Below are 115,343 nucleotides of genomic sequence, written 5' to 3' on the forward strand. Positions count from 1 at the left end.
CTCAGGAAAAAGCGGAAATACAGGATAAGCTCTCCGGTGTCAATCAGGAGGGAGAAGAAGCATTGGATGAGATGAAAATGATTCTGAGCGAGCTTTCCGTGACAGACCAAATGGCTGAAACAGAAGTGATACACAGTGTGCTGGCAGCATTTAATCTGGACAGTCATTATGATCATATCGATTTAAAATTGAAGCTGAAGGACGGCTCCATCAGAGAAATCAAGAAGTAATCTTGTGATAAAAAACCCATAACCGTAAATTATGTCCATAAAACTAATTGAAAATGATTTTCAAAGTCAGTGTTTTCTGCTACAATGAGGGATATATGACCATATCAAATGGCTGAATATCGGAATCACTTGCATTGATGACAATTGACTTAAAAGCATGTATATAGAAAACGTGCAATACATAGTGCTGCTAAAAAGCCAGCAAAAAGGAGCGGTTATGGGTATGAGTGCAATTTCTACAGAAACGCTGAGCTTAGGATACGGGGATGCCGTTATTATTGATGAGTTGAATTTAACAATTCCCAAAGGTGAAATTACCGTATTTATTGGCAGCAATGGCTGCGGAAAATCGACACTTTTACGTTCATTAGCGCGCCTGATGAAGCCGAGAGGCGGTTCAGTTCTGCTGGAAGGAAGAGCGATTGCCAAGCTTCCGACGAAGGAAGTCGCAAAAGAGCTCGCAATCCTGCCCCAAGGTCCTTCGGCTCCAGAGGGGCTGACGGTGCATCAGCTGGTGAAGCAAGGAAGATATCCTTACCAAAACTGGCTGAAGCAGTGGTCAAAAGAGGATGAGGAAGCAGTTGAAAGAGCGCTTAAAGCAACAAAGCTTGAGGACATGGCTGACCGTGCCGTTGATTCTTTGTCAGGCGGACAGCGCCAGCGGGCTTGGATCGCGATGACGCTTGCCCAGGAAACGGATATCATCCTTCTTGACGAGCCGACGACGTATTTAGACATGACGCATCAAATTGAAATTCTTGATTTGCTGTTTGAGCTGAATGAAAAGGAAGACCGGACGATTGTTATGGTTCTCCATGACTTAAACTTGGCGTGCCGCTATGCGCATCATCTTGTGGCCATAAAAGATAAACGGATTTATGCAGAAGGCCGTCCGGAAGAGGTCATCACTTGTGATCTTGTGCAAAATGTGTTTTCTATGAACTGTCAGGTTACACAGGACCCGCTCTTCGGAACGCCTCTTTGCATTCCTCATGGCAGGGGCAGATGCATTGTCCAGGAAGCGGCTTTCACATCACATGGATAAATAACGCAGCGAAGGAGCTTTCAATTGAGAAAGCTCCTTGCTGTTTTTTCGAAAGGAAGATGGAAAATGGAACAAAAACTTCAGGAGCAGCTGGATGGATTGCTGGAGAAGTATACTGAGCTTCTGCTTGGTGAAACAAACGATGAGCTAAAAGAAGAAGTGAAGCAATGGATTTTGTACACCCATATAGCCAAAAGCATGCCTCCGCTCGCTAAGCATTGGAATGCGACATACCCCGACGCAAAGCAGGGCATTAAAGAGATCATTCAGCATATTAAGGAATTAAATGAAGCGCATCGAAACAAACAATAGCCAAAAAGCAGTCTGTACATTATAGCAGACTGCTTTTTTGTGATTCAGCCGTTTTATCTGGCGTAAAGGAATCCATAAAGGTTCTCAGCGCGCTGCTGATAAACGAATCTTTTCGAACAATAAACTCTGTTTTCATCTGGCTGAGCGCTTCAGGCAGCGGGTACAATCGAATTGATCCTTCTGCTTCATGTTTCTGCACAACCGTTCTTGGCAGCAACGAGATGCCAAGACCTGCTGTAACCCCGCCGATAATTGCTTCAAGCGTCCCAAATTCCATAATGACCGGCTGTGTGACACCGACGGAACGCAGCCATTTTTCAAGTGTTTCTCGATACGAACAGCCTGTGCTGTAAACGAGAATCGGCTTTGTGATGGCTTCCTCAACATCGGGCACGGAGGCAGCCGAAACAACTACTGGTTCTTCCTCAAACGCAGGATAGGATTCGAGCTCAGGATGATGGCATTCGCATCCGATAAACGCGCCATCCAATTCATAACGAAGAACTTTATCAAGGAGAAATTGCGTATGCCCTGTTGTTAAAGACAACTGGACGTTTGGATGTTCTTCATAATAAGATGCCAGGAGCTTTGGAAGCCTTACCGCGGCGGTTGTCTGAGTGGAGCCGATCATAAGCGGCCCGCTTGGTTCTGCGGAGGATGAGAGCGCTTTAGACGCTTCATCAAGCAGGCCGATAATTTTATTTGCGTAGTCCAGCAGCAATTTTCCGCTTGCAGAAAGTGTCATGCCCCGATTATGGCGCAAAAACAGTGTGGTACCCAGCTCAGCTTCCAATTGTTGAATTCTGGCCGTGACATTCGATTGTACATAGCCAAGCTGCAGGGCTGCTTTCGTAATGGTCCCTTCACGAGCTACCATTTGAAACACACGTAAATCTCCGCTTTCCATTTTGAACTCCTCCGTTCGTTTGCTATCAATCTGAATGATATCTAGTATCTTTAACAATCATTATACGTAACATCAAAGCTGGATTACAATGGAATCAGAAATATACTTTAGTCAACAGCAAGGAGTGGCGGCAATGAATGTCTTGAACAAAATAGCTCTCGTAACGGGGGGCGGCACAGGAATCGGAAAAGCAGCCAGTATGGAATTGGCAAAGCGCGGGGCGATTGTGGCGGTGAATTATTCACGCTCGCAATCAGAAGCGGAGGAAACAGTGGAAAAGATTCAAAAAGCTGGCGGGCAAGCCTTCGCCATCCAAGCAGATGTATCCAAAAACAGCGACGTGCAGGATATGATTCAAGCAATCGTGAACACACACGGAACGGTTGATATTTTAGTCAACAATGCCAGCATTACACGGCATATTCCAATGGATAATCTTGAGGCTGCGACAGAAGACATATGGGATGAGCTGTATGCCGTCAATGTGAAAGGGATGTTTTTCTGCGCGCGGGCAGTGGTTCCGTTCATGAAGAAAAGCAAGGCCGGGGCGATCGTAAACGTCGGCAGCATCGCAGGGATAACTGGTGCCGGCTCATCTATGCCTTATGCAGTATCAAAATCGGCGGTGCACGGTTTAACGAAATCATTGGCCCACGCCTTAGCGCCTGAAATCAGAGTGAGCGGTGTAGCACCAGGAGCTGTGGCAACGAGATGGTGGGCTGGACGGGAAGAAAAAATGAAAAGCATGATCGGCTCTTTGCCGCTGCAGTGTATTGCTGAACCAGATGATGTTGCCAAATTGATTTGTTCACTAATTGAACAGGAATCACTCACAGGCCAAATTATCACAATTGACAGCGGACAGACGCTGTAAAGAAAGGGGTGCAGGGAGATGCCATTTGTACAGATTCATTTACGGTCGGGAAGAAGCGAAGCGTGGCTTCAAAAACTGAGCAGGACTGTCCACCAATCGATGATTGAAGAAATCAATGTGCCGGAAGATGACTATTTTCAAGTCATCAGACAATATGAAAAAAGCGAATTTTTTTATGATCCATTTTATCTCCAAGTCGAGCGTACTGATGAACTAATATACATTCATTTTACACTGAAACAGTCAAGAACAACTGAACAGAAAAAAGCACTTTACCGCTCAATCGCGAGCCGGATTCATTCCGAGCTTGGTGTCAGAAAAGAAGATGTGTTTATCATGCTGGCCGGAAATCAGGCTGAGGATTGGTCTTTCGGAAATGGAAGAGCCCAGATGATTGAATAAAAAACCCCGCGGATTGATACCCGCGGGGTGCTCTATTAATGGGAAGGTGATTCAACGGCTTTTGCCGCTTTCTCTTTTTCTTGTTGGTCTTCCGTTTTCTTATTTGATAGCTTGATAGGTTTTAAGAACAAGGTGAATACGGCTCCGACTGCGATAAAGATCAGGCCCGTATAAAACACGCTGTGGAGCGAATCCATCAACGATGTTTTTAAAATCGGCACAATATGGGATGAGAAAGCCGCAGGGATTTGTTTGACTGCGTCCGGACTGAACAGTGATTGCAGCAGCCCTTGCGGATTTGTATCAATCATACCCTTTAGCTGGGCGGCAAACGAGCTTGCCTGTGCCGGAAGAGAGTCTAAATATGGCACCAATTTATCTGTTAATAGATTTCCTGATCTCGCATTCATTACGGCTCCCAGCATGGTAATGCCGAATGTTCCGCCGATAGAACGGAAGAATTGGCTGGATGAAGTGACAACTCCAAGCTCCTCCTTCGAAAAGCTTTCCTGTAAAGCCAATGTCAGAATCGGCATAACAAGACCCATTCCCAGACCAATAATCGCCATAAAAGATGTAGCGACAAGCTTGCTCGTGTCGAGATCCAATGTCGTTAACAGCAGGAATCCGCCGGCCATAACCAGCATGCCTGTAATGATTTGCGGTTTAATCCCAATTTTATAAACAAGCTGTCCGCCGATGATACTTGTGATAATCATAGAAATCATCATCGGTGTCATAATTGTACCCGATTCAGACGCACTTACACCGACAATTCCCTGCATAAAGAAAGGAACAAACGTAATGGCGCCAAACATACCGATACTCATAAAGAAGCCGATCAAGTTTAGAAATGTAAATGTTCTGTTTTTAAATAAATACATTGGCAGGATTGGCTCTTTTGCTTTTGATTCTACGATGATAAAGCTGACAATGCCGATCAGTGCGAGAGCGAACAACCCAAGAATCTGCCATGAATCCCATGCATAATCTTTTCCGCCAAAGCTTAAGGCGAGCAGGAGGCTGACCACACCCACAATCATTGTGAAAATACCAGCGATATCGAAGTTGATCGGACCAGTCTGCTGGCGTCCCTGTAATCCTCTGGCAATAAAAATAACTGCAATAATTCCGACTGGCAGGTTAATATAGAAAACCCATTTCCAGTTTAACGAGTCTACAATCCAGCCGCCGATTTGCGGCCCAATCACTGAAGCCAGCCCGTAAATTGCGCCAAAGACACCTTGGAATTTAGCACGCTGTTTTCCTGTGAACAAGTCACCGATGACAATCATCGCCATCGGCATCATGATGCCTCCGCCGATTCCCTGCAGTCCACGGAAGATAATCAATTCTGTCATGTTGTTGGCCATTCCGCACAAAGCAGAAGCGGCCATAAAAATAATTAAACCTGATACATAGACAATGCGGCGTCCCAATAAATCAGCCAGTTTACCGGCAATTGGAACAACGGTTGTTGATGTTAACAAATATGCAGTTGTCAGCCAGGTCATCATGCTCAAACCGCCCAGATCACCGACAATTTTCGGCATGGCCGTTCCGACAATGGTACCGTCAAGGGCTGAAAAAAACATGGCAATAATTAAGCCTGTTATTAATAACGTTCGTTTTGATTGTTTGCCTTCTTTACTCATTTTCATCCGTTTCCTCTTTTCATGTTTTGCTTTCATCCGTTTCTGCTGCTGCTTGTGCGAGCTTTGCTGTAATATGCGCCGCCTGCAGCATCTCCTCCTCCGTCAAAAAGGAAAGATAGCGCGCCATAATGGCCTTTCTGCCTGCCAAAATCTCCTCGAACTTTCTGTCTCCTTCGTCAGTAAGACTGAGATCAATCACTCGCCTGTCTTTTGTGTTGTGTGTTCTGGCGATAAGATTTTTTTGTTCAAGGCGATCTGCCATCAGCGTTACCGCGCTTGGCTTCACCTCCATACGCTCGGCAATTTCAGAAATTTTGAGGCTGCCGTGTTTCTTTAGGCTGGCCAGCACAAACAGCTGCGCTGGGGTGACACCTTGTTTCTCCATGCTTTCCAGCATTTCAGGCTGTATCTTTTGAAAGAGCGCCTGTAGCGATAATTGAATATCGGACATTAACTGATCCGCACTCTTCATATTCATTTCCCCTCTGTTACATACACTGTATATATATTTTGATAACAAAATAGTTAATGCTTATTAAATATAAATAAGCGTAAATGAAAAGTCAACTGATTTTACACAAAAAAAGGATAGATGCCCGAAAGAACATCGTATCCCTTTTACTAATGTTGTTATTGCTGATAAGGAGACTGCTGCTGAATGGTCTGCTGGAATTTTTGATAGGACTGCTGCAGCTTTTGTGCATCCTCCGCTTCAACAGAATACCATCCATATTGGAACATAAGGTCATATAGTTTTCTTTGCGCTTTTTGTGACTCATCAAAAATGGATTGAATATCCTGATAAAGAGACTCGTGGCTGAATTCGTGCAAGGCAGTGCAATAAGCTGTTGTCATGTATTTTTCGGTTGTCAGCAATTCGTTGACGAAATCTCTGTCATTCATTTCCGATGTTGTCGGTACAGGTGTCTGCGGGTTGCTGATTTTTTGATTTTGCTGATTCATTCTGGCGCCTCCTTATTGGATGTAGCCGGACTGCTGCTGGCCTGGCTGCAGGTGCTTTAATATTCTTTGATAGTGATCATGATGCATGTGTCCGACGCGGTCGAGTTCTTGCTTTAACGTTTGATCCTGGCACTGCTGCGCCATGAAATGCGCTTTTTTCATCGCGAGCAAATTCCAGTTCAGCATGTCATTAAGATACAAATGATCCTTTGTCGAAATAACGGAAGGCGGCATTTGAGATTGCTGCTGATTATCCATTGTGATCCTCCTTTGGTTTCTGTTCATTTTATAGTTTCCTTCAGACTGGGAGTTATATACAGGTGTTTTGAAGATGACGGGGGAGGGAGTCGAATGTTGAGACATGTGTTTTTATTCTTTTCTCAAAATAAAACACTTACCAAGTTCGCAAAAGCATACGGAACGCGGCTTGGAGCACGAAGGTTTGTCGCAGGGGATACGATTGAATCGGCGGTTAAGACCGTCAAAAGGCTAAACAGATCCGGTTTGTGTGCAACAATTGATTATTTAGGCGAGTATGCAGCTTCGGAAAAAGAAGCGAACCAAGTCGCAGAGGAATGCAAGAAAGCCATTCAAGCCATTGCCGAACATCAATTGGACTCAGAGCTTTCACTTAAGCTGACCTCAATCGGGCTCGATCTTTCAGAAGAACTTGCTCTTACTCATTTGCGCGCCATTCTTTCCGTTGCGAAGCAATATGATGTTGCTGTGACCATTGATATGGAAGACTATTCTCATTATGAACAGACACTTTCTATTTACAGGCAATGCAAACAGGAATTTGAGAAGCTCGGCACGGTCATTCAGGCGTATCTGTACCGGGCGGCAGAAGATATCAGAAAGATGCGGCACTTAAAGCCGAATCTCAGACTTGTAAAAGGCGCTTATAAAGAATCTGCGGCTGTAGCGTTTCCCGACAAAAGAGGCACGGACCTTCATTTTCAGAGCTTAATAAAGCTGCAGTTGTTAAGCGGGAACTACACGGCTGTCGCCACACATGACGATGACATCATTGCATTTACGAAACAGCTCGTCGCCGAACATCAAATCCCCGCGTCGCAATTTGAGTTTCAAATGCTATACGGCATCAGGCCGGAGCGTCAGAAGGAACTCGCCAAGGAAGGCTACAGAATGCGTGTGTATGTCCCATATGGAACGGACTGGTTCAGCTACTTTATGAGAAGAATTGCCGAACGGCCTGCCAATGCAGCGTTTGTGTTAAAAGGAATTTTGAAAAAGTGAAAGCAGCCGCGGGAAGCAGCTGCATTATGATTGTTCCATGTTATGTTTTTTATACTGCTGATTTTGACTTGTCCGTTTTCCGCCGCCGTAATGCTGAGTCGGACCGGCATCTCCTTTTACGCTCGCCGCGCTGACTGCCGCTGAAGACGGATTTTTTTTCTCTCGTACCATTCCCTTCACCTCCGGACTTAAGTTGCCCGACTTTTATAGGCTTCATACAAAAAAATAACAAATTAGCTATTGAAGTCGAACCGGAAATCTTTTAAGATGAAAGAAGAAACGGGTTTCATTTTTTTTGGTCAAAAAATGAATGACTATTCATTCAATGTTCAAGGGGGATATCTCATGCACAAACACATTCGGAAGGCAGCCGTTTTAGGATCGGGGGTAATGGGTTCCGGGATAGCGGCGCATTTGGCTAACATCGGAATTCCTGTCCTGCTGCTAGATATTGTGCCGAACGATTTGACAAAGGAAGAGGAAAAAAAGGGGCTGACGAAGGACAGTCCAGAGGTGCGCAGCAGGCTGAGCCGACAGTCGGTGAAAAAACTGCTGAAACAAAAGCCCGCTCCCCTCACATCAGCGAAAAATACCTCCTATATTACACCGGGCAATCTGGAGGATGATGCAGAAAAACTGAAAGAAGCAGATTGGATTATTGAGGTCGTTGTCGAAAACCTTGAAGTCAAAAAGAAAATTTTCGCTCTTGTGGATGAACATCGAAAGACTGGAAGCATCGTCTCAAGCAACACATCCGGCATATCAGTACAGGAAATGGCTGAAGGCCGGTCGGATGATTTTAAAGCCCATTTTCTCGGAACGCATTTTTTTAATCCCGCACGCTATTTAAAGCTGCTGGAGATCATCCCGATTAAGGAAACCGATCCTGATATTTTAAAGTTTATGACAGCTTTCGGAGAAAATGTCCTCGGGAAAGGCGTTGTTACAGCAAAGGACACACCGAACTTTATCGCAAACCGCATCGGGACGTACGGGCTTCTCGTGACAGTCCAAGAAATGCTGAAAGGCGGTTATCAGGTCGGGGAGGTTGATTCGATCACAGGACCGCTGATCGGCAGGCCGAAAAGCGCCACCTTTAGAACGCTTGATGTGGTCGGCCTCGATACATTCGCCCACGTTGCCCGAAATGTGTATGACAAAGCGGATGGCGATGAAAAAGAAGTGTTTCGCCTTCCAAGCTTCATGAACGATATGCTGGAAAAAGGGTGGATCGGAAGTAAGGCCGGCCAAGGCTTTTATAAAAAAGAAGGAAAAACGATTTATGAGCTTGACCCAGTGACGCTTACTTACGGCGAGCGGACAAAAATGAAAACACCGGCACTTGAAGCGGCAAAACAGGCAAAAGGGACAAAAGCCAAAATGAAAGCGCTTATTTATTCGGATGACAGAGCCGGCAGTTTGCTGTGGAATATCACATCTCAAACCCTGCTTTACTCAGCCGAGCTGCTTGGCGAGATTGCCGATGATATTCATGCGATTGACCAAGCCATGAAGTGGGGATTCGGCTGGGAGCTGGGCCCGTTTGAAATGTGGGACGCCATCGGCCTCAGGCAGTCAGCGGAAAAGCTTGAGCAGCTTGGAGCAGATATGCCTGGCTGGATAAAAGAGATGCTGGACAAAGGAAATGAAACCTTCTACACCAAAGAGAACGGAACGGTATTTTATTATGACCGCGGCGAATACAGAGCCGTCAAAGAAAATAAAAAACGAATTCATTTACAAGCACTTAAAGAAACAAAAGGCGTGATTGCGAAAAACAGCGGAGCAAGCTTAATTGACCTTGGAGATGATGTGGCCCTTCTTGAATTTCATTCGAAAAGCAATGCGATCGGCCTCGATATCATTCAAATGATCCACAAAGGATTAGAGGAAACAGAACGGAATTACAAGGGGCTTGTCATCGGCAATCAAGGGAAAAATTTCTGCGTCGGCGCGAATCTCGCCATGATCTTAATGGAAGTCCAAGATGACAACTTTTTGGAAGTTGATTTTGTGATCCGCCGTTTTCAGGAGACGATGATGAAGATCAAATACAGTGCGAAACCGGTCGTCGCCGCGCCATTTGGCATGACGCTCGGCGGAGGAACGGAAGTATGCCTGCCTGCGGCGCGTACTCAAGCGGCAAGCGAAGCCTATATGGGCCTTGTTGAATCAGGTGTCGGCCTCATCCCTGGCGGAGGGGGAAACAAAGAGCTGTACATCAATCATCTTCGCTGCGGCCTTGATCCGATGAATGCGGCAATGAAAACATTTGAAACGATTGCAATGGCGAAAGTGTCCGCTTCCGCTCAAGAGGCTCGTGAGATGAACATCTTAAAAGAAACGGATCAGATCAGCGTGAATCAAGACCACCTGTTATACGATGCGAAGCAGCTGGCCGCATCTTTATATGATACCGGCTGGCGGCCGCCTGTAAAAGAAAAGGTCAAGGTGCCGGGAGAAACCGGTTATGCGGCACTCTTGCTTGGCGCTGAGCAGATGAAGCTGTCCGGCTATATATCTGAGCATGATTTCAAGATCGCGAAAAAACTCGCTTATGTCATTGCGGGCGGAAAAGTGCCGTTCGGTACAGAGGTTGATGAAGAGTATTTATTGGAGATCGAAAGAGAAGCGTTTTTGAGTTTGGCAGGAGAGGCAAAATCTCAAGCGCGAATGCAGCATATGCTTGTGAAAGGTAAACCTTTACGGAATTAGGAGGGAGCTTATGAAAGAGGCAGTCATTGTGTCAGGTGCAAGAACACCGGTTGGAAAAGCAAAAAAAGGATCGTTGGCCACCGTTCGCCCGGATGATTTGGGAGCGATTTGTGTAAAAGAGACACTGAAACGGGCAGGCGGCTACGAAGGCAATATTGACGATTTGATTATTGGCTGTGCAACGCCTGAAGCGGAGCAGGGGCTTAATATGGCGAGAAATATCGGTGCGCTCGCGGGCCTGCCGTACACGGTTCCAGCGATTACAGTTAACCGTTATTGCTCTTCAGGCCTTCAGTCTATTGCATATGCAGCAGAAAAAATTATGCTTGGCGCCTACGATACAGCGATCGCCGGCGGAGCAGAATCCATGTCGCAAGTTCCGATGATGGGGCATGTTACCCGTCCGAACCTTGCTTTGGCAGAAAAGGCACCGGAATATTATATGAGCATGGGACACACAGCCGAGCAAGTCGCGAAAAAATACGGCGTCTCCCGTGAGGAACAAGACGCGTTTGCCGTTCGCAGCCACCAAAACGCCGCTAAAGCCCTTGCAGAAGGGAAATTTAAAGATGAGATTGTACCTGTCGAAGTGACGGTGACAGAAATTGGAGAAAACCATAAGCCTATGGAAAAACAGTTTGTGTTTTCTCAGGATGAAGGTGTTCGCCCGCAAACGACTGCAGACATCTTATCGACATTGCGCCCGGCCTTTTCCGTTGACGGGACGGTGACTGCGGGCAATTCCTCGCAGACGAGTGACGGAGCGGCGGCTGTCATGCTGATGGACCGGGAAAAAGCCGATGCTCTTGGCCTGGCGCCGCTTGTGAAATTCCGCTCCTTTGCGGTAGGCGGCGTGCCGCCGGAAGTGATGGGAATCGGACCGGTGGAAGCGATTCCGCGCGCTTTGAAGCTTGCCGGACTTCAGCTGCAGGACATCGGATTGTTTGAACTGAATGAAGCTTTTGCCTCACAAGCCATTCAAGTAATCAGGGAATTGGGAATTGATGAAGAAAAAGTGAATGTCAACGGGGGCGCAATCGCGCTTGGACACCCGCTTGGCTGTACGGGCACAAAGCTTACACTCTCACTCATCCATGAAATGAAACGGAGAAACGAGCAATTTGGAGTCGTGACCATGTGTATCGGCGGCGGGATGGGAGCGGCCGGTGTATTTGAATTATGCTAAAGGGGGAAAAACAAATGGCAAAAAAAACGGCTGAAGTACAAAAAGGCGGCGGATTTTTAATCGAGGATGTCACATACGATCAAATATATACACCGGAGGATTTCACTGACGAGCATAAAATGATTGCGAAAACAACGGAGGATTACATCGAGCAAGATGTTCTCCCTCATATAGATGATATCGAAAACCACCAATTCGAGCATTCTGTCAGACTGTTGAAGAAAGCGGGCGAACTAGGGCTGCTTGGCGCCGATGTGCCGGAAGAATACGGAGGGCTCGGCCTTGATAAAATCAGCTCGGCACTCATCACTGAGAAATTTTCTCGTGCGGGAAGCTTTTCTCTTTCTTATGGCGCGCATGTCGGTATTGGTTCCTTGCCGATCGTCTTTTTCGGATCAGAAGAACAAAAGAAAAAATATTTGCCTGGACTCGCTTCCGGCGAAAAGATCGCCGCTTATGCTCTGACTGAGCCTGGCTCTGGGTCTGATGCACTTGGAGCAAAAACAACAGCTGTGCTGAATGAAGCAGGAACCCATTATATATTAACAGGGGAAAAACAGTGGATTACCAACTCTGCTTTTGCCGATGTATTTGTGGTTTACGCCAAGGTGGACGGCGACAAGTTTTCAGCCTTTATTGTAGAAAAAGAGTTCCCGGGTGTCTCCACGGGACCGGAAGAAAAGAAAATGGGAATCAAGGGATCATCGACAAGAACCCTCATTCTGGATCAAGCTGAAGTGCCAAAGGAAAACCTGCTCGGAGAAATCGGCAAAGGGCATGTCATCGCCTTTAATATTTTAAACATCGGCCGTTACAAACTGGCGGTTGGCACAATCGGCGCATCTAAACGCGTCATCGAGCTGTCTGCGGCATACGCAAATCAGCGCCGCCAATTTAAAACGCCGATTGCTGGTTTTTCATTGACACAGGAAAAAATCGGAACAATGGCCTCAAGGCTGTATGCGATGGAAAGCTCTGTATACAGAACCGTCGGGCTGTTTGAAGACAATATGAGCCAGTTCACGGCCGAAGATCTCAAGGACGGCCGGCAAATTGCCAAATCGATTGCGGAATACGCCATCGAATGCTCTCTGAATAAGGTATTCGGCTCTGAAACGCTTGATTATATCGTTGATGAAGGCGTGCAGATTCATGGAGGCTACGGCTTTATGCAGGAGTACGAAGTAGAAAGGGCCTATAGGGATTCAAGGATCAATCGGATTTTTGAAGGCACAAACGAAATCAACCGGTTAATCGTGCCAAGCACCTTCCTGAAAAAAGCGCTTAAAGGCGAGCTGCCTTTATTCGAAAAAGCGCAGTCGCTGCAGGAAGAACTCATGATGCTTATGCCTGAAGAGCCTGGAAGCGGCGTCTTAGAGCAGGAGAAATATATCGTCAAGCAAGCCAAAAAAATTGCGTTGTTTGCTGCCGGCCTAGCCGCGCAAAAATACGGAAAAGCGATCGATCGAGAGCAAGAAATTCTCGTGAACGTAGCGGATATCGTCAGCAATGTATACGCAATGGAATCAGCCGTGCTCAGAACGGAAAAGGCCATTGCAGCACAAGGCGCTGAAAAAGCAGCGCAAAAAGTGTTGTACACAGAAATTTTCGTTCAAGAGGCCTTTAACGAAATTGAAGCGCATGCGAAGGAATCCCTTATCGCAATGGAAGAAGGAGATTCACTCCGCATGATGCTTTCCGCTCTGCGCAAGCTGACACGCGTAACGCCTAAAAACGTGATTCAGAAAAAACGCGAGGCGGCGGCAGGCATTTTTGAGGCTGAGAAATATACTGTCTGATTGGCCAAGAGCTCCGCATGCGCGGAGCTTTTTTTAAGAAGCACTGTTTTAGGTTTTTAAAACAAACTGTGTTAAAATAACCTCGATTATTTTATTGAGGGGGAAGAAGATGTCGTTAACTTTTTACTGGTACCCTAAATGCGGAACGTGCCGCAAAGCAAAGAAGTGGCTTGAAGAGCATGGAAAAGAAATAAACGAAATACATATTGCTGAGCAGCCGCCAAGCAAAGAAGAATTAAAAGCGCTTTATGAAAAAAGCGGGCTGGATCTCAAGAAATTTTTCAACACGAGCGGCATGAAATACCGCGAGCTCAATCTCAAGGAAAAGCTGTATCACATGTCAGAGGACGAACAGCTCGAGCTGTTGGCTTCAGATGGTATGCTGATCAAACGCCCGCTTACAACAGACGGCGAAAAAGTGACTGTCGGATTTAAAGAAGACCAATTTGAAGAAAACTGGGCTTAATGTAAATTTTTTTTGAAAAGTGTGGTATCTTCTTATTGTAGTGCTGTAAAAAATGGAGGGATTCAATTGAGCATACCAAAAGATTTGCGTTACTCAGGAGAACACGAGTGGGTAAAAGTTGAAGGAGAAAAAGCCAGAATCGGAATTACGCATTTTGCCCAGTCCGAACTAGGCGACATCGTGTTTGTCGAACTTCCTGAAGTGGGCGCTGAAATCAAAGCGGACGAGCCATTCGGCAGTGTTGAATCCGTTAAAACGGTATCTGAGCTTTATGCACCGATTAACGGAACGGTTGTGGAAGTAAACGAAGATCTTGATGACAGTCCGGAATTCGTAAACGAATCTCCGTACGAAAAAGCATGGATGATCGTCGTTGAGCCATCTGACGCTTCTGAAATTGAAAAACTGATGACAGCAGAGCAATACGAAGAGATGACACAAGAAGACTAAAACAGGATAGCCGTAAAAGCAATTGGACACGCTAACGTTATGGGAGGTGTCCAATATGGCTTTCGACAAACAAAAGCTCGATGTCACCAATGACGTGACAGGCCGCTTTCAAAATGGCCGGCTCTCGTTATATCATGATAATGAGATGATCGGCCAAATGACAAGCATGAATGAATATGAGCTTAAGTCCGGTTATTCCTTTGAAAATGAGAAATTTTATAAGACAGCCGATGTGGTCTCTGGAGACGACGCAAAATATGTAGATTGTGACTACGAAAACGGCTGGTGTTAATGTTGGCGGTGAATTTCACTGCCTTCTTTTACAATCTGAACGTTTCAAATTTGACGCGGCAGGTGAACAAGATGAAGATGGATGAGCTGGAAAAGGTTATGATTGTCGAGGGGAAATCAGATAAAGAGAAAATCGAAAGCGTCCTGAATGAGCCGGTGCGCATTATCTGCACAAACGGAACAATCAGCCAGCTGAGGCTCGAGGAATTGTCTGACGAGCTTTATGATAAAGACGTCTATATATTAGTTGATGCTGATGAATCAGGTGAGAAATTGAGAAAACAGCTGAAGCGTGAATTTAATGAAGCCTGCCATCTCCATATCGACAGAGCCTATAAGGAAGTAGCGGCTGCGCCCAGGCACCATGTCGCCTCTGTATTGCTGCGTGCGAATCTGAATGTCCATACTATTTTTCTTGAAAGAAAGTCCCGAGGTGTATAGCATGAAAGAACTCCAAGAACACGAACTTGATCACATTGAAGATGATGTGTACCTTCTATATTTATATACTCCGTTTTGCGGCACCTGCCAGCTTGCAAGCAAAATGCTGACAGTGGTGAAAGAAATGCTGCCGGATGTCGCCTTCTATCAAAACAATGTCAATTACTCTCCGACATTCGCAAAAGCGTATCAAATTGAAAGCGTCCCTTGTTTTCTGCTGTTTAAAGGCGGAAAGATGGTCGAAAGAGGATATGCATTTCATTCCGTTTCTTATTTATATGAGCTGATCAAACAAAAATCATCTTCCGCATCCCATTTATGACATATTTCTCAGCATATCCAATGAAATTGTCGTTCGTTTTATAAAGGGGTTCTTGCGACAAAGAGAGAAATGTGTATGTATGACCAACAAATAGGAGGTTGTACATATGGAGAAAGCGGAAGTTTTAGAGGATGAGTATCAGCATCTGTTTTTAAAACCCCTTTTGAATGCCTCAACATTGCTCATTACCTTCCAAGGAGAAGCAGAAGCCTTAACCGTCTCAATAAACGAACAGGGAGAAATGAAAAAAGTTTCTCCGCCCCAAACGTCCAACCTGACCTTTTACGGAAACCAAACGGAAATTATTGATTTATTGCACGGAGACATCTCCCTTCAGCACCTGATTCAGAGCGGAAGCCTCAAAGTAAAGGGGTCATTCAGGGCCCTGTTAAAACTGGAAGCCATTCTCTGGCTGACAAATGGATTTTTTCAGAGGATTTTAAAAAATTAAAAAATAATAAATTATTATAATAGTAAAAGTTGACATCATTTATTTTATTGACATTTAATCATTCGCCGTGCTATTCTACATTAAGAATTTCCGGACGAAAAAGACTATATATTTCTCTTATCAAGAGAGGTGGAGGGAAGTGCCCTATGAAGCCCGGCAACCATCAACGCTGTTGAAATGGTGCCAATTCACACGAAGCGTTCAGCTTTGAAAGATGAGAGAAAGGCATTTTATATAAGCCTTTCTGCTCAAGTGTGCAGAAAGGCTTTTCTTTTGCAGAAAAAACCGGAAGATTTCTTAGAATAGTGTTAAGGCAGGTGATTGCTTTGATCAATCTTCAGGATGTTTCAAAAGTTTACAAGTCGAAACATGGAGATGTCAATGCTGTCCAAAACGTCTCGCTTTCCATTAAAAAAGGTGAGATTTTTGGAATTATAGGATATAGCGGAGCTGGTAAGAGTTCCTTAATCCGTCTGCTGAACGGCCTTGAGAAACCAACCTCAGGAACCGTGGAAGTGGCGGGAACCAAGATTAATGAAGTAAATGGACGCGGTTTAAGAAAAGCACGCCATGAGATCAGTATGATTTTCCAGCATTTCAATTTGCTTTGGTCGCGGACTGTCAGAGATAATATCATGTTTCCTTTGGAAATTGCCGGAGTGAAAAAGAGCGAGCGGATCAAGCGCGCCAATGAACTGATTAAACTGGTAGGTTTAGAAGGAAAAGAAAAATCATATCCGTCTCAGCTGAGCGGCGGGCAGAAGCAGCGTGTCGGAATTGCCAGAGCGCTTGCAAACAATCCGAAGGTTCTCCTTTGTGACGAAGCGACATCAGCATTAGATCCGCAAACGACAGATTCAATTCTGGATCTATTGTCCGATATTAATGAAAGACTCGGTTTGACGATTGTGCTGATTACGCACGAAATGCATGTCATCCGCAAAATCTGCAACAGAGTCGCCGTCATGGAAAACGGCAAGGTGGTCGAAGAAGGCGAGGTTCTCGATGTCTTCAAAAATCCAAAGGAACAAATGACAAAACGATTTGTTCAGCAGGTGACAGAGCCGGAAGAAACGAAAGAGACGCTTCAGCACCTTCTTGATGATACAGCATCAGGAAAAATGGTTCAGCTCACATTTGTCGGTGAGTCAGCTGAACAGCCTCTGATTACAGAGATGATCAGAAACTTCAATGTCAGCGTCAATATTCTGCAAGGGAAAATTTCGCAGACGAAGGATGGGGCTTACGGTTCACTGTTCATCCACATTGACGGAGACGAGGAAGAAGTGCAAAACGTGATCCGATTCATTAATGACAAACAGGTGAAAGCAGAGGTGATCACGAATGTTTGAAAAATACTTCCCGAACGTTGATTTAACTGAATTATGGAACGCGACATATGAAACACTTTATATGACGCTGATTTCTTTACTGTTTGCTTTTGTCATCGGGGTCATCCTCGGCTTGCTGCTCTTTCTGACGAGCAAAGGAAGCCTCTGGCAGAATAAAGCGGTCAACTCTGTGATTGCGGCCGTTGTTAACATATTCAGATCGATTCCGTTCCTTATTTTAATTATTTTACTATTAGGTTTTACGAAATTTTTAGTCGGCACGATCTTAGGGCCAAACGCCGCATTGCCGGCGCTGGTAATCGGCTCGGCACCATTTTACGCGCGCCTTGTTGAAATCGCGCTGCGTGAGGTGGATAAAGGTGTGATTGAAGCCGCTAAATCAATGGGCGCGAAAACGTCTACGATTATTTTCAAAGTGCTGATTCCGGAATCAATGCCTGCTCTTATTTCTGGCATTACGGTTACTGCCATCGCTTTGATCGGCTCAACGGCAATTGCCGGAGCCATTGGTTCAGGAGGCCTTGGAAACCTTGCGTACGTAGAAGGATATCAGTCTAATAACGCTGATGTTACCTTCGTTGCTACTGTGTTTATTTTAATCATCGTGTTTATTATTCAAATCATCGGTGATCTAATAACAAATATTATAGACAAACGATAAGGGAGGATTTACATTGAAAAAGCTATTTTTGGGTGCATTACTGCTTGTATTTGCAGGAGTTATGGCTGCCTGCGGTTCGAATAACGGCGCTGAATCCGGCAAGAAAGAAATTGTCGTTGCGGCAACAAAAACACCGCATGCGGAAATTTTAAAAGAAGCTGAACCATTGCTGAAAGAAAAAGGCTATACGCTGAAAGTGAAAGTGCTTAGTGATTACAAAATGTACAATAAAGCTTTAGCTGATAAAGAAGTGGACGCGAACTACTTCCAGCACATTCCTTACCTTGAGCAAGAAATGAAAGAAAACACAGATTACAAACTTGTGAATGCCGGCGCTGTTCACTTAGAGCCATTCGGTATTTACTCTAAAACATACAAATCACTGAAAGACCTTCCAGACGGTGCGACAATCATTCTGACAAACAACGTTGCTGAACAAGGCCGTATGCTTGCAATGCTTGAAAACGCTGGATTAATCACTCTTGATTCTAAGGTAGAAACAGTTGATGCAACATTGAAAGACATTAAGAAAAACCCGAAAAACCTTGAATTCAAAAAAGTAGCGCCTGAATTAACGGCAAAAGCATATGAAAACAAAGAAGGAGACGCGGCCTTCATCAATGTAAACTATGCGATCCAAAATAAATTAAATCCTAAAAAAGATGCAATTGAAGTAGAATCAACGAAAAACAATCCATACGCTAACATCATCGCAGTAAGAAAAGGTGAAGAAGATTCTGCAAAAATCAAAGCGCTGATGGAAGTTCTTCACTCTAAAAAGGTCAAAGACTTCATCGAGAAAAAATACGACGGAGCTGTGCTTCCTGTATCTGAATAAGACTGAAACCCCGGATGAGAAATCCGGGGTTTTTTTCGCGTATTTTCCTAAAAGCTGTTCATAATAAAAAGGAATGTTAAACAGATGGAGGGATTTTCTTTGAATCAAGACAGAGGAAGCATGCAGGACGCGTTAAAACAATATAAACATGGTTTAGGCACATTTGAACAAAAGATGCCCCTGATGGGAAGAAAATTTAACGAATTTACTGAACAGTGCTTTGCCGGGAATTCTCTGACTGAAAGAGAAAAACAGCTGATCGCCCTCGGAATTGCCATCAATGCTCAGGACGAATATTGCATGATCTATCATACAAAAGGCTGTCTCGATCAGGGAGCGACAGAAGAAAACATTCTCGAAGCCGTCAGTGTGGCAGCGGCATTTGGAGGCGGCGCAGCTTTCAGCCAAGGCGTGACAGTCGTTCAACAGTGCATTGAGGAATTCGGAAACACCACGCATTAAGAGAAGGAATATTCCGAAAAACCATTCTCATTTGTTCTGAAAGGATGCTTTCGTCTCATCTGCCGCTATTTCACGCCAAATCGTTTTTGCGGCATCCAACGCAGCACTGGTACAATAAAAAGCAAATATATGAAGGGATTGATTCATTATTTGCAGCAGCCAGGACAGACTGAACCTCGATTATACGTCAGAAATGGAAAAAGCGATGCAGCTGTCACACGGAATTGGATACGAGGAATATGGACGCCGGCTGGAAACAAGAATGAAAGTAGAGCGGCAGAGAGAGCTTGATTACGAAAAAAGCAAGCGGATTTCTGCGGGAGCTTATTGAGAAAATCAATCTTTTAAAAAAGGGTGGGAATCCACTCTTTTTCTTTTTCAATCGCTTTAATAAAGTGCTGATCTTTGTTAAACTTGAGGAATGTGCAAGGCACGATAAAAAGTTGTATTTACTTTTCATTTGTTATAAAATTAGAATGAGAATAAAATGAGAATAATGATTATATATTTTTGGAGGTATAGATATGGCTGCTTCAACATTAACGATCAAAGATCTTCACGTTGAAATCGAAGGGAAAGAGATCTTAAAGGGTGTAAACCTTGAAATAAAAGGTGGAGAATTCCACGCAGTAATGGGCCCGAACGGAACTGGTAAATCCACATTATCAGCTGCTATTATGGGGCATCCTAAATATGAAGTAACAAAAGGCAGCATCACGCTTGACGGCAAAGATGTACTGGAGATGGAAGTGGACGAGCGTGCGCAGGCAGGCTTATTCCTTGCGATGCAGTACCCAAGTGAAATCAGCGGTGTGACAAATGCCGACTTCCTTCGCTCAGCAATCAACGCACGCAGAGAAGAAGGCGATGAAATTTCTCTCATGAAATTCATCCGCAAAATGGACGAAAACATGGAGTTCCTTGAAATGGACCCTGAAATGGCTCAGCGCTATCTTAACGAAGGCTTCTCAGGCGGAGAGAAAAAACGTAACGAAATCCTTCAATTAATGATGATTGAACCGAAAATCGCCATCCTTGATGAAATCGACTCAGGTCTTGATATTGACGCTTTGAAAGTTGTATCAAAAGGGATCAACAAAATGCGCAGCGAAAGCTTCGGCTGCCTGATGATCACTCACTATCAGCGCCTGTTAAACTACATCACTCCGGATGTTGTTCACGTTATGATGCAAGGCCGCGTTGTAAAATCCGGCGGTGCAGAGCTTGCTCAGCGTCTTGAAGCAGAAGGTTATGACTGGATCAAACAAGAACTTGGCATTGAAGACGAAACTGTTGGCCAAGAAGCGTAAGCGTTAGGGGGATTAATATGACACTAGGTACAAAACTATCCGTAGATCAGGAGTATCTCAAAAGCTTTTCCGAAAAGCACCAAGAACCTGCCTGGCTGAAGAACCTGCGCTTACAGGCTCTTGAACAAGCTGAGGATCTGCCGATGCCGAAACCTGACAAAACAAAAATCACAAACTGGAACTTCACGAATTTCGCGAAGCATACAGTGGATAACGAACCGCTTTCTTCATTAGAAGATTTGACTGATGAAGTAAAAGCGCTGATCGACGTTGAAAACGAAGATAAAACATTATACGTACAGCGTGACCAGACGCCGGCATATCTTTCTCTTTCTCAAGAATTGAAAGACAAAGGCGTCATCTTCACTGATATTCTGACTGCTGCACGTGAGCACAGCGACTTGGTGGAGAAATACTTTATGAAGGACGGCGTGAAAGTTGACGAACATAAGTTAACTGCACTTCACGCGGCTCTTGTTAACGGAGGAGCATTCCTTTATGTTCCGAAAAATGTTCAGGTGGAGACGCCGGTTCAGGCTGTTTATGTCCACGAAAGCAATGATACAGCTCTATTCAACCACGTGCTGATTGTGGCTGAAGACCACAGCTCTGTAACATATGTAGAAAACTACATCAGCACTGTAAACCCGAAAGACGCTGTCTTCAATATTATCAGTGAGGTCATCACAGGTGATAATGCCAGCGTGACATACGGTGCGGTGGATAATCTGTCAAGCGGTGTGACAACTTATGTGAACCGCCGCGGTGCTGCGCGCGGACGCGACAGCAAAATCGAGTGGGCTCTTGGCCTGATGAACGACGGCGACACGATTTCCGAAAATACAACAAACCTTTACGGTGACGGCACATACGGCGATACGAAAACGGTTGTTGTCGGAAGAGGAGAGCAAACAGAAAACTTCACAACACAAATCATCCATTTCGGTAAAGCTTCTGAAGGCTATATCTTGAAGCACGGTGTGATGAAGGATTCCGCTTCTTCTATCTTTAACGGAATCGGCAAAATCGAACATGGCGCTTCTAAAGCGAATGCGGAGCAAGAATCACGCGTGCTGATGCTTAGCGAAAAAGCACGCGGAGACGCAAACCCTATTCTTTTAATTGACGAAGACGATGTAACTGCAGGACATGCGGCATCTGTCGGCCGTGTGGACCCTATTCAGCTTTACTACCTGATGAGCCGCGGAATTCCAAAAGAAGAAGCAGAACGCTTAGTCATTTACGGATTCCTTGCACCGGTAGTAAATGAACTTCCGATTGAAGGCGTTAAGAAACAATTAGTTTCTGTTATCGAAAGGAAAGTGAAGTAATGAATATCACAGATATTCGTGAACAGTTCCCGATCCTTCATCAGCAAGTGAACGGACATGATCTCGTTTATCTCGACAGCGCGGCGACTTCCCAGAAGCCGCGTGCTGTCATTGAAACACTGGATAAGTATTATAACCAATACAATTCCAATGTTCACCGGGGCGTCCATACACTTGGAACCAGAGCGACAGATGGTTATGAAGGAGCGCGTGAAAAAGTCCGCAAGTTTATTAACGCGAAGTCAATGGCTGAGATTATTTTCACAAAAGGCACGACCACATCACTGAATATGGTGGCGTTAAGCTATGCACGCGCCAACCTGGAACCTGGTGATGAAGTGGTCATCACCTACATGGAGCATCATGCGAATATCATTCCGTGGCAGCAGGCTGTAAAAGCAACTGGCGCCACATTAAAATATATTCCGCTGCAGGAAGACGGAACGATTTCTTTAGAAGACGTCAGAGAAACGGTCACAAGCAACACAAAAATTGTTGCGGTGTCTCATGTATCTAATGTCCTCGGCACGGTCAACCCGATTAAAGAAATGGCGAAAATCGCTCATGACAATGGGGCTGTCATTGTGGTGGACGGTGCACAAAGCACGCCTCACATGAAAATTGACGTGCAGGATCTCGATTGCGACTTCTTTGCGCTTTCTTCCCATAAAATGTGCGGACCTACCGGTGTTGGTGTGCTGTACGGAAAGAAAGCCCTGCTGGAAAACATGGAGCCTGCCGAATTCGGTGGTGAAATGATCGACTTTGTCGGGCTTTATGAATCAACTTGGAAAGAGCTTCCGTGGAAATTCGAAGCGGGTACGCCGATTATTGCAGGAGCAATCGGCCTCGGTGCCGCCATTGATTTTCTCGAAGAAATCGGTCTTGATGAGATTTCTCGCCATGAGCACAAGCTTGCAGCTTATGCGCTTGAACGCTTCCGCCAGCTTGACGGCGTAACGGTTTACGGGCCGGAAGAGCGTGCCGGGCTTGTCACATTTAACCTTGATGATGTTCATCCGCACGATGTGGCGACTGTGCTTGATGCGGAGGGAATCGCAGTCAGAGCCGGCCACCATTGTGCGCAGCCGCTGATGAAATGGCTGGATGTAACTGCTACTGCAAGAGCAAGCTTTTATCTGTATAATACAGAGGAAGAGATTGATAAGCTTGTGGAAGCTCTTCAAAAGACAAAGGAGTATTTTACAAATGTCTTTTAATGCAAACTTAGATACATTGTACAGACAGGTGATTATGGATCATTACAAAAACCCGCGAAATAAAGGGGTTTTGAATGACAGCATTGTCGTGGATATGAACAATCCGACATGCGGCGACCGCATCAGACTGACAATGAAGCTTGACGGAGACATCGTGGAAGATGCGAAGTTTGAAGGGGAAGGCTGTTCCATTTCAATGGCATCCGCTTCGATGATGACTCAGGCGATTAAAGGGAAAGATATTGAAACTGCCCTTTCCATGTCTAAGATTTTCTCGGATATGATGCAAGGGAAAGAGTATGATGATTCTATAGATCTCGGGGATATTGAAGCCCTTCAAGGCGTTTCAAAATTCCCGGCCCGTATCAAATGTGCAACCCTGTCATGGAAAGCACTTGAAAAAGGAGTCGCGAAAGAAGAAGGCGGCAATTAAAAGGATTGGAGTGAAAATGGATGGCTAAAAAAATGCCTGATATTGGTGAATACAAGTATGGTTTTCACGACAAGGACGTTTCCATTTTCCGTTCAGAGCGCGGATTGACAAAAGAAATCGTAGAAGAAATTTCTCGCATGAAAGAAGAGCCTCAATGGATGCTTGATTTCCGCTTGAAATCACTTGAGCATTTCTACAATATGCCGATGCCTCAATGGGGCGGAGATTTAAACTCACTGAACTTTGACGAAATTACGTACTACGTAAAACCGTCTGAGCGTTCAGAGCGTTCTTGGGATGAAGTTCCTGAAGAAATTAAACAAACATTCGACAAGCTCGGTATTCCTGAAGCTGAACAAAAATACCTTGCGGGTGTTTCTGCTCAGTACGAATCTGAGGTTGTATACCACAACATGAAAGAAGATCTTGAAGCGCAAGGCATCGTCTTTAAAGACACTGACAGCGCGCTGAAGGAGAATGAAGATATTTTCCGTGAGCACTGGGCAAAAGTAATCCCGCCGACTGATAACAAGTTTGCGGCGCTTAACTCAGCTGTTTGGTCCGGCGGTTCTTTCATCTACGTGCCTAAAGGCGTGAAGGTTGAAACACCGCTACAAGCTTACTTCCGTATCAACTCTGAGAACATGGGTCAGTTCGAACGTACACTGATCATTGTTGACGAAGAAGCAAGCGTTCATTATGTTGAAGGCTGTACTGCGCCTGTTTACACAACAAACTCACTTCACAGTGCGGTCGTTGAGATCATCGTGAAAAAAGGCGGCTACTGCCGTTATACAACGATCCAAAACTGGGCGAACAACGTTTACAACCTTGTAACAAAGCGTACAGTCTGTGAAGAAAACGCAACAATGGAATGGATCGACGGCAACATCGGTTCTAAGCTGACAATGAAATATCCGGCTTGTATCCTAAAAGGCGAAGGCGCGCGCGGTATGACGCTTTCTATCGCTCTTGCGGGTAAAGGCCAGCATCAGGATGCAGGTGCGAAAATGATTCACCTTGCACCAAACACATCATCTACAATCGTATCAAAATCGATTTCAAAACAGGGCGGAAAAGTAACGTACCGCGGAATCGTCCACTTCGGACGCAAAGCGGAAGGCGCCCGCTCTAACATCGAGTGCGATACGCTCATTATGGATAACAAATCAACTTCAGACACAATTCCTTACAATGAAATCTTAAATGATAACATTTCATTGGAGCACGAAGCGAAAGTGTCTAAAGTATCTGAAGAGCAGCTCTTCTACTTGATGAGCCGCGGTATTTCTGAAGAAGAAGCAACTGAAATGATCGTAATGGGCTTCATCGAGCCATTCACAAAAGAGCTTCCAATGGAATACGCAGTTGAAATGAACCGTTTGATTAAGTTCGAAATGGAAGGTTCTATCGGTTAATACAGAAAACCCTTGTCACATTAATGCTTGTGGCAGGGGTTATTTTTTTATTTTTACTTTGAGTTTTTGTTCTTACTCTTACTGCTCTATGGGATTGTGAATAAACGAGTCGTCCGTTTTGAAGATTTTTTTCGGTTATGATGACTTAAAATTTGAAAAATATATTTTTTATCAGTAGAGATACCTACTTGATGCAAATAGACTATATACTCGGGGATAAAGAATAAGTTGGAGGATACTACCATCTTTTTTGAATTAAGTGTATACTTAAAAAGTAATATGTTTTGTTAAATAAAATAGATGTCATCATGAGTGGTTTAAGATGTAAATGTTAAAACTAACGATTATATTACGAACCTAATCGGAATTTATTATGTAATAGGTCATAAGGTTCGTATTTATGTGGATAAATCGTAAATAGCCAAGTTAAAAATAGTTGTAATCTTAAATAGAATGAACTATGAAATTAAAGCATTAGAGGTTTATACATGATACGAGTTTATTATTAACTCGCTAATATAAGATCAAATTTAATTTTGTTTATTTTAGAATTACATAATAAAAAACTAGGAGATGAAGGAATGAAACATGATATGATTCCAGCAACCTCTTCAATAAACCCACATCAGAAAGAAAATCTAAATTTGAAAGAAATTGAGTCAGGCCTAATGACATATTTACAAGAAATGGGGCTGCCAACTCAATCTGTACTTGTACCCGTTGAGCATAGGATAAATGTATTTAGAAACTTACCAGCTTCTTTAGAGAGACTAAGTAACGAGGGGAAAAGTAATTCTTTATATATATCAAAATTTGTTGCTGCTGTTACAGCCGGTTTGTTTGATTCCGCCTTAAATTATTTATGGGATGAAACTATAAACGAATTGAGAAATAGAGTAATTCATTATGATATAAATTACTTTTTTGATAATGCAGTGAAAAGTCAAGAAAAAAGAAAACGTTTAAAAGATGAGAGCGATTTAGACAAAATAGATGATAGTGAGCTAATATATGGTTCTCGAGAGATTGGTTTAATTTCTGAATTAGGATTTAAGCATTTAGACTATATAAGATATATGAGAAATTGGGCAAGTGCAGCTCATCCAAATCAAAATGAGTTAACAGGATTACAGTTGATAAGTTGGCTGGAAACTTGTATAAATGAAGTTATATCACTACCTCTATCAAATATTACAATTGAGATAAAAAAGTTACTTACAAATATTAAAGTAAATACAATTAGTGAGGAAGAAGCCAAACAAATTGCTACGTTCTTTCAAGATTTTTCAAAAGAGCAAGCTAATAATTTAGCCCAAGGTTTATTTGGTATCTACACTAGACATGATACTACTGTTCAAGTTAGAGAAAACATCCATAGATTATTACCATTTTTATGGGGATTTGTAGATGAAGAAACAAGAAATCTTTTAGGTGTGAAATATGGAAAATTCGTTGCAAACAATGACCAAGATGAGCAAAATAATGCCCGCTCTTTTTTAGAAGTTGTAAATGCTGAATCTTATATTCCAGATGGATTAAGAGCTACAGAAATTGAAACGGCTTTAGAGAATTTATTATCCGCTCATAGAGGTATTAATAATTTTTATAGTGAACCTCCATTAGCAAGAGAGCTTAAACGTTTAGTAGGTGATTCAAGTCAAGTACCACAACAAATTAATACTCATTATGTTAATACATTAGTGGAAGTTTTCTTAACTAATGGTAATGGAGTAGCTTGGGATGCTGAAACTATTTACTTAGAGCTAATAAGACAATTTAATGCTAATCAGGCTTTAATAGCAATACTGTCTTTTGACAATGAAATTATTTCTTCTAGGTTGCAACATACGTTATGTCAAAAGAAATTCAAGGAATTACTCGAGATTGTAAGAGTGAAAGTCACTTCACAAGCAGTCTTAGAGTTAATTAATGCAATAGAAGCATTTAATGGTCCCTTAGATAAGATTAAGAAAGACTCGTCTTTTGAGAGAAAGGTCAATGCTTTAAAGCAAATAATTCAGTGATTTAAGTCCCAAACTCAGTTTGATTAGAAATTACAAAAGTATAGTGTAACAAGCTTTGCTCAATTTATCTTGTATAGTTCATTGAGATTTAAGTTCGAAATGAAGGTTCATTCGGTTAATTCTTTCATAAAAAGGACGTGACTGGTTTCAGTCGCGTCCTTTTTGTATTGAGAAGAAAAACCGCTGGCCGAGGGGCCGCGGTTTTTTACTCTTCTTCTGTCTCTTGATTGATAATTTGCTTTACAGATGATCTGCTGTTATTTTCTCTGTTCATCTCTCGCAATTGAGTATAAGCCATATCGAATTCCTCTTTTGTCATCTGCTTTGCGGCTAATGCAGAGCATAATATAGCAAAAGCAATTGGCATTGTATCAATGTGAATGTCGATATGGACCTCTGAGTTGCCGCTGTTTTTGATAACAGATTCAGTAGTGGGTATCTCTTGAGTATGTCTGTTGAGAGGAATGATGTTTTCGTTCATTAGTCTTCTCCGTCTTGTGACTGCGCCTGTGCCTGATCCTGATCTGTATTCACGTTGACCACGACTTTTGCATTACCGCTGTTTTGGACTTTTGCGACTGCCGCATCGCGTCTGTTTTCTTCATTTTCATGACGATTTTCGCTCATGGTATCATCCTTTCTCTATTGATAGTGACAGGATATTCGATAGGAGAGTAAAGAGATTGGACGAACTTCGCGGTTTTTCCACATTAGGGCAAAAGGTCGAAGGAAAGCATTTGATTTGGTAAAATGAATAGACATTATAATAGAAAAGGTGTTTGCATATGAAATCGTACATCATCGTCGGCGCAGGGATTCTGGGCGCGTCGACGGCTTATCATCTCGCAAAATCAGGCGCTCGCGTTACTGTCATTGATCGGAAAGAGCCGGGACAAGCGACTGATGCGGCGGCAGGGATCGTCTGTCCTTGGCTCTCTCAGCGCCGCAATCAGGATTGGTATCAGCTTGCTAAGGGCGGGGCGCGATACTATGCGGATTTAATCAATCAGTTGGAAGAGGACGGAGAAACGGATACAGGATACAAACGTGTCGGTGCCATCAGCATTCATACTGACGCGTCTAAACTCGATAAAATGGAGGAAAGGGCATATAAGAGACGGGAGGATGCGCCGGAGATCGGCGACATTACCCGCTTGTCTGCAAGTGAAACGAAAAAGCTGTTTCCGATTTTAGCTGACGGCTATGAATCGGTTCACATCAGCGGTGCCGCCCGTGTGAACGGAAGAGCGCTGTGCCGGTCGCTTTTAAGCGCTGCAGAGAAACGCGGCGCAACGGTCATCAAAGGAAATGCATCTTTGCTTTTTGAAAACGGAACAGTCACCGGCGTGCAAACAGATACAAAGCAGTTTGCGGCTGACGCGGTCATTGTGACGGCGGGAGCATGGGCTAATGAGATATTGGAGCCTCTTGGCATTCATTTTCAAGTGTCATTTCAAAAAGCGCAGATTATGCATTTTGAAATGACAGATGCAGATACAGGATCGTGGCCGGTTGTAATGCCGCCGAGTGATCAGTACATTCTTTCGTTTGATAACGGCAGAATTGTAGCCGGCGCCACACACGAAAACGATGCCGGTCTTGATGATCTTCGTGTGACAGCCGGAGGCCAGCACGAAGTATTGAGCAAAGCGTTAGCCGTTGCACCGGGTCTTGCTGATGCCGCTGCAGTTGAAACAAGAGTGGGCTTCAGACCGTTTACACCGGGATTTCTGCCGGTCGTAGGGGCCGTGCCGAATGTTCAAGGCCTGTACGCTGCAAACGGTTTGGGTGCTTCTGGACTGACGATGGGGCCGTTCTTGGGTGCAGAGCTCGCAAAGCTAGTTCTTGGAAAGCAGACAGAATTAGACCTTAGTCCTTATCATCCAGCCGGAGCACTTGCATAATAAGTAAGAGCATAACAAACAAATATAATAAAGCTGTTCTAGCTTTTCTTTTCTGTATGTGTTAGCATTTATCTTTAATGAAAAAGAGGACGTGAACTGATTTTGATAAAAATTGATATACCCGCACCGAATGTCACCATCACTGAACGACAGCAGTCAGCTAATGATAACGAGCCGAAGATAAAACCGATTCACGGATTCATCGACTTTCACCAGATCCCAAGGGACAAAGGCGGCATTTTTATGTTTTACAACATTCATGACGAGCTGCTGTTTGTCGGGAAAGCCAGAAAGTTAAGACAGAGAATTAAGAAGCATTTCGAAGACACTGTTTCACCGATCAAACATCACAGAGATGAAGTTTATAAAATTGAGGTATGTGTAGTTGATGATCCAATGGAAAGAGAGATTTACGAAACATATATCATCAATACACAGCACTCGAAGTACAATATAGACAAGGTATTTTTTAAATAAGACGTCAGTCTGCGGATTGAACAGCGAAGCCAGAGCTTAAGTCAAGTTCTGGCTTTTGATTTGGGCATTTTTTCGCATATAGACCCTTTGTCTGTCATTCGAATAAATTATTGAGAAATTTCAGAAAATAATATTGACAATCCTACCCGTGGACTTTAATATAACAATATATAATGTTATATAACGTTATATAATAAAAACGGGGAGTGAAGGATTTGAGTCAGGCCACAGCAAAAGTAAATCGTGAGGTTCAAGCTTTCTTGCAGGATTTGAAAGGGAAAACCATTGATCATGTATTCTTTGTCGCATGCGGAGGGTCTTCTGCCATTATGTATCCGAGTAAGTATGTGTTTGACAGAGAGTCAAACTCAATAAACTCCGACCTCTACAGCGCCAACGAATTTATTCAGCGCAACCCTGTTCAGCTTGGTGAAAAGTCTCTTGTTATTTTGTGCTCGCATTCGGGAAATACCCCGGAGACAGTCAAAGCTGCTGCGTTTGCAAGGGGCAAGGGCGCACTTACGATTGCGATGACGTTTAAACCGGAGTCTCCTTTAGCGCAGGAAGCGCAATATGTTGCCCAGTACGATTGGGGTGATGAGGCGCTTGCGATCAATACAAACTATGGCGTTTTGTATCAAATCGTTTTTGGAACCCTGCAAGTATTAGAAAACAATACGAAATTCCAACAAGCAATTGAAGGCTTAGATCAATTGCAGGCTGTATATGAAAAAGCCCTTAAGCAGGAAGCTGACAACGCCAAGCAATTTGCAAAAGCCCATGAAAAAGAAAGCATTATTTATACCATGGCAAGCGGTGCAAACTACGGTGTCGCTTACTCCTACAGCATCTGCATTCTCATGGAAATGCAATGGATTCATTCCCACGCCATTCATGCCGGAGAATATTTTCACGGACCGTTTGAAATTATTGATGAATCCGTGCCGTTTATCATCCTGCTCGGTTTAGATGAAACAAGACCTCTTGAAGAGCGGGCGCTTACCTTCTCGAAAAAGTATGGCAAAAAGCTCACTGTGCTTGATGCTGCATCTTACGACTTCACTGCAATTGACGATTCAGTTAAAGGCTATCTTGCTCCGCTCGTTCTCAATCGTGTGCTGAGAAGCTATGCAGACGAGCTGGCAGAGGCGAGAAATCATCCTTTATCTCATAGAAGATACATGTGGAAAGTTGAGTATTGATCTGAAAATGAAGAACCATTATGCATTAGACTATAATGTTATATAACGTTATAGTCTAATGTCCAGAGGAGGCCAACCCTTTGAAGAAAATGTTGTTGTTCTTGATCATTGCAGCTGTCAGTATGCTCACCATCGCAGGCTGTTCGAGCCAAAGCAGTTCAGCGGACGGAAAGGTGACATTGAAATTTTTCCACAGATGGCCGAAGGAGCCGGAAAAAAGTTATTTTGAAGAGGTTGTTAAGGAATTTGAAAAAGAACACCCAGATATCGATATTCAAATTGAAGCCGTTTTAAATGACTCCTATAAAGATAAAATTAAGGTCATGCTGGGAACCACCAGCCCTCCTGACATTTACTTCTCTTGGAGCGATGAGTTTGCTTTTAAATTTATCAGAGGCAATAAAGCACTTGATCTCTCGTCCTACTACAAAAATGACATCGATTGGTCATCACAGCTCGTTCAATCGCAAATTACACCATTTACTTATGAAAACAAGCAATATGGCGTGCCGTGGCAAATGGACGCTAAATCATTCTTCTATAATAAAGACATTTTCCAAAAGCTGCATCTTGATCCCCCGAAGACGTGGGATGAATTAATCGATGTGTCAAAAAAGCTGAAAGAACATGGCTACACACCGATCAGCTTCGGAACAAAGGCGACTTGGACAATCTCGCACTATATCGGCACGCTTAATCAGCGGATGGTCGATGAAAAAACACGGGAAAAGGACTATAACGCCAAAACGGGTGAATTTACTGATGAAGGCTACGTAAAAGCACTTGAAAAGCTTCAAGAGCTGATGCCTTACTTTAATAAACATGTAAACTCCGTCGACCACGAATATGTGAGACAGCAATTTAAGAGCGGAAAGTCGGCGATGATATATGCGGAAACAGCGGAAATCAAGCTGGTTGAACCGGTTAATCTCGGGATGTTCCCATTCCCTGAAATCAGTGGGCAGAAAGGATCCTCAGAAGCGTTAACGGGAGCGCCGGAAGGATTCATGATTTCCTCAAGAACAAAACATCCGAAGGAAGCAATGGAATTTTTGCAGTTCTTGACGTCGAAAAAAATGGGCGAAAAGCTCGTGAAAGATGTCGGGAAATACAGTGCAGTGCAAGGTACGGCTACTGAAGAAAATGCAACAGCCATTCAGCGTGAAGCAGTTCAGCATATTGTTGATGCCAAATCAATGGTTCCATGGTTTGATATGGATGTCGATGTTGAAGTCGCAGATGCGTACCTAACGGGCGTCCAGCAAATGCTTGGCGGCGACATGACACCGCAGCAGGTGATGAAAGCCGTTCAAAAGGCAGCAAAGCAGGTGAGGGCGTCAGCTGAATAAATCAAAGAAAAGGTGAAGCTTCGCACCTTTTCTTTTTATAAAGGAGATGAGATACCCTTGGTCAATCAGAATAAAATAATCCCCTATTTGTTTTTGGTGCCCGCTCTCGTTTTTTTACTTTTCGTTTATATCCCGATTTTTGAGAATGTATTCCTCAGCCTGTTTCAGTGGAGCTCATTTTCTCCGGAAAAAACGTTTATCGGCTTAAAAAACTATGTTGAATTATTTCATGATCCTGTCTTTTATCAGGCACTTACCAATAATGTGCTTTATGCAGTGATCTCAATTGTATGCCAGGTATTTGGCGGTTTGATTTTGGCGGCGGTGCTTGAGGATAAGCTGGTCAGAAAATGGTCGCCGTTTTTTCGTACCGTTTTCTTTTTGCCGGTTGTCATCTCAATGACGGTGATCGCGCTTTTGTTTGATTTTATTTACAATCCGGAGACAGGGCTTTTGAATCAGCTGCTTCAGGCCATCGGTCTTGATCAGCTGACGAGGGCCTGGCTCGGGGATGACAGCACAGCTATGCTTTCTGTCATTTTTGTGTCCCAGTGGCAATCTGTCGGTTATATTGCGATGCTGTACATCGTGTCGATTCAAAAAATACCGGATGAACTGTATGAAGCGGCCCGGCTTGACGGCGCGGGTAAAATTCAGCAGTTTTTTCATATTACTGTTCCCCAGACGAAAGAGATGTCTTTTGTTGCGGTGGTCATGACGCTGACCGGGGCCTTTACGGTCTTTAATGAGCCGTACATTTTGACAGGCGGCGGGCCGGGAAACGCGTCAGAAGTCTTGAGCACGTTTTTATATAAAAGCGCCTTTACTAAGGATATGATGGGCTACGCCTCAGCGATTGCTACTGTCGTGTTAATCATTACGCTTGCATTATCGCTCATGCAAATGAAGTTCTTTAAAACCGGAAAGGAGGAGTAACTGATGCTGCCTCAGAAGAAGACAGATTCGTTCAGATTGGAGCCTGTGCCTGACCAGCACATTGAGGTGAAAAGAAAGCCTAGACGAAAATGGTATATCGGAGAAACGTCTGTGTGGGTTTTTCTGTTTCTTTATTTGATTGCGATTGCCTATCCGCTTCTCTGGATGGTGATGAGCGCCTTTAAAAACTCTGACGATATTTTTGAGCACAGCTGGTCGCTGCCGTCTTCGTGGCATCCGGAAAATTTTGTTTCCGCCTGGAACCAGGGGATTTCTTCTTATTTTATGAACAGTGTCATCGTTACGGCGCTGACGTGTGTGATCACTGTCTTTATCAGTGCATGGGCAGCGTATGGCCTTTCCCGGTTTGAGTTTAAAGGAAAAGGATTCTTTTTGGTGCTATGTCTTGGCGGATTGATGCTGACGCCGCAGGTCAGTCTTGTGCCGCTTTATTCTATTATTCAGTCGCTTGGCCTGTACAATACGTATTGGGCGTTAATCCTGCCGTATGCGGCTTATCGGATCCCATTCACCATCATTTTGATCCGCTCTTATTTTCTTTCTATTTCAAAAGAATTGGAGGAGGCGGCCTATTTGGATGGGTGTACAAGTTTTGGAGTATTTTTCAGAATTTTCTTACCAATGAGCGTGCCGATTTTGGTGACATCCGGCATTTTGACGGCTTACCATACATGGAATGAGTTTATGTTTGCGATTATTTTCATAGATGATGAGAATTTACGGACCATTCCAGCCGGGCTGATGCAGTTCAGAGACGCGCTGCAGACAGACTGGGGCGTCCTGCTGGCGGGGTTAACGATTTCAGCCGCGCCGATTATTATTCTATTTTTATTGATGCAGAAATATTTTGTCCGCGGGATTGCAAGCGGCAGTGTAAAAGGATAAAGGAGGAAGCGCTATGAAATTGATTGCGGTTGGAGATAATGTTGTAGATTACTACCAGGATCAAGAAACATTTTACCCGGGAGGAAATGCCTTAAACGTTGCTGTGCTTGCCAAGCGGCTCGGGCATGAGTCTTCCTATATCGGAATCATCGGCAATGACGAAGCCGCGGCGCATCTGTTGAACGTTCTCAAGCTGGAGCAGGTTAATGCAGATTATATTCGCCAGGCGCACGGAGAAAACGGGATGGCGATTGTCACCCTTGATGAACAGGGGGACCGCATTTTTGTCAGATCAAATAAAGGCGGCATTCAGTCCAGGCTTCGCCTCGCGTTTCAGGAGAAAGATGTATCTTTTATCAGCGGGCATGATCTGCTGCATACGAGCGTGTACAGCAGGCTTGAGAACGATCTTCCGCAGCTGTGCGGGCTTGTCCCTGTCTCATTTGATTTTTCAACCAATCGGGAGGATGATTATTTGAGGAGGGTCTGTCCTTATGTGACGTATGCGTTTTTTTCAGGAAGCGATTTGAGTGAGTCGGAATGCGGTGAGCTTGCCAAAACAGCTCATGGGTACGGAGCCAAAATGGTTTGTATGACCCGAGGGGGCCAAGGAGCAATCCTGTCTGCGGGTGAGCGAGTCTATCATCAGCCGATTGTGGAAACTGATATAATAGATACACTTGGAGCGGGAGATTCTTTTATAGCAGGCTTTTTGACTGCCTTTTGCGTGAAGCAGGATATAACGTACGCTTTGCGCCAGGCTGCTGAAACGGCTGCGAAAACATGCGGTGTGTACGGAGCTTTCGGCTATGGCTATCCTTATCGCTTGGAGGATGGGGGAAGCAGTGAAAAAACGAGAATACTATAAGCAGTGTCTCGTTTTTTATGCCTGTTATGTGTAGGGGCTGTTGATGGTAAAAGTGACACGGTTTGTGTGCATCAAAAACAATGAGCAATAGATTGGCTGGTCGTTTGATGTAAAAGCCGTTTTATCAATTTCAAACAGCGCATCCCCGATATCACAATCCAGGTATTTGCTTTCCTCCTGTTGGGCATATACAACGTTTAATAGCTTCGTATTGTGCGTGGGTACAACTTTGTATTGCTGTTTCAAAATATCATGCATGGAGACGCCGTCAGCAATAAAGGTATCAATGCCGGGAAACAAATCAAGCGGATAATGCGTCACTTCAAAGGTGAGAGGCTGATCATCATTATATAAAATCCGTTTTAATTCAACGACAGGGCTCTCGGGATGGATTTGAAGCTTTTCTGCGATGGGTTTTGACGCTGGAATGATGTCATGGGACAGCACATGATGCTTCGGTTTTTTGCCGGTTGATTCCATAAATTCCGAGTAGCCGTTTACAGCGATCAGCTCTCGTTTTAATTTAGGGCTTTTAACGAACGTTCCCTTTCCCTGCTGCCTGATCAGATAGCCTTCTTCGACTAAATCGAGAATGGCTTTCCTGACGGTGATGCGGCTGACGTTATACTTTGTGCAAAGCTCGTTTTCGGTAGGCAGCTTGGCGGTTGGGGAATACACGCCCTTTTTGATGTCATCAGTGATGATTTGTTTTAGCTGAATGTATAAAGGTGTAGAACTTCCGTTGTTTAACAAAGGGTAGCCTCCTTTTAACCTATTATTTATATTATAATGTATTATGACGTTATAATACAAATTTACATTTTTTATTTTAGAAATATAGCAAAAATGGGAATCGATTACTCTAAAAATAACAGAAAGACCAAGTTGTTTCCAGTGACGAAATAACGGGTCAAAAGATAGGGGGACTTTTCTGATGGCTTCATTAACATTTGAACACGTCAAAAAATCATATCACTCACAATTAACCGTGAAGGACTTTGATTTAGATGTAAAGGATAAGGAGCTTTTGGTGCTGGTGGGGCCGTCAGGATGCGGAAAATCAACAACGCTGCGGATGGTGGCTGGATTAGAAAGCATTTCTGAAGGAAATCTTCTTATTGATGGGGAGCGGGTCAATGATCTTCCGCCGAAAGAACGTGATATTGCGATGGTATTCCAGAACTATGCGCTTTATCCGCATATGACGGTTTTTGATAATATGGCGTTTGGATTAAAGCTCAGAAAGATGGCGAAACAGGAAATTGCCGAGCGGGTTCATGCGGCAGCCAGAATTTTAGAAATTGAACATTTGCTGAAGAGAAAACCGAAGGCGCTCTCCGGCGGGCAGCGGCAAAGGGTGGCGCTTGGCAGGTCGATTGTGAGGGAGCCGAAGGTCTTTTTAATGGACGAGCCGCTTTCTAATCTGGATGCAAAACTAAGAGTGACGATGCGGACAGAAATCAGCAAGCTGCACCAGCGATTAGAGGCAACGATCATTTATGTCACGCATGACCAGACCGAAGCAATGACAATGGGAGATCGGATTGTCGTCATGAATGAAGGGGAAATTCAGCAAGTGGCGAAACCTCATGACATTTATCATTACCCGGCCAATTTGTTTGTCGCAGGCTTCATTGGCTCTCCTGGGATGAACTTTTTGAAAGGCATCATAGAACAGCAGCATGGCGAGCTGTTTTTCACAAATTCTTCAATCCGGCTTCATATTCCTGAAGAAAAAGCAAAGCGGCTGAAGGAAAAGGGATATGCCGGAGAACAGATGATTGCCGGTGTACGGCCGGAGCACATCACACAAATGACAGGAAATGACCAGTTGTTTGATTCAGTGTTTCAAGCGAAGGTGGAGGTGAATGAAAATCTGGGCTCGGAGCTCATAGTGCATGTCATGGCTGGGGACGAGCGGCTCAAAGTCCGCCTGGACGGAAACACGCGAATCGATGCAGGCGATTCAATCCAGCTCTCAGTGAAAATGGACCACGTTGTCTTTTTCGATACGGAAACGGAAGAGGCTGTGTATTAGAAAAAGGTGCTCCTAAAAAGGAGCACTTTTTCTTACGGCCAAATTTCATCCGCCCATTCAGGGTGGTCGATAAATGGATTGCGGTTGTGCTGATATTTTTCATAAATGATTTCATTTCTTTTCCGCTCGCGGTCGTCAACCGGATCCTGCTTATTCCATTCGAGCAGGACAGATTGTTTGCCATGATAAGGAGCTGAGCCGTTGCCTGTCTTATCATTAAGCTCAAGATCAGGATAGCCGTCATCACCCTCGTAACGGACAGCCATGTAAAACAGCATGCGGGCAACATCGCCTTTCACATCATCGCGGGGCTCCCATGAATCGCCGTCATAATAATTTCCGGGTGCCTTCGCATATTCAGTGCCGCCATTGTCAAAATCCATATTTCCTCTGGCGCTGTTCACTTGAACATCAGCCGGGCGCAAATGATGAATATCAGTACCAGGTCCCTTGCTCGTACCAAAATCGCCATGGGATTTCGCCCAGACGTGCTCGCGGTTCCAATCGCCGACATTCCCGCCGTTCAGGTTTTTGGACCGCGATTCTTTCGTATAGAGCAGGATGACGTTATTCGGATTTCTCGGATCTTCATCCGTTTCTTTCAGCGCGTTCCACACTTCGCTGTAGGACAGCATCGTGTGTCCGCTGATAATACGGTGCAGGGTGCTTTTTAGCGAGTCTCCTGTTTTACCTTCAGCCCCTTCATAATAGGTATCTGTGTCAGCATAGGGTGCAGCGGGGGCGGCTAATGAGAGAAGGCTTCCTGTTTCTGAAGGGGAAGACGCCAATCGGTCATTGAGGCTTAATGCGGTTTGCGCGCTTGCTGAAGCTGCCGGCGCAAGCCATCCGGAAATCAGTAATACACAGACGAGCGGCAGAAACCATGCTTTTTTTGTCATCACTTGCCCTCCTTTTATCAGATCATGTCTATTATCTAAAATTGAAATAAAGGATAGAAGTGTCATTTTGTATATTTTTCATTAAAATTGTAAATTAGTCCCTTTGGAGGAGGCGGAAATCTCCTGTTCCCATATCTTTAGGTCCTGTTTTTTGCGAGATGCCGGCATTTCCGTTTTCATCCGTACCGCAAACATCGCCTCTCCGGCAAGCTGAGCTTGTTCATATGAAAGGCATTTTGACCCTCTCTTTCGCTCTTGCTGGCTCTCTTCCTTACCGTGTTTTCTTTTGACCTTTACATCAAAATAGTTGTGACATGTAGGGTGAATCTGGTTGCTGGATAGATACTGTGACTAAAAAATCAACGTTTTTTTGGTTAATCTGTCAATGAACTATCATGTTCCTCCTTCTATAATGAAGTCACCATAGCGGCCAGAGGGGGGAGTACATGGAAAAGCAGAAGCTTTCAGTAAAAAACAGCATCACAGATTATATTGAATGGCTCGCCCAATACGGTGCGTCTGCGAATGGCGGCGTAACGAGGCTTTTATACACAAAAGAGTGGATGGACGCACAGCTTGCTGTGAAAACGGAAATGTCTTCTTTCGGGCTTGACACAAGATTCGACGATGTCGGCAATGTGTTTGGAAGGCTTTCGGGCACCCAGTCTCCGGATGAAGCCATTGTAACCGGTTCACATATCGATACTGTCATCAATGGGGGAAAATACGACGGCGCCTATGGTATTCTGGCGGCAATGCTTGCGATAAAGCGGCTCAAAGAGACATATGGAGCGCCGAAAAAAACACTCGAAGCGGTATCCTTATGTGAGGAGGAGGGCAGCCGTTTTCCAATGACCTATTGGGGATCAGGGAATATGACGGGTGTTTTTTCATTACAGGATGGAGCAGAGCCAAGAGACCAATCAGGAGTCTCGCTGCAACATGCGATGTATGAGTACAGTTTTGGCAAAGGTGTGTTTCAGGCAGCATATCGAACAGATATCAGCGCTTTTGTTGAGCTCCATATTGAACAGGGACAGACATTGGAAATGTCAGGACGGGATCTCGGGATTGTGACAAGCATTGCGGGGCAGAGGCGATATCTCGTCACGCTGGAGGGGGAATGCAATCATGCGGGAACCACCTCCATGAAATGGCGCAAGGACCCGCTCGCAGCCAGCAGCCGTATCATTCATGAGCTGCTGCTACGGTCGGAGGAGCTGCCGGAGGAGCTCCGTCTGACATGCGGAAAAATAACGGCAGAGCCCAATGTAGCCAATGTCATACCGGGCCGCGTCCAGTTTTCAATCGATATTCGCCATCAGCATCAGCATGTGCTGGAGCAGTTTCATCAAGACATGATTGCTTTAATCGACGGCATTTGCCTTCAAAAAGGAATTCGCGCCGTGATTGATGAATATATGCGGATAGAGCCTGTGCCGATGGACGAAAGGCTGAAGGCTGCGGCTTTTGAAACAGCATTAGAAAACGGCTTCAGCTGTGAGGAAATGGTGAGCGGAGCAGGGCATGACGCGCAAATGATCGGAAGGCGCTATCCTGCTTGTATGCTGTTTGTGCCAAGCCGAGGCGGCGTCAGCCACTCACCGAAGGAATATACGTCAGCCAGACAGCTTGAAATCGGTGTCCGCGCACTGACTGATTTATTATACAAACTGGCTTACTGATAAAGGAGGAATGGCTGTGTCAGGCAGAAGAGAATTATGCACCCCGTTAAGAACGATTATGACGCCGGGGCCTGTTGAGGTTGATCCGCGTGTATTAAGAGTAATGAGCACCCCGGTTGTCGGCCAATTTGATCCGGCGTTTACAGGTATTATGAATGAAACGATGGAGATGCTTCGGGAGCTGTTCCAAACAAAAAACCGCTGGGCATACCCGATTGACGGCACTTCACGGGCGGGAATTGAAGCAGTGCTGGCTAGTGTGATAGAGCCGGAAGATGATGTGCTCATTCCCATTTACGGCCGTTTCGGTTATTTGCTGACTGAAATCGCCGAGCGATATGGGGCAAATGTTCATATGCTTGAGTGCGAATGGGGAACGGTTTTTGACCCGGAGGACATCATACGGGAGATAAAAAAAGTGAAGCCGAAAATTGTGGCAATGGTGCATGGAGAAACATCGACAGGACGGATTCACCCGCTGAAAGCGATCGGCGAAGCCTGCCGCACCGAGGATGCATTGTTTATTGTCGATGCAGTCGCAACGATTGGGGGCTGCGAGGTTAAAGTCGATGAATGGAAGATTGACGCTGCCATCGGCGGAACGCAAAAATGTTTGTCTGTGCCTTCAGGAATGGCGCCGATTACATATAATGAGCGGGTGGCGGACGTGATTGCAGCCCGCAAAAAGGTGGAGCGCGGGATTGCGACACAAGCTGACAGGGAAGCACTTTTGGGAAATCGGCCAATCACAAGCAACTACTTTGATTTGAGCCAGCTTGAGGATTATTGGAGCGAAAGACGGCTCAATCATCATACAGAAGCGACGACGATGCTGTACGCCTTACGTGAGGGAGTCAGACTGGTGCTTGAAGAAGGCCTTGAGGCGCGTTTTGAGCGGCATCGGCACCATGAAGCCGCATTAGCAGCAGGGATAAAGGCAATGGGGCTAAGATTGTTTGGAGATGACAGCTGCAAAATGCCTGTTGTCACCTGTGTCGAAATTCCCGGCGGCATTGACGGCGAGTCTGTCCGTGACATGCTGCTGGCACAATTCGGGATTGAAATTGCCAGCTCATTCGGCCCGCTCGCAGGGAAGATCTGGAGAATCGGCACGATGGGGTACAGCTGCAGAAAAGAAAACGTGCTATTCGTGCTTGCCGGGTTAGAGGCTGTGCTTCTCAGACATAACGCAGGAATCGAAGCAGGAAAAGCGCTCCAAGCAGCGCTGGATGTGTATGAAAACGCTGGCCGCCAGGCAGCGGTGTAAAGAAAAGCTTGCGGAACTCCGCAAGCTTTTCAGATATGATTTCGTGTTTTCTCCAATCTGATTTTCTTCGTTTGACTCTTTTTACAAATCCTCTTTCTATGTGTTTCATTTTCTGACAAATCATGAGTCATTTTTTCTTCCATCGTCTATTCTTTATACAAGTTACCTATAAAATCACGCTGAACTAGTTGTTTCTCACGGCAATTTTCGAGAGGAGGATGCGGCATTGGGGAATTTTCACACGGTGTTAGACGCGCTTCTGGAAGACCAGGAGGGGGCTGTGCTGGCGACCATTGTTCAGGTTGAAGGCTCCGCATATCGAAAAGCAGGTGCTTCTATGCTCTTTAGGAAAAATGGCAAGCGGATTGGCTTGCTGAGCGGCGGGTGTGTGGAAGAAGATGTATTCCAAAGAATCAGTTCGCTGGGCGAACAGCTCACATCAACGCTGATCCCCTACGACATGAGGGCGGAGGACGATCTTTCTTGGGGCATGGGAGCCGGATGCAATGGCATTATCCATGTTCATGCGGAGCGAATCACTCAGGAAAAAAGGCGGCACTATGAGAAAGTGAGAGACTGCCTTCATTCAGGCAAAGCTGTCACTTCTGTTATAAAGATTGAATCCTCCCATTATTTATTTCTGACGGAGAACGGGCATTTTGGCAACTGGCCGGACGCGCCTCTGCAAGATATTCAACGTACTGTTTCAACGCTTCATTTACCGCATTTCGATCCACCCACTAACATGTTTATTCAGCGAATTGAACCGAAGCCGCGCCTCATTCTGTTTGGGGCGGGACCGGATACTGTACCGCTGGCCAATTTGGCGGCTGACACAGGGTTTTCTGTTATCGTGACGGATTGGCGGCCCGCTTATTGTACATCCTCTCTTTTTCCAAAAGCGGATCAGCTGATTACCGCTTTTCCGGAACAAATGCTTAGCAAATTTCAATTTTTTCCGCATGATGCAGCTGTTGTGGCAACCCATCATTATCAGCACGATCAAACGATCATCAACTTCTTATTTTCTCAAAACCTCCATTATATTGGACTGTTGGGTTCGGCAAACCGCACGAAACGGCTGCTGAACGGAAAACATTCTCCGTCTCACTTTTACAGTCCGGTCGGGCTGAAAATCGGTGCGGAAGGTCCAGAGGAAATTGCGGTAAGTGTAGTTGCAGAAATCATTCAAACAAGAAAACGGATAGCGGTTGTATGAGAAGCCCCTATCTGATCGGCGTGTTTCTCGCTGCCGGCAAAAGCAGAAGAATGGGCCAAAACAAGCTAGCTTTGCCGCTAAAAGGAGAAAACATCGGCTCACTTTCCTTGAAAACTGCTCTGTCGTCCCGCCTTGATCATGTGCTGATCGTCGAGCGGACAGAACATGCCTCCCTTGAGTGGATAGGAGCGCCGTATCGCGCTCCGCCTTTTCAAAAACGCTGGAGCCTGCACGTTTGCCAAGACGCAGAAAAGGGTCAGGGGCATTCAGTCGGCAGCGGGGTGAGAAAAGCAGAAAGCATGGGGGCGGACGGCGTTGTCATTTTGTTAGCCGACCAGCCTTTTCTTTCCGTTGATCATCTCAATGCCCTTGTGGCACTGGCCCCTGAGTCATTTGCCGTGTCATCGTTTTTAGGGGCGTTCATCCCGCCAATTTACTTCTCATCGGCTTGTTTTCCTTATGTAAAGGGGCTAAAGGGAGATGAAGGGGCTCGCAGGCTCCTGAAAAGCGGACAGCTTGGAGCAGGTGCGGTTTTGGAGGCAAAGGGAAGCGGCGAGTTGGACGATATTGATACACCAGAGGAATATGACATGGTAAGGAGGGTGATGGCTTGAACGGCCAAGTGACTAAAGCAAGGATGAATATTCAATTGTGGAGGCCGTCAGCGCTTGATGAGGCCTATTCGCTTTTGCAGCAGCTTGCTCCGGATGTATGTGCCGCATCGGGAAGCACGCTGCTTCAGCTTCAGTGGGACAAAGGAATTTTGCCGAAACAGCACCTTGTCAGCCTTGAAGGGATTGACGAGATGCGAGGGATCAGCGCCAGTGACACCCACGTGTCGATCGGGGCACTCACATCACTGAATGAATGCAGAAAGAACCCTTTGATCAAGAGAGCGCTTGGCTGTTTCAGTGACGCTGCTTCCGCTGTCGCTGCACCGGGGATTCGCAGCCGTGCCACGATTGGCGGCAACATAGCGAGTAAAATCGGTGATTTCATTCCGCTTCTGCTTGTGCTTGGTGCTGAGCTTATCGTATATCAAAAGGAGCTAATCAGGCTGCCGCTTGGCGCTTGGCTCAGTGAGGAAGACTTTAGAACGGCTATCGTCACGCGTGTCATCATCCCGCGGGCGGAGGGAGAGCGTGTATTTTATCACAAGCTTGGAAGGCGCCAGGCTTTTACAGGAGCGGCTGCTGTTGCAGCTGGACGTTTTTTGAAAGACGGCGGCATTCGCCTCGCCGCTGGCCATGCCGATATCACTCCTAGGAGATTATTGGACAGCGAAGCGAAATGGATGGCACCAGGGTGGGACCCGCATGAGCTGTACAAAACACTTATCCATGAGCTGCCGTTTTCCTCAGATGCTTTTATGTCAGCGGCATACAGAAAAAAAGTTGCTGCCAACGTCATCATGGCAGAGCTGATGGCTGAGGGAGGGGAATAAATGATCATCAACAAACCGTCAAGAGTCAGGCCGGATGGAAGGGGAAAGGTCACAGGGGAATTGAAATATATGACCGATCTCAGCTTTCCAGGAATGCTGTATGGCAAGGTGCTGAGAAGTGCTTATCCTCATGCAGAGATTGTGTCGATTTGCACCATAAAAGCTGAGAAAATGGAAGGCGTGCAGGCCGTTGTCACACATAAAGACGTTCCGGGCGTAAACCGATTTGGCATTATCATCCCTGATCAGCCGGTTTTATGTGAGGACAGGGTGCGGTATGTCGGGGATGCGATCGCCGCAGTTGCTGCGGAAACGGAAGAAATCGCGGAAGCGGCGCTGGAGCTGATTCGAGTTGAGTATAAAGAGCTGGAAGTTATGGATTCACCAGAAAAAGCGCTTCGGCCGAATGCGCAAAGACTGCATGAGGACGGGAATATCCTGCACCGCGCATTTTTTTTAAACGGCGATGTGGAAGAAGGGTTTCAAGCATCTGACACAGTCCTTGAAGAAACCTATGAGCTGCCGCGGCAGATGCATACGTATATGGAAACGGAGGGAGGCGTAGCCGTTCCGGAAGACGACGGGGGTTTTACGATGTATGCAGGAACCCAGCACGGCTATAAAGACCGTTTCCAGCTTGCCCGTATTTTTGACATTCCTGAAGAGAAAATCAGGATTGTGTCAAGTCCGATGGGCGGCTCGTTCGGAGGGAAGGATGAGCTGAATATTCAGCCGTATGCCGCGCTTTTGTCACTGAAAAGCGGACGCCCTGTCAAAATCCATCAGACACGAAAGGAATCTGTACGTTCTGGCATTAAGCGCCATCCGATGAAGATTACGATAAAAACGGGTGCGGATCATTCGGGAAATCTATTGGCGCATGACGTGAAAATTGTGGCGGACACAGGCGCATATGCTACGCTCGGACCGGCTGTTCTTGATTTTTCTGTCGAGCATGCCGCGGGGCCGTACCGTATTCCGAATATCCGGACTGAAGGAATATCAGTATTTACGAACAACGGGGTGGCGGGGGAATTTCGGGGCTTTGGCGGCAACCAAATCACATTTGCTCTCGAAACCCATCTCGATCGTCTCAGCGGCATGCTCGGCATCGACCCGCTCGAGCTGAGAAGAAAAAATATCAGAAAACCGCATGACTTGGGGCCTCTTGAGCATCGGATTGCACCGACTGACGGAGCGGCACAGGTGTTGAATGCCATATCTAAATCTCCCATTCTTACAAGAACCAGCCGGAACTGCGGGTATCTGCAAAGAGGCACGGGAACGGCAATTACAATGCACGGCGGCGGGCTGGGGTTTGGCCGAATGGATGCGGCAGGAGGCCGTTTGTCTCTTTCGAGTGAAGGCAAAATCACAGCATCGTTCGGATTTGAAGAATGCGGACAGGGGATTCTAGCAGCGATTGAACAGATTGTCATGGAGGAGTTAGGTTGTGCCGCAGAGGATATTTCCATTGTTATTGGGGATACCGCAAAAGTGCCGAAGTCAGGCTCCTCCACAGCATCCCGCGGCACAAGCATGGTGTGGCACGCGATCCAGCGTTTGAAGAAGCCGTTTCTATCTCAGTTGAAAAAACGGGCGGCAGAATGGAGCGGCTGTTCAGCGGAAAACCTTATTCCCGGCGCTGCAGGCTTGCGTGACAAAAACACAAAGGCGCTCGTAGTTACGTATAAGGAGCTGGCTGAAAAAGGCCCTTTGGCAGAGGAAACGGCCTTTGACTTTCCAACAACGCCTGACCCTGTGGTGGGCGGCCATTTCCTCTACTCATTTGGAGCGGCTGCCGTTGAGGTGGAGGTAGATCTGTTAACAGGCGAAGTCAAATTGATAGATTGTGAGCACGCTATTGCGGCAGGTCCGGTTGTCAGTCCGCAGGGATATCGAGGTCAAATTGAAGGCGGCGCTGCCATGGCACTCGGCTATACGCTGATGGAGGAAGCGAAAATGACGGACGGCCGTTATGCTGCGGAAAATCTAGATCACTATTTGATCCCTGGAGTCAAAGACGTTCCTAACATGAAGGTGATCGCAATAGAAGAACTAATGAAGGGTGATGCATATGGACCACGCGGTGTTGGCGAAATTGGAACGATCGCCATCACTCCGGCGATTGTAAAGGCAGTACATGATGCGGTCGGATGCTGGATAAACAAGCTGCCAATTTCAAGAGAAGAGCTGCTTGAAGCGATAGACAGAAAGGGGCTGAAGCAATGGACGTAAAAGAGGCCGGGCCATTTCCTGTAAAAAAGGAACAGTTCCGGATGACTGTGAATGGGCAGGAGTGGGAGGTTGCTGCCATTCCTACGACACATCTGAGTGACTTGCTTAGAAAGGAATTTCAGCTGACCGGGACAAAGGTGTCCTGCGGAATCGGCCGCTGCGGAGCCTGCTCTATTTTAATCGACGGAAAACTGGCCAATGCGTGTATGACCATGGCTTATCAAGTGGACGGCCACTCCATTACAACAATCGAGGGCGTACAACAAGAGGAACTGGATATCTGCCAAACCGCTTTTCTGGAAGAAGGAGGCTTCCAATGCGGCTACTGTACCCCAGGAATGATAATTGCGCTTAAAGCACTGTTTCGGGAAACCCCTCAACCTTCTGACAAAGATATAGAAGAAGGGCTGGCGGGGAACTTGTGCCGGTGTACCGGGTATGGCGGGATTATGCGGTCAGCTTGCAGGATTAGAAGAGAGTTGAACGGGGGTAGTCTGGAGTCCGGCTTTTAAGAGCCGGACTTTTTTAGCCTCAGTCAGACAGCGCGATCAAGACGCAGAAGCGTTGTGGGAAAACACACGATAAATCTCGTAGAACTTGACAGCTTCTGGATTAGAAAATGATTAGTGAATCCATAGCAAAGACGCCATAAAAACTTCTTATGGCGTCTGTCGGACAGGGAGGTGTTGGATACGGCGGAGGCAAGGAAAGTTAAACTTAATAATTAAAGATAGCTGCTCCAACAATGATCAACAAAATGAATAGCACCACGATCAAAGCGAAGGAGCTCCCGAAACCGTTTGAGTAACCAGAGTTTCCATTGTATCCACCAGAATTGTAGAATCCCATAAGGTCACCTCCTTTAGTGGAGATAGTATAAGATATGCCAAACGATCATTTTCGACATAGATTTAAGTCTAAAAAAGAAAAAATGAATATTTTGTCTAAAGGTGTAAGAGAGAACGCATTATCAAAACGATTAAAACCGCAGCAATTGTCTTCAAAGTATTTTTTCGTTATAGGATTAGAAAAGGGAGCTTCGCTGCTAAGAGCTGACTTATTAGTTTGAAACCTCAATATTTATAAATGAAAGGACTACAGGATGTTTTTCTCGTAGGGAATTATTCTGGAAAATATTGGTGAATGTTTATTCAAGCTGTTGTTTCACTAAGCGTGGGATTACTGCAAGTACTGTCCTAGGATCAAAAGTTTATTGAAGTGCAAATAGAAGCCCGCCTCACCGGCGAGATTCCTCCTTAGCTCCCCCTATACACCTGATAACCAAAAGGCGACAGCAAGAGCGGGATATGATAATGTGCATCTGGATCTGCTAGCTGAAAACGGACGGTGACTATGGTTAAAAACGGCTGGTCGACCGTATTCACGTTTTTATTCGCAAAATAGTCTCCTGCATGAAATTCCATCACATACTCTCCGGACACCAGCTCTTCACCAGCCAGCAGAGGGACATTGACTCTGCCGTCATTGTTAGTGTAAACCTCTTTCAAAATACTTTCGCCCAGCCGCTTCAATTCAATTTTTACGTTCGCCGCTGGTTTGCCGCTGGTTAAATCTAAAATATGGGTTGTCAGTTTTCCCATCAGGCTTTCAGGCTCCGACATTTTTCAGCGGCTTTCTGTTTTTCTTTCTCGGCGTCTTCTCTTGTCACGGTAAAATATTGGAAACCGTATGGCGGGCGCGGTTCGGTGTAGACTTTTCCTTTTGAGCCCGGGATTTCTTTGACAACCGTATCCCACGTGTGATTTTGAGATTGGAAGCTGACATCAGTGAGCTGCGGGAACCTCGCTAATATTCTGCAGCCGATATGATAGATTAGGTTTTGGATTGAAGGGGTTTCGAGCTCGTGAAAAACGGTGCTCGCTAAGTCGCGGACTTGTTCAGCCGCAACGTAGCGGGCTGGATCAAAAGCGTATGCGTCATTGGTATTTTCATATTGCCAGCTGATGTTTAAATAGACAAACAGCGGGCGGTTGCCGTCTTCCGGGAGAGTCGTATATTCGTCCCGGATGAAGCCGACGAAGGAGTTGCCGCTCACCTTGACGAGCTGAAGATCCATGATTTCGCTGTATTGCTCGGTAATCGTTATGGTATTCCCGCTTCGTTCTGCTTTCAGCACAGAGCGGCTTCGTTCATTACGCGATCTTCTGAAGACGAGGCGGCTTGTGCTGAGCTCTTTCTCCTCGTATGCAGGCATTGCTTCAAACGGAATGTCTTCGCCAGTCAGAGTGATCGTGTCCATATGAGAATAAGTATCTAAAAATCGGTGAGCTACATAGTGTAGGAACCCCTCGGTTGTCGTTCCTTCATAGGATGCGAGATGGCGCTGGATAAAGTTTTTCATTGAATCCGTTGCCACGACGAGAGTGTTGTCTCCGTCTGTAAATGATGGCAGGAAGGCTTCTCCGCCAATTTCGCATGTCACATCAACGCCGACAACGGTATTATCTCTTCCGGCAAAAGATGATTCCGGGATTTGCTTCACTCCAGTGAGCGGTTTTAAATACGTTCGGTATGCAAATACATTTCCTTTGCCATAAGACATGGTTCTTTTCATTTGCGTCTCTCCTTTTTCAGTGATGATGTCAGCCAGACGAAAGCGGGCGATTCGGTAAATTTCTATAAGGGCCTGCTGGAACTCCGTTTCTCGTTCGCTCTCAAGCCTTGCCAGCAGGGCTTGGTGAATGTCCTGTTTCGTCTTTCCCTTCACCGCTAAAATAAAAGGAAAGCCGAAGCGATCATAATAGTGTTCATTCAGCATGAGAAACTCCTCGTATTCCTGCTGTTCTAATTTGCCGAGCCCTGCGTTCTGCTGCTCTCGTACCGAGTCATCGCTCATTGTTTTCTTTGTTCCGAGCCGGGGATGCTTTTTGATTAAATCAAGCTGTGTCTCGCGATCCGCAGCTTTTACAATGCCAGTCATTTTGCGGTGAAGATCAGAAAGGGACGAAAACGGCCGTAGTGCTGCGGATCTCTCCGCAATCCATGAAGAGTGTTCAAAAATAGAGCCAAGTGTGTCTGTCAGTGTTTGTGTGTCCATTTGGTTCAGGTCATCCATTGTGAACATTGGCATCTTCCTTTACGTTTTTATGTCTGCGCTATTCGGCTGTTTGGTTTGAAAAAAAGCGTGCAGTGCAATGGCCGTCAAACTGCCGATCACAATTCCGCTTCCTGCCAAGACAGAGGCCGCGCCCGAAAGAGATGAAAACAACGCGGGAACTGTTGTAGCGCCAAGCCCCAAGCTGACGGAAGAGGCGATAATCAGCAAGTTGCCTTGCGAATCAAGGTCAACGCTGGATAGCATTTTGATCCCGTAAGAAATGACCATGCCGAACATGACGATCATTGCGCCGCCGAGAACTGGGGTGGGGATCACTGTTGTCAGGGCCGCTGCTTTTGGAACCAGCCCGATCGCGACCAGTATGATTCCTGTGATGGCGATGACGTTGACACTTTTCATCTTTGAGAGCTGAACGATGCCGACATTCTGCGAGAAAGCTGTATAGGGAAACGCGTTAAATAAGCCGCCCAGCAAAATCGCAAGGCCTTCTGCCCGGTAGCCTTTTTCCAGATCCTTCTCCGACAGCCTGCGGTTTGTGATATCAGCGAGGGCAAAATAAACGCCTGTCGATTCAACGAGGCTGACAATCGCAACGAGAAGCATCGTGACAACAGCCGGCAGCTCAAAGGTTGGCGGTCCGAAATAAAACAGAGACGGAACATGAAGCCAAGACGCCTCCAAAACCTCAGAAAAATCGACCTTTCCCATGAAATATGCAGCCGCTGTTCCTGCGATAAGACCGAGTAAAATCGCTATGGAGCGGATAAAGCCTTTAAAGAAATAAAACAGCAATAAGATAAAAGCTGTGACGCCAAACCCGAGGAGCACGTTGTCGAGTGAGCCGAATTCTTTGCTTCCTTCACCTCCGGCCAGGTTATTCATTGCCGTTGGAATCAGGCAGATGCCGATGATCATGACGACTGATCCGGTTACGACAGGCGGAAAAAAACGGACAAGCTTCCCGAAGAAGCCCGCGGCTAAGACGACAATCAGTCCTGCGGCGATAATGGCACCATATATCGCTGGGACACCGTAAGTGCTTCCGATGGAAATCATCGGGCCGACTGCGGTAAACGTGCATCCGAGCACAACGGGAAGGCCGATGCCGAAATATCGGTTTCTCCAGAGCTGCAAAAGAGTTGCCGCCCCGCACATAAACAAATCAATCGCGATTAAATACGTCAGCTGCCCCGCATTCAGCCCGATCGCTGCTCCGACGATCAACGGAACGAGAATGGCTCCCGCATACATGGCAAGCATGTGCTGAAGCCCCAGCATCATTAGCTGTAAGGCATTGTGCTGTTCCTTCATCTTTTTTACACCTCTTTTTCTAATGCGAGTGTATGTTCTAATACCGGAAGTTCTGTTTGCTGTGCTGTTAATTCTTTTTTGTCGCGCAAGCTGAAAAATAGATTCAAAAAGATGGCGGTCAGGCTTCCAGTGATGGTGCCGTCACTGACCAGAATTCTAATCGGAGCGGGGAATTCAGCAAAAATCCCGGGGGCCGTGCTGGCGCCGATGCCGAGTGCGATTGAGCATGCGATGGTCAGGAGGTGGTATTGATTTTTGAGATCCGCTGTGCTGAGCATTTTGACGCCGGAGGCAATCACCATGCCGAACATGACGACGGTCGCGCCGCCAAGTACAGCAGCAGGAACGGCAGATGCAAGGGCGGCAATCTTCGGAATCAGTCCGAGACAGACAAGGATACAGCCTGCGGTAACGACGATGTTTCTTGTTTTCACTTTGGTCAGCTGCAATAAGCCGGCGTTTTGTGCAAAGGTATTATAAGGAAAGGCATTGAACAGCCCGCCGATGAGAATGGCGATTCCTTCCGCTCGATAGCCTTTGACGAGATCTTTGTCAGTTAAAGGTCTGCCGCATATCTTTCCGATTGCGTAAAAAACGCCGGTTGATTCCACAATAATGACGATTCCGACGATCAGCATCGTTAAGATCGGACCGATTTCAAACGCAGGGGCTCCGAAGTAAAAAGGCTTCGGGATTTGGAAGAACGGTGCTTCTGTAACAGAAGAAAAGCTGACTTTGCCCATGATCGCTGCTGTCGCTGTTCCGGCGGCGATGCCGATCAGAACGGACAGTGTTCGGGCAAATCCTTTGAGAAAGCGGTTGAGGACTAAGATCAGAACAAGGACACCGACAGAGAGAAGAAGGTTTTCGAGCGAACCGTATTCGGGGTTGGCGCTGCCGTTTATTTTTTCGCCGCCAGCCATATTTTTCACACCTGTCGGAACAAGTGAAAGGCCGATCAAGGTCACAACGGTACCTGTTACGACAGGAGGAAATAACACAGTCAGCTTGCCGAAAAAACGCGCAAACAAAAAGATGAACACACCGGCCGCGATGATGGAACCGTAAATCGCGTGAATGCCGTAATTGCTGCCGATTGCAATCATCGGGGTGACGGCCACAAATGAACTGCCAAGCATGACGGGAAGCCCGATGCCGATGTATGCTCCGCGCAAGGTTTGCAAAAGCGTCGCGACGCCGCATGTTAACAGGTCAATCGCCAATAGGTAGGACAGCTGTTCAGTTGTTACATTCAGCGCCCTGCCGACAAGCAGGGGCACCAAAATCGCACCTGCATACATGGCGAGCACATGCTGCAGGCTAAGCGTAAACACCTTAAACGATCTTTTTTTCACTATAGTCCCTCCCTGTATGTGAACTTTAGTAACATGATATCGTGCCGATCGAGGGGTGTCATTGGATACAGTAGCTGAAAAAGACAGGTGTGATTGCTGAAAGTGACGAAAAATGATTCGTTTTGTAATAAAATGTAACAAACATTAGCTGATCAGCCGCTGCATACGTAATGCAAGCCGCAAACGCATCGTTGTTTCAGGATCTTTTAAGCTTTTCCCCAGAAGCTCTTCGCATTTTTCAAGGCGGTATATGACCGTATTGCGATGAACGTACAGACGCTTTGCCGTCTCTGAAATTTGGCAGTGTGTCTCTAAATAGACGGAAAGCGTATGAAGCAGGCTTTGATCCTCCTGCTGTTTTTCAGCGAGGCTCTGAAGCGTGGAGTTGTAAAATTTCTTCAAATCCTCAACCGGGAGCAAGCGCAGAAGCTCAGGCACATCTTTGGCGTGATACACCTGGATAAATGCGGTGCTTCTTGACAAATGCCCCGATTGCAGAGCATCAGAAGCTTCTGTGAAAGCGTCGGGAACATCAATGAGCTTTTGGCAGATATTGCTGATGCCAAAGGACACGGTTCGTTTAAATTGAGCGCTGACCTGTGTTTGAAACTGTTCTAAAAAGCTGATCACCGAGGCGTGCATTTCACTCCAGCTGTCTGTCGCTTCGATTAGAATAATGCCGACATTTCCTTTCATAAAGAAGTGAGGCGGAAACGGGAAGGCTGATAATTCACCTTCAAGAAATTCGAATACGCTGTCGGAAGCGAGCTGATTTTCTGTAAAGCTGATTGATTCGTCATTGCGATCGAGTTTGCCGGCAATGCACATGTATTTTTGATCCCATCGCAGCTTGAATTCTTTCGCCCGGTTTTTGATTTCGTCATCTGAAGAAAAGGACCGCTCAATAAAATTGTTGAAAAACTCATTGCGGGCCCGCCGGCTGAACTGCTTCAGCGCATTTTCCTTCAGCAGTTCAAAGGAAATGACGTTGGCCGCTTGTTCAATCGTGAGGATCAATCCTTTGTCGCCGGCCTGCACCATGTCCGGTATCAGCAGGTAGCCGCAGTTTTTTTCGTGATTATAAATAGGCAGGACAGAATATGTTTTCTGATCTGAGATTGTAGAGAAACAAGTGAAAAATGGCCCGGATACGGTATTCAGAGTGCCTTTCAGCTTTTCGGTCTCAACTGAAATCTGATGAGACGCAGACAGCATTTTGGCATGCTGGTCAAGCAGCAGCACGGGAAGCTGAAGGAGGTCTGACACCTTTTTGAGGAGGGATTGCAGCCCCTTGCCGCTCATAATGTGGTTTGTGAATTTTTTGTGCGCGTAAATGGCTTGCTGCAGCTCGTTAGAACGCATATCGAGAATATGGCTGAGTGTGGCATTCACAATATCGCCGAGTCGGATGTGTTCCGGAAGCTCAATGATCGGAAACGCATATGAATCGGCCAGTTCGATGATTTCCTTCGGGATATCTTCCAGATAGCGCTTTGTTTTAATGCCGAGGCCCGCGCAGCCGCGTTTTGCCATTTGCCGAATCAGTTCAGATAATTGATGCGGGTGATCCTTCAGGTGATAGGCGGTGGTGACGAGCAATTCATTCTTGTGCAAAAAGTCTGCGATATCCGGAGCGTCCATCATATTGACATGCTGAACCTCTCTTTCCCCTCCTGCTTTTCCAGCGATTAAATTGGCGTTTTCAAAAGCCGGTATTTTCATCACATCAAAAATATTCATAGCGCATTCTCCTTTTCTATAAAAACATTGGTTAAGGTGAATAATTTTCAATAGGAATTCTAGCGGTTTTGCTGATGTAATACGATCATAGTAGCAGTAAACTGTTGAAAATAGAACTGGTTGTGTTACATAAACTGACATGAAAAATCGTCATCCTGACATGGGGGGATCAATATGGCTTACGATATGGTGATAAAAGGTGCGAAGGCAGTTACGCCAGATGGCGTTATAGAAGCTGAGATTGCAGTTCAAAACGGTGTCATTGCCGAGATAGGTTTTGACATTGAAGCAAGCGGGACGGAAATCATACAGGCAGACGGGAAATACGTGTTTCCTGGTGTGATAGACTGCCATGTTCATTTTAATGAACCGGGCAGGGAGGATTGGGAGGGGTTTGAAACAGGTTCTCAAATGATGGCCGCAGGCGGTTGCACCACCTATTTTGATATGCCGCTCAACTGTATTCCGTCAACCGTGACGGCAGAGCATCTTCTCGCAAAAGCTGAGCTAGGCAGACAAAAATCTGCCGTGGATTTTGCGCTATGGGGCGGCCTTGTGCCAGGCCATATCGAGGACATCCGTCCAATGGCTGAAGCGGGAGCGATCGGGTTTAAAGCGTTTTTATCAAAGTCAGGCACTGATGAGTTCCGCTCTGTTGATGAACGGACATTGCTCAAAGGTATGGCAGAAATCGCGGCTGCAGGAAAAATCCTCGCTCTTCACGCAGAAAGCGACGCGATCACAAGCTACTTGCAGATGGTTTTGGCCAATAAAGGAAAGGTGGACGCGGATGCGTACGCCGCCTCACGCCCGGAGGAAGCAGAAGTTGAAGCGGTGTATCGCACGATTCAGTATGCGAAGGTGACAGGCTGTCCGGTTCATTTTGTCCATATCAGCACGGCGAAAGCGGTCCGGCTGATCAGAGAGGCGAAACAGGAAGGTCTTGATGTTTCGGTTGAAACATGCCCGCATTATGTCTTGTTCAGCCATGACGATTTACGGCAAAGGGGCTCTGTCGCAAAATGCGCGCCTCCGCTCCGGTTACGTCAATCAAAAGAGACGCTGATCGAGACGCTCATTGCCGGGGACATTGACATGGTTTCCTCAGACCATTCCCCCTGCCGTCCATCCTTGAAGCGGGAGGATAACATGTTTTTATCATGGGGCGGAATCAGCGGCGGGCAGTTCACTTTATTAGGAATGCTGGAACTGGCGCTTGAGCATCAGATTCCGTTTGAAACCATCGCAGAATGGACAGCGGCGGCCCCTGCAAAACGATTCGGCCTTCAGAAAAAAGGGCGGCTTGAGGCGGGGTGTGATGCAGATTTCGTGCTCGTCAGCATGGAGCCGTACACTGTTACAAGAGAATCGATGTTTGCAAAGCATAAAAAAAGCATTTACGAAGGACATACATTTCCCTGCAGCATTTCGGCCACTTACAGCAAAGGCCGGTGCGTGTACAATGATGGGGAAAAAATCACTGAAATTGACGGAGCTCTGGTCGTTCCTTCGTAAGCCCGGCGGATTTTACCGCCGGGTTTTTTGATTTCCTCCGTTCTAGTTTTTAAAATCTCATCAACGTGGTATCTTTTTTTAAAGGAGGCGGAGGCAATGGAACATGTCAAATACATACTTAAGCAATCCTGGTCGCGCCATTCGAGCTCTAAATGGACGGAAGAATGCCCGTCATGCGGCCAATGCGGCGTGACGGCATTGGTGATTCAAGACCATTTCGGCGGCACGATTTTCAAAACAAAAGTCGGTGAGAGCTGGCATTTTTACAACAGCATCAAGGGTGTGATGTACGATTTTACGAGTGAGCAGTTTCAGGCGCCTATTGAATATCAGCATATTCCTTCCTCAAGAGAAGAGGCGTTTTTAGATACGAATGAGGAACAATATCAGCACCTTCGTTCTGCATGTTCCCGCCATATGAACAGCATTTCCGAGGAAACCTGAAAACACGTGTGATAAACTGGAAGAGAGGTGAATGAGTGTGATTTATATTGGACTGACGGGGTGGGGGGATCATGACAGCATCTATCCGCCGAAAACGGCCAGCCAGAAAAAATTGCAGGCCTATTCCTCCCATTTTCCGATCGTGGAATTAGACGCGAGCTTTTACGCGATTCAGCCGGCGCGCAATAATGAAAAGTGGGTGAAGGAAACGCCCGAAACCTTCCAATTTATCGTGAAAGCATATCAGGGCATGACAGGGCATCAGCGCGGCGAAATTCCCTTTGACTCAAAAGAGGAGATGTTTGATGCGTTTAAGGTGTCTTTAACGCCATATTTACATAGCAATAAGCTCGCCATGGTGCTGTTTCAATTTCCGCCGTGGTTTGACTGCAAGAAGGAGAATGTCGCCTATTTGAGATGGTGCAAGCACCAAATGGGAGATATTCCTTGCGCGCTTGAATTCAGAAACCGTTCCTGGTTCTCGCCGCCATTTTATGAGCAGACGCTTTCATTTATGAAAGCGGAAGGCTGGATTCACAGTGTCTGTGATGAACCGCAAATCGGAGAAGGCAGCGTTCCGACCGTGTTGCGCGCGACCGATGAAAACAAAACGCTCGTCAGGTTTCACGGACGCAACAAGCAGGGCTGGATGAAGCCTGATGGCGGGAAAAACTGGCGGGAGGTCAGGTACTTATACCGCTACAACCAACAGGAGCTGGAGGATTGGAAAAAGCACCTGAATGAATTGCAGCAGCAATGTAAGGATGTTTTTGTCCTGTTCAACAATAATTCCGGCGGTGACGCTGCGGATAATGGCAAGCAGATGCTTGAACTGCTTGATATCGAGTACAGCGGACTTGCTCCGAGACAGCTCGATTTATTTTAGAAAAGAGGTTTTTATTGATGTCGTTTGTGATTTTGGTCGTACTGGGATTAATCGCAGGTACGGTAGGAAGTCTGATCGGGCTTGGCGGCGGAATTGTCATTGTGCCGTCTCTGATGTTTTTAAGCACAGTGACGCAGCTGTTTCAGGATGTGACGCCGCAGGTTGCGATTGGAACTTCGCTTTTGGTCATTATTTTTACGGGCCTTTCTTCAACTTTGGCTTATATTAAATATAAAACAGTTGATTATAAGAGCGGGCTCATTTTCTTTATCGGTTCAGGTCCCGGCAGCATGATCGGGGCTTACGTGTCAAAGCTGTTCAATTCAAACTCGTTTTCCGTTTGGTTTGGCATTTTTATGATTCTGATTTCATTATCCTTAATGCTGAAAGCGAAAGCCCGGCCAATCAACAAAGCGCACAAAGGAATTATCCGGACATTTCAGGATGATGCCGGTGAGCCTTATACGTACTCATATCAGGCCTCTGTCGGTATTGCCATTGCCTTTGTTGTCGGTTTTTTAGGCGGACTTTTCGGTATAGGCGGCGGATCACTGATGGTTCCGGCGATGATGCTGTTATTTCTGTTTCCGCCGAAGGTTGCGGTGGCAACGTCCATGTTTATTATTTTCCTGTCTTCTATGACAGGGTCTGTTTCACATATGATTTCCGGGCACGTCAATTGGCTGTATGCCCTCGCGCTTGTGCCCGGCGCTTGGTTCGGCGGAAAGCTTGGCGCCGCCATCAACAGAAAAATGCAGACGAAAACGATCGTTATGATCATGCGGATCGTATTGATTTTGATCGGCTGCCAGCTCATTTATGAAGGCATTTTCAGCTGAACGATTAGGGAGAGATATTATGAAGGAGAAGCTCCGCTTATATCATACAAATGATTTACACAGCCATTTTGAAAACTGGCCGAAAATTGTAGATTATATCGAGCAGAAAAGAAAAGAGCATCAGTCAGACGGCGAAGAGACGCTCGTTTTTGATATTGGCGATCATCTTGATCGTTTTCAATTCGTGACAGAGGCGACATTCGGAAAAGCGAATGTCGATCTCTTAAACCGCCTTCACATTGATGGAGCGGCGATCGGAAATAACGAAGGGATTACGCTTCCGCATGAAGAGCTTGCTGTCTTATATGATCATGCTGAATTTCCTGTCATCGTCTCTAACCTTTTTGATAAAAATGGAAACCGTCCGTCCTGGGCGGTGCCTTACCATATCAAATCATTGAAAAACGGTATGTCCATTGCTTTCTTAGGTGTAACTGTGCCGTATTATCCTGTATATGACAAGCTGGGATGGACAGTAACGGATGCTCTTGAAAGCATAAAGGAAACCATTCTGGATGTGAAAGGGCAGGCTGATATTATCGTTCTGCTGTCACATTTAGGCATTCTTGATGATCAGGCAGTGGCTGAAGCGGTGCCTGAGATTGATGTAATCCTCGAATCACATACCCATCATTTGCTTGAAGATGGACAAGTGGTGAATGGGGTACTGCTGGCCAGCGCCGAGAAATACGGGCATTATGTCGGCTGTGTAGAAATCACGGTTGACAGCGTACAGCGAAGCATCATCAGCAAAACGGCTTCTGTGCAGAACATGACGGAATGGACAGGAGAATCCGCAGAAACAAAAGCGTTTCTCAATGAAAAAGAACGTGAAGCCGAGGAGAAGCTGTCCGATGCCGTTGCAGAGCTTGCACAAGATGCTGAGGTGAAGTGGTTTGAAGAATCAGAGCTGCCTTTGCTTTTGGCATACGCCTTAAAGGAATGGTGCGAGACGGACATCAGTATGGTCAATTCAGGTGTCATTCTCGGTCCGCTAAAAGCAGGTCCTGTGACAAAGCTGGATCTGCACCGCATCTGTCCGCATCCAATCAACCCAGTGGCTGTCCGCCTGACGGGAGAAGAACTGAAGGAAACCATTGTCCATGCCGCTTCCGAACAAATGGAGCAGCTCCGGATCAAAGGACTTGGCTTCCGCGGAGAAGTGATGGGGAAAATGGTGTATGCCGGCGTTGAGGTAGAAACGAAACGGCTCGATGACGGGATCACCCACGTCACCCGGATCACACTGAACGGGGAAGATATTAGAAAACATAAACAATACTCCGTTGCGGTGCTTGATATGTTTACGCTCGGCAAACTGTTTCCGTTGATTCGCGACGCTGCAGAAAAAGAATATTTTATGCCGGAATTTTTGCGGGATCTGCTTGCTTGGAAGCTTGTACAATAAGGCAGTCAGCCCACAACAAGCTGTGCCCTTCATCATAAAGTGATGAATGAAGGGAGTGGTTGACGTGGTAAACCTGACACCGATCATGATAGAAGGACAGCCTTTTACAGCTGTGACAGTAAAGCTTCCCAAAACGAATTTTATGGCCGTCACCAATGATCACGGATACATTATGTGCGGCGCGCTGGATGTGGCGCTGCTGAATGAAAAATTAAAGGAGCGCGGCATTGTGGCTGGTCGCGCAGTTGGTGTCCGCACCATTGACCAGCTGTTAGACGCACCTTTAGAATCCGTCACGTACGCCGCGGAAGATCTTGGCATCAAAGTCGGTATGAGCGGTAGAGAAGCGCTTTTAAAAATGGTGAAATAAAATAAATTGGCCCCGGCTATTACTATGTCCCCTCTTACAAGCATACATTGTGATATGTAAGGGGGGATTTTCTTGCCAAGATATCGCGGCCCTTTTCGCAAGAGAGGACCTTTGCCTTTCCGTTACGTGATGCTCCTGTCCGTTGTCTTTTTTATCCTGTCAACAACGGTCAGCCTTTGGATGATCAATGGCTCGATCAAACCTGTTTTAATGGACATCGGCGAGATGGAAACGAAGCGTATAGCGACAGAGGTGATCCAGGATTCGATTGAGGACTATATGTCTGACAGTGAAAATATGAAAGATATGTTTCAAATGAATTCTGATGAAAACGGAAACTTAACGACAATCGATTTTAATACACAGGTTGTAAACAGTGTGAAAACAAAAGTGACAAAGCAGCTTCAGGCTCATTTGAAAGAGATGGAAACCCATACCGGACACAGCGGCGCCAGTGAAAACATTATGATCAACATTCCGCTGGGACAGGTAACCGGCAACAGCCTTCTTGGAAACCTCGGGCCGAAAATCCCGGTCCGGTTCAATTTAATCGGTGACGCTTTTACAGATGTCAAAACCAAAATCAAGCCGTATGGCATAAATAACGCACTTATTGATATCAGCATCTTTGTCGAAATTAAAGTGAAGGTCATCATTCCATTTGCCAGCAAAACCGCTGTCGTCACAAATAATGTTCCTGTATCGATTAAAGCAGTGCAGGGCGAAGTGCCGCAGTTTTATAATGGAAGCGGCGGCTCGGGTGTCACGCCTTCTGTCCAGCTCCCGAGCAGCAAAGAAGAAGACGGTGCTGATTCAAAAAAAGAAAAAAGCAGCAAATAAGCCGCCTGTCGAAGAGGCGGCTTTTTGTTACTTCTTTTTTTGGTATTCATATCGCTCCCACGCCCTCAAATGCGGGTATGGATCAAATGACCATTCGGTTCTTCCGTTATCTTTGTACATGCCATAGTGCAGATGCGGCGGGAACTTCCCGGCGGTTCCCGGCGGGCCGTATCCGGAGCTGCCGACTGATCCGATCACTTGGCCAGGCTCAACGATTTGTCCTGTTTTAATCCCTTTGGCAAACCCATTGAGATGGGCAAAATAATGATACGTATTGTTAATGTCCCTGATGCCGATTCTCCATCCTCCGAAGCGGTTCCAGCCCTTCATTTCAACTACGCCGTAACATGTGGATTTGACAGGAAGGCCGTAATGGGCAAAGATATCCGTACCTTCATGAATCCGCCTTCCACCGAAGCCGCGGGCATCTCCCCACGTGCTTCGATAGCTGTAATCGGTTCTGATTGGAAGCGGGAATGCATGCTCGCCCAGATCAATATGGCCGTAGGCTTTAAACAGCTTCATGAATTCAGATATGATCCCCACTGTCTGATCACGCCGGTAATAATTCCAAAGCCCGATCCGGATGTTGTCTTCATCTGTGCCATACGACAGTAAGTATTGGCTGAACGTATACAAAATATCTTCATCGTTGCTGACCTCGGCTTTCCCGTCTCCATCGCCATCCATTCCGATTCCGTCAAACACTTTAATGCTTAACGGCGCATCATCTTTCGGATTCGGGTTTTCAGGCCCGCTCCAGATTTCATCGGGTATATAGATGCTGATGATTCCCGCCTTGTCAGGCAGATCTTTCCGGTTGCTCCGCACGTTCTCTTCGTATTGATCAACAGCGGCGAGCGCATACCAAGGGATCTGTGTCACAGCTTCGATTTTATGATATAATTCCATCCGTTTCGACAGCACTGGATCTGAAAGCTTTTTTCCAGACGCAGAAGGCTCAAATGCAAACAAAAGGAGAAGAAGAGCGGATAACAAAACTTTCACAAAATAATCTCCTTTCATATTGAATACACATAGTTTGCGGCAACCCGGCTTAAAAATGTCAGTAATCATCTTCCCTTGTCGAGAAATTTTTCCTATGTTAAAGTGTCTAAAGAAAAGACTTTCTTTAGTTAGAAAAACATTATTTTTGTTGCAGAACTAAAACCTGCACCTTTCTCGTTTTCAGAATGTTTCGTGTCAGAAATTGAGTATATTGGATATTGGAGATGATGGGAATTGGCAAAGAAAGACGAACACCTCAGAAAGCCCGAATGGCTTAAAATTAAATTAAATACAAATGAAAACTATACAGGGCTCAAAAAACTCATGCGGGAAAACAACCTTCATACCGTATGCGAAGAAGCAAAATGTCCGAATATTCATGAATGCTGGGCTGTCAGACGTACAGCGACATTTATGATTTTAGGTTCTGTTTGTACAAGAGCATGCCGTTTCTGTGCTGTCAAAACAGGCCTTCCAACTGAGCTTGACCTGCAAGAGCCGGAACGCGTAGCGGATTCAGTCGCGCTTATGAATCTGAAGCACGCGGTTATTACGGCTGTTGCGCGTGACGATCAGAAAGATGGAGGGGCAGGCATTTTCGCGGAAACTGTCCGTGCGATCCGCAGAAAAAGCCCGTTCACAACAATTGAGGTGCTGCCGTCTGATATGGGCGGAAACTACGATAACCTAAAAACCTTAATGGATACACGCCCAGACATCCTGAATCACAATATCGAAACGGTTCGCCGCCTGACGCCAAGAGTCCGCGCGCGTGCGACGTACGACCGTTCATTGGAATTTTTGCGCCGTGCGAAGGAAATGCAGCCTGGCATTCCGACAAAATCAAGTATCATGATCGGACTCGGCGAAACAAAAGAAGAGATTATTGAAGTAATGGACGACCTCTTGGCGAACAACGTGGATATTATGGCAATCGGCCAATATCTGCAGCCGACGAAGAAACACTTGAAAGTCCAAAAATACTACCATCCTGATGAATTTGCAGAATTAAAAGAAATCGCGATGCAAAAAGGCTTCAGCCATTGTGAAGCCGGTCCGCTTGTCCGTTCCTCTTACCATGCGGATGAACAAGTAAACGAAGCATCTAAAAAGCGTCAAGCACAAGCATAATGCCAAAACGCCAGATCATCTGGCGTTTTTGTCATTCCTATCGATTTTCATGTCCTGACGCGTTTCTCCATTGGCATTTTCATTCTCTGAGACAGGGCTTCCTTGCGGGGAGGTTTTCATTTCTTGAATCGTCCCCGACATGATCTCTCTGATATTCCTTAAACCAGAGCCGAGATTGCTGTAATTTTCGACGGATTGCATATGGTTTGGATTATCGGAAATATACACGTGGTAGTATCGCGGTATCACGGAAGCCGCTGTTTTTTTCACCTGATCGGCGGTCAGCTCCCGGTTTTTAGAATCGGTTTTGTATACGACAAGCGCTTCTCGGTCAGTCACCAATGTCGCAGCATCTTGAATATGGGGGAGCTGAACCGTTAAACTTGATATCATGTGAGCGGTTTCTTCCCGGTTCATCACCGGCGTTTTCTGCTGGTCTCCGTCAAATTGTTCTTTTTGATAGCGGACATAGCCAAATTGTTCGTTCTCATTATGCCTGTTAAAAGCCTCGTTGCGGTCCGACACATGAATGGGTTTGGTTTGATTCTGCGTCTGATTCCGGACATTTTGTGCATTATCTAATCCTGCGCCTCCGCACCCGGATAATAGTCCGGTCAGCAGGCAGAGGCTGACAGCGGTTCGTTTCATTTATCAATCCCTCCTCATGTGTAGGGTAGCCAAATCGCATGATTTATTCTTTAGCAATTGATGGGGACGGGGCAATGAATTATGATAGGAATGAGTGAAAAAGAGGTGAAATCATGATTCTTATTCAAAATGCCGAATTTGAATTGGTGCACAATTTCAAAGACGGCTTCAACGAAGAGGCTTTTAAAGCCCGCTACTCCGATATATTAAATAAATACGATTATATTGTGGGAGACTGGGGATACGGTCAGTTAAGGCTCAAGGGCTTCTTTGACGACCAGAATCAAAAGGCAACCTTCGAAACGAAAATCAGCACATTAGATGAATATATTTACGAATACTGCAATTTCGGCTGTGCGTATTTTGTCTTGAAACGGATCAGAAAATAAATATACACAAAGGGGATGCTGTCATGTATTTTGTTGACAGAAGCAAAATCGAGAAAACACTAGGGTTCTTCGAGCACCAGCTGGCGCTATTTGACTCACAAACAGATTGGCAGTCTGAAATCGGGGAATTGGCACTTCAGCGTATAGGCCATCTGTTAATCGAATGCATTTTGGATACAGGCAATGACATGATTGACGGCTTTATTATGCGGGACCCGGGAAGCTATGACGACATTATGGATATACTTGTTGATGAGAAAGTTGTCACGGAAAAAGAGGGTGATGAGCTCAAAAAATTGATCGCCTACCGCAAAACGTTGGTTCAACAGTATCTGCTCGCTGACAGCGGCGAGCTTTACAGGCTGATCAAGGTGCATCAAACAGCTCTTCAGGACTTCCCGAAACGGATCAGAAGCTATTTGGAAACAGAGCTAGGACCTGTTTCCGCGTTTAAATAACAACTGGAAAGCCACAGGAGTGTTGGATATGAAAACATATAAAGGGTATTTAATTGATTTAGACGGAACGATGTACAATGGCACGGAAAAAATCGAGGAAGCGTGTGAATTTGTCAGAACGCTGAAAGATCGCGGCGTTCCTTATCTTTTCGTGACAAACAACTCTTCGCGCACACCGAAGCAGGTAGCGGACAAGCTCGTGTCTTTTGATATTCCGGCAACAGAAGAGCAGGTCTTCACGACCAGCATGGCAACTGCCCAGCACATTGCACAGCAGAAAAAAGACGCGTCTGTGTATGTGATTGGGGAGGAAGGAATCCGCCAGGCGATTGAAGAAAACGGCCTGACATTTGGCGGAGAAAACGCGGACTTTGTCGTTGTTGGCATCGACCGTTCCATTACATACGAAAAATTTGCCGTCGGCTGCCTGGCAATCAGAAATGGCGCCCGCTTTATTTCCACTAACGGAGATATTGCGATTCCGACTGAAAGAGGGCTTCTGCCGGGAAACGGCTCACTGACATCGGTGTTAACCGTATCTACAGGTGTACAGCCTGTATTTATCGGCAAGCCGGAATCAATTATTATGGAGCAGGCGATGCGCGTTCTCGGCACAGATGTGTCTGAAACACTCATGGTCGGCGACAACTACGCCACTGATATTATGGCCGGCATTAACGCGGGTATGGATACGCTGCTCGTTCACACAGGCGTAACGAAAAGAGAACATATGACAGACGATATGGAAAAACCGACTCACGCCATTGACTCTCTGACTGAATGGATTCCATACATTTGAAAAAAGGGCGCCCTAAAAGGGTGCCCTTATTCTGTATGCCGCGCGCGGTGAGCAAGTCTGCTTGAAGCCGCGGCGGAAATCGCTCCGACGATGTCATCTAAAAAAGTATGGCATTCACCGGTTGATTTATCATTCAATCGTTTAAGGATTCCGGGTTTTTCTTTGTCGATGTAACCGTAGTTCGTAAACCCGATCGATCCGTAAATGTTCACAATGGAAAATGCCAGAATCTCATCTACTCCATATAGGCTTTCATCTATTTCCAGCATCGTTTGCAGCGGTTCAGACAGTTTTTTCTGCTCAGCAAGAACATCCAATTCAATGCCCGTTAAAATCGCGTTTTGCACCTCACGTTTTGCGAGAACACGATTGACGTTCAGCGTGCATTCATCAATGGTTAAATCCGGATGATATTTTTTCTGCAGAAAAAAGACAAGCTCGGCAATGTCTGATACCTCAACGCCGCGCTCCTTCATCCGTGCTCTTGCTTTAGCTTCCATCTGACTGAATTGTTCGTTTTCTGACATCAGCTTCACCCAATCTTTTTTACTAGTTTATACAAAATGCTTGAGAAGTTTACGACTTTTTCTTGCGCCTTCTTCGGATTAAAATATGTATTCATAATTCCGGCTGTGTATGACTACGATGTGATGAGCCCTAATTCAACAGGCAGGTGATCATGGTGAAAGGTACAATAAAAGAAAAATACGGCATTCACATCAGGCAGCTTTCCATGTACCAGCACACATATCAATGCTTTCAGACGCCTAATTCATACTTTCTGATTGTCCCCGTTTCCCAATTCTCAGATACAGAGCTGGCGGAGCTTTATTACATGAGTCAGTATTTACAAGAACAAAGTGACCCATACGTTTCGGTTTTTATCTTTACAAAAGAAGGTGAGCTGACATTTGAACATGATGGAAAAACGTACGCTCTGCTGAAGGCGGCCCCCCCTTATTCAAACAGGGCGTTCTCCATTGGAGCGGAGCTTGCGGAATTTCACCGAAAAGGCCGAGGATATCCATATGAGGTGAAGGCAGCCGGAAGAATCGGCCAGTGGAAGGATCTGTGGGGAAAACGAATTGATCAGCTGGAAGCATTTTGGCAGAGAAAGGTTCAGACCCCTCCGCATGAGCCATTCGATAAAAAAATGATCGAATCATTTCCATATTATTTAGGACTGTCAGAAAACGCGATACAATATTTAGTGGACACTGAGCTGGATGACAAGCCCCAAGCCGCTGATTCAGGAACGATATGCCATCAGCGGATGGAAAGGCATACATGGTCACCGGAATCATTGATCAGGATTCCGGCCGATTGGGTGTTTGACCACGCTTCCCGTGACTTGGCTGAATATATGAGGCATACGTTTTTGCATCACAGACAAGATTTTAATCAGCAGGGCTTTCTCTTTTTACAGGAATACGAGCAAGTCACACCGCTGTCTTCATTTTCGAAACGCCTTTTATACAGCCGCCTGCTTTTCCCGCTTCATTATTTTGAAATCGTGGAAAGCTATTACATGTCATCAGAATCAGAAAAGCATTATTTTGAAGAACAGCTTGACTTCATTCTTAATGACTGTGGGCGTTATGAACAATTTCTCAATACAGCGCAGGAATTCATGAATATGCGGGCGCAGAAGCTGTTTGTTCCACGCGTCAGCTGGCTCGGAAAAGGCAGCTCAGGGTGAGGAGAAAATCTGACAAAAATAATTAGAAAATAAAGAATCTTGTCATATCAATGCATTAAGCGTTTACATTCACAAAATTCAGCCTAGTGCTGTCTTGTCAAAACAGGAGCGGGCTTATATAATGTTTGTAACTTATATGTCTGTGTTGAGTTAACAATTGTCTTTTTCAAGAGGACAATCAAAAGAAAGGTGGAGTTTTTTTGAAAGCGATTCGTGTAGGGCTTTTAGGTTTAGGTACCGTCGGAAGCGGTGTCGTTAAAATTATTCAAGACCATCAGGATAAGCTTATGCATCAGGTCGGCTGTCCGGTTACGATAAAAAAAGTGCTTGTAAAAGATATAGAGAAAAAGAGAGAAGTAGATTTGCCGAAGGAAGTGCTCACGACAGAAGTGTATGATGTCATTGATGATCCAGATGTTGATGTCGTCATCGAGGTGATCGGCGGCGTTGACCAGACAAAACAATATTTGGTCGACGCGCTGAGATCGAAAAAGCATGTTGTCACAGCAAACAAGGACTTAATGGCTGTGTACGGCTCCGAGCTGCTTGCCGAAGCGAAGGAAAATGGATGCGATATCTACTTTGAAGCCAGTGTTGCCGGCGGGATTCCGATTCTGCGCACGTTAGAGGAAGGCCTCTCATCAGATCGAATTACAAAAATGATGGGAATTGTGAACGGCACAACAAACTTTATCTTAACAAAAATGATCAAAGAGAAAAGCCCATACGAGGAAGTGCTCAAGGAAGCGCAGGATCTCGGTTTTGCCGAAGCTGATCCGACTTCTGACGTGGAAGGGCTTGACGCCGCACGGAAAATGGCGATATTGGCGCGCCTCGGCTTCTCGATGAACGTGGATCTGGAAGACGTCAAAGTAAAGGGGATCTCCCAAATTACAGACGAGGACATCAGCTTCAGCAAACGCCTCGGCTATACAATGAAGCTGATCGGGATTGCTCAGCGTGACGGCAGCAAAATCGAGGTCAGCGTACAGCCGACACTGCTTCCTGACCATCATCCGCTTTCTGCTGTTCATAATGAGTTTAACGCTGTTTATGTATACGGCGAGGCTGTCGGTGAGACGATGTTCTACGGGCCGGGAGCCGGAAGCATGCCGACAGCGACATCTGTTGTTTCTGACCTCGTCGCTGTCATGAAAAATATGCGCCTCGGTGTAACCGGCAACAGCTTTGTCGGACCGCAATATGAGAAAAACATGAAATCGCCGTCTGACATTTATGCACAGCAGTTTTTAAGAATTCATGTAAAAGATGAGGTTGGTTCATTCTCGAAAATTACATCTGTGTTCTCAGAGCGGGGCGTGAGCTTTGAAAAAATCCTTCAGCTGCCAATTAAAGGCCATGATGAGTTAGCTGAAATCGTAATTGTCACACACCATACATCAGAAGCTGATTTCAGTGATATTCTGCAAAACCTAAATGATTTGGAAGTCGTTCAAGAAGTCAAAAGCACATATCGTGTAGAAGGGAACGGTTGGAGCTAATGTGGAAAGGACTTATCCAGCAATATAAAGAATTTTTACCTGTAACAGATCAAACACCGGCGCTAACTTTACATGAAGGAAACACACCTCTTATTCACCTGCCGAAGCTGTCTGAGCAGCTCGGAATTGAGCTTCATGTCAAAACGGAAGGCGTCAATCCTACGGGTTCATTTAAAGATCGCGGAATGGTTATGGCTGTGGCAAAGGCAAAAGAAGAAGGCAATGACACGATTATGTGCGCGTCAACAGGTAACACTTCCGCTGCTGCGGCAGCATATGCAGCTCGTGCTAACATGAAATGCATTGTCATCATCCCGAACGGAAAAATTGCATTTGGAAAACTCGCTCAAGCTGTCATGTACGGAGCCGAGATTATCGCAATTGACGGAAACTTTGACGATGCGCTTAAAATTGTCCGTTCCATCTGTGAGAAATCACCGATTGCCCTTGTCAACTCAGTCAACCCTTACCGCATTGAAGGCCAAAAAACTGCTGCCTTCGAAGTGTGCGAACAGCTGGGGGAAGCGCCTGATGTTTTAGCGATCCCGGTCGGAAACGCGGGAAACATCACTGCGTACTGGAAGGGCTTCAAGGAATATCATGAGAAAAACGGCACAGGCCTTCCGAAAATGCGCGGCTTTGAAGCTGAGGGTGCGGCGGCAATCGTGCGCAATGAAGTGATTGAAAATCCTGAAACAATAGCGACAGCCATTCGTATCGGAAACCCGGCAAGCTGGGACAAAGCTGTAAAGGCAGCCGAGGAATCCAATGGGAAAATTGACGAAGTCACTGATGATGAAATCCTTCACGCATATCAGCTGATCGCCCGTGTAGAAGGCGTGTTTGCAGAACCGGGTTCTTGCGCGTCTATCGCAGGAGTGCTGAAACAGGTGAAATCCGGAGAAATTCCGAAAGGCAGCAAGGTCGTAGCTGTGTTAACAGGAAACGGACTGAAAGATCCGAACACAGCGGTCGACATTTCAGAAATCAAGCCCGTCACATTGCCGACTGATGAAGACAGCATCCTTGAATATGTAAAAGGAGCGGCCCGTGTATGAACGAAGCCGACATGCTGTTCTCTGTCACTGTTCCCGGAAGCACAGCTAACCTAGGCCCCGGCTTTGATTCAGTCGGAATGGCGCTCAGCAGATATTTGAAGCTGACCGTCTTTGAAAGCGACAAATGGTCTTTTGAGGCTGAAACAGAAACAGTCGCCGGAATTCCGGCGGGTACAGATAACCTGATCTATCAAGTGGCTAAACGGACCGCAGATTTGTACGGAAAAGAAATGCCTCCTGTCCATGTGAAGGTGTGGAGCGACATCCCGCTTGCACGCGGCCTTGGCAGCAGCGCCGCGGCGATTGTAGCGGCCATTGAACTGGCTGATGAATTATGCGGCTTAAAGCTGTCTGAAGCGGACAAGCTGCATTTAGCCAGTCTAGAAGAAGGACACCCGGACAATGCTGGCGCTTCTCTCGTCGGCGGACTTGTGATCGGCCTGCATGAGGATGACGAGACCCAAATGATCCGCGTCCCGAATGCTGACATTGACGTAGTCGTTGTCATTCCTTTTTACGAAGTGCTGACAAGAGACGCGAGAGACGTGCTTCCGAAGGAGTTTCCATATGCCGATGCCGTAAAAGCAAGTGCTGTCAGCAATATCCTCATTGCTGCGATCATGTCCAAGGACTGGCCGCTCGTCGGGAAAATCATGAAGAAGGATATGTTCCATCAGCCGTACCGGGCGATGCTTGTGCCTGAGCTGTCAAAAGTAGAGCACGTCGCCGAGATGAAGGGCGCATATGGAACGGCTCTCAGCGGAGCAGGCCCGACGATTCTCGTCATGACCGAAAAAGGAAAGGGAGAAGAGCTAAAAGAACAGCTCGCGCTTCATTTCCCTCATTGTGAAGTAGACGCTTTGACCGTTCCGAAAGAGGGAAGTATAATAGAGCGAAATCCTTTATATCAAGTAAAAAGTGTATAGATCATGCCAAGCGTTCCTCAGCGTCAGCGGAGGGCGCTTTTTTTGCTGGAGATAAAGGAGTTTTTATTTAGAAAAAAGAAATACATGTAAAAAGGAGGAGATGAATATGAAAAAGCTGATAACCGCAGACGACATCACAGCGATTGTCTCTGTGACCGATCCTCAATACGCCCCAGACGGCACCCGTGCCGCATATGTAAAATCACAAGTAAATCAAGAGAAAGATTCGTATACATCAAATATATGGATCTATGAAACGAAAACGGGCGGGTCTGTTCCTTGGACACATGGAGAAAAGCGAAGCACCGACCCAAGATGGTCTCCGGACGGGCGCACGCTTGCCTTTATTTCTGATCGAGAAGGCGATGCGGCCCAGCTGTATATGATGAGCGCTGAAGGCGGAGAAGCGAGAAAACTGACTGATATCCCGTATGGCGTGTCAAAGCCAATATGGTCCCCGGATGGCGAATCGATTCTGGTCACTGTCAGTTTGGGAGAGGGAGAAAGCATTGATGACCGAGAAAAAACAGAGCAGGACAGCTATGAACCTGTTGAAGTGCAAAGCCTCTCCTACAAACGGGACGGCAAAGGGCTGACGAGAGGTGCGTATGCCCAGCTTGTGCTTGTCAGCGTAAAGTCGGGTGAGATGAAGGAGCTGACAAGTCACAAAGCTGATCATGGTGATCCTGCTTTTTCTCCTGACGGCAAATGGCTTGTTTTCTCAGCTAATTTAACTGAAACAGATGATGCCAGCAAGCCTCATGATGTTTACATAATGTCATTGGAGTCTGGAGATCTTAAGCAAGTTACACCTCATCGCGGCTCATTCGGATCAAGTTCATTTTCACCAGACGGAAGGTATCTTGCTTTCCTTGGAAATGAAAAGGAATATCAGAATGCAACGCTCTCAAAGGCGTGGCTCTATGATATCGAACAAGGCCGCCTCACATGTCTGACTGAGATGCTGGACGTTCATTTAGCGGACGCGCTGATTGGAGATTCATTGATCGGTGGTGCCGAACAGCGCCCGGTTTGGACAAAGGACAGCCAAGGGTTTTATGTCATCGGCACAGATCAAGGCAGTACGGGCATCTATTATATTTCGATTGAAGGCCTTGTGTATCCGATTCGTCTGGAAAAAGAGTACATCAATAGCTTTTCTCTTTCACCTGATGAACAGCACTTTATTGCCAGTGTGACAAAGCCGGACAGACCGAGTGAGCTTTACAGTATCCCGCTTGGACAGGAAGAGAAACAGCTGACTGAAGCGAATGACAAGTTTGTCAGTGAGCATACGATATCAATATCTGAAGAGATTCAATATGCTACAGAAGACGGCGTGACGGTGAACGGCTGGCTGATGAAGCCTGCACAAATGGAAGGTGAGACAACATATCCACTTATTCTCAACATACACGGCGGTCCGCATATGATGTACGGACATACATATTTTCATGAGTTTCAGGTGCTGGCGGCGAAAGGATACGCGGTCGTTTATATCAATCCGAGAGGAAGCCACGGCTACGGGCAGGAATTTGTGAATGCGGTCAGAGGAGATTATGGAGGAAAGGATTATGACGATGTGATGCAAGCTGTGGATGAGGCTATCAAGCGAGATCCGCATATTGATCCTAAGCGGCTTGGTGTCACGGGCGGAAGCTACGGAGGTTTTATGACCAACTGGATCGTCGGACAGACAAACCGCTTTAAAGCTGCCGTCACCCAGCGCTCGATATCAAACTGGATCAGCTTTCACGGCGTCAGTGATATCGGCTATTTCTTTACAGACTGGCAGCTTGAGCATGACATGTTTGAGGACACAGAAAAGCTCTGGGACCGGTCTCCTTTAAAATACGCAGCAAACGTGGAGACACCGCTTTTGATTCTGCATGGCGAGCGGGATGACCGATGCCCGATCGAGCAGGCGGAGCAGCTGTTTATCGCTCTGAAAAAAATGGGCAAGGAAACCAAGCTTGTCCGTTTTCCGAATGCATCGCACAATTTGTCACGCACCGGACACCCAAGACAGCGGATCAAGCGCCTGAATTATATCAGCTCATGGTTTGACCAATATCTCTAATAAAAAAAGCCAGGCTGATCAAATATCCGCCTGGCTGCTTTATTAAAAGACTTGTTCTACTTCAACGACACCCGGCACTTCTTCTAGAAGAGCGCGCTCAATTCCGGCTTTCAGCGTAATTGTTGAACTTGGGCAGCTGCCGCATGCGCCTAGAAGACGAAGCTTAACGATACCTTCATCTACGTCTACAAGCTCACAGTCACCGCCGTCACGAAGTAAAAACGGACGAAGTTTGTCCAGTACTTCCTGCACCTGTTCTTTCATTTCAACTTCAGTCATGACATTCGCTCCTTTCGTCGTCATAAAACCATTATATTCAGTGTAACAATAAAAATCTATTGTTTGGTTTGCAAAGTTGCTCTCCCTATTATAGCACATTCAGACTTCAACACAAAAACGGTTTTTTTCTATAAAAATGTCCTTTGGCTCTGTATACTTAAAAGAAAGGACTTACATAGGAGAAGGGGGCGTTTACAAGTGATGAAACCAGTCATGCTAAGCGTGTACGGGGCAGAAACCGTGTGTGCGAGCTGTGTAAATATGCCGACAGCCAAGGATACATACGAGTGGCTTGAGGCTGCGCTGAAAAGAAAATATCCAAATCAGCCTTTTGAGATGCAGTACATCGATATTTATGAGCCGCCTGACAATGAACATGCGAAAGAGCTTGCGGAAAAAATCAGAAATGACGAGTATTTTTATCCGCTTGTGCTCGTAGAAGACAAAATTGTCGGTGAAGGCAATCCAAAATTAAAAGACGTTTATGAGGAAATGGAGAAGCATGGGTATACAGAAAACCGCTGACTTGATCAGCGGTTCTTCTCTATCATTAACCGTTATGGTGTTTATACATCCACAGCAAGCCGGATTTCAGCATACGCGGAACACGGCCGATCAGAGGACGGTCAGCAACAAGCCCGAAGCCGGCTTTTTTTCCGAGTGAACCGAGGACACCTTTCAGCTTAAACTGCGGCATTGATTCAGGCAGGGCTTCTCCATTCCAGCGTTTTTGCAAGATTTGGACAATCTGCTCTGCTTGAGCCTCTGCCAGCTGGGCGCTCGGTGCATGAGGAAGGCTGGCGCAATCGCCGACAACGTACAGATGTTCATCACCTGGAAGATTGTGATGAGGCGTTAATACAATACGCCCTTGTGCGTCCTTCTCCACATCTAAGTCTCTGACGACTTTGTTTGGCTGGATGCCGGCTGTCCACACAATGGCGTCTGCAGAAATCGGATCATCGTGGTTATACACAACGCCTTCTTCTACTTTTGTGATATTTGCCCTGTTAATAATGCGGACACCGTGCTCTTCGAACCATTTTTGCACATATTTGCTTAAACGCTCGGGAAAGCTTGATAAAATGAGATTACCGCGGTCGAACAAAATAATGTTCAGGTCATCACGGCTTTCTCTCAATTCACTTGCAAGCTCAACGCCGCTTAAGCCCGCTCCGACAATGGAAACGGTGGCATTAGCGCTCAGATTATTCAGCTTTTGGTAGGTTTCGCGGGACTGATCGATGGTTTGAATACTGTAGGTGAATTCAGGCGCTCCCGGCACGTTGTGATATTTATCCTCACAGCCGAGCCCGATTACGGCGTCATCGTAAGAAATCGGTTCACGATCTTGGAACAGCACTTGTTTTTGTACAATATCAATTGATGTGATATCACCGTATTGGACATCCAGGCGAGGGTGCTCTGGGAATGACACTCTGATATGATGGTCAGAAATTGTGCCTGCGGCAAGGGCATAATATTCTGTTTTCAAGCAGTGATAAGGATTTCTGTCAATTAACGTGATTGAAACATCATCAGGCAGCTGGTTTGGCAATAAGCGATGAAGAACACGCATGTTCCCGTAACCTCCGCCGATCAAGACCAATTTTTTCATTTGAATTCCCCTTTAATCCGAAGAGTATGATAGACACATTGAAGAAAATACGAACTATGTAAAATAACATCTAGAATTATATCGAATTTGATCTAAAATCACAATAATAGTTTCAAAATAACCTACAATTTAGCCTGAAAACATAAATTAGTAAAACGTTATTTGAGAAATAATATGTTACGATAATAAATTTTGTATCATCCTTTGTCTTTGACGAATAGTGAAAAATTCGCGATAATGGACATATGTGAGGTGAAACCGCATGAATCCAATGATTGAATTTTGTGTCAGCAATCTGGCTCACGGCTCTCAGGAAGCCCGGGCGATTTTGGAGAAGGATCCCAACCTTGATGTCCTTGAATATGGCTGCTTAAGCTACTGCGGGACATGCATGGAATCGCTTTTCGCTCTGGTAAACGGAGAAGTCGTCATGGGTGAAACGCCTGCTGAGCTTGTTGAGAATATATATACCTTTATTGAAGAAAATCCAATGTTTTAAAGAAAAGGGCCTGAACGGGCCCTTTTTTATTTTGTCGTACAAAAGAACTAAAAAAATGTGTAGACATCAAAAAATATTATTGTTATCGTATAAAAGATATTTTTTTAAATAAAATTTAAGAGGTGTACGAGTATTCATGAATGTTCTGTGGGGGCTGCTGGGCGCAGTTGCGATCATAGCTATCGCGTTTTTATTTTCAGAAAAGAAAAGCAATATTAAGATAAGAACCGTCATCGTTGGTTTATGCACACAGGTGGCGTTTGGATACATCGTGTTGAAATGGGAAGCGGGACGCACTGTTTTTTTATGGTTTTCAAGCCGTGTACAGCTTCTGATTGACTATGCGAATGAAGGCATCAGTTTTATTTTTGGACCGCTTCTAAAGGTCGGAGACAGTCCGGCATTTGCATTAAGTGTACTGCCCGTTATCATTTTCTTCTCAGCACTGATTGCAGTTTTATATCATTTAAAAATCATGCAGCTCGTTTTCCGTGTCATTGGCGGCGGATTGTCGAAGCTCCTTGGAACAAGCAAAACGGAATCTCTGGCGGCCGCTGCCAATATTTTTGTAGGACAATCAGAATCTCCGTTAGTGATCAAACCCCTGATTGCCGGGCTGACGCGCTCTGAGTTGTTTACGATTATGACGAGCGGTCTATCGGCAGTAGCGGGATCTACCTTGTTTGGGTACGCGCTTCTCGGCATTCCGATTGAATACTTGCTGGCCGCCAGCTTTATGGCTGCTCCAGCTGGACTAGTCTTTGGTAAATTGATTATACCCGAAACGGAAAAAACGCAAACCGTAAAAAGCGATTTCAAAATGGATGAAGGCGAAGGCGCAGCCAATGTCATTGACGCAGCTGCAAAGGGAGCGTCAACAGGACTGCAAATTGCGTTAAACGTTGGGGCGATGCTGCTTGCGTTTGTTGCGTTAATCGCTGTAGTAAACGGTATTCTCGGCGGGGCTTTCGGCTTGTTCGGTTTAAAAGGCGTAACATTAGAATCCATTCTCGGCTATGTGTTTTCTCCTATCGCCTTTTTGATTGGCGTGCCTTGGCATGAAGCATTGCAGGCGGGAAGCTATATCGGCCAGAAATTGGTGCTGAATGAGTTTGTCGCTTATTCTAACTTCGGACCGCACATCGGCGAGTTTTCTAAGAAAACTGCTACCATTATCAGTTTCGCGTTATGCGGATTCGCCAATTTTTCATCAATTGCGATTATGCTTGGTACGCTTGGCGGATTAGCACCCAGCCGCCGTTCAGATATCGCACGTCTCGGCCTGAAGGCTGTTCTTGCAGGAACATTAGCCAATCTGCTCAGCGCAGCCATTGCCGGCATGTTTATATAAACGATAAAAGCTCCTTGCGTCAGTGCAAGGAGCTTTTATGTATGAAAAACGGGGGATAATTGTATTGTGTCCGCTTATAATAGCTTTTATACTAAGAAAAAGAAAAAAAGTTGGAGGCACCTATGAACTCATTTCGATTTACCAAAATGCACGGCCTGGGAAACAGTTATATTTATGTGAATCAATTTGAAGAACAGCTTCCAGAAGAAAAACTGTCAGAGATTGCAATTCAGGTTTCTTCTGTTTATACAGGGATCGGATCCGACGGAATGATCCTGATATGCCCATCAGACCAAGCGCCTGTTAAAATGCGTATTTTTAATAATGACGGGTCTGAAGGGAAAAACTGCGGCAACGGCCTGCGCTGCGTCGCAAAATACGCATATGAGCATAAACTGGTTGAGGAAACATCTTTTCTGATTGAAACTCTCTCCGGGCTTGTGAAAGCGGAGGTTCAAGTCGAAAACGGAAAAGTGAATGTGGTCACTGTCGATATGGGCGAACCGCGCTTGACAAAATCCGAGCTTCCGATGCTTGACGGCGGGGAAGAGCACACAATCAATGAAACGATGGCATTTGGTGAAGTAGAACTAACAGGCACTGCCGTTTCAATGGGAAATCCGCATATCGTTTTTCCGATCGCAGACATTGAACAGGCACCCTTAACGACACTGGGGCCGGTGATTGAGAAAGATCCGAGATTTCCGGAAGGCATCAATGTGGAATTCGTTGAAACCGTGAATGAACAAGAATTGCATTTCCGCGTCTGGGAACGGGGATCAGGGATTACTCAGGCATGCGGGACAGGAGCATGTGCAGCGGCAGTCGCATCTGTATTAAACGGCGTATCAAAGCGAAATCAAGACATCACGGTGCATTTAGCAGGCGGGGATTTGGTGATAAACTGGAAAGATAACGGCCATGTAATGATGACAGGGCCGGCTGAAACCGTTTGTGAGGGTGTCTATTTCTTGTAAAACACCTTGTTTGAGAATTGGAACGATCATGTTTATAATAAAAGACAGCAACCGGTTTTTAAAAGGAGGTTCACAATGATGAGCAACCCGGTAACAATTACAGAAGCAGCAGCTTTGCATATAAAAGATATGATGAAAGAGCATGAAGAAGAAAACGCGTTTCTGCGTGTAGGCGTCAAAGGCGGCGGCTGCAGCGGACTTTCTTACGGCATGGGCTTTGAGCATGAAAAGAGTGAATCAGACAGTGTGTTTGATCAGCACGGCATCACTGTTCTAGTTGACAAAGAAAGCCTTGACATCATGAACGGCACCGTGATTGATTATAAACAATCCATGCTCGGCGGCGGCTTCACCATCGACAATCCAAACGCCATCGCTTCATGCGGCTGCGGTTCTTCGTTCAGAACAGCAACGAATGCAGGCAAGCCTGAAGAGTGCTAAGCACTAAAAACGGATAGCAACTATTACTGACGCTTTTCTTAGCGATAGATCATCGTTAAGGGAGGCGTTTTTATTATGGGGAAATGATGCAGAGAGTTCCGGGAACTTCGGCAAGAGAAAATCCGCATTGCTGTTTGATTTTTGTTGTAAATACAGCAAAATTACGCTATATTTAATGCGAAGTATATTTTATTGCATTTACAACAAAAAACGTTAGGGAGTTGATGATGAAGAAGGTTTTTGGAATGGTAACAAGGTCAGTATCTGTTCCTTGTTTAAATATATTAAAAAGGGACACAAGACAATTGAATTTTTAATAAAGGGGCTGAATCCGAACAATGAGTGTAAAAATGAAAAAATGCAGCCGGGAAGATTTACAAACACTCCAACAATTGAGTATTGAAACATTCAATGACACTTTTAAAGAACAGAACTCACCTGAGAATATGAAAGCCTATTTAGAAAGCGCATTTAACACTGAGCAGCTGGAAAAAGAGTTACTCAATATGTCTTCGCAATTCTTTTTTGTTTACTTTGATCATGAAATCGCTGGATATGTAAAGGTCAATATCGATGATGCTCAGTCTGAAGAAATGGGTGCTGAATCACTTGAAATCGAGAGGATTTATATAAAGAACAGCTTTCAAAAACATGGGCTTGGCAAACATCTGCTGAATAAAGCGATAGAAATTGCGCTGGAACGTAATAAAAAGAACATTTGGCTAGGAGTATGGGAAAAAAATGAAAATGCCATTGCCTTTTATAAGAAAATGGGGTTTGTTCAGACCGGCGCCCACTCTTTTTATATGGGTGATGAAGAGCAAACGGATTTAATCATGGCTAAAACACTCATATAATATTTTTCGAAGGGTGGATGATGATGTATATTCCAAAATATTTTAAAGTCACAAATGCTGAAGACATTTGGAATTTTGTACAAGAAAACTCCTTTGGTACGATTGTCACAACAGAACAAGGAAAACCAATTGCCACACATTTGCCGTTAGGATTCAATAAAAAAGACGATCATTACTATATTACGGGGCATTTCGCTTATGGAAATCCTCAGTGGAGAACGTTTGAAGCCTGTGAAGATGTACTTGTGATGTTTCAGGGACCGCACGCTTATATTTCTTCTTCCTGGTATTCGCGTGAAAATGTTCCGACGTGGAATTATCAGGCTGTCCACATGTATGGAAAAGCAAGTATGTTAGAGAAAGATGAATTAGCAGAAGAATTAACAATCATGCTGGAGAAATACGAAAAACATCGTGACAATCCTGTTTTATGGGATAAGCTTTCTCCAAAACTCTTAGAACGTGAATTGAAAGGTATCGTTGGATTTAAGATTAAGGTGGAAGACATTCAAGCAGCATATAAATTAAGCCAGAACCGAAATGAAACGGATTATATGAACATCATTGAACAGTTGCAAAATGAAGAAAATCCAAATGCAAAACAAATGGCAGAACTGATGGAAGATAAATTCAAAAAGCAAATATAAGCTTACTTTGCTGAAGAAGTAGCAGAAAACGCCAACTCAAGCGGAGAACCGCTGACTTGGCGTTTTTTTATGATTAATATTTATCCCCATTAAAAATGGAATTTTTCACAATCACATAATCCACATTGCGGATGGCGTCAAGCTTTGTTCCGCCTGCATAAGAAATAGAAGATTGAAGATCCTGCTCCATTTCAATCAGTGTATCCTTGATTGAGCCTTTATGCGCCACGTGCATTTTTTTGCCTTCGACATTTTTCTTTTCGCCTTTTTGGAATTCAGAGGCTGAGCCGAAGTACTCTTTGTAAAGCTTTCCGTCTTTTTCGATCGTTTGGCCTGGCGATTCTTCGTGTCCGGCAAATAGTGAACCGATCATGACCATCGTTGCACCGAATCGGATTGATTTTGCGATGTCGCCATGGGTGCGGATGCCGCCATCCGCGATAATCGGTTTGCTGGCTGCTTTGGCACACCAGCGCAGCGCCGCTAATTGCCAGCCGCCTGTGCCGAAGCCGGTTTTGATTTTCGTAATACATACTTTTCCCGGTCCGATGCCGACTTTAGTGGCATCCGCTCCCGCATTTTCAAGTTCTCTGACCGCTTCCGGCGTTCCGACATTGCCAGCAATAACAAAGCTGTCCGGCAAATGTTTTTTAAGGTGCTGGATCATTTCAATGACAGCATTTGAGTGCCCGTGAGCAATGTCAATTGTCACGTATTCAGGAGTCAGATTTTCTTCTGCCAGCTGGCGGACAAATTCATACTCCTCCTCTTTGACGCCCACGCTGATAGAAGAGAATAAGCCGCGTGCGTTCATATCTTTAATAAAATCAATTCGTGTCTCAGGCTCAAATCGGTGCATCACATAAAAGTAGCCATTTTCGGCTAATTGAATCGCTAGCTTCTCATCTATAATCGTCTGCATATTGGCAGGGACGACGGGCAATTTAAATGTACGTCCGCCTAAACGTACGGATGTATCACATTCTGAACGGCTATTTACAATGCATTTTGCAGGAATTAGCTGAATATCTTCGTAATCAAATACATTTTCCATGGTTTTCACTCCTAAAAACGAATATTTAAAATTATATTATATGAAATGTTCGCCTTCTATAATGTACTCTGTTTTATTTAGGATGTCAAACATTATGATTTGCTGGCAGGTGTGGTGCAAGGGCCGAAGCTTGTCATGCAGGGTGAGTTTAGGTATCATAGTTTTAACGAATGGTCTTAGAGAGCGGATCAAAACGCGAATGATATACGTTCAGCAAAGCTTGGTCGTTCAGCACCAGGCTTTCTTTATGGCATGGACATGGGAAAGGAGCGAATAAGATGGCCCAAAACGAAGAAAAAACACCGAAGTCCCAAAAGATTCAGGACCGCATTATTATGGCAATGATCTGGGTAGTCGCAGCCCTTGTGATTGCGCTGGTTGTAGGAACTGCATTGAATTATATCAATATCTTCAAATAAAAAAGGAGCTGTGTCGCAGACACAAGCTCCCTTTTTTTATTATTTATTTTCAAAAAGACTTGTTGAGTGAAGAGGCTGTACACGGGCTTTCGGGTCCATGTAAGCCTTGGCGTTGTTCACTGCTGTCGGTGCCTCACCGAAGCCGCTGGCAATCAGGTTGACTTTTCCTTCGTATGTACAAATGTCACCTGCTGCAAAGAAGCCTTCGATATTTGTTTCCATTGTTGATTTCACGACAATGGAATTTTTCTCGATGTCCAGACCCCAGTTTTTGATCGGTCCAAGAGATGAAACGAAACCGTAGTTGACGATTAAGTCATCAATTTCTAAAATCTCTTTGCGGTCGCCTTTCACTTCTTCAAGCACAAGCTGTTCAATTTTGTCTTCGCCGATCAGCTCCGCAGGGACGAATGGTGTCAGGACATTAACCTTCGACGCATGAAGGTTTTCCACACTGTGCTCGTGCGCACGGAACTTGTCACGGCGGTGAATGATCGATACTTCTTTTGCGATCGGCTCAAGCATAAGCGCCCAGTCAACCGCGGAATCTCCACCGCCAAGGATCGCAACGCGTCTGCCGGCAAATTTTTGCAGATCATCAACGAAGTAATGGAGGTTTTTGCCTTCATACTGCTCGGCATTTTCAAGTTCCAGCTTTCTCGGTTTGAATGCGCCGTTTCCTGCAGTGATGATGACCGTTTTAGAGTAGTGGGTTTCTTCATTTGTTACAAGCTTAAACACGCCGTCCGCTTGTTTCTCAACAGATTCAACCGCTTGCTCCAGACAAATGGTTTGGTCGAATTTTGCCATTTGCTCTTTTAGGTTATTGATAAGCTCTTGCGCACGGATTTTCGGGAATCCCGCTACATCATATATATACTTCTCAGGGTATAGGGCGCTAAGCTGTCCGCCGAGCTGAGGCAGGCTTTCGATAATTTTGACGCTTGCCTGTCTCATCCCGCCGTAAAAAGCGGTGAATAAGCCGACCGGTCCCCCGCCTATAATTGTAATATCATAAACCTTTGTATCCTCTCGCATACGAAAATTGCCTCCTAAATGAAAATTGTTATTAATTATACCATATTGCCGTTCAAATTGACGAGTCAGCAGAAAAAATCGTAAGGATCTAACGTGCCCATCCGTTCTTGAAAATATTTCCGCAGGCCGCTACGATAATAACCAAATGAAATGATCTTTTTCTGAATGTTTCTTGGGCCAGCCGGATAAACATGATAATAGTGCTACGGGTAAGGACTTCACAAAAAACTTTTCAATATATTTCATAAAATCCCGCCAATAAGCTGAAGCTAACACAAATGATGATTTTATTATGGGTCTAACAAAAGCAAAAAAAAGAGAAGGTGGATGTGATGGCATTGAATAAGCCCAAAATCGTGATTTTAGGTGCAGGATATGGCGGATTGATGACGGTGACAAGGCTGACGAAGTATGTCGGGCCGAATGATGCTGACATTACGCTTGTAAATAAACACAATTATCATTATGAAACGACATGGATGCATGAAGCGAGCGCGGGTACGCTCCATCATGACCGCTGCCGTTATCAGATAAAAGATGTAATCAACCAGTCACGGGTGAATTTTGTACAGGATACCGTAAAGGCAATCAAAATTGATGAGAAAAAAGTTGTGCTTGCGAATGGAGAACTGCAGTACGATTATTTAGTCATCGGGCTCGGCGCCGTGCCTGAAACGTTCGGCATTAAAGGCTTAAAAGAATATGCGTTTCCGATTGCCAACATCAACACGTCGCGCCTGCTGCGGGAACATATTGAGCTGCAGTTTGCGACTTACAATACGGAAGCGGAAAAACGGCCGGACAGGTTAACGATCGTTGTTGGCGGTGCCGGATTTACGGGAATTGAATTTCTTGGCGAACTGGCTGCTCGCGTGCCGGAGCTCTGTAAGGAATATGACGTTGACAGAAGCCTTGTCCGCATCATTTGTGTGGAAGCAGCGCCGACCGTTTTGCCGGGCTTTGATCCGGAACTTGTTGACTATGCCGTACATTATCTTGAGGAAAACGGAGTTGAGTTCAAGATCGGCACGGCTGTACAAGAATGTACACCGGAAGGAGTCAGAGTCGGCAAAAAAGATGAGGAACCAGAGCAGATCAAATCGCAAACCGTTGTATGGGCGGCAGGTGTCCGCGGTCATCCGATTGTGGAGGAAGCCGGTTTTGAGAATATGCGCGGCCGAGTCAAAGTCAACCCTGATCTCCGCGCCCCGGGACATGACAATGTCTTTATTCTCGGCGACAGCTCGCTGTTTATGAATGAAGATACAGAGCGCCCGTATCCGCCGACTGCGCAAATTGCAATGCAGCAGGGCATAACGGTCGCTAAAAACCTTGGCAGGCTTATTAAAGGCGGAGAGCTTGAGGAATTCAAGCCGGACATTAAGGGAACAGTGGCTTCTCTTGGCGAGCATAACGCGGTTGGGGTTGTTTATGGCAGAAAGCTGAAAGGCACGCCCGCTTCGTTTATGAAAAAAGTCATTGATAACCGCTCACTGTTTATGATTGGCGGACTCGGACTGACATTGAAAAAAGGCAAGTTCAAGTTTTTCTAAAAACCCGCGGAAGCGGGTTTTCTTTATTAAAAAACGCCAAAATAAAAAGAGAACGAGAGGAAAATAAGTATGTTTCCGCTTACATCAAAAGATTTGTCACATGATCTGACTTTATTGTTGACAGCTTGATATGGTATATTATCAGAAAATTAAGAAAAAGGGTGATGATTAGATGAAAACTGCAACGACAACCGCTTCACATGCATGCCCATTTTGTTCAGGAAAAGGATATTTTCAATTGATTCTCGGCGGTTCAGAGACTTGTCCGTCTTGCCAGGGGACAGGAAAAGACAGTCATTCTTTTTCCAGCCGTTGACTTTATTTCCACCCCCGCGTTACACTAAAAACAACGCAGGGGGGTGGAATAGGTTGATTAGTCTGCCAGTCGTAATCATCTCAATTGTTTTGTTTTTTGTCTTGTTTTTTGGAATCGGTTTCTTATTAAACATGCTGCTGAGAATGTCTTGGATTATGGCTGTGATTTATCCGATTGTATGCCTTTTCATTATCAGCAAAGAAAAGCTGATCAGCTATGTCCAGTCGCCGGGAGAATCCTTTGCCAGCCTGTTTCATCGTGTCTTATCATTAGCGGCTGCCGATGTGCTGATTTTAGTCAGCGGTTTGGCCGGCGCCATCGTGTCCGGTATAGCGATCAACATGCTCAGAAAAAGAGGATATCAAATGTTTTAAATGCCGCTTTCTTCTAAAGAAAGCTTTTTTTATGCGTTCAGCTCATTCATCATTTTGAATAATGCTCTCTCCACTTGGGAACAATGATTCGGAGGAGAGGTGAATGATGTGAATATGATCAGACGTTTGCTGATGACCTGTTTATTTCTGCTTGCATTTGGCACGACATTTTTATCAGTGTCAGGAATTGAAGCGAAGGACCTGTCAAAATGGGTGCAGGAACATCAGGAAAAGCACTTGAAGCATGCAGGACTGACATTAAAAGCATTGCAGCAGAAACAAACACAAACCACGTCCGCGGCTGAGGATAAAACAAAACCGTTAGAAGAGGCATTTGATTGGGATGAATATCCAGTCCAAAGAGTAACAGCAACAGGCTACACAGCAGGAGCTGAGTCGACGGGCAAAAATCCCGGTGATCCATTATACGGGCTTACATATTCAGGTGTGAAAGTGAAACGGGATTTATATTCCACGGTTGCTGCTGACCCGTCCGTTTTCCCGATCGGAACAATTTTATTCATTCCGAACTACGGTCTCGGAGTTGTGGCCGACACAGGATCGGCTATTAAGGGTAACCGCCTTGATCTGTACTTTGAAACCGTCAAAGATGTATACAATGAATGGGGCAAAAAAACCCTTGATGTATATTTGATTAAAAAGGGAACGGGAAAAATTACCGAGGATGAGCTTGAGAAGCTCAATGAAACAAAATCTTTGCAAGTGTTCAGAAATCAATATAAAACTGTGAAAGAATAAAACGCTCCAGCGAAAGCAGGAGCGTTTTTTTACATGAAAAAGTAAGCGAGTGCCAATGTCAGTAAAATACCTGTTAGTCCTCCGAAAAAGACTTCGATCGGCTGATGTCCGAGAAGCTCTTTCAGCTTTTTTTGCTTTTCTTTCTCTGCAGCCTTAGGGAAGTCCTTCGCTTCATTTACGAAACGGTTAAAATCAATGACAAGCTTATTAATGACTGTTGCCTGCTCACCGGCGTGACGTCTGACGCCAGTTGCGTCAAACATGGTTATGACGGCGAAAATGGCGGAAACCGCAAAGAGTGAGGAGTCTAATCCATGCTCCAAGGCTACGCCTGTTGAAAGTGCAGTGACCGCTGCGGAGTGAGAGCTCGGCATGCCGCCTGTGCTTGTGACCAGCGACCAGTCCAGTTTTCTGGACACGATAAACTGTATGGGCACTTTGATGACCTGAGCAAAAATAATTGCGGCCAGGCTTGATAATAAAGGAAAATTCGTTAAAAGTTCCATCGGCGACATCCTTTCTATTTGAAAAATCCTTCGTGTTTCAAAAGAAAAAAGCAAGTCTTAGACTGTTGTTTGTTAAAATAAGTATAGTGGAAAGAATGTTTTTCCTATTATACCATTGTTCATTACAAATACCCATTACGTTAGGAGTGTAAGCCTCATGTTTTATGCGGTTCAACAATCAGAGCATACAGAAACCCTTGTGGTCGGGCTTTTTCAAAAAAGCCAGCTGACAGGAAAAGCGTTGGAAATTGATGAAATGCTCGAAGGCCATCTGACACAGCTTTTAAAAGAGGGTGATGTCTCTGCGAAACCGAATCAAGTATCAAAAGTATTCCCTCCATCTTCTGCGGGTATGAAACGGATTTATTTCGTTGGTCTGGGGAGAGAAGCAAATTATTCGTTTGAACAGGCGAAGGAACGTTTTGCTCATGTTTTTCAAGCCATTCATAAAGATCGAAAACAAGAAACTGCTGTTCTGCTTGATACGTTTATTTCGGAAGACGTGCCTCCAGCCGATGCCGCTCATGCTTTAGCTGAGAGCTGCCTGCTTGCTTCCTATGAGGTGCAGGATTATAAGCACAAATCAAATGAGCCTGACAAACAAATTGAAGCCGTGTATGTTGTAACAGATGAAGATACACAGGAAGTGCAGGCGGGGCTTCGCGTCGGCCAGGCATACGGACAAGGGACAAATTCGGCTAGAACGCTTGTGAATATGCCGGGAAACATGCTGACAGCGACTGACCTTGCTTCGTATGCTGAAGAGCTTGCGGCGAAATATGATTTTGAGTGTGAAATATTGGAGAAATCAGAGATGGAAGAGCTCGGTATGGGCGGAATACTTGCGGTAAACCAAGGCTCCACCGAACCGCCGAAAATGATTGTGTTGAAATACCAGGGCAAAAAGGAATGGGAAAACGTCGTCGGACTAGTCGGGAAAGGAATTACCTTTGACACAGGCGGCTACTCCATTAAAACGAAATCTGGAATTGTCGGCATGAAATCAGATATGGGAGGAGCAGCTGCGGTTCTCGGGGCTATGGAAACGATCGGAGAGCTTCGTCCTGAGCAAAACGTGCTGTGCGTTATTCCATCAACCGATAATATGATCTCCGGCGGGGCCATGAAGCCGGATGACGTGATCGTATCTTTAAGCGGAAAAACAATAGAAATCCTTAATACGGATGCTGAAGGCAGGCTAGTGCTTGCAGATGGCATTACATACGCGAAACAGCATGGCGCGTCAGTTCTTGTCGATGTAGCTACGCTTACCGGCGGCGTCGTTGTGGCATTAGGAACAGAAACAACCGGCGCAATGACAAATGATCAAAGCTTTTACCAGCAGGTAGCTGATGCTGCACAAGAGTGCGGCGAGGCGATCTGGCAACTGCCGATAACAGAGAAGGATAAAAAACGCGTGAAAAGCAGCCAAATGGCGGATCTCAACAATTCACCGGGACGCGAGGGACATGCGATTATGGCAGGAACGTTTCTTGGTGAATTCGCTGAGTCAACACCTTGGGTTCACCTTGATATTGCAGGCACAGCGACTGCCAATAAAGCAACCTGCTTCGGACCGGCCGGGGCTACCGGCGTTATGGCAAGAACACTGGCTACACTTGCGGAGCGATTTACATTGGAAGAAGATAAAAACGAGTAATGAAAAATCCCTGCTGTTATGATGCGGCAGGGATTTTTTTCTTCTGGAATCTTTAGTTGACTAAAGTGGATCGGTTATGATACGATACGTTCGTACTTTATTTATCTACTACATTAGCAAACTAAAGGATTTTTGGAGGGGTATCATCATGAATGCAGTCGTCATCGCAGTCCTGCTTATGCTTGTATTAAGCCTGCTGCGTGTCAATATTGTTATCGCATTAATTATAGGCGCTTTAGCCGGCGGGTTAACTGGCGGGCTCGGTCTTGGCGAAACGGTTAAAGCTTTCACAGACGGTCTCGGCGGAAATGCCACCGTTGCAGTCAGCTATGCCATGCTTGGCGCGTTTGCCGCCGCTTTGACGAAAACGGGTCTTCCGGACGCAATGGTGGAAGCCTCCGTTAAATTAATCGGAAATAAAGAAGATTCTCGAAAAAAAGCACTGTCTAAGGTGCTGATTGTGCTGATTATTTTAATTGTATCTTGTTTTTCGCAAAACGTCGTTCCGGTTCACATCGCGTTTATCCCGGTGCTGATTCCGCCGCTTTTGAAAATCTTTAATGAACTTGAAATGGACCGCCGTCTGATCGCGTGTGTAATTACATTTGGCTTAACGGCTCCTTATATTTTGCTTCCGGTCGGTTTCGGCCAAATCTTCCAGGGAATGCTGAAGGACAATATGGCGGATGCCGGGTTAAACGTTCCGCTTGCTGATATTCCGTACGCACTGATTATTCCAGTTGCAGGTATGGTTGTCGGCCTTATTTTATCAGTGATCGTATACCGTAAACCGAAACAATATGAAACAAAAGACATTTCAGGTGCAGAAGCATCGCCATATACGAGAAAAAGTATTGGTATCGCGGTTCTAGCCATTGTTGTGTCACTCGGCGTCCAGCTTTACTTATCTCAGACTTTGGGAGTAGAAGGAATGATTATGGGGGCGCTCGCTGGTCTGATTGTTCTGTTTGTCAGCGGTGTGATGAAGCGTGATGAAGCGGACTCACTGATTACTGATGGAATGGTTTTAATGGCCTTTATCGGCTTTGTCATGCTTGTTGCAGCCGGGTTTTCAAACGTATTGACGAAAACCGGAGATGTCGAGTCACTGGTCAAAACGTCAGCCGGTTTTATCGGACACAGTCAGTCCTTGGGCGCATTGCTGATGCTCATTGTCGGCTTATTAATTACAATGGGGATCGGATCTTCTTTTGCGACGATTCCTGTTATCACAACCATTTTCGTGCCTCTATGCATGCAGCTTGGATTCAGCCCGATGGCAACGATTGCGATTATCGGAGCTGCTGCTGCCCTCGGCGATGCCGGTTCACCTGCCAGTGACAGTACGCTTGGGCCGACTTCAGGTTTGAGTGCGGACGGCCAGCATCACCACATTTGGGATACTTGTGTGCCGACATTTATATTTTATAATATTCCGCTTGTCATCTTTGGCTGGATTGCAGCGCTTGTTTTATAGGAAAAAGGCTCCCCTTTACTGGGGAGCCTTTTCTCGTTATGATAAAAAACCGTCCATTAGAACGGTTTTTTACGTGGACGATATGTGATTTCTGTTAAAGCCGGTTGCTTTATGAATAGAGCGGTAGATTGCTGGTGCGATAAACGACAGTATCACAGCCAGCGCTGTATCTTTTACCATAAACCAAATCATAAAGCTCCAAGCCGTGCCGTAGCTCACTGGCGTATGAATCCACAGCTTCAGTGCAAGATACATATAGGTAGTGCCGATGAGATACATGATCGCCGTTCCGATAAGTGAAGCAATGAGAAATCGAATTTTACTTGGCTGAATGTTTCGTTCTAAAAACCATCCCGCTGCAAATGCTGCCGGGATGTATGAGATAATAAACCCGCCGCTTTTCCCTGCAAACGGTGCGAAGCCTGCTGAAAATTGAGCAAACACAGGCGCTCCGGCTAATCCCACAAGTGCATATACAATCATGGCAATCGCTGCTCGTTTGCTGCCAAGAAGCAATGCTGCCAAGAGACAGAAAAACGGCTGCATCGAAAGCGGAATGCCGGCTACTTGTAAAAAGGGTGCTACTGATGTAATGTTGGCCCCGACAGCCATAAGTGCGGCGAACATGCCAATCAGCGCCATATCTCCCGCACGAAGTTTACGTTGTTTCATCGTTGTTCCCCCTTAGGTTGACATACACAATCATAGAGTAATAAAGAACAAAAAGATTGTCAACATGATTTTAAATTAGGTTAACAAAAAGGAGGCCCATATGTATTTCGGAAAAACAAGACAGTCCGATCAATCTGGAAGAGTGCCGCCAAATCAAAACGTCACCACTTCATTTCCTGTGCTTCATACCGGAGATGTCCCATATTACGAAGATATGACGAAATGGAATCTTCAAGTATACGGTTTGGTTGACCATCCGATGCTGCTAAGCTTTGAAGATGTCAAAGCCTTTCCACGGTATGAATCGAAAAATGACATTCATTGTGTCACGGGATGGTCAAGGCTTGATAATGTGTGGCAAGGCGTGCGGGCTTGTGATATAGCGGAAAAAGCGGGTGTAAAAGAAGAAGCGGGCTACGTCATTTTACATGCTGAAGAGGGCTGGACGACCAATCTGCCGCTTGATGATTTCTTAGCGGAAACTTCCCTTCTGGCTTATGCGCATAATGGCGAACCTTTAACCCCTGAACACGGATTTCCGCTGCGGGGTGTATTTCCGCATCTGTATTTTTGGAAAAGCGCCAAGTGGCTGCGCGGCATCCAATTTACGAAAGAAAATCACCCTGGCTTTTGGGAGCGGAATGGCTATCACATGAGAGGCGATCCTTGGCAAAATCAAAGGTTTACATGGGATTAAGGTTCTATTTCAAATAGGACAATCCGCATCTTTATTAGGTTTTTACTTCCATATTGATAGTCTGCAGGTACCTTATTTGATCAAGGTGCCTTTTTTATTCGGGAAAAAGTTGACTTTCTTTGGAAGAAAACCTATTATTTGAGGTGTCTAGTTGATAGTGAAAATCATTATCATACATTGCGGTTTAGTTTAAGGAGAGGAATGTCGTACTGCATGAAAGAGCAAACAACAGACCGGACAAATGGCGGGACATCAAACGCATTTACGATTCCTGGTACGGAAGTGCGTATGATGTCTTCACGCAATGAAAACCGTACCTATCACATTTTTATCTCGAAACCTAGTACGCCGCCGCCACCCGCTGGTTATCCTGTGATTTATCTGCTGGATGCCAATTCTGTCTTCGGAACGATGACGGAAGCCGTTCGAATACAGGGACGCCGACCCGAAAAAACCGGGGTGATCCCTGCAGTGATCGTCGGCATTGGCTATGAGACAGCGGAGCCGTTCTCCTCAGCGCGCCACCGGGATTTTACAATGCCAACAGCCCAATCGAAGCTGCCGGAAAGGCCCGACGGCAGAGAATGGCCGGAGCATGGCGGAGCGGAGGGCTTTTTCAGATTTATTGAAGAGGATTTAAAACCGGAGATAGAACGAGATTACCAGATTGATAAAAAAAGACAAACAATCTTTGGCCATTCGCTCGGAGGGCTTTTCGTGCTGCAGGTGCTGCTAACAAAGCCCGATGCGTTTCAAACGTATATCGCGGGAAGTCCGTCCATTCATTGGAATAAACCGTTTATTCTCGAGAAAACGGACCATTTCGTCTCTCTCACCAAGAAAAACAATCAGCCTATCAATATCCTGCTTGCCGCAGGAGAATTAGAGCAGCATCATAAAAGCCGGATGAATGATAATGCAAGGGAGCTTTATGAGCGGCTGGCCGTTTTATCTGAACAAGGCATACGGGCAGAATTTTGCGAGTTTTCAGGAGAAGGACATATTTCAGTTCTTCCTGTTTTGGTCAGCCGGGCGCTGCGTTTTGCGCTTCACCCTGACGGACCGCATCTTTCAATGGGCTGAGACATACTCAGCCTTGCCTTTAAAAAAATATTTGTCACTGAAATTATATTTGACTGTCACATGACATTTGGATATGATTATTTTTATAATTGATAATGATAATCATTATCAATGGATTGCGTTTTTCAAGGCGCAGCAGTCTTTTTCGCTGGATGTCTGTTCGGCATTTAGAGCGAAGAAAGGAATTGATGATATGAATGCAAAGAGTATAGAGGGAAAAATTGCTTTTATAACAGGGGCTGCCCAAGGAATAGGCGAAGCTGTTGCGCGGACGCTTGCCAGTCAAGGCGCACATATTGCGGCAGTTGATTATAATCCTGAAAAGCTGGAAAAGGTTGTGAGCAGCCTCAAAGCAGAAGGCCGCCATGCAGAAGCTTTTCCTGCGGATGTGAGAGACAGCGCGGCGATTGACGAGATCACGGCGCGCATCGAACGTGAAATGGGGCCGATTGATATTTTAGTGAATGTAGCGGGTGTCCTTCGCCCGGGACTGATCCATTCGCTTAGCGATGAGGAATGGGAGGCGACGTTCTCAGTGAATTCGACTGGCGTATTTAACGCCTCGCGTTCAGTCAGCAAATATATGATGGACCGAAGATCGGGTTCGATTGTAACAGTCGGATCGAATGCTGCCGGTGTACCAAGAACATCTATGGCGGCATATGCGTCCTCAAAGGCTGCGGCTGTGATGTTTACGAAATGCCTTGGCCTTGAGCTTGCAGAATACAATATTCGCTGCAACATTGTATCTCCCGGATCAACGGAAACAGACATGCAGTGGTCATTATGGGCCGACGAGAATGGAGCGGAGCAAGTCATAAAAGGATCACTTGAGACATTTAAAACAGGGATCCCGCTCAAAAAACTAGCCAAGCCTTCGGATATTGCGGATGCGGTGCTCTTTTTGGTTTCTGGCCAGGCAGGGCATATTACGATGCATAATTTATGCGTAGATGGCGGCGCGACCTTAGGCGTGTAACTGAATTTAAAGGAGGTTCATGAGAATGTTGGATAACGTTATAACAGAAACAAAAGCGGAGCATTTGCTTCATGAATATCAGCCGGGCGCCTTTTTCTTAGCGTCTCCTCATCGTGTACTGTTAGCGAAAGGCATATGTGAAATCGTACCGGAGGCAGACGGGCAAAACCAAATGGAAACCCTTTCTGGCCGAATTGCAGAGACGTTACGTCAGGCAAAACAATCAGGGCAAAGCCGGCCGCTTGTTGTCGGGGCCGTTCCTTTTGATCAAGTAAAAGCAGCGCGGCTCGTTGTACCTGAGGAAGTGTGCTGGTCAGGACCGCTTCAATTTGATCATGAGGAAAAGGAACAGCAGGCTGGGCATACATACCACATAAAGCCTGTTCCTGAACCTGAGGATTATAAAAATGGTGTTGAACAAGGGCTGACACGCATTGCCGATGGAACACTCAGCAAAATCGTCCTGTCCAGATCGCTGCATTTGACATCGCCTGAACCGATTCAGACGGATGAATTGCTTCGCCATCTGGCTCAGCATAACTCGCATGGCTACACGTTTGCCGCAGATGTGTCCAGTCAGGAGGAAACGTCTCCCCGCCGAACATTGCTCGGAGCAAGTCCGGAGCTACTCGTTTCAAGGATGGGAACACAGGTCGTTTCCAACCCATTAGCCGGCTCAAGGCCGCGCAGTAATGATCCTGTTGAAGACCAGCGCCGGGCAGCTGAATTGCTTTCTTCCGCAAAGGATCTTCATGAGCACGCGGTTGTCGCTGACGCGGTTGCGGCAGCGCTGAGACCTTTCTGCCGGACGCTGGAGGTTCCGGAGAAGCCTTCACTGATCAAAACGGAAACGATGTGGCACCTGTCCAGCGTGATTAAGGGAGAGCTTTCCGACCCGTCTGTAACCGCACTTGAATTGGCGGCGGCTCTCCACCCGACGCCAGCAGTCTGCGGAACACCGACTGATCTTGCGAGAGAAGCGATTCTCAGCATTGAACCATTTGACCGCGGTTTCTTTACCGGCATGGTCGGATGGTGTGACGATGCCGGTGACGGAGAATGGATCGTGACCATCCGTTGTGCAGAAGCAGAAGAACGCTCTCTCCGCCTGTATGCTGGAGCTGGTGTTGTGGCCGGTTCAAAGCCTGAGGACGAGCTTCAGGAGACGTCCGCAAAGTTTCGGACAATGCTGCGGGCAATGGGCGTGGATCACATATGAACAGAATGAATTGCTGGAGGGATGCAACATGCTGAAAGGATTTACGCCTTGGCCTGATGAGTTAGCTGAGACCTATCGAAAGAATGGCTGCTGGGCCGGCGAGACGTTTGGAGATTTGTTAAGAGACCGGGCAGCCAAATATGGCGACCGCATTGCGATTACATGCGGGAACACCCATTGGAGCTATCAAGAGCTTGACACAAGGGCTGATCGTCTGGCTGCCGGATTTCAGAAGCTCGGCATTCAACAGATGGATCGTGTCGTAGTGCAGCTGCCAAATATCAAAGAGTTTTTTGAAGTTATTTTCGCGCTATTCCGTCTGGGGGCGCTTCCAGTCTTCGCACTGCCTTCTCATCGAAGCAGTGAAATTACATATTTTTGCGAGTTTGCTGAAGCGGCTGCATATATCATTCCCGACGCTTATTCCGGTTTTGACTACCGTACGCTTGCCAGACAAGTTCAAAGCAAGCTGCCGACTTTGAAACACGTCATTGTCGCAGGTGAGGCAGAGGAATTTTTGCCGCTGGAGGATTTGCATACAGAACCTGTAAAACTGCCTGAAGTCAAATCTTCGGATGTGGCGTTCCTCCAGCTTTCTGGCGGGAGCACCGGGCTATCGAAACTGATTCCGAGGACCCACGATGACTACATATACAGCCTGAAGCGGAGTGTGGAGGTCTGCTGGCTCGACCACAGCACGGTGTACTTGGCCGCGCTGCCGATGGCACACAATTATCCGCTGAGCTCGCCTGGCGTTCTCGGCGTATTATACGCTGGAGGAAGAGTGGTATTATCTCCTTCTCCAAGTCCAGATGACGCATTTCCTTTAATTGAACGGGAAAAGGTCACGATAACCGCTCTTGTTCCGCCTCTTGCGATGGTATGGATGGATGCGGCATCCTCACGCCGTGATGATTTATCCAGCCTTCAAGTGCTGCAGGTCGGCGGTGCCAAGTTTAGTGCTGAAGCCGCTCGCAGAGTAAAAGCTGTTTTCGGCTGCACGCTGCAGCAGGTGTTCGGAATGGCAGAGGGTCTCGTCAATTATACGAGATTGGATGATCCTGAGGAGATCATTGTCAACACCCAAGGAAAACCGATGTCCCCATATGATGAAGTGCGTGTTTGGGATGATCATGATCGCGACGTAAAACCTGGTGAAACAGGCCATCTGCTGACGCGGGGACCGTATACAATTCGAGGTTACTATAAGGCAGAAGAGCATAACGCCGCTTCATTTACTGAGGACGGTTTTTACCGTACGGGTGATATCGTCAGGCTGACACGAGACGGCTATATTGTCGTTGAAGGCCGGGCGAAGGATCAAATTAACCGTGGAGGAGAAAAGGTTGCGGCTGAAGAGGTGGAAAATCATCTGCTGGCGCATCCGGCTGTCCATGATGCGGCAATGGTCTCCATGCCTGATCAATTTCTTGGCGAGAGATCTTGTGTGTTCATTATTCCCCGGGATGAAGCCCCAAAAGCCGCAGAGCTTAAAGCATTTTTGAGAGAGCGCGGACTGGCGGCATATAAAATCCCTGATCGAGTTGAATTTGTCGAATCCTTCCCGCAGACAGGAGTAGGAAAAGTCAGCAAAAAAGCGCTCCGTGAAGCCATTTCTGAGAAGCTTCTTGCAGGATCAAAAAAATAAAACAACAATTTGAGAGGAAGTGTTCAAATGGCTATACCTGCCATTCAGCCGTATCAAATGCCGACAGCATCTGATATGCCGCAAAACAAAGTATCATGGGTGCCTGATCCGAATCGGGCTGTCTTGTTAATTCACGATATGCAAAACTATTTTGTCGATGCTTTCACAGCGGGAGCGTCTCCGGTAACAGAGCTTTCAGCGAATATACGAAAGCTGAAGAATCAATGTGTTCAGCTTGGGATTCCTGTTGTTTATACCGCACAGCCGGGAAGCCAAAATCCGGATGACCGTGCGCTGCTGACAGACTTTTGGGGCCCGGGATTAAACAGCGGTCCTTATGAGGAGAAAATTATAACCGAGCTGGCACCAGAGGATGATGATCTTGTGCTGACAAAATGGAGATACAGCGCGTTTAAGAGAACGAATCTGCTTGAAATGATGCGCAAAGAGGGACGCGATCAGCTGATCATTACAGGAATTTACGCCCATATCGGCTGTCTTGTTACAGCATGTGAAGCATTTATGGAGGATATTAAAGCCTTTTTTGTGGGAGATGCAGTTGCTGATTTTTCATTAGAAAAACATCAAATGGCGCTGGACTATGCGGCTGGACGCTGTGCGTTTACCGTGATGACTGACAGTCTTCTTGATCAGCTGCAGAATGCGCCGGCAGACGTTCAAAAAACGTCAGCAAACACTGGCAAAAAGAACGTGTTTACATGTGAGAATATCCGTAAACAAATTGCTGAGCTCCTACAAGAAACACCGGAAGACATCACAGATCAAGAGGATTTGCTCGATCGTGGTCTTGATTCGGTAAGGATCATGACATTGGTGGAACAATGGCGCCGTGAAGGGGCAGAGGTGACTTTCGTAGAATTGGCTGAACGCCCAACGATCGAAGAATGGCAGAAATTGCTCACAACCCGCAGCCAGCAAGTGCTGCCAAACGCGGATTATTTATAAAAGGAGGGTAAACAAACGGATGCCTGATACAAAAGATCTTCAATATTCTTTGACCGGGGCGCAAACTGGCATATGGTTTGCTCAGCAGCTTGATCCGGACAATCCAATCTACAATACAGCGGAATATATAGAAATCAATGGACCAATCAATATTGCTCTTTTTGAAGAAGCTTTGCGACACGTGATCAAGGAAGCGGAATCGCTGCATGTCCGCTTCGGTGAAAATATGGACGGGCCTTGGCAGATGATAAACCCGTCTCCGGATGTACAGCTGCACGTCATTGACGTCAGCTCTGAGCCTGATCCGGAAAAAACATCATTAAACTGGATGAAAGCTGATTTAGCAAAGCCGGTTAATTTAGGGTATGACCCTTTGTTCAATGAAGCTCTGTTTATTGCCGGGCCTGATCGTTTCTTTTGGTATCAGCGCATTCATCATATAGCGATCGACGGCTTCGGTTTTTCCCTGATAGCCCAGCGTGTGGCAAGTACATATACTGCGCTTATAAAAGGACAAGCAGCTAAAGGCCGTTCCTTTGGGTCTCTCCAGGCCATTTTGGAGGAGGATACAGATTATCGCGGATCAGAGCAGTATGAGAAGGATCGTCAATTCTGGCTGGACCGTTTTGCAGATGCACCTGAAGTTGTGAGCTTGGCTGATCGGGCGCCAAGAACATCTAACAGTTTTCTTCGTCATACGGCATATCTGCCTCCGTCTGATGTAAACGCGTTAAAAGAAGCGGCGCGCTATTTCTCAGGAAGCTGGCATGAAGTCATGATTGCGGTGTCAGCTGTTTATGTGCACCGTATGACCGGCTCTGAGGATGTTGTGCTCGGCCTGCCCATGATGGGTCGGATAGGGTCCGCGTCACTGAATGTACCGGCTATGGTGATGAACCTTCTCCCGCTCCGGCTGACGGTAAGCTCTTCGATGAGCTTTTCTGAACTGATTCAGCAAATTTCCCGGGAAATCCGCAGTATTCGGCGACATCATAAGTATCGCCATGAAGAGCTTCGGCGCGATCTGAAATTGATAGGAGAAAATCATCGATTATTTGGCCCTCAAATCAATCTTATGCCGTTTGATTACGGTCTCGACTTTGCCGGCGCCCGAGGCACAACGCATAATCTTTCAGCCGGTCCTGTTGATGATCTATCAATCAATGTATATGACAGAACAGACGGCAGCGGGCTGCGAATTGATGTTGATGCGAATCCTGAGGTATACAGTGAGTCTGATATTAAGCTTCATCAGCAGCGTATCCTGCAGCTGCTGCAAACGGCTTCTGCCGGAGAGGACATGCTGATTGGGCAAATGGAGCTTCTGTTGCCAGAGGAGAAAGAAAAAGTCATTTCTAAATGGAATGAGACGGCAAAATCCGAGAAGCTGGTCAGCCTTCAGGACATGTTCGAAAAGCAGGCAGTTCTTACGCCAGAACGTATCGCTCTCATGTGTGATGACATTCAAGTCAACTATCATAAGCTCAATGAAGAGGCAAACCGCCTCGCGCGTCTGTTGATCGAAAAAGGGATTGGTCCGGAGCAATTTGTCGCTTTGGCGCTGCCGCGTTCCCCTGAGATGGTGGCCTCAATGCTTGGTGTGCTCAAGACTGGTGCGGCGTATCTCCCCCTTGATCCGGAGTTTCCAGCCGACCGCATTTCTTACATGCTGGAGGATGCGAAACCTTCATGCATCATAACGACTGAGGAAATAGCAGCCAGTCTGCCTGATAACCTGGCTGTACCGGAGCTTGTGCTTGATCAGGCTGTTACACAGGAGATTATAAAACGCTATTCGCCGGAAAATCCGGATGTATCGGTTTCTCTTGACCATCCTGCGTATATCATCTATACCTCAGGATCAACAGGAAGACCGAAGGGAGTCGTTGTGACACAGAAAAGCTTAAGCAATTTTCTGCTGTCCATGCAGGAGGCATTTTCTCTAGGAGAAGAAGACAGGCTGTTGGCTGTGACGACTGTCGCTTTTGATATTTCAGCATTGGAGTTATATCTTCCGCTGATTAGCGGAGCGCAAATCGTGATCGCAAAGAAAGAAACGATCCGTGAGCCGCAGGCATTAGCTCAAATGATTGAAAATTTCGATATTAACATCATGCAGGCGACACCGACACTGTGGCACGCTTTGGTAACGAGTGAATCTGAGAAACTTCGGGGGCTTAGAGTGCTTGTAGGAGGCGAGGCGCTGCCGAGCGGTCTTTTGCAGGCGCTTCAAGACCTTCATTGTTCAGTCACGAACTTATACGGTCCCACTGAAACAACGATTTGGTCTGCAGCAGCTTTTCTTGAAGAAGGGCTGAAGGGCGTTCCTCCGATTGGGAAACCGATTTGGAACACGCAGGTGTATGTGCTTGATAATGGATTGCAGCCGGTTCCGCCGGGCGTTGTCGGAGAGCTTTATATTGCAGGCACCGGCTTGGCCAGAGGTTATTTCCATCGCCCTGATTTAACGGCGGAGCGCTTCGTTGCAGATCCATACGGACCGCCGGGAACTAGGATGTATCGGACCGGAGACCAGGCCCGCTGGCGTGCCGATGGGTCTTTGGATTATATCGGGCGGGCGGATCATCAAATCAAAATTCGCGGATTCCGAATTGAACTTGGAGAAATTGATGCTGTGCTTGCCAATCATCCGCACATTGAACAGGCCTCGGTTGTCGTACGGGAAGATCAGCCGGGAGACAAACGATTGGCGGCTTATGTAGTCGCTGATGGTGCTATTGATACTGCAGAGCTTCGTCGTTATATGGGGGCTAGTCTTCCTGATTATATGGTACCGGCGGCGTTTGTGGAGATGGACGAGCTGCCATTAACACCTAATGGCAAGCTTGACCGGAAAGCACTGCCGGCACCAGACTTCAGCACATCTGTCAGTGATCGGGCCCCGCGGACTCCTCAGGAAGAGATATTGTGTGACTTGTTTGCAGAGGTTCTCGGTTTGGCACGCGTCGGTATCGATGACAGTTTCTTCGAGCTTGGGGGCCATTCTCTTCTTGCAGCCCGTCTGATGAGCCGCATTCGCGAGGTAATGGGAGCCGAACTTGGTATCGCCAAGCTCTTTGACGAACCGACAGTAGCCGGACTCGCTGCCCATCTTGATTTGGCGCAGAGTGCACGTCCCGCTTTGCAGAGAGCTGAGCGGCCTGAAAAGATCCCGCTATCATTTGCCCAGCGCCGGCTATGGTTCCTGCATTGTCTGGAAGGACCGAGTCCTACTTATAATATTCCGGTTGCTGTCCGTTTGTCAGGTGAGTTGGATCAAGGATTGCTGAAAGCGGCACTTTATGACCTCGTCTGCCGTCATGAAAGCCTTCGGACGATCTTCCCTGAATCACAGGGGACATCCTATCAGCATATTTTAGATGCCGATCAAGCCCATCCTGAGTTACATGTTACTGAAATTGCTGAGAAGGAGCTTTCTGATCGGCTTGCCGAAGCTGTACGCTACAGCTTTGATCTTGCAGCTGAACCTGCTTTTCGTGCTGAGCTTTTTGTGATCGGTCCTGACGAGTACGTGCTGCTTCTTCTCGTCCATCATATTGTCGGGGACGGCTGGTCCTTAACACCGCTGACCCGAGACCTTGGGACGGCTTATGTGGCTCGCTGCCACGGACGATCTCCCGAATGGGCGCCTCTTGCTGTGCAGTATGCAGACTATGCGCATTGGCAGCAAGAACTGCTTGGAAACGAGGATAATCCAAACAGCTTGATTGCCGGTCAGCTTGCTTTCTGGAAAGAAACCTTGAAAAACCTGCCTGATCAGCTTGAACTGCCAACCGATTATTCACGTCCGGCTGAGCCGAGTCATGATGGAGATACGATTCATTTTCGTATTGAGCCCGAGTTTCACAAGCGATTGCAGGAGCTGGCTCGCGCAAATAGGGTGAGCCTGTTTATGGTGCTTCAATCCGGTCTCGCCGCTTTATTGACAAGGCTCGGGGCGGGCACCGACATTCCGATCGGCAGTCCGATCGCGGGACGGAATGACGATGCGCTGGGCGATCTTGTAGGGCTGTTCATTAATACATTGGTGCTCAGAACTGATACGTCCGGTGACCCAAGCTTTCGTGAGCTTCTAGACAGAGTACGGAAAGTGAATCTGGCCGCCTATGACAATCAGGATCTGCCGTTTGAGAGACTTGTAGAGGTGCTCAATCCGGCTCGTTCGCGTGCGACGCATCCTTTATTCCAAATCATGCTTGCGTTCCAAAACACACCGGACGCTGAACTGCATCTTCCTGATATGGAGAGCAGCCTGCGAATCAACAGTGTCGGTTCTGCCAAGTTTGATTTGACGCTGGAAATCAGTGAAGATCGCCTTGCTGACGGGACACCAAACGGGATGGAAGGGCTGCTTGAATACAGCACTGATCTTTTCAAGCGGGAAACTGCTCAGGCTCTTGCTGACCGATTGATGCGCCTGTTGGAGGCTGCCGAGTCTGATCCTGACGAGCAAATCGGAAATCTGGATATTCTTGCGCCAGAGGAACGCAGCAGCATGGTGACAGATTGGCAAAGTGTATCTGAAAAGATTCCGCAAGCATGTTTGCCAGAGCAGTTTGAGAAGCAGGCTGCTTTACGTCCTGATGCCATTGCCGTTGTATATGAAAATCAGGAACTGAGCTATGCAGAGCTGAATGAAAGAGCAAACCGGCTTGCCCGAATGCTGATTAGTGAAGGTGTCGGGCCGGAGCAATTTGTGGCATTGGCACTGCCCCGATCGTTGGAAATGGCTGTCGGCCTATTGGCGGTGCTAAAAGCCGGGGCAGCTTATCTCCCTCTTGATCCGGATTATCCGGCTGATCGAATTGCTTTTATGCTAAAAGATGCACAGCCTGCGTTTATCATGACGAACACTAAAGCTGCAAATCACATTCCGCCAGTTGAAAACGTGCCGAAAATCGTGCTGGATGATCCCGAGCTGGCAGAGAAACTAAACACGTACCCTGCAGAGAATCCAAAAAATAAGGATAGGACTCAGCCGCTTTCGCCTTTGAATACGGCATATGTCATTTATACATCCGGCTCAACAGGTGTTCCAAAAGGTGTGATGATTCCTCACCAAAATGTAACACGTTTATTTGCAGCGACCGAGCACTGGTTCCGTTTCAGCTCAGACGATATCTGGACCATGTTCCATTCCTATGCGTTTGATTTTTCGGTGTGGGAGATCTGGGGTCCTCTGCTGCATGGCGGACGTCTTGTGATCGTGCCTCACCACGTCAGCAGATCGCCAGAAGCGTTTTTGCGCCTGCTTGTCAAAGAGGGGGTGACTGTTCTGAACCAGACACCGTCTGCTTTCTATCAGTTTATGCAGGCGGAACGGGAACAGCCGGATCTCGGACAGGCACTCAGTCTGCGCTATGTCATTTTTGGCGGAGAAGCGCTTGAACTCAGCCGTTTAGAGGATTGGTATAACCGCCACCCTGAAAATAGACCGCAGCTTATCAATATGTATGGTATTACAGAAACGACGGTGCATGTGAGCTATATCGAATTAGACCGAAGCATGGCAGCTTTACGGGCAAACAGCTTGATCGGCTGCGGCATTCCCGATCTTGGTGTATACGTGCTGGATGAACGCCTGCAGCCGGTCCCGCCGGGTGTTGCCGGAGAGCTGTATGTATCAGGAGCGGGGTTAGCACGAGGTTATCTAGGTCGGCCTGGTTTAACATCTGAACGCTTCATAGCTGATCCGTTCGGTCCTCCAGGCACCCGGATGTACCGCACTGGGGATGTGGCCCGCCTCCGCGCTGACGGTTCCCTCGACTATGTCGGCCGTGCAGACCATCAAGTGAAAATTCGGGGATTCCGGATTGAATTGGGAGAAATTGAAGCCGCACTCGTTCAGCATCCGCAGCTTGAAGATGCGGCAGTGATCGTTCGTGAGGATCAGCCGGGAGATAAACGGTTGGCAGCTTATGTCATCCCTTCGGAAGAAACATTTGATACGGCGGAACTGCGCAAATATGCTGCGGAGAGACTGCCGGATTACATGGTGCCTGCTGCCTTTGTGACGATGAAAGAATTGCCGCTGACACCGAATGGAAAGCTTGATCGTAAAGCACTGCCCGCTCCGGATTTCGCAGCGGCAGTGACAGGGCGAGGACCGAGAACGCCGCAGGAAGAAATTCTCTGTGACCTCTTTATGGAGGTGCTTCACTTGCCGCGTGTCGGCATTGATGACCGTTTCTTTGATTTAGGCGGACATTCCTTGCTTGCTGTACAGCTCATGAGCCGCATTCGTGAAGCGCTCGGCGTTGAACTCAGCATCGGCAACTTGTTCGAAGCACCTACTGTAGCCGGGCTCGCTGAAAGACTTGAAATGGGATCAAGCCAAAGCGCTCTTGACGTTCTGCTGCCGCTCCGAACGAGCGGAGACAAGTCTTCTTTATTCTGTGTTCATCCGGCAGGGGGACTCAGCTGGTGCTATGCCGGTTTGATGACGAATATAGGAACGGATTATCCGATCTACGGCTTGCAGGCACGGGGAATCGGGCACCGCGAGGAGCTTCCGAAAACACTTGATGACATGGCTGCCGATTACATTAAACAAATCCGAACGGTTCAGCCGAAAGGCCCGTACCATCTGCTGGGCTGGTCTCTGGGCGGGAATGTCGTTCAAGCGATGGCCACCCAGCTGCAAAATCAAGGAGAAGAAGTTTCCCTATTGGTGATGCTGGATGCCTATCCAAACCACTTCCTTCCTATAAAAGAGGCGCCGGATGATGAGGAAGCGCTTATTGCCCTTCTGGCGTTAGGCGGGTACGATCCGGACAGCTTAGGGGACAAACCGCTAGATTTTGAAGCAGCGATTGAGATTCTTCGCAGTGACGGCAGTGCGCTTGCGAGCTTGGATGAAACGGTCATTTTAAATTTGAAGAATACGTATGTCAATTCTGTCGGCATTTTAGGCTCCTATAAGCCGAAAACCTTCCGTGGAAATGTTTTGTTTTTCAGATCAACAATCATTCCTGAATGGTTTGATCCGATTGAACCTGATTCGTGGAAGCCTTATATTAACGGACAGATTGAACAAATTGACATCGAATGCCGTCATAAAGATTTATGTCAGCCGGAACCTCTGGCTCAAATCGGCAAGGTTCTCGCTGTCAAACTGGAAGAGTTGAATAAATAAGGGAGGAGAAATAGAATGGCAAATCCTTTTGAAAATGCGGATGGCACGTATTTGGTGCTGATCAATGAAGAAGGCCAATATTCCCTATGGCCCGGTTTTATAGATGTGCCGAGCGGCTGGACAGTCGTTCATGAGCAAAAAGGGCGTGAAGCTTGTTTGGACTATATCCAATCGCATTGGAGCGATATGAGGCCAAACAGCCTAAAGACTGTTGAAAATGTGTAATCGTATCAAAAAGAGACTGCTCGCCGCAGTCTCTTCAGCGTGTCGATAAACCCTCGCATTCGTTGTCAAGTCTGCGCGTTGGTGCTCACGAATTAGAACATTCGCTCCGCTCCAATGCTCACCTTTCCTAGAGTTCAAGGGTTTTCAATCACGCTGAAAACATGACAAAATCCTAAAGCTTTTAAAACGCTTTAGGATTTTGTCAACAATCTTCCGAAGAGACTGCTCGCCGCAGTCTCTTTTTCTAATCTTACGCAGACGTTTGGGTATGATCACAATCTCTGACCGGGTTTCCGTTTTCATCGGTACACCAAGATTGGGATAAAAACGCTAAAAACACAGCGGCCCACTGATCTGCAAACTGAATCAGAATACCCCCATCATGCCAAGAGCCGTTGTCTTTTTTCCAGCGGGTATCCATTGCATTCCCTTGATTCATATGGATATTGTGCATGCCGTTGGTCGGGGTAAAACCGAATATTTTATCTGCAGCCTGTTCAGGTCCAAATTTTGAACCGAATATATAAACCGGCGCTTTCTCATCTTGCGCTTTCTTCATATAGGTTTCAATAAAATCATTTAAATCATTATCAGGTCCCGTGATTTCATGAGGCAAAGGCTTCATTTCCCGCGGGTCAAACAAATTGCCCCGCACGTAATCAAGCGCTATATCACGATTTGCTTCATTGATCCTTGTATATCCATACGGCATGTTCGGAAGGATGGTAATCGAGCCCGAATCAAACTGATCGTCAGCCAAATACAATACTTCAGATTCCTCAGAACTGGACATCACATTGATGGCGCACCTGTAATACGTATTCTCTTCACCGAGCATTTTGACTTGGAAATGAGGACTGTCATCATCTGTTTCCCGCTTCATGTCTAAGACTATGCCTTTTAACACGCCATATTGCTGAACAGCCATATGAATCCTCCTTTATGATCAACTTCATAGTCATAATTCGTGAAATGGTCTCTTTTTTCCTTTTAAAAAATAAAAAAGCCTGCAGAAATCTTTCTGCAAGCTCATTGTGAATTAAGCACCCGCCACAGATGATTCATCCTCTAAAGCTTTCTCGGCAGGAACATACTCATAGCCTAGATCTCTTGCTACAGCTTCATAGGTCACGTGTCCGTTTGCGGTGTTTAAACCCGCTCTCAGTGCCGCATTGTCTGCGAGCGCTTTTACTGCCCCTTTGTTCGCGATTTGCAGTGCGTATGGAACAGTAACGTTAGTCAGGGCGATTGTTGATGTACGAGGGACAGCACCCGGCATGTTTGCTACAGCATAGTGGAGAACACCGTGTTTTTCATATGTCGGCTGATCATGGGTAGTAATATGGTCGACAGTTTCGACAATGCCGCCTTGATCGATCGCAACATCGACAATGACTGAACCAGGTTTCATTTGTTTTACCATTTCCTCAGTCACAAGAGTCGGAGCTTTAGCACCCGGAATTAATACCGCGCAAATGAGAAGATCCGCTTCTGCCACAGCATCTGCGATATTGACCGGATTAGAAATTAGCGTTTTAATCTGATGGTCGAAGATGTCATCAAGCTGGCGCAGGCGGTCTGCGTTTAAGTCGATGATGGTCACATCTGCACCGAGGCCGACAGCCATTTTCGCCGCGTTTGTGCCGACAACGCCTCCTCCGATAATTGTTACTTTTCCGCGAGAAACGCCCGGCACCCCGGCAAGCAGAATGCCTTTTCCGCCTTTAGGCTTTTCTAAGAATTGAGCGCCGATTTGCGCCGCCATTCTGCCCGCAACCTCAGACATAGGTGTCAGAAGAGGCAATGTCCGGCCTTCACTGACCGTTTCATATGCGATGGCAGTTACTCCTTTATCCTTCAAGGCCTGTGCAAGCTCAGGCTCAGCTGCTAAATGAAGGTACGTAAACAGCACAAGTCCTTTGCGGAAATAAACATATTCTTCCGGCAGCGGTTCTTTTACCTTCATGACCATTTCGGCGTCCCAGACCTGTTTCGGATCAGCAATGATTTCCGCTCCTGCTGACTCATAGGCTTCATTTTCAAATCCGCTTCCAAGGCCCGCGCCTGTTTCAACCAGCACCCGGTGGCCGTTTGAAATGAGCTGAGAAACGCCTCCGGGTGTTAATGCGACACGGTTTTCATTGTTTTTTATCTCTTTAGGAACCCCTATGATCATATCTGTCTCCTCCTGTATCTGTGATATTTTTAGTGTAGCTTGATATTTTGGAGAATTCTTTGTTTGATTAAGAAAATAAAAAAACATGGATTTGTGAAATTTCACAAATCCATGTGCCGAAGTTTGATATCTAAATAGATGGTGAATTTTTGATTCACATTTTTCAAATCAATTTCAGCGATCTGGCTGATCCGCTTGAGCCGGTAATTCAACGTATTAACGTGTATATTTAACAGCTTGGAAGCGGTATTCACGTTGCTGTCCGCTTCAATAAAGCGCTCTAGCGTCTCTACCAGATTTGACTGGTGATCCCGGTCATATTGTTCCAGTTTGGAAAGCGAGTAATTATAATGGCCCGCTTGTTTCCGTTTTTCATATAAGACATCTAAGTATTGATAAATGCCTAACTCAGAAAAGCTGAAAAGATGTTTGGTCTCTTCAGTGAACCGTTCCTTCGTTTTTAAGACGGACAATGCTTCCTGATAGGAGCGGGAGACAAAAGAAATAGAGTTGTATATTCCGCCAAAAGCGATAGAAACGTCTTCTATTTTATACCGCTCCTTCAGCTGTTTTTGCGTACTTAAAGCAAACTGTTTTAAATCTTGAAAAGGATGATCTGTTTTGGGTGAGGTTAATATAATAAGTTCATTGGAATCTACGGTCGCCAGCAGCACGTAAACCTGCTGGGTCGTTTCCTGTAAATATTGCAGCTGCTGTTCGATTTTTTCAGTCAGCTCACCATTTATGCGGATGATCATAACTGAAAACTCTGAAGGAGCGGCCATTCCAAGCTTATGGAACCCATCCGCCATATCATCCTCCTGATGGATGTGTCCGGTCAGCATTTTCCAGAAAAATTCTTGGCTGCGTTCTTCATTTTTCGTTTTTCTGATTTGAAGTTTGAGAAGTTTGTTTTTCACTGCTTTTGCTGCCATTTGCAATGTCAGCAGATCTTCATCGGACAATGTTTTTTGGATCTCAAGCGCCCATATGAAGCCAAGTACTTGCTTGTTTTTCCAAATCGAAATAGCGACGCGATTGCTCAGCCCGACTTCATCAATTTGCTTGACTCTGATCGGCTGGTCCGTTTTTAAGAGAGCTGGAATTGTCCCGTCTTTCCACAACTTGTTAATCACCTTCTCCGGTACCCTTCTGCCAATAATGGTAGACGTCCGGGCAGGGTCTGTGCAGTCGCTGTGTGTACTGTAGGCAAGCAGCTTGTGGTTAACATCCTCTATGGTGATCGGGCACCGCAGAACGTCGCTGATATGATCAGCCACATCTTCAAGTCTGTCAAAACTATATTTAAACGGATCATTCGGCATGGTCATAAATCTCCCTACTTTTCGTGCTTGATTTCTCTTTGACATCTCATCCCCTTCCTTTTATTATGATTGTTGTTGTTTGTGAAAATCAACAACAAAGAACAGAAGCAAAAAAACAATTTCATGAGAGAAACGTTCTATATACATTTGGCGGTGTAATCGCCTTTTTGCAGGACAGTTGTATGCCTCATATAACGACAGCTTATCCTATTAATCTTCTAAGAAAGTCATCGGAGGCGAGACTAATTAAGGAAAGAAAAAACTGAACCTTTCAGAAATGGTGCTGTAGCATCAAATTTTCTGAAAGGTTTTTTTTGGGAGTTGGAGAGTTATTTGGGTCTTTTGGATTATTCGGAGAATGAAGAGAAGATTAAGAAAATAAACCTATTTACTTTACATTATATGTCATTTTTAAGGGATTCGGTGTAAACCATTGGACTCATTTTGTAAAATTAAAACATATTTGTTTGACTATGCCGAAAAACTGTTTTTATAATAATGACGTTCTAAAAATAAGTGAATTAGCCCATATTTAGGCTGATGGCACAGGAGGTAATGAGGAATATGGCAGGATTAATTCGTGTCACACCCGAAGAGCTAAGAGCGATGGCGAAGCAATACGGCGTTGAAAGCCAAGAAGTATTAAATCAGGTTGATCGTTTAAACCGAATGATCTCTGATTTGAAAAGCATGTGGGAAGGTGCTTCAAGCGAAGCGTTCGCAGATCAATACGAGCAGCTCAAACCTTCATTTATCAAAATGTCAGATTTGCTTCAAGATGTGAATCAGCAGCTTGATCAAACAGCAAATACACTTGAGTCTACTGACCAAGACATCGCAAATCAAATCCGCGGATAACAGTATGAAAGGGAAGGAGCGCCTGATTCAAAAGAAGACGGCGCTCTTTCTATGTAAGGGTGATCCTAAATGTATATTGATATTACAATAGATTTGAAACATTATAACGGCAGTGTCTTTGATCTCAGATTGTCAGATTACCACCCGGTGAAAAAAGTAATTGATATTGCTTGGCAGGCCCAAAGCGTATCTATGCCTCCGCGCGAAGGGCACTGGATCAGAGTGGTGAACAAGGATAAGGTGTTTTCCGGAGAATGCAAGCTGTCTGATTGCGGCATTACAAACGGAGACCGGCTTGAAATATTATGAAAGGATCTGGTTGAATGTCAGGTAAACAAAAATCATATTTAGAAAACCAATTAGAAGCTGTTGCCGAGAAAACAGATGCCGGCTATACATTTACCTTTCAACGGGAAAAAATAAAGCTTCTCGACGGTTTAGAAGCTAATGTGATCAAAGATATAAATCCATTTTTTCATAAAGAAATCGATGTGACGGATGATGAAGTAATCATCACAATCCAACCTCCCTCCTCCTATAAAGCATTCCGCTTCATGAAAGCTAAGGATAAAAAAAGTAAATGGCAGTTTGCCTATCAGCTTGTTCAAGCCGTACAGCAGCACAATCTGTCGAGGCTGAATGTGATTGTCGCTCCTGAAAACATTGTATTCGATAAAGGGCTTACGCCTTATTTTCTCCATTATGGAGTAAAAGAAAGCATTCCTCCTTACGAGCGTGATGAGGAAAGAGTATGGCAGGAGCTGAAAGCGGCAGCGGCTTTGGCAGTTGACGGCGCTTTTGCGTTTGAAGATTACCTGAAATTCAATGAAACGCTGACGTTTTCCGCAGAGGCAAAGGCGATATTAGATGCTGAATCCTATGATGATTTGCTCGAGCTGATTCAAACCCATATTGATGAGCTCGAAGCCAAAGCAAAAACATACATACATATCCCGAGAAAGAAGTGGAACATCCAGCGATATATCGGCCTGGGGCTCATTGTTTTGCTTGTACCGGCACTTATTTATTCGATGTACGCCTTATTTTTCGCGCAGCCAAAGCACCAGGCGATAGTGGACAGCAACCGTGCGTTCTTAAACAAGCAGTACAGTGAAGTCATCAGCACACTGTCCAAGTACGATGCGGAAAGCCTGCCTGAATCGGTGCAGTATCAGCTGGCGACGTCCTATGTTGAGGTCGAAAACCTGGGGAGTGCAAAAACCAAAAATATAGAAAATAATTTAGTCACCCTTCAATCAGACCCTCAGCATTTCTTATATTGGATTGATTATGGTCGAGGAGAATACAAAGAAGCGATCAGTATCGGCCGCAAGCTGGAATACAATGATTATATTTACTTTGCCCTAGCTAAATATAAACAGCAGCTTTTATCTGAGGATACAAATGATGAAGACATACAAAAAGAACTTGACTCAGTAAATAGTGAGCTTGAAAAAGCCCAAAAAGAACGTCAAGAAAATAAACAGTCTAATTCTGAAACATCGTTAGTCGATACAAGCGAAGAACAGACACAAACAGACGAAGAAAAACAAGCAGAAGAGAAAGCGGCAGAAGAAAAAGCCGCAGCCGAGGAAAAAGCGAAAAAAGAAGAACAGAAGAAAAAAGAAGACGAGAAAAAAGAAACAGAAAAGAAAGATGAGAAAAAAGATGACAAATAACGTGAGACATGAAGCGCAGGTCATCGCATGCTGCCATTCGGCCGTAAGGGGGTTCGCCATTTGAGTCTATTATGGGTTTTTTACCAAAATAACGTTCAAAAATTAAATCTGTCTAACCTCCCGTCGTCTCATCCGGTGACCATAGGGCCTGATGTGAAGGATTCTGTTACGATCAGCACCATTCCATTTAATAGCGGAGTGGTTTCTCTTAAAAGAAAGGAATCCGGCGGCCAATACGAAGTTTTCCTGGGAAATGATTGTCTCGGCACGATTGAGACGGATATATCATTTACTCTCCAAACGGATCAGCAGGATATACGCTTGATATTGACGGGCAGTGAACCTGAGAAATCCGTTTATTTTACGGGAAATCGGGATGAAATTGTATGTTCCTCAGAAAAAACGAATGCAGATATTTATCTGAATCCGCAAGATTTTGCATTTGCAGAACAAAGCACGTTTTCTTTGCTCCGTGCAGGCGGCAGCTGGTCGGTCCGCCCTGAAAGCGGAACGATCTTCTTGAACGGAGAGAAAATCAACGCCAATACGCCGCTCAAGCCGGGGGATGAAATATTCTGGAACTTCACGCAAATGAGGGTGACGGAACAAGACCTTTTAGAAATTGTTCATTATGCCCAGTTTGAAACAGCGTTAACAAAAACGGTCAAACCGAGTACAGAGATGCAGAAAAAATATCCGCAGTACAGAAGAACGCCGCGGATGGTATACGATCTGCCGGATGACCGCGTTTCTTTCAGTTTTCCCTCTCAGGAGAGCGATCAAACCAACAGAGGGCTGTGGCTCGTCATCCTGCCTCCGCTTGTGATGCTGATCGTGATGGGCGTAGTTGCCATCATTCAGCCGCGCGGCATATTTATACTCGTTTCTTTGGCGATGTTTATGATGACTCTCATTACCTCGACAGTGCAATATTTCCGGGATAAAAACCAGCGGAAAAAACGCGAGGAAAAACGGGAGCGTGTATATAAGCTTTACTTAGACAATAAGCGGAAAGAGCTTCAGGCACTTGCTGAAAAGCAAAAGCAGGTTCTTGAATTTCACTTTCCTTCATTTGAACAAATGAAATACTTAACAAGTGAAATCAGTGACCGGATCTGGGAAAAATCACTTGAAAGCAAGGATTATCTCCAGCTGCGGCTTGGGACGGGAACAGTTCCGTCAAGCTATGAAATCAATATGAGCGGCGGAGACTTGGCGAATCGTGATATCGATGACCTCATGGAGAAATCACAGCACATGCAGCGTGTCTATAAGGACATCCGCAATGCGCCGGTGACAGTCGATTTGGCAGAAGGTCCGATGGGGCTTGTCGGTAAATCGCAAATTGTGAAAAATGAGATTCACCAGTTGATCGGACAGCTGTCGTTCTTTAACAGCTATCACGATTTGCGTTTTGTATTTATTTTTCATGAAGAAGAGTATAAAGACTGGGAGTGGATGAAGTGGCTTCCGCAATTTCAAATGCCCCATATTTATGCAAAAGGATTTATTTATAATGAGCAAACCCGAGATCAGCTCTTGTCTTCACTTTACGAATTGATCAGAGAGCGTGATCTCGAAGATGACAAAGAAAAACTGCAGTTCAAACCGCATTTTGTATTTGTCATCACGAATCAGCAGCTGATCTCTGAGCATGTCATTCTCGAATATTTAGAAGGACAGCATGAGCATCTGGGCATCTCGACAATTGTCGCTGCGGAAACAAAGGAAAGCTTGTCGGAAAACATTACGACTCTTGTCCGCTACATTAATGAGCATGAAGGCGACATTTTAATACAAAAGAAAAAAGCGGTAAGAATTCCGTTCCGTCTCGATCATCATCAGCGCGAGGACAACGAACGGTTTTCACGCACACTGCGGACGCTGAACCACCAGGTCGGCATTACGAATTCCATTCCGGAAACGGTATCGTTCCTGGAGCTTTTTCATGCGAAGGAAGTAAAAGAAATTGGCATTCAGCAAAGATGGCTGACAAGTGAATCGTCGAAGTCGCTGTCAGTGCCGATCGGCTATAAAGGGAAAGATGACATTGTGTATCTGAACCTTCACGAAAAAGCACACGGTCCGCACGGCTTGCTTGCGGGGACAACGGGATCAGGGAAAAGTGAATTTCTCCAGACCTACATCTTGTCACTTGCAGTGCATTTTCATCCGCATGAAGCGGCTTTCTTACTAATTGACTATAAAGGCGGAGGAATGGCGCAGCCGTTCCGCAACATTCCCCACCTCCTCGGCACGATCACAAATATTGAAGGAAGCAAAAACTTCAGTATGCGTGCGCTTGCTTCCATTAAAAGCGAGCTGAAAAAAAGGCAGCGCCTGTTTGACCAGTATCAAGTCAATCACATCAATGACTATACAAAGCTATACAAGCAAGGGAAAGCAGAAGTGGCGATGCCTCACTTGTTCTTAATTTCTGATGAGTTTGCCGAGCTGAAAAGCGAGGAGCCTGATTTTATCAGGGAGCTTGTCAGTGCCGCGCGTATCGGACGAAGCCTCGGCGTTCATTTGATTTTGGCGACACAGAAGCCAGGCGGCATCATCGACGACCAGATCTGGAGTAACTCGCGCTTTAAAGTAGCGCTCAAGGTCCAGGATGCCACCGACAGTAAAGAAATTTTGAAAAACAGCGATGCCGCAAACATTACCGTAACAGGCCGCGGCTATTTGCAGGTCGGAAACAATGAAGTGTATGAGCTGTTCCAATCTGCATGGAGCGGGGCGCCTTACTTAGAGGAAGTCTACGGTACTGAGGATGAAATCGCGATCGTCACAGATACGGGTCTGATCCCGCTTTCTGAGGTTGATACCGAAGATAACGCGAAAAAAGACGTTCAAACCGAAATCGAAGCTGTAGTTGACGAAATTGAACGCATCCAAGATGAAATGGGAATCGAGAAGCTGCAAAGCCCTTGGCTGCCGCCGCTTGCGGAACGTATTCCGCGCACTCTTTTCCCTTCAAACGAAAAAGACCATTTCCACTTTGCGTATGTCGATGAACCTGATCTGCAAAGACAGGCGCCAATTGCTTATAAGATGATGGAAGATGGAAATATCGGCATCTTCGGCTCTTCGGGCTACGGAAAATCGATTGCAGCCGCAACGTTCCTGATGAGTTTTGCGGACGTATACACACCTGAAGAGCTTCATGTCTATATCTTTGATTTCGGAAACGGAACGCTGCTGCCATTAGCGAAGCTCCCGCATACCGCGGATTACTTCCTGATGGACCAGTCAAGGAAAATTGAAAAGTTCATGATTCGCATCAAAGAAGAAATTGACCGCCGTAAACGTTTGTTCCGGGAAAAAGAAATCAGCCACATCAAAATGTACAATGCGCTGAGCGAAGAAGAGCTTCCGTTCATTTTTATCACCATTGACAACTTTGACATTGTCAAGGATGAGATGCATGAGCTTGAATCGGAATTTGTCCAGCTTTCCAGAGACGGACAAAGCTTGGGTATCTACTTTATGCTGACAGCAACGCGGGTGAATGCTGTCCGCCAGTCATTGTTAAATAACTTGAAAACAAAGGTTGTCCATTATCTCATGGATCAATCAGAAGGATATTCCATTTACGGCCGTCCGAAATTCAATCTTGAGCCGATTCCGGGACGCGTCATCATTCAAAAGGAAGAGCTTTATTTCGCGCAAATGTTCCTGCCTGTTGACGCCGGTGATGATATCGGCATGTTCAACGAGCTGAAATCAGACGTACAGAAACTTCAAGGGCGATTTGCTTCAATGGAGCAGCCGGCACCGATTCCGATGCTGCCTGAGAGCTTGTCTACGAGAGAATTTTCTCTCCGCTTCAAGCTGGAACGCAAGCCTTTATCTGTACCGATCGGGCTTCATGAAGAAACAGTCAGCCCAGTCTATTTTGATTTAGGCAAGCATAAGCACTGCCTGATTTTAGGCCAGACTCAGCGCGGGAAAACAAACGTCTTAAAAGTAATGCTCGAACATCTGATTGATGATGAAACCGAAATGATCGGCCTGTTTGACTCGATTGACCGCGGCTTATCTCATTATGCGAAGGAATCAGATGTTTCATATTTGGAAACGAAAGAAGATATTGAGCAGTGGATTGAAACAGCAGAAGACATTTTCAAAACAAGAGAGGCCATGTATGTAGAAGCCGTCCGCCAAGGAGACGCGCAAAATCTGCGATTCTCACAAGTGGTGCTGATGATTGACGGGATAACGAGATTCCAGCAGACGATTGATACGAGAATACAAGACCGTCTCGCTAACTTCATGAAATCATACGCTCATCTTGGGTTCAGCTTTATCCCGGGCGGAAATCACAGCGAATTCTCAAAAGGCTATGACTCCTTGACAACTGAGATGAAGCAAATCCGCCACGCGATTCTGCTGATGAAAAAGTCTGAGCAAAATGTCATTCCTCTCCCGTACCAAAGACAGGAGCCTGAGATTCAGCCGGGCTTCGGATATGTTGTGGAAAACGGGAAGGAGCAAAAAGTTCAAATTCCTTTATGTTCTGCTGAAAGGGAGAGTGCTAGATGACAGAACAACGAAAAAGCTTGATCAAGTTAATATCCGCCGTCATCATCATTTTGCTGCTGCCGGTGTTGTTTTTCCGATTTATCGGAGACGACCCAACGAAAAAAGCAGTCAATTCCACCCGGCAAATCGCGGTGGTGAATGAAGACACAGGCGTATTGAGTGATGAGGTAAAGTCTGATGAAGAGGACAAATCCGCCCAGTTCGGCAAGGAAGTAGCGGCCGTTCTGGGTGAACGTCCTGATTATTCGTGGACGGTCGTAAACCGAAGCGCGGCCGAGACCGGTCTCGCTTCAAAGAAATACGATGCGATCGTCTACATTCCCTCAGACTTCTCAAAAAACATTTTGAGCTATGACAAAGACCATCCTCAAAAAGCAACGCTCGAATTCAGCATTCAAGATAACCTGAATGCGGTTAACAAAGAAAAAGTTCAGCGTGAGCTTGAGGATGCCCAAAAGACAATGAACAAAAAAATGTCGGCCTTATACTGGAATTTTGTTTCACAAAAAGTGGACAACATCAGAGGAGAATTTGACAAGATCGTCAATAAAGAATCTGAATTCCAGAATGTCATGTACAACTTTTACAAACCAAGCTCTAATGATTTAGCAGGTGAAATCAAACAGCAAAAAGACTTAATCGATGAGCTGAAGAAATCAATGAATGAAGCGCAAGGCACGACAAAAGAAAAAGCTTCTACAGCGGAGGAAGCCAAAAATACGCTGAAAGAATTCATTGATACAGTTGAAAGATACAAGGAATATCAAGAAAATCAGAAAAAGCTGCTTTTGGCAGCCCAGGATTCAACACAGCAGCAAATCCGGACAGGTCTGGATGCCATCCAGGCACAGCAAAAGGCGAATCAGTTCAGCGAACGCATGAGCGGATTGGCAACTGGGATCGGCCAAGCGAAGACACAGCTCGGACAAACCAGTAATGTGCTGGCAAACGCCCAGCAAATTAGGGAAGGGCAAGTGTCCCAGCAAGAACTTGGCATGGCAAAAATCCAAAGTAATTTAATCGAACAATATCAGGCCGCATCAAGACAGGCTGCACTAAATCAGGTGTATGAATTGCTTGTCCCGGCACGTCAGGCATTGACAGTTGCGAAAGGGGACGACCCAGTCATAGACGATGGTTCTGACAACAATGATAAAGATAAAGACCCTAAAGAAGAAGATCCTGAAGAACTCAAAATTGATCTTGAAAAACAGCGTGAAGAACTGAAAAATATCGCTGCTGATATTCAGGATATTTCAGACAATCTGAAGGAGCCTGAAAAAGAGGATCCAACACCGGAGGACCCGGGTACTGAACCAGACGATCCGTCCACTGATAATCCAGAAAAACCTGATGACGGGGGCAGTACAAATCCCGATGATACACAGGGCGACACAGGGAACGACAATAACAGCAGTGATACCGGTAATGACGGACAAACGGACGGCAGTACTCAGGATCAAGACCAGCAGAAGGGAACTGACGGTCAGGAGCAGAACGGCGATGGATCTGACGGTGCGTCCGACAGCGGACAAACCGAAACTGGCACATCTGCCGAACAGACTGCTTCATCTGACTCAGCCCTTCAATTTATCAAGCTGGCAAATGAAGGCGGAACCGGAGATTCAGGAGATACCGGGAGCGGCGGAGATACGATGGAGCCTGGGGACCAAGATCAACCAGGAAACGATGACATTTCTGATATCGCCAAAGCAAAAGAACAGCTCAGCAAAGCGTCAGAACGAATTAAGCAAATCGAAGAAGAGCTGAAGGAAAAAGAAAATACACATAATGAAGCACTGAAGAAGAAGCTTCAAGAATTGAAAGAGCAAATGGACGGTCTTAATGATGAAATAGATGATCTCAAAGACCAAGTGAAAACACTCGATGATAATCTCAAAAGACTCGAAGCGAAACGGAAGCGGGAGTTTGAAGGGATTTACAGTGCGATTCGCGAGCTTGAAAATAAAGATCAGCTTCAATTCTCAGGAGACATCAATACAGAAAGCATCTCCGCTTTAATGAGATACTATAAATATTTGTCTGTTTATGACTCTGTATTATCCGGTACGATTGACAGTGCTGCAAAAGCCGGCGCCATTAACGGCCAGCAGGGCAACGTCAAATCAGTCCTGGCTCTCTCACCTGAAGAATCAGCCAGCTGGGAAGCTCTCAAAAACAACACGATGCAAACTGATGAAGACATTAACACCTTCATCGACGGAATGACCAAATTTGCGGATGACTACAGCGGCTTTATTCGTGACTCTCAAGCAGGTGTTCTCGACGAACTGACGAAAATCTCTGAAAGTGCCGCAAAAGCGTCAGAACAGCTTGTAACGGGCGCAACACAGGAATCTGCGACGTTCAGCAACGATGGGCTGTCAGGCACCATGGCACTGAGTGTCCAAGATACGGTCGGCCAGGAAGTGCTGCAAATGTCAGACATGATGGGTTCATTGTCTGATCGCCAGTCAGGCATCATTGATTACACAACCAACATGCAGCAAAGCGTCAATGATGTTCAAGCGAAAGCCGACACCTTAAACAACAACTGGGGGAAAAATGTAGCCTCCACGAAACTCGTGCGAAATGACGTATACGGCATACTCGGAAATACATTAGTAGACGGGCAAAACAATGGCTATGTATATGATTACTTGGCGAATCCGCTTAAAATCAGCGGAGAGGTTCCGGAAGAAAAAATTCAGACGGTACCTCCGGTTGTCATCCTTGTCATTGTGTTGATCAGCAGTCTGTTAATCGGCTATTTCAGCTCGTATTACCAAAACGCACCGCTTCTCGTCAAAGGAGCGTTATTCGGAATTCTGAATATCCTTGTCGGACTTATGATCAGCTTGTTCGGTTTGAATATTTATTCACTCCCGGACGATCAGACGATTAAGTGGTCGGTGTTTACGATTCTATTGCTGGTCGCAAGCTCTGCCTTCATCCGGACGGCATTCAGATTCGGATCAATCTCTGGCTGGGTTGCTTCAGCGGCAATGATTCTATTCTATGTCGCACCGCTTATTGATTTGATCATGCCGAACTTTACATTTGAAGATCCGGTTTCGAAAGTATATATCGACATCCAGTACGGTACTGGGCACTTGTTTACAATGGGAATAACAGTTCTGCTGATCATCACGGTGATTGCCGCGGCTCTGCCGCTGATTATCCGGCTGATGGCTGAACACACAGCAGAAAGCGATGAAACGTATGAAGCGTAATCGCAGCATGGAAAAGGGAATCATGATTTGTATGCTCTCCTTTTCCCTTTTCATACCCTCTGCAGCTGCTGCCCAAACTGAAGAAAATACAGATGTCGCGCCAAACCAGTATGAGAAAAAAGACATTGAAATCGATACGAATTATTTACATGAAGATACCTACTATGAAGAAAAAACAGAACTGCCTGAGGAACAGAAGGATATCACTTTTGATAAACCGAAGGACAAGGACGCCGAGCTGATAAAAGATTTGTTTACATCAACAAATGCCGAGGATTCCAACACGATTGCGGCCCAGTCGAAACAGCTTGGAATTACA

General features: G+C 45.9%; 112 protein-coding genes, 2 pseudogenes and 1 riboswitch (2 of these 115 running past the window's edge). Of the genes and pseudogenes, 85 read left to right on the forward strand and 29 right to left on the reverse strand.

The window, feature by feature from the left end; translation table 11 throughout:
* The 3 genes from WA279_RS12365 to WA279_RS12375 all read left to right on the forward strand — a co-directional run.
* Window positions 1–230 carry the 3' portion of a YusW family protein gene (locus tag WA279_RS12365; protein ID WP_014665325.1) on the forward strand. It extends 208 nt beyond the left edge of the window, so only the last 230 of its 438 coding nucleotides appear in the window; its start codon lies beyond the left edge, outside the window; the stop codon is at window positions 228–230.
* 217 nt (window positions 231–447) lie between these two features.
* Window positions 448–1,275 carry an ABC transporter ATP-binding protein gene (locus WA279_RS12370; RefSeq protein ID WP_010886609.1) on the forward strand — a complete coding sequence of 276 codons (828 nt, stop codon included), beginning with the start codon at window positions 448–450 and terminating at the stop codon, window positions 1,273–1,275.
* Between the two features lie 24 nt (window positions 1,276–1,299).
* Window positions 1,300–1,587, forward strand: coding sequence for a YusU family protein (locus WA279_RS12375; protein WP_003228549.1), 288 nt, complete (start codon window positions 1,300–1,302; stop codon window positions 1,585–1,587).
* 19 nt (window positions 1,588–1,606) lie between these two features.
* On the opposite strand, the gene WA279_RS12380 is transcribed toward WA279_RS12375, so the two are convergent.
* Window positions 1,607–2,494, reverse strand: coding sequence for a LysR family transcriptional regulator (locus WA279_RS12380; RefSeq protein ID WP_015714676.1), 888 nt, complete (start codon window positions 2,492–2,494; stop codon window positions 1,607–1,609).
* A gap of 133 nt (window positions 2,495–2,627) precedes the next feature.
* Between WA279_RS12380 and WA279_RS12385 the strand changes: the two genes are divergently transcribed.
* Together WA279_RS12385 and WA279_RS12390 are read left to right on the forward strand one after the other, a co-directional pair.
* The gene (locus WA279_RS12385) at window positions 2,628–3,368 is read left to right on the forward strand and encodes an SDR family NAD(P)-dependent oxidoreductase (RefSeq protein ID WP_220396429.1); all 741 of its coding nucleotides are present in this window, start codon (window positions 2,628–2,630) and stop codon (window positions 3,366–3,368) included.
* 18 nt (window positions 3,369–3,386) lie between these two features.
* Entirely contained in the window at window positions 3,387–3,770 is a 384-nt protein-coding gene (locus WA279_RS12390; protein WP_015251261.1) for a tautomerase family protein, read from the forward strand.
* 35 nt (window positions 3,771–3,805) lie between these two features.
* Here WA279_RS12390 and mdtP read toward each other — a convergent pair whose 3' ends face one another.
* From mdtP to WA279_RS12410, 4 genes and pseudogenes are all read right to left on the reverse strand, one after another.
* Window positions 3,806–5,431, reverse strand: a complete 1,626-nt coding sequence (gene mdtP, locus WA279_RS12395) for a multidrug efflux MFS transporter MdtP (protein WP_251188321.1) — start codon at window positions 5,429–5,431, stop codon at window positions 3,806–3,808.
* Window positions 5,428–5,897: pseudogene (gene mdtR, locus WA279_RS12400) on the reverse strand (MarR family transcriptional regulator MdtR). Before mdtR ends, mdtP begins: the two are co-directional and overlap by 4 nt.
* Window positions 5,898–6,055: 158 nt before the next feature.
* Window positions 6,056–6,388, reverse strand: a complete 333-nt coding sequence (locus WA279_RS12405; RefSeq protein WP_003222766.1) for a spore coat protein — start codon at window positions 6,386–6,388, stop codon at window positions 6,056–6,058.
* A 12-nt stretch (window positions 6,389–6,400) separates the two neighbouring features.
* Entirely contained in the window at window positions 6,401–6,646 is a 246-nt protein-coding gene (locus WA279_RS12410) for a hypothetical protein (RefSeq protein ID WP_003228567.1), read from the reverse strand.
* A 93-nt stretch (window positions 6,647–6,739) separates the two neighbouring features.
* Here WA279_RS12410 and WA279_RS12415 point away from each other — a divergent pair, with 93 nt between their 5' ends.
* A complete protein-coding gene (locus WA279_RS12415) occupies window positions 6,740–7,648 on the forward strand; it encodes a proline dehydrogenase family protein (protein WP_251188320.1) in 909 nt (302 codons plus the stop codon).
* Window positions 7,649–7,672: 24 nt separating this feature from the next.
* On the opposite strand, the gene WA279_RS12420 is transcribed toward WA279_RS12415, so the two are convergent.
* On the reverse strand, window positions 7,673–7,819 hold the full coding sequence (locus WA279_RS12420; protein ID WP_003240817.1) for a YuzL family protein: 147 nt from the start codon (window positions 7,817–7,819) through the stop codon (window positions 7,673–7,675).
* A gap of 174 nt (window positions 7,820–7,993) precedes the next feature.
* On the opposite strand from WA279_RS12420, the gene WA279_RS12425 reads away from it, so the two are divergent.
* The 20 genes from WA279_RS12425 to WA279_RS12520 all read left to right on the forward strand — a co-directional run bounded on the left by WA279_RS12425 (window position 7,994) and on the right by WA279_RS12520 (window position 26,818).
* Window positions 7,994–10,363, forward strand: coding sequence for a 3-hydroxyacyl-CoA dehydrogenase/enoyl-CoA hydratase family protein (locus WA279_RS12425; protein WP_336155518.1), 2,370 nt, complete (start codon window positions 7,994–7,996; stop codon window positions 10,361–10,363).
* Between the two features lie 10 nt (window positions 10,364–10,373).
* Window positions 10,374–11,549, forward strand: coding sequence for an acetyl-CoA C-acetyltransferase (locus tag WA279_RS12430; protein ID WP_327828646.1), 1,176 nt, complete (start codon window positions 10,374–10,376; stop codon window positions 11,547–11,549).
* Window positions 11,550–11,563: 14 nt separating this feature from the next.
* Complete coding sequence (gene fadE / locus WA279_RS12435) at window positions 11,564–13,348, forward strand: acyl-CoA dehydrogenase FadE (RefSeq protein ID WP_336155519.1); 1,785 nt, start codon at window positions 11,564–11,566, stop codon at window positions 13,346–13,348.
* Between the two features lie 109 nt (window positions 13,349–13,457).
* Window positions 13,458–13,814, forward strand: coding sequence for an arsenate reductase family protein (locus tag WA279_RS12440; RefSeq protein ID WP_003222779.1), 357 nt, complete (start codon window positions 13,458–13,460; stop codon window positions 13,812–13,814).
* A 66-nt stretch (window positions 13,815–13,880) separates the two neighbouring features.
* Window positions 13,881–14,264, forward strand: coding sequence for a glycine cleavage system protein GcvH (gene gcvH, locus WA279_RS12445; protein WP_003222781.1), 384 nt, complete (start codon window positions 13,881–13,883; stop codon window positions 14,262–14,264).
* Window positions 14,265–14,319: 55 nt separating this feature from the next.
* Complete coding sequence (locus WA279_RS12450) at window positions 14,320–14,556, forward strand: YusG family protein (RefSeq protein WP_003228581.1); 237 nt, start codon at window positions 14,320–14,322, stop codon at window positions 14,554–14,556.
* Window positions 14,557–14,633: 77 nt separating this feature from the next.
* The gene (locus WA279_RS12455) at window positions 14,634–14,996 is read left to right on the forward strand and encodes a toprim domain-containing protein (RefSeq protein ID WP_336155552.1); all 363 of its coding nucleotides are present in this window, start codon (window positions 14,634–14,636) and stop codon (window positions 14,994–14,996) included.
* A 1-nt stretch (window position 14,997) separates the two neighbouring features.
* A complete protein-coding gene (locus tag WA279_RS12460) occupies window positions 14,998–15,318 on the forward strand; it encodes a thioredoxin family protein (protein ID WP_003228585.1) in 321 nt (106 codons plus the stop codon).
* Window positions 15,319–15,424: 106 nt separating this feature from the next.
* Window positions 15,425–15,769: an SCP2 sterol-binding domain-containing protein gene (locus WA279_RS12465; protein ID WP_003228587.1), complete on the forward strand. Its 345-nt coding sequence runs from the start codon at window positions 15,425–15,427 to the stop codon at window positions 15,767–15,769.
* A gap of 114 nt (window positions 15,770–15,883) precedes the next feature.
* A riboswitch (SAM riboswitch) is annotated at window positions 15,884–15,990 on the forward strand.
* A 105-nt stretch (window positions 15,991–16,095) separates the two neighbouring features.
* Window positions 16,096–17,121 (forward strand): methionine ABC transporter ATP-binding protein MetN, encoded by a 1,026-nt coding sequence (metN, locus tag WA279_RS12470; protein ID WP_003242531.1) that lies wholly within the window; start codon window positions 16,096–16,098, stop codon window positions 17,119–17,121.
* Window positions 17,114–17,782: a methionine ABC transporter permease MetP gene (metP, locus tag WA279_RS12475; RefSeq protein WP_003228593.1), complete on the forward strand. Its 669-nt coding sequence runs from the start codon at window positions 17,114–17,116 to the stop codon at window positions 17,780–17,782. The genes metN and metP overlap by 8 nt, the downstream gene beginning before the upstream one ends.
* A gap of 13 nt (window positions 17,783–17,795) precedes the next feature.
* Entirely contained in the window at window positions 17,796–18,620 is an 825-nt protein-coding gene (gene metQ, locus WA279_RS12480; RefSeq protein WP_332276079.1) for a methionine ABC transporter substrate-binding lipoprotein MetQ, read from the forward strand.
* Between the two features lie 84 nt (window positions 18,621–18,704).
* Entirely contained in the window at window positions 18,705–19,082 is a 378-nt protein-coding gene (locus WA279_RS12485) for a carboxymuconolactone decarboxylase family protein (RefSeq protein WP_014477920.1), read from the forward strand.
* 193 nt (window positions 19,083–19,275) lie between these two features.
* Window positions 19,276–19,413 carry a hypothetical protein gene (locus WA279_RS12490; protein ID WP_003228600.1) on the forward strand — a complete coding sequence of 46 codons (138 nt, stop codon included), beginning with the start codon at window positions 19,276–19,278 and terminating at the stop codon, window positions 19,411–19,413.
* Window positions 19,414–19,606: 193 nt separating this feature from the next.
* Entirely contained in the window at window positions 19,607–20,392 is a 786-nt protein-coding gene (sufC, locus tag WA279_RS12495; RefSeq protein ID WP_014477918.1) for a Fe-S cluster assembly ATPase SufC, read from the forward strand.
* Between the two features lie 17 nt (window positions 20,393–20,409).
* Window positions 20,410–21,723 (forward strand): Fe-S cluster assembly protein SufD, encoded by a 1,314-nt coding sequence (sufD, locus tag WA279_RS12500; protein ID WP_014480787.1) that lies wholly within the window; start codon window positions 20,410–20,412, stop codon window positions 21,721–21,723.
* Entirely contained in the window at window positions 21,723–22,943 is a 1,221-nt protein-coding gene (sufS, locus tag WA279_RS12505) for a cysteine desulfurase SufS (RefSeq protein WP_015714668.1), read from the forward strand. Before sufD ends, sufS begins: the two co-directional genes overlap by 1 nt.
* Complete coding sequence (sufU, locus tag WA279_RS12510) at window positions 22,933–23,376, forward strand: Fe-S cluster assembly sulfur transfer protein SufU (RefSeq protein ID WP_003222809.1); 444 nt, start codon at window positions 22,933–22,935, stop codon at window positions 23,374–23,376. Before sufS ends, sufU begins: the two co-directional genes overlap by 11 nt.
* A 20-nt stretch (window positions 23,377–23,396) precedes the next feature.
* Window positions 23,397–24,794, forward strand: coding sequence for a Fe-S cluster assembly protein SufB (gene sufB, locus WA279_RS12515; protein WP_003228608.1), 1,398 nt, complete (start codon window positions 23,397–23,399; stop codon window positions 24,792–24,794).
* A 581-nt stretch (window positions 24,795–25,375) separates the two neighbouring features.
* Entirely contained in the window at window positions 25,376–26,818 is a 1,443-nt protein-coding gene (locus tag WA279_RS12520; protein WP_206647960.1) for a hypothetical protein, read from the forward strand.
* Window positions 26,819–27,023: 205 nt separating this feature from the next.
* Here WA279_RS12520 and WA279_RS12525 read toward each other — a convergent pair whose 3' ends face one another.
* A complete protein-coding gene (locus WA279_RS12525) occupies window positions 27,024–27,299 on the reverse strand; it encodes a hypothetical protein (protein WP_003243521.1) in 276 nt (91 codons plus the stop codon).
* Window positions 27,299–27,445, reverse strand: a complete 147-nt coding sequence (gene sspG, locus WA279_RS12530) for an acid-soluble spore protein SspG (RefSeq protein ID WP_015384584.1) — start codon at window positions 27,443–27,445, stop codon at window positions 27,299–27,301. Before sspG ends, WA279_RS12525 begins: the two co-directional genes overlap by 1 nt.
* Before the next feature lie 158 nt (window positions 27,446–27,603).
* On the opposite strand from sspG, the gene WA279_RS12535 reads away from it, so the two are divergent.
* The 7 genes from WA279_RS12535 to frlD all read left to right on the forward strand — a co-directional run bounded on the left by WA279_RS12535 (window position 27,604) and on the right by frlD (window position 34,460).
* Entirely contained in the window at window positions 27,604–28,722 is a 1,119-nt protein-coding gene (locus WA279_RS12535) for an NAD(P)/FAD-dependent oxidoreductase (protein WP_336155520.1), read from the forward strand.
* Between the two features lie 102 nt (window positions 28,723–28,824).
* Window positions 28,825–29,199, forward strand: coding sequence for a nucleotide excision repair endonuclease (locus tag WA279_RS12540; protein ID WP_003228617.1), 375 nt, complete (start codon window positions 28,825–28,827; stop codon window positions 29,197–29,199).
* Window positions 29,200–29,414: 215 nt separating this feature from the next.
* Window positions 29,415–30,401, forward strand: coding sequence for a fructosamine deglycase FrlB (gene frlB, locus WA279_RS12545; protein WP_336155521.1), 987 nt, complete (start codon window positions 29,415–29,417; stop codon window positions 30,399–30,401).
* A gap of 80 nt (window positions 30,402–30,481) precedes the next feature.
* On the forward strand, window positions 30,482–31,750 hold the full coding sequence (locus WA279_RS12550; RefSeq protein ID WP_336155522.1) for an ABC transporter substrate-binding protein: 1,269 nt from the start codon (window positions 30,482–30,484) through the stop codon (window positions 31,748–31,750).
* A 57-nt stretch (window positions 31,751–31,807) separates the two neighbouring features.
* Window positions 31,808–32,686 (forward strand): carbohydrate ABC transporter permease, encoded by an 879-nt coding sequence (locus tag WA279_RS12555; RefSeq protein ID WP_014477910.1) that lies wholly within the window; start codon window positions 31,808–31,810, stop codon window positions 32,684–32,686.
* 3 nt (window positions 32,687–32,689) lie between these two features.
* Window positions 32,690–33,592 carry a carbohydrate ABC transporter permease gene (locus WA279_RS12560; protein ID WP_014477909.1) on the forward strand — a complete coding sequence of 301 codons (903 nt, stop codon included), beginning with the start codon at window positions 32,690–32,692 and terminating at the stop codon, window positions 33,590–33,592.
* Between the two features lie 13 nt (window positions 33,593–33,605).
* Entirely contained in the window at window positions 33,606–34,460 is an 855-nt protein-coding gene (gene frlD, locus WA279_RS12565; protein ID WP_336155523.1) for a fructosamine kinase FrlD, read from the forward strand.
* A 24-nt stretch (window positions 34,461–34,484) separates the two neighbouring features.
* Here frlD and frlR read toward each other — a convergent pair whose 3' ends face one another.
* A complete protein-coding gene (gene frlR / locus WA279_RS12570; RefSeq protein WP_014480777.1) occupies window positions 34,485–35,213 on the reverse strand; it encodes a transcriptional regulator FrlR in 729 nt (242 codons plus the stop codon).
* A gap of 181 nt (window positions 35,214–35,394) precedes the next feature.
* Between frlR and WA279_RS12575 the strand changes: the two genes are divergently transcribed.
* On the forward strand, window positions 35,395–36,498 hold the full coding sequence (locus tag WA279_RS12575; RefSeq protein ID WP_336155525.1) for an ABC transporter ATP-binding protein: 1,104 nt from the start codon (window positions 35,395–35,397) through the stop codon (window positions 36,496–36,498).
* A 32-nt stretch (window positions 36,499–36,530) separates the two neighbouring features.
* On the opposite strand, the gene WA279_RS12580 is transcribed toward WA279_RS12575, so the two are convergent.
* Both WA279_RS12580 and WA279_RS12585 read right to left on the reverse strand, forming a co-directional pair.
* Window positions 36,531–37,397 carry an endonuclease I family protein gene (locus WA279_RS12580; protein ID WP_336155526.1) on the reverse strand — a complete coding sequence of 289 codons (867 nt, stop codon included), beginning with the start codon at window positions 37,395–37,397 and terminating at the stop codon, window positions 36,531–36,533.
* An 81-nt stretch (window positions 37,398–37,478) separates the two neighbouring features.
* Window positions 37,479–37,599 (reverse strand): annotated as a pseudogene (locus WA279_RS12585) (hypothetical protein); the annotation flags it as partial.
* A 244-nt stretch (window positions 37,600–37,843) separates the two neighbouring features.
* Between WA279_RS12585 and allC the strand changes: the two are divergent.
* The 7 genes from allC (at window position 37,844) to pucE (ending at window position 45,762) form a co-directional block, all read left to right on the forward strand.
* Entirely contained in the window at window positions 37,844–39,082 is a 1,239-nt protein-coding gene (allC, locus tag WA279_RS12590; RefSeq protein WP_336155527.1) for an allantoate deiminase, read from the forward strand.
* Between the two features lie 16 nt (window positions 39,083–39,098).
* On the forward strand, window positions 39,099–40,349 hold the full coding sequence (gene pucG, locus WA279_RS12595) for a (S)-ureidoglycine--glyoxylate transaminase (RefSeq protein ID WP_336155528.1): 1,251 nt from the start codon (window positions 39,099–39,101) through the stop codon (window positions 40,347–40,349).
* 226 nt (window positions 40,350–40,575) lie between these two features.
* Window positions 40,576–41,568, forward strand: coding sequence for an XdhC family protein (locus tag WA279_RS12600; RefSeq protein WP_336155529.1), 993 nt, complete (start codon window positions 40,576–40,578; stop codon window positions 41,566–41,568).
* Entirely contained in the window at window positions 41,565–42,182 is a 618-nt protein-coding gene (gene pucB / locus WA279_RS12605; protein WP_335387399.1) for a xanthine dehydrogenase accessory protein PucB, read from the forward strand. Before WA279_RS12600 ends, pucB begins: the two co-directional genes overlap by 4 nt.
* A complete protein-coding gene (pucC, locus tag WA279_RS12610) occupies window positions 42,179–43,012 on the forward strand; it encodes a xanthine dehydrogenase subunit C (RefSeq protein WP_335387397.1) in 834 nt (277 codons plus the stop codon). The genes pucB and pucC overlap by 4 nt, the downstream gene beginning before the upstream one ends.
* Window positions 43,013–45,250 (forward strand): xanthine dehydrogenase subunit D, encoded by a 2,238-nt coding sequence (gene pucD, locus WA279_RS12615; RefSeq protein WP_336155530.1) that lies wholly within the window; start codon window positions 43,013–43,015, stop codon window positions 45,248–45,250.
* Entirely contained in the window at window positions 45,241–45,762 is a 522-nt protein-coding gene (pucE, locus tag WA279_RS12620) for a xanthine dehydrogenase subunit E (protein WP_049139625.1), read from the forward strand. Before pucD ends, pucE begins: the two co-directional genes overlap by 10 nt.
* Before the next feature lie 205 nt (window positions 45,763–45,967).
* On the opposite strand, the gene yuzJ is transcribed toward pucE, so the two are convergent.
* The 6 genes from yuzJ to pucR form a co-directional block, all read right to left on the reverse strand.
* On the reverse strand, window positions 45,968–46,099 hold the full coding sequence (gene yuzJ / locus WA279_RS12625) for a YhzE/YjcZ family sporulation protein YuzJ (RefSeq protein ID WP_038829787.1): 132 nt from the start codon (window positions 46,097–46,099) through the stop codon (window positions 45,968–45,970).
* 407 nt (window positions 46,100–46,506) lie between these two features.
* Window positions 46,507–46,851, reverse strand: a complete 345-nt coding sequence (gene uraH, locus WA279_RS12630) for a hydroxyisourate hydrolase (protein WP_044052460.1) — start codon at window positions 46,849–46,851, stop codon at window positions 46,507–46,509.
* On the reverse strand, window positions 46,851–48,335 hold the full coding sequence (pucL, locus tag WA279_RS12635) for a factor-independent urate hydroxylase (protein WP_336155531.1): 1,485 nt from the start codon (window positions 48,333–48,335) through the stop codon (window positions 46,851–46,853). Before pucL ends, uraH begins: the two co-directional genes overlap by 1 nt.
* A gap of 12 nt (window positions 48,336–48,347) precedes the next feature.
* A complete protein-coding gene (gene pucK, locus WA279_RS12640) occupies window positions 48,348–49,640 on the reverse strand; it encodes a uric acid permease PucK (RefSeq protein WP_336155532.1) in 1,293 nt (430 codons plus the stop codon).
* 5 nt (window positions 49,641–49,645) lie between these two features.
* Window positions 49,646–50,995, reverse strand: a complete 1,350-nt coding sequence (gene pucJ, locus WA279_RS12645) for a uric acid permease PucJ (RefSeq protein WP_336155533.1) — start codon at window positions 50,993–50,995, stop codon at window positions 49,646–49,648.
* A 144-nt stretch (window positions 50,996–51,139) separates the two neighbouring features.
* A complete protein-coding gene (gene pucR, locus WA279_RS12650; RefSeq protein WP_014477890.1) occupies window positions 51,140–52,735 on the reverse strand; it encodes a purine catabolism transcriptional regulator PucR in 1,596 nt (531 codons plus the stop codon).
* Between the two features lie 174 nt (window positions 52,736–52,909).
* On the opposite strand from pucR, the gene WA279_RS12655 reads away from it, so the two are divergent.
* The 7 genes from WA279_RS12655 (at window position 52,910) to yunB (ending at window position 59,037) form a co-directional block, all read left to right on the forward strand.
* Window positions 52,910–54,250, forward strand: a complete 1,341-nt coding sequence (locus tag WA279_RS12655) for an allantoinase (protein ID WP_336155534.1) — start codon at window positions 52,910–52,912, stop codon at window positions 54,248–54,250.
* A 96-nt stretch (window positions 54,251–54,346) separates the two neighbouring features.
* A complete protein-coding gene (locus tag WA279_RS12660; RefSeq protein WP_336155535.1) occupies window positions 54,347–54,694 on the forward strand; it encodes a YunG family protein in 348 nt (115 codons plus the stop codon).
* A 37-nt stretch (window positions 54,695–54,731) separates the two neighbouring features.
* Window positions 54,732–55,580, forward strand: a complete 849-nt coding sequence (locus WA279_RS12665; protein WP_003243895.1) for a DUF72 domain-containing protein — start codon at window positions 54,732–54,734, stop codon at window positions 55,578–55,580.
* A 17-nt stretch (window positions 55,581–55,597) separates the two neighbouring features.
* Window positions 55,598–56,419 (forward strand): sulfite exporter TauE/SafE family protein, encoded by an 822-nt coding sequence (locus WA279_RS12670; RefSeq protein ID WP_003228670.1) that lies wholly within the window; start codon window positions 55,598–55,600, stop codon window positions 56,417–56,419.
* A 19-nt stretch (window positions 56,420–56,438) separates the two neighbouring features.
* Window positions 56,439–57,827 (forward strand): bifunctional metallophosphatase/5'-nucleotidase, encoded by a 1,389-nt coding sequence (locus tag WA279_RS12675; protein ID WP_336155536.1) that lies wholly within the window; start codon window positions 56,439–56,441, stop codon window positions 57,825–57,827.
* Between the two features lie 64 nt (window positions 57,828–57,891).
* On the forward strand, window positions 57,892–58,197 hold the full coding sequence (locus WA279_RS12680; protein WP_038429565.1) for a YunC family protein: 306 nt from the start codon (window positions 57,892–57,894) through the stop codon (window positions 58,195–58,197).
* 72 nt (window positions 58,198–58,269) lie between these two features.
* Window positions 58,270–59,037, forward strand: a complete 768-nt coding sequence (gene yunB, locus WA279_RS12685; RefSeq protein WP_015483652.1) for a sporulation protein YunB — start codon at window positions 58,270–58,272, stop codon at window positions 59,035–59,037.
* A 27-nt stretch (window positions 59,038–59,064) separates the two neighbouring features.
* Here the strand turns inward: yunB and lytH are convergent, their stop codons facing one another.
* The gene (gene lytH, locus WA279_RS12690) at window positions 59,065–60,045 is read right to left on the reverse strand and encodes an L-Ala--D-Glu endopeptidase (RefSeq protein ID WP_336155537.1); all 981 of its coding nucleotides are present in this window, start codon (window positions 60,043–60,045) and stop codon (window positions 59,065–59,067) included.
* A 234-nt stretch (window positions 60,046–60,279) separates the two neighbouring features.
* Between lytH and lipA the strand changes: the two genes are divergently transcribed.
* Window positions 60,280–61,176 carry a lipoyl synthase gene (lipA, locus tag WA279_RS12695; RefSeq protein ID WP_336155538.1) on the forward strand — a complete coding sequence of 299 codons (897 nt, stop codon included), beginning with the start codon at window positions 60,280–60,282 and terminating at the stop codon, window positions 61,174–61,176.
* 15 nt (window positions 61,177–61,191) lie between these two features.
* Here lipA and WA279_RS12700 read toward each other — a convergent pair whose 3' ends face one another.
* Window positions 61,192–61,824: a YhcN/YlaJ family sporulation lipoprotein gene (locus tag WA279_RS12700; RefSeq protein WP_336155539.1), complete on the reverse strand. Its 633-nt coding sequence runs from the start codon at window positions 61,822–61,824 to the stop codon at window positions 61,192–61,194.
* 113 nt (window positions 61,825–61,937) lie between these two features.
* Between WA279_RS12700 and WA279_RS12705 the strand changes: the two genes are divergently transcribed.
* Genes WA279_RS12705 through nucF form a run of 3 tightly spaced genes read left to right on the forward strand, consistent with a single transcriptional unit; the run spans window position 61,938 to window position 63,470 of the window.
* Window positions 61,938–62,213 (forward strand): YutD family protein, encoded by a 276-nt coding sequence (locus WA279_RS12705; protein WP_003228682.1) that lies wholly within the window; start codon window positions 61,938–61,940, stop codon window positions 62,211–62,213.
* A gap of 23 nt (window positions 62,214–62,236) precedes the next feature.
* Window positions 62,237–62,671 carry a DUF86 domain-containing protein gene (locus WA279_RS12710; protein ID WP_251188299.1) on the forward strand — a complete coding sequence of 145 codons (435 nt, stop codon included), beginning with the start codon at window positions 62,237–62,239 and terminating at the stop codon, window positions 62,669–62,671.
* Between the two features lie 28 nt (window positions 62,672–62,699).
* Window positions 62,700–63,470, forward strand: coding sequence for a 5' nucleotidase NucF (gene nucF / locus WA279_RS12715; RefSeq protein WP_003243196.1), 771 nt, complete (start codon window positions 62,700–62,702; stop codon window positions 63,468–63,470).
* Between the two features lie 26 nt (window positions 63,471–63,496).
* Here nucF and WA279_RS12720 read toward each other — a convergent pair whose 3' ends face one another.
* Window positions 63,497–63,997 (reverse strand): phosphatidylglycerophosphatase A family protein, encoded by a 501-nt coding sequence (locus WA279_RS12720; protein ID WP_088326873.1) that lies wholly within the window; start codon window positions 63,995–63,997, stop codon window positions 63,497–63,499.
* A gap of 152 nt (window positions 63,998–64,149) precedes the next feature.
* On the opposite strand from WA279_RS12720, the gene cotNH reads away from it, so the two are divergent.
* From cotNH to WA279_RS12745, 5 genes are all read left to right on the forward strand, one after another.
* Window positions 64,150–65,169, forward strand: a complete 1,020-nt coding sequence (cotNH, locus tag WA279_RS12725) for a spore coat-associated protein CotNH (RefSeq protein WP_031315327.1) — start codon at window positions 64,150–64,152, stop codon at window positions 65,167–65,169.
* 200 nt (window positions 65,170–65,369) lie between these two features.
* Window positions 65,370–66,671 carry a homoserine dehydrogenase gene (locus WA279_RS12730; protein WP_336155540.1) on the forward strand — a complete coding sequence of 434 codons (1,302 nt, stop codon included), beginning with the start codon at window positions 65,370–65,372 and terminating at the stop codon, window positions 66,669–66,671.
* Entirely contained in the window at window positions 66,671–67,729 is a 1,059-nt protein-coding gene (thrC, locus tag WA279_RS12735; RefSeq protein ID WP_032727094.1) for a threonine synthase, read from the forward strand. Before WA279_RS12730 ends, thrC begins: the two co-directional genes overlap by 1 nt.
* Entirely contained in the window at window positions 67,726–68,655 is a 930-nt protein-coding gene (gene thrB / locus WA279_RS12740) for a homoserine kinase (protein ID WP_003228699.1), read from the forward strand. The genes thrC and thrB overlap by 4 nt, the downstream gene beginning before the upstream one ends.
* Window positions 68,656–68,761: 106 nt before the next feature.
* A complete protein-coding gene (locus WA279_RS12745) occupies window positions 68,762–70,735 on the forward strand; it encodes a S9 family peptidase (RefSeq protein ID WP_336155541.1) in 1,974 nt (657 codons plus the stop codon).
* 42 nt (window positions 70,736–70,777) lie between these two features.
* On the opposite strand, the gene WA279_RS12750 is transcribed toward WA279_RS12745, so the two are convergent.
* Window positions 70,778–71,113, reverse strand: coding sequence for a NifU family protein (locus tag WA279_RS12750; RefSeq protein WP_010886606.1), 336 nt, complete (start codon window positions 71,111–71,113; stop codon window positions 70,778–70,780).
* A 99-nt stretch (window positions 71,114–71,212) separates the two neighbouring features.
* Between WA279_RS12750 and WA279_RS12755 the strand changes: the two genes are divergently transcribed.
* On the forward strand, window positions 71,213–71,539 hold the full coding sequence (locus tag WA279_RS12755) for a YuzD family protein (protein ID WP_014477874.1): 327 nt from the start codon (window positions 71,213–71,215) through the stop codon (window positions 71,537–71,539).
* A gap of 25 nt (window positions 71,540–71,564) precedes the next feature.
* Here the strand turns inward: WA279_RS12755 and WA279_RS12760 are convergent, their stop codons facing one another.
* Window positions 71,565–72,632, reverse strand: a complete 1,068-nt coding sequence (locus WA279_RS12760) for an NAD(P)/FAD-dependent oxidoreductase (protein ID WP_251188297.1) — start codon at window positions 72,630–72,632, stop codon at window positions 71,565–71,567.
* A 262-nt stretch (window positions 72,633–72,894) separates the two neighbouring features.
* On the opposite strand from WA279_RS12760, the gene WA279_RS12765 reads away from it, so the two are divergent.
* From WA279_RS12765 to paiB, 6 genes are all read left to right on the forward strand, one after another.
* The gene (locus WA279_RS12765) at window positions 72,895–73,131 is read left to right on the forward strand and encodes a YuzB family protein (RefSeq protein ID WP_003222913.1); all 237 of its coding nucleotides are present in this window, start codon (window positions 72,895–72,897) and stop codon (window positions 73,129–73,131) included.
* A gap of 136 nt (window positions 73,132–73,267) precedes the next feature.
* Complete coding sequence (locus WA279_RS12770) at window positions 73,268–74,482, forward strand: NupC/NupG family nucleoside CNT transporter (RefSeq protein WP_251188296.1); 1,215 nt, start codon at window positions 73,268–73,270, stop codon at window positions 74,480–74,482.
* Window positions 74,483–74,604: 122 nt separating this feature from the next.
* Window positions 74,605–75,459: a diaminopimelate epimerase gene (gene dapF, locus WA279_RS12775; protein ID WP_003243745.1), complete on the forward strand. Its 855-nt coding sequence runs from the start codon at window positions 74,605–74,607 to the stop codon at window positions 75,457–75,459.
* 78 nt (window positions 75,460–75,537) lie between these two features.
* Window positions 75,538–75,900, forward strand: a complete 363-nt coding sequence (locus WA279_RS12780; RefSeq protein ID WP_003244166.1) for a HesB/IscA family protein — start codon at window positions 75,538–75,540, stop codon at window positions 75,898–75,900.
* A 338-nt stretch (window positions 75,901–76,238) separates the two neighbouring features.
* A complete protein-coding gene (gene paiA / locus WA279_RS12785) occupies window positions 76,239–76,757 on the forward strand; it encodes a spermidine/spermine N(1)-acetyltransferase (RefSeq protein WP_251188295.1) in 519 nt (172 codons plus the stop codon).
* Window positions 76,758–76,780: 23 nt separating this feature from the next.
* Window positions 76,781–77,404 carry an FMN-binding negative transcriptional regulator gene (gene paiB / locus WA279_RS12790; protein WP_217000731.1) on the forward strand — a complete coding sequence of 208 codons (624 nt, stop codon included), beginning with the start codon at window positions 76,781–76,783 and terminating at the stop codon, window positions 77,402–77,404.
* A gap of 73 nt (window positions 77,405–77,477) precedes the next feature.
* Here the strand turns inward: paiB and guaC are convergent, their stop codons facing one another.
* Window positions 77,478–78,458: a GMP reductase gene (guaC, locus tag WA279_RS12795; RefSeq protein ID WP_123373870.1), complete on the reverse strand. Its 981-nt coding sequence runs from the start codon at window positions 78,456–78,458 to the stop codon at window positions 77,478–77,480.
* A gap of 278 nt (window positions 78,459–78,736) precedes the next feature.
* On the opposite strand from guaC, the gene WA279_RS12800 reads away from it, so the two are divergent.
* Window positions 78,737–78,877, forward strand: a complete 141-nt coding sequence (locus WA279_RS12800; protein WP_003228723.1) for a hypothetical protein — start codon at window positions 78,737–78,739, stop codon at window positions 78,875–78,877.
* Window positions 78,878–78,916: 39 nt separating this feature from the next.
* Here WA279_RS12800 and yumC read toward each other — a convergent pair whose 3' ends face one another.
* Entirely contained in the window at window positions 78,917–79,915 is a 999-nt protein-coding gene (gene yumC, locus WA279_RS12805; protein ID WP_003220618.1) for a ferredoxin--NADP reductase 2, read from the reverse strand.
* 332 nt (window positions 79,916–80,247) lie between these two features.
* On the opposite strand from yumC, the gene WA279_RS12810 reads away from it, so the two are divergent.
* From WA279_RS12810 to spsC, 4 genes are all read left to right on the forward strand, one after another.
* Window positions 80,248–81,468 (forward strand): NAD(P)/FAD-dependent oxidoreductase, encoded by a 1,221-nt coding sequence (locus WA279_RS12810; RefSeq protein WP_010886605.1) that lies wholly within the window; start codon window positions 80,248–80,250, stop codon window positions 81,466–81,468.
* Window positions 81,469–81,640: 172 nt separating this feature from the next.
* Window positions 81,641–81,784 (forward strand): YuiA family protein, encoded by a 144-nt coding sequence (locus WA279_RS12815; RefSeq protein WP_003243733.1) that lies wholly within the window; start codon window positions 81,641–81,643, stop codon window positions 81,782–81,784.
* 53 nt (window positions 81,785–81,837) lie between these two features.
* On the forward strand, window positions 81,838–82,158 hold the full coding sequence (locus tag WA279_RS12820; protein WP_003243877.1) for a YuiB family protein: 321 nt from the start codon (window positions 81,838–81,840) through the stop codon (window positions 82,156–82,158).
* Between the two features lie 114 nt (window positions 82,159–82,272).
* Window positions 82,273–82,917: a stationary phase survival protein SpsC gene (gene spsC / locus WA279_RS12825; protein WP_336155553.1), complete on the forward strand. Its 645-nt coding sequence runs from the start codon at window positions 82,273–82,275 to the stop codon at window positions 82,915–82,917.
* A gap of 29 nt (window positions 82,918–82,946) precedes the next feature.
* Here spsC and WA279_RS12830 read toward each other — a convergent pair whose 3' ends face one another.
* On the reverse strand, window positions 82,947–83,423 hold the full coding sequence (locus WA279_RS12830) for a divergent PAP2 family protein (protein WP_003228732.1): 477 nt from the start codon (window positions 83,421–83,423) through the stop codon (window positions 82,947–82,949).
* 157 nt (window positions 83,424–83,580) lie between these two features.
* Here WA279_RS12830 and WA279_RS12835 point away from each other — a divergent pair, with 157 nt between their 5' ends.
* Window positions 83,581–85,083 carry a leucyl aminopeptidase gene (locus tag WA279_RS12835; protein ID WP_161986405.1) on the forward strand — a complete coding sequence of 501 codons (1,503 nt, stop codon included), beginning with the start codon at window positions 83,581–83,583 and terminating at the stop codon, window positions 85,081–85,083.
* A 148-nt stretch (window positions 85,084–85,231) separates the two neighbouring features.
* Window positions 85,232–86,560, forward strand: coding sequence for a Na+/H+ antiporter family protein (locus WA279_RS12840; protein ID WP_003228736.1), 1,329 nt, complete (start codon window positions 85,232–85,234; stop codon window positions 86,558–86,560).
* 69 nt (window positions 86,561–86,629) lie between these two features.
* On the opposite strand, the gene WA279_RS12845 is transcribed toward WA279_RS12840, so the two are convergent.
* Window positions 86,630–87,232: a biotin transporter BioY gene (locus WA279_RS12845; RefSeq protein WP_336155542.1), complete on the reverse strand. Its 603-nt coding sequence runs from the start codon at window positions 87,230–87,232 to the stop codon at window positions 86,630–86,632.
* Window positions 87,233–87,332: 100 nt separating this feature from the next.
* Between WA279_RS12845 and WA279_RS12850 the strand changes: the two genes are divergently transcribed.
* The 8 genes from WA279_RS12850 to WA279_RS12885 all read left to right on the forward strand — a co-directional run bounded on the left by WA279_RS12850 (window position 87,333) and on the right by WA279_RS12885 (window position 101,205).
* On the forward strand, window positions 87,333–87,929 hold the full coding sequence (locus WA279_RS12850; RefSeq protein WP_003228739.1) for a sulfite oxidase-like oxidoreductase: 597 nt from the start codon (window positions 87,333–87,335) through the stop codon (window positions 87,927–87,929).
* A gap of 213 nt (window positions 87,930–88,142) precedes the next feature.
* Window positions 88,143–89,012 (forward strand): ferri-bacillibactin esterase BesA, encoded by an 870-nt coding sequence (gene besA, locus WA279_RS12855; protein WP_015714637.1) that lies wholly within the window; start codon window positions 88,143–88,145, stop codon window positions 89,010–89,012.
* A gap of 193 nt (window positions 89,013–89,205) precedes the next feature.
* Window positions 89,206–89,991 carry a 2,3-dihydro-2,3-dihydroxybenzoate dehydrogenase gene (locus tag WA279_RS12860; protein WP_014480725.1) on the forward strand — a complete coding sequence of 262 codons (786 nt, stop codon included), beginning with the start codon at window positions 89,206–89,208 and terminating at the stop codon, window positions 89,989–89,991.
* Between the two features lie 25 nt (window positions 89,992–90,016).
* Entirely contained in the window at window positions 90,017–91,210 is a 1,194-nt protein-coding gene (dhbC, locus tag WA279_RS12865) for an isochorismate synthase DhbC (protein WP_336155543.1), read from the forward strand.
* Between the two features lie 28 nt (window positions 91,211–91,238).
* Complete coding sequence (locus WA279_RS12870) at window positions 91,239–92,858, forward strand: (2,3-dihydroxybenzoyl)adenylate synthase (RefSeq protein ID WP_021480515.1); 1,620 nt, start codon at window positions 91,239–91,241, stop codon at window positions 92,856–92,858.
* A gap of 27 nt (window positions 92,859–92,885) precedes the next feature.
* Entirely contained in the window at window positions 92,886–93,824 is a 939-nt protein-coding gene (locus tag WA279_RS12875; RefSeq protein ID WP_029318480.1) for an isochorismatase, read from the forward strand.
* Between the two features lie 19 nt (window positions 93,825–93,843).
* A complete protein-coding gene (gene dhbF / locus WA279_RS12880; RefSeq protein ID WP_336155544.1) occupies window positions 93,844–100,980 on the forward strand; it encodes a non-ribosomal peptide synthetase DhbF in 7,137 nt (2,378 codons plus the stop codon).
* 15 nt (window positions 100,981–100,995) lie between these two features.
* Complete coding sequence (locus WA279_RS12885) at window positions 100,996–101,205, forward strand: MbtH family protein (protein WP_003228753.1); 210 nt, start codon at window positions 100,996–100,998, stop codon at window positions 101,203–101,205.
* A 250-nt stretch (window positions 101,206–101,455) separates the two neighbouring features.
* On the opposite strand, the gene WA279_RS12890 is transcribed toward WA279_RS12885, so the two are convergent.
* The 3 genes from WA279_RS12890 to adeR all read right to left on the reverse strand — a co-directional run bounded on the left by WA279_RS12890 (window position 101,456) and on the right by adeR (window position 104,751).
* Window positions 101,456–102,133 (reverse strand): YukJ family protein, encoded by a 678-nt coding sequence (locus WA279_RS12890; RefSeq protein ID WP_015714634.1) that lies wholly within the window; start codon window positions 102,131–102,133, stop codon window positions 101,456–101,458.
* Window positions 102,134–102,244: 111 nt separating this feature from the next.
* Window positions 102,245–103,381, reverse strand: a complete 1,137-nt coding sequence (ald, locus tag WA279_RS12895) for an alanine dehydrogenase (RefSeq protein WP_336155545.1) — start codon at window positions 103,379–103,381, stop codon at window positions 102,245–102,247.
* 101 nt (window positions 103,382–103,482) lie between these two features.
* Window positions 103,483–104,751 (reverse strand): sporulation transcriptional activator AdeR, encoded by a 1,269-nt coding sequence (adeR, locus tag WA279_RS12900; RefSeq protein ID WP_051673220.1) that lies wholly within the window; start codon window positions 104,749–104,751, stop codon window positions 103,483–103,485.
* Window positions 104,752–105,270: 519 nt separating this feature from the next.
* Here adeR and WA279_RS12905 point away from each other — a divergent pair.
* The 6 genes from WA279_RS12905 to essA all read left to right on the forward strand — a co-directional run.
* Complete coding sequence (locus WA279_RS12905; RefSeq protein WP_003220661.1) at window positions 105,271–105,564, forward strand: WXG100 family type VII secretion target; 294 nt, start codon at window positions 105,271–105,273, stop codon at window positions 105,562–105,564.
* 69 nt (window positions 105,565–105,633) lie between these two features.
* Window positions 105,634–105,873, forward strand: a complete 240-nt coding sequence (yukD, locus tag WA279_RS12910; protein WP_003228763.1) for an ESX secretion system protein YukD — start codon at window positions 105,634–105,636, stop codon at window positions 105,871–105,873.
* A 14-nt stretch (window positions 105,874–105,887) separates the two neighbouring features.
* Window positions 105,888–107,243 carry a type VII secretion protein EssB gene (gene essB / locus WA279_RS12915; protein ID WP_134991841.1) on the forward strand — a complete coding sequence of 452 codons (1,356 nt, stop codon included), beginning with the start codon at window positions 105,888–105,890 and terminating at the stop codon, window positions 107,241–107,243.
* Between the two features lie 60 nt (window positions 107,244–107,303).
* The gene (essC, locus tag WA279_RS12920) at window positions 107,304–111,791 is read left to right on the forward strand and encodes a type VII secretion protein EssC (RefSeq protein WP_336155546.1); all 4,488 of its coding nucleotides are present in this window, start codon (window positions 107,304–107,306) and stop codon (window positions 111,789–111,791) included.
* Entirely contained in the window at window positions 111,788–115,024 is a 3,237-nt protein-coding gene (esaA, locus tag WA279_RS12925; RefSeq protein WP_336155547.1) for a type VII secretion protein EsaA, read from the forward strand. The genes essC and esaA overlap by 4 nt, the downstream gene beginning before the upstream one ends.
* Before the next feature lie 31 nt (window positions 115,025–115,055).
* Window positions 115,056–115,343, forward strand: the 5' portion of a protein-coding gene (gene essA / locus WA279_RS12930) for a type VII secretion protein EssA (RefSeq protein ID WP_015251327.1). 168 nt of this gene lie beyond the right edge of the window; the window shows 288 of its 456 coding nt (coding positions 1–288); the start codon lies at window positions 115,056–115,058; the stop codon falls past the right edge of the window.

The sequence above is a fragment of the Bacillus sp. 204(2023) genome (assembly GCF_037027505.1).
Lineage (GTDB): Bacteria > Bacillota > Bacilli > Bacillales > Bacillaceae > Bacillus > Bacillus subtilis.

Excerpts from the sequence above, each read along its gene's own strand:
- WA279_RS12535 (WP_336155520.1), top strand. The coding sequence starts at position 27,604 with ATGAAATCGTACATCATCGTCGGCGCAGGGATTCTGGGCGCGTCGACG.
- WA279_RS12670 (WP_003228670.1), top strand. The coding sequence starts at position 55,598 with ATGTCGTTTGTGATTTTGGTCGTACTGGGATTAATCGCAGGTACGGTA.
- pucR (WP_014477890.1), bottom strand. The coding sequence starts at position 52,735 with ATGAATATTTTTGATGTGATGAAAATACCGGCTTTTGAAAACGCCAAT.
- WA279_RS12410 (WP_003228567.1), bottom strand. The coding sequence starts at position 6,646 with ATGGATAATCAGCAGCAATCTCAAATGCCGCCTTCCGTTATTTCGACA.
- dapF (WP_003243745.1), top strand. The coding sequence starts at position 74,605 with ATGAACTCATTTCGATTTACCAAAATGCACGGCCTGGGAAACAGTTAT.
- WA279_RS12830 (WP_003228732.1), bottom strand. The coding sequence starts at position 83,423 with ATGGAACTTTTAACGAATTTTCCTTTATTATCAAGCCTGGCCGCAATT.
- WA279_RS12380 (WP_015714676.1), bottom strand. The coding sequence starts at position 2,494 with ATGGAAAGCGGAGATTTACGTGTGTTTCAAATGGTAGCTCGTGAAGGG.
- sufS (WP_015714668.1), top strand. The coding sequence starts at position 21,723 with ATGAATATCACAGATATTCGTGAACAGTTCCCGATCCTTCATCAGCAA.
- mdtP (WP_251188321.1), bottom strand. The coding sequence starts at position 5,431 with ATGAAAATGAGTAAAGAAGGCAAACAATCAAAACGAACGTTATTAATA.
- paiA (WP_251188295.1), top strand. The coding sequence starts at position 76,239 with ATGAGTGTAAAAATGAAAAAATGCAGCCGGGAAGATTTACAAACACTC.
- WA279_RS12765 (WP_003222913.1), top strand. The coding sequence starts at position 72,895 with ATGAATCCAATGATTGAATTTTGTGTCAGCAATCTGGCTCACGGCTCT.
- besA (WP_015714637.1), top strand. The coding sequence starts at position 88,143 with ATGAAAGAGCAAACAACAGACCGGACAAATGGCGGGACATCAAACGCA.
- adeR (WP_051673220.1), bottom strand. The coding sequence starts at position 104,751 with ATGTCAAAGAGAAATCAAGCACGAAAAGTAGGGAGATTTATGACCATG.
- sspG (WP_015384584.1), bottom strand. The coding sequence starts at position 27,445 with ATGAGCGAAAATCGTCATGAAAATGAAGAAAACAGACGCGATGCGGCA.
- WA279_RS12520 (WP_206647960.1), top strand. The coding sequence starts at position 25,376 with ATGAAACATGATATGATTCCAGCAACCTCTTCAATAAACCCACATCAG.
- WA279_RS12580 (WP_336155526.1), bottom strand. The coding sequence starts at position 37,397 with ATGACAAAAAAAGCATGGTTTCTGCCGCTCGTCTGTGTATTACTGATT.
- guaC (WP_123373870.1), bottom strand. The coding sequence starts at position 78,458 with ATGGAAAATGTATTTGATTACGAAGATATTCAGCTAATTCCTGCAAAA.
- sufC (WP_014477918.1), top strand. The coding sequence starts at position 19,607 with ATGGCTGCTTCAACATTAACGATCAAAGATCTTCACGTTGAAATCGAA.
- WA279_RS12770 (WP_251188296.1), top strand. The coding sequence starts at position 73,268 with ATGAATGTTCTGTGGGGGCTGCTGGGCGCAGTTGCGATCATAGCTATC.
- thrB (WP_003228699.1), top strand. The coding sequence starts at position 67,726 with ATGAACGAAGCCGACATGCTGTTCTCTGTCACTGTTCCCGGAAGCACA.
- yukD (WP_003228763.1), top strand. The coding sequence starts at position 105,634 with ATGTATATTGATATTACAATAGATTTGAAACATTATAACGGCAGTGTC.
- pucK (WP_336155532.1), bottom strand. The coding sequence starts at position 49,640 with ATGAAGGAACAGCACAATGCCTTACAGCTAATGATGCTGGGGCTTCAG.
- cotNH (WP_031315327.1), top strand. The coding sequence starts at position 64,150 with ATGGTGAAAGGTACAATAAAAGAAAAATACGGCATTCACATCAGGCAG.
- dhbF (WP_336155544.1), top strand. The coding sequence starts at position 93,844 with ATGCCTGATACAAAAGATCTTCAATATTCTTTGACCGGGGCGCAAACT.
- WA279_RS12430 (WP_327828646.1), top strand. The coding sequence starts at position 10,374 with ATGAAAGAGGCAGTCATTGTGTCAGGTGCAAGAACACCGGTTGGAAAA.
- dhbC (WP_336155543.1), top strand. The coding sequence starts at position 90,017 with ATGTTGGATAACGTTATAACAGAAACAAAAGCGGAGCATTTGCTTCAT.
- yuzJ (WP_038829787.1), bottom strand. The coding sequence starts at position 46,099 with ATGGGATTCTACAATTCTGGTGGATACAATGGAAACTCTGGTTACTCA.
- WA279_RS12675 (WP_336155536.1), top strand. The coding sequence starts at position 56,439 with ATGAAGGAGAAGCTCCGCTTATATCATACAAATGATTTACACAGCCAT.
- WA279_RS12750 (WP_010886606.1), bottom strand. The coding sequence starts at position 71,113 with ATGTGCTATAATAGGGAGAGCAACTTTGCAAACCAAACAATAGATTTT.
- pucD (WP_336155530.1), top strand. The coding sequence starts at position 43,013 with ATGATCATCAACAAACCGTCAAGAGTCAGGCCGGATGGAAGGGGAAAG.
- WA279_RS12450 (WP_003228581.1), top strand. The coding sequence starts at position 14,320 with ATGGCTTTCGACAAACAAAAGCTCGATGTCACCAATGACGTGACAGGC.
- paiB (WP_217000731.1), top strand. The coding sequence starts at position 76,781 with ATGTATATTCCAAAATATTTTAAAGTCACAAATGCTGAAGACATTTGG.
- essB (WP_134991841.1), top strand. The coding sequence starts at position 105,888 with ATGTCAGGTAAACAAAAATCATATTTAGAAAACCAATTAGAAGCTGTT.
- sufB (WP_003228608.1), top strand. The coding sequence starts at position 23,397 with ATGGCTAAAAAAATGCCTGATATTGGTGAATACAAGTATGGTTTTCAC.
- metP (WP_003228593.1), top strand. The coding sequence starts at position 17,114 with ATGTTTGAAAAATACTTCCCGAACGTTGATTTAACTGAATTATGGAAC.
- thrC (WP_032727094.1), top strand. The coding sequence starts at position 66,671 with ATGTGGAAAGGACTTATCCAGCAATATAAAGAATTTTTACCTGTAACA.
- WA279_RS12370 (WP_010886609.1), top strand. The coding sequence starts at position 448 with ATGGGTATGAGTGCAATTTCTACAGAAACGCTGAGCTTAGGATACGGG.
- WA279_RS12720 (WP_088326873.1), bottom strand. The coding sequence starts at position 63,997 with ATGTCAGAAAACGAACAATTCAGTCAGATGGAAGCTAAAGCAAGAGCA.
- allC (WP_336155527.1), top strand. The coding sequence starts at position 37,844 with ATGGAAAAGCAGAAGCTTTCAGTAAAAAACAGCATCACAGATTATATT.
- WA279_RS12760 (WP_251188297.1), bottom strand. The coding sequence starts at position 72,632 with ATGAAAAAATTGGTCTTGATCGGCGGAGGTTACGGGAACATGCGTGTT.
- WA279_RS12705 (WP_003228682.1), top strand. The coding sequence starts at position 61,938 with ATGATTCTTATTCAAAATGCCGAATTTGAATTGGTGCACAATTTCAAA.
- WA279_RS12660 (WP_336155535.1), top strand. The coding sequence starts at position 54,347 with ATGGAACATGTCAAATACATACTTAAGCAATCCTGGTCGCGCCATTCG.
- yumC (WP_003220618.1), bottom strand. The coding sequence starts at position 79,915 with ATGCGAGAGGATACAAAGGTTTATGATATTACAATTATAGGCGGGGGA.
- WA279_RS12655 (WP_336155534.1), top strand. The coding sequence starts at position 52,910 with ATGGCTTACGATATGGTGATAAAAGGTGCGAAGGCAGTTACGCCAGAT.
- WA279_RS12525 (WP_003243521.1), bottom strand. The coding sequence starts at position 27,299 with ATGAACGAAAACATCATTCCTCTCAACAGACATACTCAAGAGATACCC.
- WA279_RS12835 (WP_161986405.1), top strand. The coding sequence starts at position 83,581 with ATGTTTTATGCGGTTCAACAATCAGAGCATACAGAAACCCTTGTGGTC.
- WA279_RS12455 (WP_336155552.1), top strand. The coding sequence starts at position 14,634 with ATGGATGAGCTGGAAAAGGTTATGATTGTCGAGGGGAAATCAGATAAA.
- WA279_RS12870 (WP_021480515.1), top strand. The coding sequence starts at position 91,239 with ATGCTGAAAGGATTTACGCCTTGGCCTGATGAGTTAGCTGAGACCTAT.
- spsC (WP_336155553.1), top strand. The coding sequence starts at position 82,273 with ATGATCAGACGTTTGCTGATGACCTGTTTATTTCTGCTTGCATTTGGC.
- sufD (WP_014480787.1), top strand. The coding sequence starts at position 20,410 with ATGACACTAGGTACAAAACTATCCGTAGATCAGGAGTATCTCAAAAGC.
- esaA (WP_336155547.1), top strand. The coding sequence starts at position 111,788 with ATGACAGAACAACGAAAAAGCTTGATCAAGTTAATATCCGCCGTCATC.
- fadE (WP_336155519.1), top strand. The coding sequence starts at position 11,564 with ATGGCAAAAAAAACGGCTGAAGTACAAAAAGGCGGCGGATTTTTAATC.
- WA279_RS12860 (WP_014480725.1), top strand. The coding sequence starts at position 89,206 with ATGAATGCAAAGAGTATAGAGGGAAAAATTGCTTTTATAACAGGGGCT.
- WA279_RS12405 (WP_003222766.1), bottom strand. The coding sequence starts at position 6,388 with ATGAATCAGCAAAATCAAAAAATCAGCAACCCGCAGACACCTGTACCG.
- WA279_RS12800 (WP_003228723.1), top strand. The coding sequence starts at position 78,737 with ATGGCCCAAAACGAAGAAAAAACACCGAAGTCCCAAAAGATTCAGGAC.
- frlD (WP_336155523.1), top strand. The coding sequence starts at position 33,606 with ATGAAATTGATTGCGGTTGGAGATAATGTTGTAGATTACTACCAGGAT.
- WA279_RS12810 (WP_010886605.1), top strand. The coding sequence starts at position 80,248 with ATGGCATTGAATAAGCCCAAAATCGTGATTTTAGGTGCAGGATATGGC.
- nucF (WP_003243196.1), top strand. The coding sequence starts at position 62,700 with ATGAAAACATATAAAGGGTATTTAATTGATTTAGACGGAACGATGTAC.
- ald (WP_336155545.1), bottom strand. The coding sequence starts at position 103,381 with ATGATCATAGGGGTTCCTAAAGAGATAAAAAACAATGAAAACCGTGTC.
- sufU (WP_003222809.1), top strand. The coding sequence starts at position 22,933 with ATGTCTTTTAATGCAAACTTAGATACATTGTACAGACAGGTGATTATG.
- WA279_RS12460 (WP_003228585.1), top strand. The coding sequence starts at position 14,998 with ATGAAAGAACTCCAAGAACACGAACTTGATCACATTGAAGATGATGTG.
- WA279_RS12745 (WP_336155541.1), top strand. The coding sequence starts at position 68,762 with ATGAAAAAGCTGATAACCGCAGACGACATCACAGCGATTGTCTCTGTG.
- WA279_RS12875 (WP_029318480.1), top strand. The coding sequence starts at position 92,886 with ATGGCTATACCTGCCATTCAGCCGTATCAAATGCCGACAGCATCTGAT.
- WA279_RS12890 (WP_015714634.1), bottom strand. The coding sequence starts at position 102,133 with ATGGCTGTTCAGCAATATGGCGTGTTAAAAGGCATAGTCTTAGACATG.
- WA279_RS12885 (WP_003228753.1), top strand. The coding sequence starts at position 100,996 with ATGGCAAATCCTTTTGAAAATGCGGATGGCACGTATTTGGTGCTGATC.
- WA279_RS12815 (WP_003243733.1), top strand. The coding sequence starts at position 81,641 with ATGAAAACTGCAACGACAACCGCTTCACATGCATGCCCATTTTGTTCA.
- WA279_RS12390 (WP_015251261.1), top strand. The coding sequence starts at position 3,387 with ATGCCATTTGTACAGATTCATTTACGGTCGGGAAGAAGCGAAGCGTGG.
- pucB (WP_335387399.1), top strand. The coding sequence starts at position 41,565 with ATGAGAAGCCCCTATCTGATCGGCGTGTTTCTCGCTGCCGGCAAAAGC.
- WA279_RS12465 (WP_003228587.1), top strand. The coding sequence starts at position 15,425 with ATGGAGAAAGCGGAAGTTTTAGAGGATGAGTATCAGCATCTGTTTTTA.
- WA279_RS12485 (WP_014477920.1), top strand. The coding sequence starts at position 18,705 with ATGGAGGGATTTTCTTTGAATCAAGACAGAGGAAGCATGCAGGACGCG.
- WA279_RS12850 (WP_003228739.1), top strand. The coding sequence starts at position 87,333 with ATGTATTTCGGAAAAACAAGACAGTCCGATCAATCTGGAAGAGTGCCG.
- WA279_RS12840 (WP_003228736.1), top strand. The coding sequence starts at position 85,232 with ATGAATGCAGTCGTCATCGCAGTCCTGCTTATGCTTGTATTAAGCCTG.
- WA279_RS12780 (WP_003244166.1), top strand. The coding sequence starts at position 75,538 with ATGAGCAACCCGGTAACAATTACAGAAGCAGCAGCTTTGCATATAAAA.
- WA279_RS12905 (WP_003220661.1), top strand. The coding sequence starts at position 105,271 with ATGGCAGGATTAATTCGTGTCACACCCGAAGAGCTAAGAGCGATGGCG.
- WA279_RS12700 (WP_336155539.1), bottom strand. The coding sequence starts at position 61,824 with ATGAAACGAACCGCTGTCAGCCTCTGCCTGCTGACCGGACTATTATCC.
- WA279_RS12490 (WP_003228600.1), top strand. The coding sequence starts at position 19,276 with ATGGAAAAAGCGATGCAGCTGTCACACGGAATTGGATACGAGGAATAT.
- WA279_RS12425 (WP_336155518.1), top strand. The coding sequence starts at position 7,994 with ATGCACAAACACATTCGGAAGGCAGCCGTTTTAGGATCGGGGGTAATG.
- WA279_RS12420 (WP_003240817.1), bottom strand. The coding sequence starts at position 7,819 with ATGGTACGAGAGAAAAAAAATCCGTCTTCAGCGGCAGTCAGCGCGGCG.
- uraH (WP_044052460.1), bottom strand. The coding sequence starts at position 46,851 with ATGGGAAAACTGACAACCCATATTTTAGATTTAACCAGCGGCAAACCA.
- WA279_RS12575 (WP_336155525.1), top strand. The coding sequence starts at position 35,395 with ATGGCTTCATTAACATTTGAACACGTCAAAAAATCATATCACTCACAA.
- WA279_RS12710 (WP_251188299.1), top strand. The coding sequence starts at position 62,237 with ATGTATTTTGTTGACAGAAGCAAAATCGAGAAAACACTAGGGTTCTTC.
- WA279_RS12385 (WP_220396429.1), top strand. The coding sequence starts at position 2,628 with ATGAATGTCTTGAACAAAATAGCTCTCGTAACGGGGGGCGGCACAGGA.
- WA279_RS12440 (WP_003222779.1), top strand. The coding sequence starts at position 13,458 with ATGTCGTTAACTTTTTACTGGTACCCTAAATGCGGAACGTGCCGCAAA.
- WA279_RS12845 (WP_336155542.1), bottom strand. The coding sequence starts at position 87,232 with ATGAAACAACGTAAACTTCGTGCGGGAGATATGGCGCTGATTGGCATG.
- pucL (WP_336155531.1), bottom strand. The coding sequence starts at position 48,335 with ATGTTCACAATGGATGACCTGAACCAAATGGACACACAAACACTGACA.
- WA279_RS12415 (WP_251188320.1), top strand. The coding sequence starts at position 6,740 with ATGTTGAGACATGTGTTTTTATTCTTTTCTCAAAATAAAACACTTACC.
- pucE (WP_049139625.1), top strand. The coding sequence starts at position 45,241 with ATGGACGTAAAAGAGGCCGGGCCATTTCCTGTAAAAAAGGAACAGTTC.
- WA279_RS12560 (WP_014477909.1), top strand. The coding sequence starts at position 32,690 with ATGCTGCCTCAGAAGAAGACAGATTCGTTCAGATTGGAGCCTGTGCCT.